This is a genomic window from Pseudoduganella sp. SL102 (assembly GCF_027856995.1).
In the GTDB taxonomy this organism is placed as follows: Bacteria; Pseudomonadota; Gammaproteobacteria; order Burkholderiales; family Burkholderiaceae_D; genus Rugamonas; species Rugamonas albidiflava.
The window spans coordinates 7,053,912-7,169,254 of record NZ_CP115554.1; the positions used below are offsets into that span (position 1 = coordinate 7,053,912).

The following is a 115,343-nucleotide window of genomic DNA, read 5'->3' on the forward strand; positions in this document are numbered from 1 at the left end:
TCGACGTCTGCACCGGTACCCGGTACGAGCCGCTGCTGACCGGTCTGTCGCTGCTGCCGGGCATGGCCGCGTCGGCGGTGGCCCTGTCGATCACCCGGCGCGACCGCCTCACGCGCGGCACGCTGCTGCTGGGCGGCGTGCTGGTGGGCGCGGGTATCGGCGCCATGCACTACAGCGGCATGGCGGCCATGCAAACGGCGCTGACGCTGCGCTACGACCCGTGGATGTTCGCCCTGTCGATCGTGGTCGCGGTGGTGCTGGCAACGGTCGCGCTGGGCGTGCGCTTCGGCTTGCGCGTGCGCGCCCGGCACCTGTCGTCGCGCCAGCGGCTGGGCATCAGCGCCGTCGTGATGGGCTGCGCGATCGCCGGCATGCACTACACCGGCATGGCGGCGGCGCGCTTCATCGGCACGCCGCCCGCCGTCGCGCTGCCGGACGACACCGACGAGATGGCCCTCTCCGTCAGCGTGATCACGGTGCTGTTCACGCTGGCGGTGATGGCCGTGCAGGGCCTGCTGCGCTACCGCCAGATGTATCTCAGCCTGCTGCAGAGCGAAAGCTCGATGCACGCGCTGCTGACGACGACCGTCGATGGCGTCGTCACCATCGACCAGCAGGGCATCATCCGCGAATTCAATGCATCGGCCGAGCGCATCTTCGGCTGGCGCCGCGACGAGATCGTGGGCCAGCCCGCCAGCATGCTGATGGCGGATCGGGAAGCGTCCGAACGGGACGGCCTGCTGCACCGTATCCGCAGCGGTGACATGCGCCCCGAGCGTACCGGCGAGGAAGTGATGGCCCGCCGCAAGGATGGCTCCGAAGTGCCGATCCGCAAGGCGCTGGGCCATGCAAAACTGATCAAGCGGAACCTGTATGTGCTGTTCGTTACCGATATCAGCGAGCGGCGCGCCATCATGCAGGCGTTGCGCGACAGCGAGCGGCAGTTCCGCTCCCTGATCGGCAACATTCCCGGTATCTCGTTCCGCTGCCGGGTGGAAGCGGGCTACCCGCTGGAATTCATCAGCGACGGCGTGGAATGGGTCAGCGGCTACCCGGTGTCGGATTTCATCGGGCCGGACAAGACCCGTACCTTCGCCGAACTGATTTCGCCGGCCGACAAGGCGCGCGTGCTGGCCATCTTCAACCTGTGCGCATCGAACGGGCTGCCGTTCACGGTCGAACACCGTATCCGGCACGCGGACGGCAGCTGGCGCTGGGTATGGGCGCACGGCGCGCTGGTACGCAACGACGACGGCACGCCATGCTGGCTCGATGGCGTGGTGCTCGACACCACCGAACGGCGCCAGATGGAAGAAGACCTGCGGCAGGCCAAGGAAAAGGCCGAGCAGGCCGCGGCGGCCCGCGCCACCTTCGTGGCCAACATGAGCCACGAGATCCGCACACCGATGAATTCGATCCTGGGCTTTACCGACGTGCTGCTCGATACCGAGCTGAAGCCGGAACAGCGCGGCCACCTGGACACGGTGCGCAATGCCGGCCGCGCGCTGCTGCGCCTGTTGAACGAGATCCTCGATACCGCCAAGCTGGAAAAAGGCGCGGTGGAGCTGGAACTGGCCGACTTCAACCTGCTGGCGCTGATCGACGAACTGTCGTCGACCTATAACACGACGGCGCGTGCCAAGGGGCTGGCGCTGAACATCGCCTTCGCCCCCGACCTGTCGCCCTGGCTGCACGGCGATGAGCTGCGCATGCGCCAGGTGCTGACCAACCTGCTGGACAACGCCATCAAGTTCACCGCCGCCGGCGGCGTCACGCTGTCCGCGGCGCGGGAAGGCGACAAGCTGCGCATCGCCGTGAAGGATACCGGCATCGGCATCGCGGCGGACCGCCTGGCCGCGATCTTCGATCCCTTCACCCAGGCCGATGCCTCGATGACGCGCCGCTTCGGCGGCACCGGCCTTGGCACCACCATCAGCAAGCAGCTGGTCGAGCTGATGGGCGGACGCATCTGGGCCGAAAGCACGCCCGGCGAAGGCACCACGTTCCACGTGGTCCTGCCGCTGGTGCCGGCGCTAGCGCCGCAACAGGCTCTCGCGCCGCGCCAGCGCCAGCGCGTGGCCTACGAGCTGCCGCCGCTGCGCGTGCTGGCCGCCGACGACGTGGCCCAGAACCTCGAACTGCTGGCGCTGCTGATGGGCAAGCGCGGCCACACGCTGACGCCCGCCCACGATGGCGGCCACGCGGCCGAGCTGGCGGCGCGGCAGGATTTCGACGTGATCCTGATGGACGTGCAGATGCCGAACGTGGATGGCCTGGCCGCCACGCGGATGATCCGCGAAGAGGCGGCCCGCAACGGCCGCCCGCGCGTGCCCGTGGTGGCGATGACGGCCAGCGTGCTGGAAGCGCACCGCAAGGCCAGCACTGCGGCGGGCATGGATGGTTTCGCGTCCAAGCCGGTGGACTGGTATGCGCTGTCGCACGAGATCGCCCGCGTGCTGGGCCTGCAGCCGGTATGCGCCGTGGAACCGCTGCAGAAAGCCAGTGCCGCGCAGGTCCTGAACCGCGCCGCCGGCGCGCAGCGCTGGGGCGGCAATGCCGGGCAACACCAGCTGGCGCTGTGCCGCTTCGACCTGGACCATGCGCTGAGCGCGCGCCAGCTGGCGGCGCTGCACGAAACCGGCGACAGCGCGGGCCTGCAGGCCCAGGCGCACCGGGTGCGCGGCGTGGCCGCCAACCTGGGCCTGGAACAGCTGGCGGCCACGCTGGCCGGGATCGAGAAGGCCGCCACGGCTGGCCGCGATGAACTGGCAGCGAGCGTGCCGCCGCTGCTGGCGCGTTATGCGGAAGAACTCGACCAGGCGCTGGAAGCCGTGCGCACGCAGGCCTGCCCCGATCCCGAAGCGCCGCCCTGCGTCGCGGCACCCGCCGGCGTGGCGGCGCCGTTCGATGCCGCCGCGGTGCGCGTGGCGGCGGATGCGCTGCAACGCTCGCTGGCGCGCGGCGCGCTCGACGATGCCGCACTGGCCAGCCTGTCGCAGGCGATGCACGGCCACGTGCCGCCCGCCACGCTGGCGCCGCTGCAGATGGCGATCGACGACTTCGACTTTACCTTGGCCGAGACCAGGCTGGCGACGATGCTGGAAACGGTTCTTGGCACCGATATGGAAACCACCCCATGAAACAGAATGCCAGACTGCCACTGATCCTTGCCGTGGACGACGAGGCAAGCAACCTGCAACTGCTGCGCCAGATCCTGCAGGACCATTACCGTCTCCTGTTCGCGAAGGACGGCGCCCGCGCGCTGGAACTGGCGCGCCAGGAACATCCCGACCTGATCCTGCTCGACGTGATGATGCCCGGCATGACCGGCCACGAAGCGTGCCGCACGCTGAAGGCCGACCCGGCCACCGCGGCGATCCCGGTCATCTTCGTGACCGCGCTGTCCGACCAGGACGACGAGGTGCGCGGCTTCGACATGGGCGCGGTGGACTACATCACCAAGCCGGTCAGCGCGCCGATCGTGCGGGCACGGGTGCGCACGCACCTGTCGCTGGTGCGGATGGATGAACTGAAGGATAGCCGCCTGCAGATCGTGCAGCGCCTCGGCCTGGCGTCCGAGTACAAGGACAACGAGACCGGCATGCACGTGATCCGCATGAGCCACTATGCGCGCCTGCTGGGCATCGCTGCGGGCATGAGCGAGGCGCAGGCCGACGACCTGCTGCACGCCGCGCCGATGCACGACGTGGGCAAGATCGGCATCCCCGACCGCATCCTGCAAAAGCCCGGCCCGCTCGACCCGGACGAATGGGCCATCATGAAATCGCACGCCACGATCGGCGCCGACATCATCGGCGACCACCCGCACGGCATGCTGAAGCTGGCGCGCAATATCGCCCTGTCGCACCACGAGAAATGGGATGGCAGCGGCTATCCGGGCGGCCTGGCAGGCGAGGCGATCCCGCTCGAAGGCCGCATCTGCGCGATCGCCGACGTGTTCGATGCGCTGACGTCTGAGCGCCCGTACAAGAAGGCCTGGCTGGTGCAGGACGCCGTGGAATTCCTGCTCAAGCAGCGCGGCGCGCACTTCGACCCGCGCCTGGTGGACCTGTTCGTGGAACAGTTGCCGGCGATTTTGGCGATCAAGGAGAAGTGGGCGGAGACGCCGCTTGGGGCGGCGGCCTGATGTTCGTGGAGGACGTGGCGTGTGGCCGGAATTGGGGCTGGTATTGAAACGTTGAGCGCAGCGGAAAACCGGTGTCCAAATTAATGCCGTTAAGTAAGCATTGCCTGACACATTGAAAGCGCAAGCATTCACCCCAACAGCGAAGGGCTGGGGTCAGACCCGCCGGGGTGCAGCAGGGGTTTCGCGAAGCCTGCTTCGCGCCTGCGGAACGGTGCTGGCATGCATGCCAGCATTCCCCCCTGACCCCGGAATCTGCACTTGGGGTGGCTTGCCTAAGCAGCACTGGTGTCCGACACCGGTTTTCATCTCATGCGGTGCTGATTCAAGCGGTGGCGATTCAAGCGGTGGCGATTCGAGTGCTAGTCGCGATGCCGCGACAGAAACTGGTGAACTCCCACCATCGCCCCGTTGTTGCGCTGCACGTTCGGGAATTTGCAGACCGTGACAGTGGCAGGGAGTCCGGTATCCATATTAGCGACGCCTCAGCTTGCTGCATTGATCCAAGTCAAACGACTCGCCGCTATGTAGATTTTTTTGCAACATCACAATACAGCTCGGCATAATCGGCGGCCATTTTTTCCGACGTAAACAGCGCGGCATAGCGCTCGCCGGCACGCTGCCCCATTGCCTGCGCCAGCGCCGGATCTTCCCACAGCGTGCGCATCGCATTGCCGAACGCGGCCGGGTCGCTGGGCGGTACCACCAGGCCCGTCTCGCCATCGATATTGATGTAGCTGGTGCCCGTGCCGATCTCGCTGGAGATCATCGGCTTGCCGAACATGGCCCCTTCCAGCAGCGAAATGCCGAATGCCTCGGAACGCAGGTGCGAGGGAAATGCCAGCGCATAGCACAGCGTCAGCAGCGCCACCTTGTCCTGCTCGTCGACGGCGCCGAGGAAACGCACGTGCTTCAGGCCGAGGCGCCGCGCGTGTTCCCTCAACTCGTTCTCGATCGGCCCGGCGCCGACGATCACCACCGGGTATTCGCAGCGCGCCAGCGCGTCGAGCAGGATGTGCAGGCCCTTGTAGTAGCGCAGCACGCCGACGAACAGGAAGAAGCGTTCGCCCACTTCGGCGCTCCAGTGCGCCAGCCGTTCGGGCGTGGGCCGCGGATAGGTGCCGCGGTCCAGGCCGAACGGGATCGCCCGCACCTTGTCGCCATAGCGGCGCAGCACGTCGGACGAAGCAAAGTAGTTCGGCGAGGTGGCGACGATGCCGTCCACATTGGCCAGGAAGCGGTGCATCAGCGGCGAATACAGCTTCAGCAGGGTTTTCTGCCGCACGATGTCGGAATGGTAGGTGACCACCGACGGTTTCTTCACCCGCGCGAGGAAGTGCGCCAGGTCGCCGAACGGCCACGGGAAGTGGTAGTGCACCACGTCGGCCGTGCGCGCCAGTTCCGCCAGCCTGCGGATGGCGGCAAACGACATGGCGTTCGAGGCGATCTCGATATCCTGCGGCACGCGGTGCACCACATGGCCGTCGATCTCCATGCGCGCCGGGCCGCCGTTGCGCGTCAGCGTCAGCACGTCATTGGTGATGCCCAGGCGCGCCGTGCCCACGCACATCTGGCGGATCGCCTGTTCCACGCCGCCCCACGAATCGGGGTAATACGTCTTGTAGAAATGCAGGACGCGCATCGTCAGCCCTTCAGCACCGATTCATACACGGCGGCCGTCTTGCGCGCCGTTTCGCGCCATGTCAGCTGCACCGCGCGCGCCCTGCCGGCAGCGATGCAGCGCCGCCGCAAGGCTTCGTCGCGCGCCAGTTCCAGCATCGCCGCGCCGATTGCGCCGACCGACAGCGGATCGACATCGATCGCCGCGCCGCCCGTCACTTCCGGCACCGACGTGGCGTTCGATGCCACCACCGGCACGCCGGAGGCGAACGCCTCCACCACCGGGATGCCGAAGCCTTCATACAGCGACGGGAACACGAAGACGCCCGCCCCCGCGTACACATGGCGCAGTGCCTCGCTGCTGGTCAGGCGGCTGAGCCACACCACGTTTTCGCCGCGCTGCTGCGCGGCCTTGACCTGGTCGACCAGCTCGTTGCTGCGCGCCCCCGCCGCGCCCACGATCACCAGCTGGCGCAGCGAGCGCACGCTGGCCGGCAGGCCGAGATAGGCCTGCAGCAGCGCACCGATGTTCTTGCGCGGCTGCAGCGTGCCGACGGTGAGGAAATACCCGGGGCGCAGGCCATGCTCCGCCAGCGTGGCAGCGACCAGGGCCGGGTCGGGCGCATCGAGCCATTCCTCGTCGACACCGCACGGCACCACGCTGATGCGGCGCTCGTCGACCCCGAAGCACTGCACCAGTTCGGCGATCGTGTAGCGGGTGTGGGCGATCACGTGATCGGCCTTGCGCGCGGCCTTCGCCTGCAGCCAGTTCTTCACGCCGCGCAGGCGGGGGTTGCACCATTCGGGGTGCGAGATCGGCAGCGCGTCGTGCAGCGTGGCGACGATCGGCCGGTCGATCCGCACGATGCGGTAATCGGTCGCGTGGAATAGGTCGACGTCGAGGTGATCGCGCGCGCCGGGCAATGAGCTGGGGAAAACCAGGTCGCGCAGGGTCGCCAGCGGGAATGGGCGCGGCATCGGGCGGCCGACCGACAGCCGCGCCGCCGGGCCGAACGAGCGGGCGTCGACGGCCACGCCGGCACGCGGCAGCTCGCGCAGCAGTGCACGGCTGTAAATGCCGATTCCGTCGAGGTGGCCGCCGGTCAGGGCAGGTTCGGTGGTGGTGGCGGAAAGGCCGACTTTCAGTGTCACGCCTCGTACATCCAGCGCAAGGTGTGCTCCAGCGGCGGCGGATCGATCGCGCCGACCACGGCCTGCAGGCGCGTGTTGTCGCCGGTCAGGCGCACCACTTCATTGGCGCGCACGAAGGCCGGGTTGACGTGCACGTCGATCCGGTAGCCGGCGATGGCGCCCATCATGTCGAGCGCCTCGCCCAGCGAATAAGCCTTGCCGGAGCAGATGTTGAAGGTCTTGCCGATGGCGGCCGGCCCCGCGGCGAGCAGGTGGCGGTAGCTGGCGGCCACCACGCGCACGTCGGAAAAATCGCGCCAGACCTGCAGGTTGCCCAGCTCGATGCGCGCCTCGCGGCGGCGGAAATGCGCGACGATCTTCGGCAGCAGGAAGTTCTCGGCCTGGCCCACGCCGGTGTAGTTGAAGGGCCGCACGAAGATCAGCGGCAGCCGGTCCATCCACAGGCGCGCCATGTATTCCATGGCCAGCTTGCTGACGGCGTAGTCGTTGGCGGGAGCGGCCGGCGTCTCCTCGCCGATCACGCCGGCGTCGGCATTGCCGTAGATATTGGCGGACGATGCCAGCAGCACGGCCGACGGCTTCTTCGGCGCGGTCGCCAGCGCTTCGAGCAGGTTGCGCGTGCCCATCACGTTGACGCGGTAGATCTGCTCGACATCGCTGTGCGCGACGAAGGCGATGGCGGCCAGGTGCACCACCACGTCCGGCTGCAGCGAATGCACGGCGGCAGCCAGCGCGGCACGGTCGGCCAGGTCGACGGCCACCGTTTCCGGCCCGTGTTCGCTGCCCGGGCTGGCCAGGCCGAACACTTCGTATCCGGCGGTGCGCAGTTCCTGTGCCACGTAGCGCCCGGTGAAGCCGGCGATACCGGTCACCAGTGCGCGCTTGCCGGCGCCCTCGCGCGTGGGGGACAGCAACTGCAGTGCCGCGGCCATGTCAGAACGAGAAGCCGGCGGTGTTGCGGCGCAGGTCGGCCTCGACCATCATCTGGCACAGCTGTTCCAGCGTGGTCTTCGGTTCCCAGCCCAGTTCGGTCCTTGCCTTGCTGGCATCGCCGATCAGCAGGTCCACTTCGGCCGGGCGGTAGAATTTCGGGCTCACGCGCACCAGCACCTTGCCGGTCTGCGCGTCATGGCCCGTTTCGTTTTCCGCGCTGCCCTGCCATTCGATCGCGATGTCGACGGCCTTGAAGGCCATCGTCACGAAATCGCGCACGGTCTCGGTGCGGTTGGTGGCCAGCACATAGGTATCCGGCTGGTCGGCCTGCAGGATGCGCCACATGCCTTCCACGTATTCCTTGGCGAAGCCCCAGTCGCGCTTGGCATCCATATTGCCCAGTTCCAGCACGTCGAGCTTGCCCAGCTTGATCTTGGCGACCGAGTCGGTGATCTTGCGGGTGACGAATTCGCGCCCGCGCAGCGGCGATTCGTGGTTGAACAGGATGCCGGAGGAGCCGAAGATGCCGTACGACTCGCGGTAGTTCACGGTCATCCAGTGTGCATACAGCTTGGCCACGCCATACGGGCTGCGCGGATAGAACGGCGTGTCTTCCTTCTGCGGAATGGCCTGTACCTTGCCGAACATTTCCGAGGTGGATGCCTGGTAGAAGCGGATCTTCGGATCGACGATGCGGATCGCCTCGAGCAGGTTGACGGCGCCGATACCCGTGATCTCGGCCGTCGTCACCGGCTGCTCGAACGAGACGCCGACGAAGCTTTGCGCCGCCAGGTTGTAGATTTCATGGAAGCGGCCGTTCTGCAGCAGGCGGATCGACGACGACAGGTCGGTCAGGTCGTGCTCGACCAGCTTCAGGTTCGGGTGGTTCTGGATGCCCAGCTCTTCGATGCGCCAGAAGTTGACGGAGCTGGTGCGGCGGAACGTGCCGGTGACTTCATACCCCTTCTCGAGCAGCAGTTGCGCGAGGTATGCGCCGTCCTGACCGGAAATGCCCGTGACCAGGGCGCGTTTCATGTTTTGCATAATGATCGGGTGTCGAGAAGGTTGAAAGAAGCCCGATATTGTAACAGAGGCATGACAATGACCCGCCCGCAGGCGCAGGCGGATTACATCAATTACATCTTGTTACAGCGAAACATTTCGCCGGCGCCGGCTGGCCAGTGCGACCACCGCGAGCCCGGCTGGCAACAGCAGCATGGCCGAGGGTTCGGGCACCGGTGGCGGCGGACTGATCGTGAAGGTGGTTTCCGCGGTCCACGCGAAGCGCTCTTCCCACGAGGTGAACGGACCGTAGCGGCCACTGCCAAAGCTGACCCCGGTATTCACCCCGCCATACCACCCGCTTTCGAATTCGTCGGTGCCGGAGTAGCCGACGGCAAAATCCAGGTTCCCGTTCAGGGCGTAGGTAAAGCGGACGACCCCGCAGCCAAGATAGGGGCTGGGGTCAGCCACGCAGCCATTTCCGCCAGGAGCGATATAGGTCTGGTTATAGGTCGACAGCATCGTCAGTTCGTCAGCGGAGATGACGCCGTCGTGATTGCCGTCCGCGCCGGAGAACGAGCCGGTCAGGCGCTCTTCCGCCAGGAACTCGCCGGTCGCGGTATCGATGAACCCCTGGTACGCAAACTGCCAAGTGGTCTCCTGAGCATGGGCGCAGGCAGCACCCGCCGCCAGCACGGCGGCACACATCCAGTCTTTTCGCATTGTTTCCTCCAGGATGAAAGAAATGAAGATGACATTGCCGATGACCCGGCAGGTCATTCTTGCAAAAAAAACAGTGCTTGGGTGGGAGTGCAGATTGGAAGGACTGACCGGCCAGCGCTGGCGCGAGACGGAGGAAACATCCCGCCTGCGGATGGCTCAGTAACCGATCCCGCGCGCCATCATCGCGGCCGCAATCGGGATCAGCGCGAACACATGGATCTCGGCCAGCTTGCGCCGGCGCACGGCGCCCAAGTCATCGGCCGGCGGCGTGAATGCCGCATCGGCCTTCAGCGATTTCTGCCAGGCCAGGATGCGCACGGTCGGCTTGATCGACAGGACGCCGACCACGGCGAATGCACCCACTTTCACCCAGAAGACCGGATTGTCGACATAGAACGCCGCGCCTTTCGCGCCGTGGAAGACCCGGCCAAACCCGGCCACGAGGATCGCCAGCGCCAGTGCACCGTACACCGTATCGAAGCGCCCCAGCAATTTCACGGTATGTGGCGACATCGCCGCGGGCCGCAGCAATGCCAGCTCCGCCGCGAGCACGGCGGCGATACCGAACACGATCAGGTGGTGGACGATGGCAAGGATGAGGTCGCTCATGGTGGCGACAATGTAGCGCCAGCACCCAGCCAATGTCAAAGCCCGGCCTGTTGTAAAAATGTCTTTCCCAACATTGGGGACAGTCCCCGATTTTTAACAACAGTTTTCCCGCGAGCCAGAGTTTTGTCGGCAATCCGACTTTTCATCAGCGAGTGGCGAATGGGTACAAGGCCCGCATTCGCAGCCGATGTAGAAACAACAAGAAGGTTGCCAAAAAATGGGGACTGTCCCCGGTTCAGGGAAATGTTTCCGGGAGGGGGAGCTGCGCTGGTCCAGGCGAAAAAAAAAGCCGCCTTGCGGCGGCTTTGCGGGGAGTCGACCCGGTAATCAGTTGTTGCGCTGGGCGACCACGTCGACCACGCACAGCGCCGTCATGTTGACGATGCGGCGCACGGTGGCCGATGGCGTCAGGATGTGCACCGGCGCGGCGCAGCCCAGCAGGATCGGGCCGATCGCGATGCCGTTGCCGGCCGCCGTCTTCACCAGGTTGTAGGCGATGTTGGCGGACTCGATGTTCGGCGCCACCAGCAGGTTCGCGTCGCGCTGCAAGGTGGAATCCGGCATCAGCTTCTTGCGCAGCTTCGAGTCGAGTGCGGTGTCGCCGTGCATCTCGCCATCGACTTCCAGGTCCGGCGCGCGTTCCTTGATCAGGGCCAGCGCGGCGCGCATCTTCTGCGCGGACTCGTTGTTGGACGAGCCGAAGTTCGAGTGCGACAGCAGCGCGGCCGATGGCTGCAGGCCGAAGCGGCGCATCTCTTCGGCGGCCATGATGGTGATCTCGGCCAGCTGTTCGGCGGTCGGGTTTTCGTTGACGTGCGTATCGACCATCACCAGTTGCCGCTCCGGCAGCACCAGCACGTTCATCGCCGCGTACACATTGGCGCCCGGGCGCTTGCCCAGCACCTGGTCGATGTAGTGCAGGTGCAGCTGGGTGGTGCCGAAGGTGCCGCAGATCATGCCGTCGGCATCGCCCTTCTTGATCATCATCGCGCCGATCAGGCTGTGGCGGCGGCGCATTTCCAGCTTGGCGTATTCCTCCGTCACGCCCTTGCGCTTGGCGAGGTTGTAATACGACGTCCAGTAATCGCGGTAGCGGTCGTCGTAATCGGGGTTGATCACGTCGAAGTCCACGCCCTGCTTCAGGCGCAGGCCGAATTTCTGGATGCGCGATTCCAGCACGGCCGGGCGGCCGACCAGGATCGGGCGCGCCAGGCGCTCGTCGACCACCACCTGCACGGCACGCAGCACGCGCTCTTCCTCGCCCTCGGCGTAGACGATGCGCTTGGTGTCCGGGCTGGTGATCTTGGCCTGCGCGAACAGCGGCTTCATGAACGTGCCGCTGCGGTAGACGAATTGCTGCAGGCTGTCGGCGTAGGCTTCCAGGTCCTTGATCGGACGCGTGGCAACGCCGGACTCCTCGGCGGCCTTGGCCACCGCCGGCGCGATCTTGATCAGCAGGCGCGGGTCGAACGGCATCGGGATCAGGTACTCGGGGCCGAACGACAGGTTGGTGAAGCCATACGTGGTGGCCACCACGTCCGACTGCTCGGCGTGCGCCAGGTCGGCGATCGCGTGCACCACGGCGATCTCCATTTCACGCGTGATCGTGCTGGCGCCGCAATCGAGCGCGCCGCGGAAGATGTACGGGAAGCACAGCACGTTATTGACCTGGTTCGGGTAATCCGAACGGCCGGTGCAGATGACGGCGTCGTCGCGCACGGCTTTCACGTCTTCCGGCAGGATTTCCGGGTTCGGGTTGGCCAGCGCCAGGATGATCGGGCGTGCCGCCATGCGCTTGACCATGTCCTGCTTGAGCACGCCACCGGCGGACAGGCCCAGGAAGATGTCGGCATCGCCGATCACTTCGCCCAGCGTGCGCGCCGTGGTGTCACGGGCGAAGCGTTCCTTGTCCGGGTCCATCAGTTCGGTGCGGCCCTGGTAGACCACGCCGGCCAGGTCGGTCACGAAAATGTTCTCGATCGGGAAGCCCAGGTCGACGATCAGGTCCAGGCAGGCCAGCGCGGCCGCGCCGGCGCCGGACACCACCAGCTTGCATTCCTTGATGTTCTTGCCGACCAGGTTGATGCCGTTCAGGATCGCCGCGCCGACGATGATCGCGGTGCCGTGCTGGTCGTCGTGGAAGACGGGAATCTTCATCCGCTTGCGCAGTTCGCGCTCAATGTAGAAGCATTCCGGCGCCTTGATGTCTTCCAGGTTCACGCCGCCGAACGTGGGTTCCAGTGCGGCGATGATGTCGATCAGCTTGTCCGGATCCTGTTCGTTGATTTCGATATCGAACACGTCGATGCCGGCGAACTTCTTGAACAGCACGCCCTTGCCTTCCATGACCGGCTTGGATGCCAGCGCGCCGATATTGCCCAGGCCCAGCACGGCGGTGCCGTTCGAGATCACGGCCACCAGGTTGCCGCGCGCCGTGTACTTGTAGGCGGCCGCCGGATCGACGACGATTTCCTCGCAGGGCGCGGCCACGCCCGGCGAATACGCCAGGGCCAGGTCGCGCTGGTTCGTCAATGTCTTGGTCGGGGTCACACTGATCTTGCCCGGCCGCGGATACTCGTGATACTCGAGCGCCGCCAGACGCAGTTGTTGCCGCAATTCCTCTTTCTTGTCAGATGACGAATCCATTGCTGCTGCCTTCCTGTGCTGTCTGAAATCCTTTGATTCTAGCAGACCGCATTCCCGGCCAAAGTAGGTATTTTTACCAACGGTTCTGTCAAGACCAAATTTTATATGGTACGTATCGGTGAAATCCCCTTTTCCTATTGGCATGCCCATGCAAGGGAGCCCGGCCAGCTTCGGGTTTACCGGCAGTACGTTCAGTAAATATCCACGACATCGAGTACAGCCGCTGCCCCAAGGCGGCGGCTAGCGGCTTGAAATTAACAAAGAATTAACAAAAATCTTTACACCTGGCAAATTGCCTTCTAGACTACGCGCATCTCAATCCCTGGAAAGGCCTCGGCATGCGTGCCCTGTTCTGGCGTACGTGTTCCCGCGTGGCGGGCGTGGTGTTTCCGGTCTCCACGATAGCGCTGTTCTTCACGCCGCAAAAGTCCGAATGGGAGCTGGCCTTGTCGGCCACCGCCCTCACGGCTGGCGGCGCATGGATCTATGCGCGCGGCCGGCCGCGGCGCATCATGGCGCGGGCATTGCGCCGTCGTTAACCAGGATGCCTGTGCCGGGCGTCCGTCGCCGGCAGCCGCTTCCAGGACATTGCATGCCGTTACAATGGCGGCATGCTCTCCGAATTCGACCTGATCAAACAGTATTTCGTGCGCCCCGCGCGCGCCGCCAAGGCCCAGCTGGGCATCGGCGACGATTGCGCGCTGCTGGGCCTCGCGCCCGGCCGGTCGTTCGCGATCTCTTCCGACATGCTGGTGGAAGGCCGCCATTTCTTCGCCGGCGAGGATCCGTACCGCCTCGGCCATAAAAGCCTGGCCGTGAACCTGTCCGACCTGGCGGCGATGGGCGCGCAGCCGGCCGGCTTCACGCTGGCGCTGGCCCTGCCCGCCGCCGACCGCGACTGGCTGGCCGGCTTTTCCGCCGGGCTGTTCGCGCTGGCCGATGCGCACGACTGCGAACTGATCGGTGGCGACACCACCAAGGGCCCGCTCAATATCTGCATCACCGTGTTCGGCGAAGTGGCGCAAGGCCAGGCGCTGCGCCGCGACGCGGCCCAGCCGGGCGACGATATCTGGGTGTCCGGCACGCTGGGCGATGCGCGCCTGGCCCTGGCCGGCCTGCGCGGCGAAGTGGCGCTCGCGCCGGAGGCGCAGCAACTGGCCGGGACGCGCCTGCATCTGCCTACCCCGCGCGTGGCGCTGGGCCGCCTGCTGGCCGAGCGCGGCCTGGCACGCGCCGCGATCGACATTTCCGACGGCCTGGTGGGCGACCTCGGCCACATCCTGGAGCGCTCCGGCGTCGGCGCCACGATCGATATCGATGCGCTGCCCGCCGGCCCTGCCCTGGCCATGTCCCCAGCCGCCCAGGACGTCACGCTGCGCCGCGCCTGCACGGCCGCCGGCGGCGACGATTACGAACTGTGCTTCACTGCCGCGCCGGCGCAGCGGGCCGCCATCCTGGCCGCCGGCGCGGCGTGCGGCACGCCGGTCACGCGCGTCGGCCGCATCGACGCCTCGCCCGGCCTGCAACTGACGGATGGCCAGGGCGCGCCGCTCGAACTGCGGCTGGCGGGCTTCGATCACTTCGGCACCGGCAAGTAGCGCCGGCTGCGTTGGCAAACAGCGCCGGAAATTTGCGCCGCCCCGTCAGCGGCCCGGTAGCGCCGTGTGGTCCCCGGCCTGGCCGGCCTGCTTGCCGCTGCCGTGCATCAGCCAGTAATGGTGGAAGGCCAGGCGGATGTTGTCGCGCAGTTGCACGTCGTCCCAGGGCTTGGTGTAGAAGCGGTAGATCGCCCCCCGGTTGATCGAATCGAGCATCGCTTCCAGTCCCGTGTAGCCGGACAGGATGATGCGGATCGTGTCCGGGTACATGTCCTTTACCTTGCTGAGGAATTCGGTACCGCTCATCACCGGCATGCGCTGGTCGCACACGATCACCTGCACCGGGTGCAGCGCCAGCAGGTCGAAGCCCTCGGTGGGCGAGGAAGCCGTCAGGATCCGGTAGCCGTCGCGCCGGAACAGCCGGTGCAGCGACGACAGCACGTTGACGTCGTCATCGACGATCAGCAGCGTTTGCGGCGGCTCGGTGGCCAGGTTCGGATCCGGCGGCAGCGACTTGCCGCCCACCACCAGCTGGCCGAACGACAGCACGTTCAGGCCGCGGCTGAAGAAGAAGCCCTGCACCTCGTCGCAGCGGTTGCGGCGCAGGAACTCCAGCTGCGGCCGCGTTTCCACGCCTTCCGCCACCACCCGCAACTTCAGGCTGTGGGCCATGCTGATGATGGCCAGCGCGATCGCCGCGTCGTTCGGGTTGGTAACGATATTGCGCACGAAGGCGATGTCGATCTTCAGCTTGTCGATCGGGAAGCGCTGCAGGTAGGCCAGCGAGGAATAGCCGGTGCCGAAATCGTCGATCGCCACCTTCACGCCGAGCAGGCGCAGCTTGGTCAGCACGTCGATCGTGCGCTCGGCGTTCGACATCAGCGCCGTTTCCGTCAGTTCCAGTTCCAGCAGGTCGGGCGGCACGCCGTGGCGCTGCAGCGCTTCCTTCACCTCCTGTTCCAGGTCGCCTTCGATGAACTGGCGCGACGCCACGTTGACCGCCACGTTCACCGGCCCCACCGGCGAGGCCATCCACTCGGCGATCTGCCGGCAGGCCGCGTCGATGATCCAGTTGCCGGTCCGGACGATCAGGCCGGTATCTTCCAGCACGCCGACGAATTCGGCCGGGTACACGGTGCCGTGCCCGGGCCGGTTCCAGCGCAGCAGCGCCTCCGCGCCCGATACCCGGCCCGTCAGCAGGTTCACCTTCGGCTGGTAATGCAGTTCCAGTTCGTCCTGGTCGAGCGCGCGGCGCAGCGCCATTTCCAGGTCGAGCCGCGCCAGCACCTGCACGTTCATGCCCGCCGTGAAGAAGCGGTAGGCATCGCTGCCCGCCTCCTTCGCCTGGCTCATCGCCGTGTTGGCATACTTCACCAGCGTTTCCGGATCGGCCGCGTCGTCCGGATACACGGCGATGCCGATCGAGGCCGTCATCGTGGCCTGGTGCCCGCCCAGCTGGAACGGCGAGCGGAGCGCCTCGCGCACCTCGTTCGCCACCAGCACCGCATCCTGCTGGTCGCGCTGCATCGTCAGGATCAGGCCGAATTCGTCGCCGCCCAGCCGGCCCACGGTGTCGCGGATGCGCGCCGATTGCACCAGCCGGCCGGCGAACTCGCGCAGCAGTTCGTCGCCCATCGCCGCGCCCAGCGAATCGTTGATGTTCTTGAAGCGGTCCAGGCCGATGAACAGCACGACGATGCGCCATTCCTTGTCGCGCGCCAGGTCGATCGCATCGCCCAGCGTACGGTAGAACAGCTTGCGGTTGGGCAGGCCGGTCAGGCTGTCGTAGTGGGCCGCGTGCTGCAGGCGCTCCTCGGCCACGCGCCGCTCGGAAATGTCGCGCGCCACGCAGATCAGCGTGCGCTGAAGATCGGCGGACTGCGCGGAAGACTGCGCGGTACCCTGCGTACCGTCATGCTGCGCCAGCCCGCCCTGCTGTACCTGCCAATAGATTTCCACCGGCACCGTGGCATGGTCGTGGCGCAGCAGCTCGGTTTCCAGCAGCACCGGCGCGCGCGCGTCCGCGTCGGCACCGGGCGCCGCGTCGGCGTGCTCGCGCAGCGACTCCTGGCTGCCCAGGCCGATGCGCGCCGGATCCTGCGCCATCAGTTGCTGGCGCGTATAGCCCAGCATGCGGGCGGCGCCGTCGTTGACGTCGACGAAGCGCATCGATTGCGGTTCGATCAGGAAGATCGCGTCGGCCGTCGCATCCATGGCGGTGCGGAAGCGCTGCAGGTCGGCGGTGCGCTCGCGCACGGTGCGTTCCAGGACGATGTTGTGGAACCTGGCTTCGCGCTGCATCAGCCGCACTTCGATCAGGTTGCGGATCCGCGTCAGCACTTCGACCGGGTCGAACGGCTTGCTGACGAAGTCGCGCGCGCCGGCGTCCAGCGCGGCCTGCTTCTTGTCCGGCTCGGCGGTCACCACCAGCACCGGCAGGTAGCCGTCCGGCTCGAGCGGACGCAAGGCAGCCATCACGGCAAAGCCGTCCATGCCGGGCATCTGCAGGTCGAGGATGATGATGTCGTAGTTGTATTGCTCGTGCCACCCCGCCACCACGCGCGGATCGGTGGTGGAACTGACGTGCGTGTAGCCCGTCGACTGCAGCAGGTATTCCAGCAGCTGCACGTTGACGGGCTGGTCGTCGACGATCAGGATGCTCGCGTTCTGGATATCGGCCCGGCTGATCATGACTCCTCCTTCTTTTCCCTGAGCAGCTGGGCCTGCCGCTCGCCGGTAGCGTGGTCATTGCCACGGTCGTTGCCACGGTCGTTGCCGCCGTCGCCCGCGGTGCCGGTCCGGCCGAGCGCGGCAGGCGTACCGAGCGTGCTCAGCGTGCTATTGATCGCTTCCGTGAACTCGTCGATATTGATCGGCTTGATCAGGTAGCGGAAGAATCCTGCCGCAATTCCCCGTTCCACGTCGCGCGGCATCGCGTTGGCTGTCAGGGCGATGGCCGGAATGCCGGCGGTGCGCGGGTCGGAACGCAACAGGCGCAGCACTTCGAAGCCGTCCATGCCCGGCAGGTTGATGTCGAGCAGGATCATGTCCGGCAGGTGGGCTCGCGCCAGTTCCAGGCCCAGCTGGCCATCCGGCGCCGACAGCAGGCGCAGCTCGGGCCGGAAGCGGATGATTTCCTGTACCAGCTTCAGGTTGGCCGGGTTGTCTTCCACGTACAGCAGGGTGACGCTGTCGCGCGCCGGCGCGGCCATGCCGGGCGGCGGCGCGGCCGCGACAGGGGTCGCCGGCACCGGCACCGGCTCGGTGGTCTTCAGCTCGACCCAGAACATGCTGCCCACCCCGGGGCTGCTGGTGACGCCGATCGTGCCGCCCATCAGCTCGACGAGGCGCTTGGTGACGACCAGGCCGATGCCGCTGCCCTCTTCCACGCCGGCTTCCTGGCCCAGCCGGTTGAACGGCTGGAACAGCATGCGCACCTGCTCCGGCCGCAGGCCCATGCCGGTGTCCTGCACCGACACGCGCAGCAGCCCGGGCCCGGAGGCGGCACAGTCGATCACCACCGCGCCGCCTTCGCGGTTGTACTTGATGGCGTTCGAGAGCAGGTTCAGCAGCACCTGCTTGAGCCGCGTGCGGTCGGCCGTCACATTGGTGGTGCAGCGTTCCGGGAACAGCAGGCGGATGCCGCGCTCGGTGGCCAGCGGCGCCATCATCGCCTCGCACTCGCGCAGCATTTCAGGCAGCGCCACCGGCTCCATCGACAGCGCCACCGCGCCCGATTCGATCTTGGCCAGGTCGAGGATTTCGTTGATCAGCGTGAGCAGGTGCCGGCCGGACTTCAGGATGTGCTGGGCGAATTCCTTCTTTTGCGCCAGCGTCGAGGGCAGCTTGTCGGACGTGAGGATCTGCGCGAAGCCCAGGATCGCGTTCAGCGGCGTGCGCAGTTCATGGCTCATCGACGACAGGAACGCCGACTTGGCCTGGTTCGCGCTCTTGGCTTCCTCCATCGCCATGGCCAGCTCGCGGTTGGCCATTTCCAGCTGCAGCGTGCGTTCGTGCACGCGCTGCTCCAGTTCCTGGTTCAGCCGCATGACTTCCTGCTGCGCCTCGCGCCGGCGCTCCGATTCGCGGGCGATTTCCCGGTTCGAGGTTTCCAGCTCGCGCTTGCGGCCCTCGATATCGGCCAGCATCTGGTTGAACGAACCGGCCAGCTCGGCCACTTCATCCTCGCCCAGCCGCTCGGCGCGGCGCGACACGTCGCCGGTGGCGATCACGTCGCGCGCCACGTCGGCGATCGACAGGATCGGCCGGGTGATCACGTCGTTGAGCCGCCGGGTCACCAGCCACGCGCAGATCAGCGCCAGCAGGCCGGCGACGATGCCGATCACGATATAGTCGAGGAAGCGCGCCAGCACTTCATAGTCGGCGCGCAGGTATACGGTGCCCAGCAGTTCGCCGTTGTCGGCGATGGGCTTGAACAGGTACAGCTTGCCATCCTCGATGCGGAAGCCTTCCGGCCCCGGCGCCGCCGGCACGGTGCCCTGCTCGCCCTGCGCCGCGTAGCGCGCCACCAGCCGGCCGCCCGCGTCGTAGATGGCGCCCGCTTCGACCTGCGGGCGCAGCCGCAGCAGCGCCAGGTTTTCATGCGCCAGCCGCTCGTCGTCGAACGACAGCGCGGGCGCGCTCATGTGGCCGATCAGCTCGGCCTGGGTGGTCATGTCGTCGGTGATCGTCTGCTCATAGACGTGCAGGTCGTAGGCGACGATGGTGCCGATCGAGACCAGCACGGTCGGCAGCATCACCAGCGCGATCACGCCGAGCAGCTTGGTGCGCAGCGAGCGCAGCGCGATCATGATGCCACTCCCGGCCGCACGTGCACCTGCCTGCGCTCCTGCCCACGCTCTTCCTCACCATCCTGCACGCGATAGGCCGCCGCCAGCAGCCGCGCGCTGATGCGCAGCCGGGCCGCGGCGGCGGCCTTCAGCGACACTTCGAAGCGCACCCGTTCGCCGGCCACGAGGAAATTGATGACGCTGCCCATGCCATGTACCTGGTCGCTGTCCGATACCGTGAGGATCGGCAGGTCGCGGCAGCCGTCGAGCATGCCCTGCGCCGCAGCCCGGTCCCGCGCGCCGACAAACGCGATGTGCGGCGCGCGCTCGCCGCCCATCGCACTGTCCTTCTTTAATTTCACCACCTGCAGCGCGCGGCCGTTGATGGTGCGGCCGCTCACCGTGCGTTCCAGCGGCGCGGCCAGCTCGTCCGCGCCATGCAGGCCGATCACGAGCGGGCTGTCGGCACGCACGAACGCCTGCGCCGGCCATTCGACGAAACCGCCGAACCGGTACAGGAAGGCGGCCTTGACCTGGCGTTCCAGTTCGCCATCGGCCCGCGCCGCGGGCATGGCCGCGGCAAGCGCGGCGGCCAGCCATTGCCTCCGGGTGAGCATTCCAGGTTCCACGTTGCCGCGCCCGTGTGATTGATTGGCCCTATTCTATCGTCCAGTTCCCGGCCGCGCCGCAACTTTGGCTGGCGCCCCATGCCGCAAACACGGGCCCGACAATTTTTTCCCGCGCGCGTGGCCGGCAATCGATACCGCGCGCTAGAATGGACCCGGACATTCTTTGCCGAAGGAGCTACAAGTGAGTACGGACATCAACGAACTGGCCGCCCAGGTGGGCCGTGCCTTGCAGGACAAGGAATTGCTTCTGGTTACTGCCGAATCGTGCACCGGGGGCGGCGTGTCGCAGGCGATCACCGAGATCGCCGGCTCGACCGGCTGGTTCGATTGCGGTTTCGTCTGCTATTCGAATGCGTCGAAGACGGAGTTGCTGGAAGTGCCGGCCGCGCTGATCGCGCAGTTCGGCAGCGTCAGCGAGGAAGTCGCGGCGGCCATGGCACAGGGCGCGCTGGCCAACAGCAATGCCCACCTGGCCGTGTCCACCACGGGCATCGCCGGCCCCACCGGCGCGGTGCCGGGCAAGCCGGTCGGTACCGTCTGTTTCGGCTGGGCCAATGGCGACTCGGTGCATACCGAGCGGCTGGTGTTTTCCGGCGACCGCCGCGCCGTGCGCGAGCAGACCGTGGTGCACGCGCTGCAGGGCTTGCTGCGCTTCGTGAACTAGCCTTTATCCGGGAAGAGCCCCGATCCCGCCGCGTGGCCAACGCCGCGCAGCGGTTCAGCGCATGAACCCGTAATCCTCGACCGTGGTATCCGGCACGCCGGCCAGTTGCGCGATCAGCGTCAGCTCGCCGGCCGACACCGCCGCGTCGGCCTGCGCCGAGACAAAGCGGTACAGCGCCGTCGACGTGCCGTTGCCGATCGCGAACAGGGCGCCCTGGCCCACCGCGTAGGCGGCGTCGGCCGAACCGACCAGGGCAGCGGCGCCGGCCAGCGACAGTGGGCCCGCGGCGCCGCTGACGATGACCAGTTCCGCCTCCGTACCAAAGCGCTCGCCGGCGGCGATGGCCACCGCATGCTCGAGCGCGGCATCGTCGTCGCCGATGCCGCGTACCGACACGTCCACCAGCAGGCGATCGGTATGCACGGCGAAATCGGCGACAGTATCGATACCGCCACCCGCGCTGCCGCCGTCGCTGCGCAGCACGAAGGTATCGTGGCCGGCACCACCCGTCAGCGTATCGCTGCCCAGCCCGCCCGCCAGCGTGTCGTCGCCATCGCCGCCCAGCAGGCGATCGGCGCCGCGGCCACCGCCGATCCAGTTGTCCAGTGCATTGCCGGTGCCGGTGAAGGCGCTGCTACCCGTGTAGTCGAGCCGCTCGATGTCCGCCGCCATCGTCCAGCGCGCCAATGCCGTGCGCACCGTATCGAAGCCGGCGCCAGCCATTTCCACCACCTGGTCGCCAGCGGTGTCGACGACATACCTGTCGTCGCCCACGCCGCCCTCCAGCGTATCGCTGCCGCTGCCGCCGGCCAGCAAGTCGTCGCCCTCCCCGCCCAGCAGGGAATCGCTGCCGGCGCCGCCATCGAGGCTGTCGTCGCCGGCCGCCCCGGCCAGGGTATTCGCCGCGGCATTGCCGGTCAGTACATTGGCGGCGGCATTGCCCGTGATGCTGCCCGCCACCCGCGACGTGATCGCCGCATGTTCGACGCCATCGGCCAGCGCATGGACAAAGCCGGCGGTGGCGATGGCGATCCCGTCGGTGTCGGTGCCGGCGCCGGGCGCCTCGACGATCACGTCGCCCGCCGCGCCCACCACGTAGAGATCGTCGCCGTCCAGGCCGGCCATGGTGTCGTTGCCGGCCAGGCCATCGATCGTATCGGCGCCCGTGGTACCCGTCAGCATGTCGTCGCCGGTACTGACCAGGCCCACCTGCAGCTCGGCCAGCGTCGCCGCCACGCCGGCAAATTCAAACGATTCCGTATGGCGCACGAGGATGATCTCGCCCGTTGCCGTATCCACCAGCCGCAAGTCGTCCGCCGCCGGCCGCGACCGGGCATAGCCGGACAGCGCCTTCGCGAATACCGCCGTGTCGTCGCCGGCGCCGCCATCGAGCGTGTCGCTGCCGGTGCCGCCTTCGAGGCGGTCATCGCCGTCGCCGCCGGCCAGGCTGTCCTTGCCGGCGCCGCCGCGCAGCGTGTCGTTGCCGCCGGCGCCGGCCAGAACGTCGTTGCCGGTGTTGCCGTCGATAGCATTGTCCAGCCCGTTGCCGGTGAGGCGATATGCCAGGCCGGCCTGCGTGCCGGCCAGGTCCTCGACATGCTGCGCCAGGGTCCAGCTGGCCAGCACCGTCTGCACGGTATCGCGGCCGCCGCCGTCCGTCTCGGTGACGATGTCGCCGGCCACATCGATGACGTAGCGGTCATCGCCCGCGCCACCGGCCAGCGTGTCCAGCCCGGCGCCGCCGGCCAGCGTGTCGTCGCCGGCGCCGCCGTCGAGCCGGTCGTTGCCGGCGCCACCGTCGAGGCTGTCGTCACCCTCCAGGCCGGCCAGCGTATTGGCCGCGGCGTTGCCCGCCAGCCGGTTGCCGCTGTCGTTGCCGGTGACCGCGACCGCGCCGGTGCCCGTGACGATGGCGTGCTCGACATGCTGCGCCAGCGTGTAGAGGCCTTTCGCCAGCGCCACGCGCACGGTATCGGTGCCGCCGCCGGTGGCTTCGGCGACGACGTCGCCGGCCGCATCGACCACGTAGGTATCGTCGCCGCCCAGGCCGGTCATCGTGTCGTCGCCCAGCTTGCCGTCGAGCGTGTCGGCGCCGGCGGTACCGGGCAGCACGTCGGCGCCGTTGCTGACGATGCCCGCCACCACGTCGGCCAGCGCCATGGTGGTGCCGGCGAAGTCGACGAACTCCACGTTGCGCAGCGTGACCACGTGGCCGGACAAGCCGGCCAGGCCGGTCAGCACGACGCTGGCCGCGTTCGGGCGCGTGACGAGGTAGTCGCCGGCGGTGCCGGCCAGCCAGGCGGTGTCGCTGCCGGCACCGCCATCGAGCATGTCCCGGCCGCCTTCGCCGGACAACGCATCGTCGCCATCGCCGCCCAGCAGGCTGTCGTTGCCCAGGCCGCCGTGCAGCACATCGTCGCCGGCCAGGCCGGACAAGGTATCGTTGCCGCCGCCGCCCGTGACCAGGTTGGCCGCGCCGTTGCCGGTGCCGCCGAACCCGCCGCGGCCCGTGAAGGCCAGGTCTTCCACGTTGGCGGCCAGCACCAGCCGCGCCAGCGTGGTGTCGACGCGATCGTGCCCGCCGCCGGCCTGCTCGGCGATCACGACGCCGCTCGCGCCGATCCCGTACAGGTCGTCGCCATCGCCGCCGGCCAGGGTGTCCCGGCCGCTGGCGGACAGCAGCGTGTCGTTGCCGGCACCGCCGTCGAGGCTGTCGTTGCCGATGCCGCCATCGAGGCTGTCGTCGCCGGCCAGCCCGGCGAGCGTGTCGTTGCCGCCCAGGCCTTGCAGCGTGTCGGCCGTGGCGCCGCCGGTCAGCAGGTCGGCCAGCGCCGTGCCGGTGGCGCCGGCACTGCCCGCCGCCTCGTCGAAGCTCCAGGCGACACCGTCGAACAGGATGGTTTCGATATTGCGCAGCACGACCGAGACGCCAGTGGCGTTGTCGGTCAAACGGAGGTCGGTGGCGTCCAGGCGCACGCGCGTGGTGGCGTCGAAGCGCACCGCCAGCACGGCGGTATCGGTGCCGGTGCCGCCATCGATGGTATCGGCGCCGCCGCCGCCGGCCAGGGTGTCGTTGCCGGCGCCGCCATCGAGCAGGTCGGCGCCCAGGCCGCCCGTGATGCTGTTCGCCAGCGCATTGCCGGTGCCCGCGAAGCCGGCCGCGCCGCCGCTGTAGCGCAGCGTCTCGATGCCGCCGCCCAGCGCATAGGCGGCCAGCGTGGTCCACACGGTGTCGTTGCCGCCAGACGCGCTTTCGACCACCACGTCGCCCTGGCTGCCGACCACGTAGTCATCGTCGCCGGCGCCGCCCGACATGAAGTCGTTGCCGCTGCCGCCGTCCAGCCGGTCGTTGCCGGCGCCACCGCGCAGGCTGTCGTTGCCGGCGCCGCCGGTGATGCTGTCCCGCCCGGCGCCGCCATACACATCGTCGATCCCGGCGCCGCCCGTGATGGTGTCGCCCAGGTCGTTGCCGATGATCGTCGAGCCGCCGTCGCCGGCGCGCGCGGCGTGCACTTCCACGCCATATGCGATCGACACGTTGCGCAGGCCCGCGGCGGTCTCGCTGAATGCGCCTTCGTTCAGGTCGATCAGCGTGGCGGCCGTGCAGGTGGAAAAATCGAATGTGTTGACGCCGCCGGCATCCCAGATGCATGACGGGGCGGCCGCCCTACCGAAGGTGTAGACGTCGTCGCCGGTACGGTAGGCCGTGTTGGCGCCATACAGGTACTGGATCGCCAGCACGTCGTACAGCATGGGCGTGACCGCGAACTTGCCGTTGATGCCGGTGCTGCTGCCCTCGTAGTACGACATCAGCGTGTAGTCGGCGTTGTCCGTGGCGAGCGGCAGGTACGGGCCGGGCGCGCCGCCACCGCCCGCGTTGTAGTTGCCGGGGTGTTTCAGTCCCAGCGAATGGCCCAGTTCGTGGATCAGCACATAGGCGCCATAGCTGCCCGGCGTGAAGATCCGGTTGTACGACTGGTCGTTCAGGTACAGCGCCGAGACGCCGCCCGGATTCGGATAGTAGGCGTAGGCGCCGCTCGTATCGCCCTGGTCGTTCACACCCATCAGCAGCCGGCCGCCGGTCGCCACTTCGACGAAGGTGACATTGGCCACCGCGGACCAGGTGCCCATTGCCACGCGCGCGGCATCCTGCTGCCCCGTGGTCATCGGCACGAAGCCATGGCGGTCATCGGCGCTGGCGCTGGCCGGCGGCGTGGCCAGGAAGGAGTAGGTCAGCGTCAGCGCCATCTCCGGTCGAGCGTTCCAGCTCGTGTAGGCGAGCGCGTCGATAGCGTTTATTCCACTGTCCTGCATAAGTCTTTCCATAAGGCATCTTGCCAGCCGCCGATCATAACACTTTTGCGTTACGGAAACATCGTCGCGGCTTGCGCCGTTGTTCGGGTGCGACTAATATGTGAACACCTATTCAAATGTTATCGATGAGATTGCCCGTGATGCGCCAGACGAGATGAACCAGATTTCCATCCATGAAGAGTCGGTGGCCCAGCTGGCCGACCTGTTCCACCTCCTGGGCGATCCCACCCGCCTGCGCATCGTGCTTGCCTGCGTGGCCGCGCCGATCGCCGTCAGCGAGATCGCCGCAACGCTGGAGCTTTCCAGCTCGCTGGTCAGCCACCACCTGCGCCTGCTGCGCGCCGCCCGCATCGTCAAGGCCGAGCGCCAGGGCAAGCAGGTGTTTTATTCGACCGCCGATGCGCACATCAGCGGTGTCCTGCGCGACATGCTCGAGCATATCGCCGAACCCTCCACCGGAAACGACGTATGAGCGGCCACCACCACCACCATGACCACGGGCACGGGCACGGGCACGGGCATGGTCACCATCACCACCATGGCGCCCCGGCCGACCATGGCCGCGCATTCGCCATCGCGATCACGCTGAACGCGCTGTTCGTGGCCGTGGAATTCAGCTACGGCTTCCTGGCCAATTCCACGGCGCTGATGGCCGATGCGGGGCATAACCTGTCGGACGTGCTGGGCCTGATGCTGGCCTGGGGCGCCGCGATCCTGGCCAAGCGGGAGCCATCCTCCCGCTATACCTACGGGCTGCGCAGCAGTTCGATGCTGGCCGCGCTGTTCAACGGCATGCTGCTGATGGTGGCCTGCGGCGCCATCGCGTGGGAAGCCGTGCTGCAGCTGATCGATCCGGTGCCGGTGCATGGCAGCACGGTGTCGGTGGTGGCCGGCATCGGCATCCTCGTCAACGGCATCTCGGCGTGGCTGTTCATGAAGGGCAGCAAGGACGACCTGAATATCCGCGGCGCCTACCTGCACCTGGCGGCCGATGCCGCGATCTCGCTCGGCGTGCTGGTGTCAGGCCTGGTCGTGATGTTCACCGGCTGGATCCGGCTCGACCCGCTGGTCAGCCTGGGTATCGTGGTGATGATCGTGGCCGGCACCTGGTCGCTGCTGAAGGAATCGCTGCGGATGATGATGGCGGCGGTGCCGGACAACGTCGATTCAGGCAAGGTGGAACAGTTCCTGCGCACCCGGCCCGGCGTGACGGACGTGCACGACATGCATATCTGGTCGATGAGCACGACGGAAACGGCGCTGACCGCGCACCTGGTCATGCCGGACGGCTACCCCGGCGACGTGGCGATGGATGGCATCGCGCGCGGGCTGCGCGAGCAGTTCGCGATCCACCACAGCACCTTGCAGACGGAGCTGGGCACGACGGCGCATGCCTGCTGCCTGGCGCCGGATGCACAAGAGAATGAGCACGAGCACGAGCACGGACACGGGCATGAGCACGGGCAGGCGCACGAGGATGGCGATCATGGGCATGGGGATCACGACCGTGAGGATGACGGCCACGACCACGGCCACGACCACGATCATGACCACGCACAGGGACATGCCCACAACCATGGCCATGACCATGACCACGACCCGGGTCGCGGCCACGGCCACGCTCACCCTCACTGATCGGCCAGCCCCGCGAACAGCTGCGTGCTCAGGTACCGCTCGCCGAACGAGGGAATGATCGTCACGATCAGCTTGCCTTCATTTTCCGGCCGGCGCGCCACCTGCACGGCGGCCCACAGCGCGGCACCGGCCGAGATGCCCACCAGCAGGCCTTCCTCGCGCGCGGCACGGCGCGCGAAGTCGAAGGCGTCCTCGTTCTTCACGGCGACCACTTCGCTGTAGACATGGGTGTTCAATACCGCCGGCACGAAGCCGGCGCCGATGCCCTGCAGCGGGTGCGGCCCCTTGGTGCCTTTCGACAGGATCGGCGACGCTTCCGGTTCCACGGCAATGCACTGGAACGATGGCTTGCGTTCCCGGATCACCTCGCCCACGCCGGTGATCGTGCCGCCGGTCCCCACGCCGGCCACGAGGATGTCGGCGCGGCCATCCGTGTCGCGCCAGATTTCCTCGGCGGTGGTACGGCGGTGGATCTCGGGATTGGCGGGATTGTTGAATTGCTGCGGCATCAGGTAGCGCGGATCGGCGTGCGCCATTTCCTCGGCGCGGCGGATCGCGCCGACCATGCCTTCGGCGCCCGGCGTGAGCACCAGCTCGGCGCCATACGCGCGCAGCAGCGTGCGCCGTTCGCGGCTCATGGTTTCCGGCATCACCAGCGTGCACTTGTAGCCGCGCGCCGCGCAGACCATCGCCAGCGCGATGCCGGTATTGCCGCTGGTCGGTTCGAGGATCACCGTATCGGGCCTGATCAGGCCGGCCTGTTCGGCCGCCGCGATCATCGACAGCCCGATGCGGTCCTTCACGCTGTGGGCGGGATTGTAGAACTCCAGCTTGGCCAGGATCTGCGCCGGGGCGCCTTGTGCCAGCCGGTTTATGCGCACCAGCGGCGTATTGCCGATCAGCGCAGTGACATCATTCGCAACGTTCATGAAGGGTCTCCGCATCAACAATGGGAGAACCCAGTGTACCGCCGCGAATTACTTCACGTCGAGCAGTTCGACGTCGAAGATCAGTGCCGAGTTGGCCGGGATGCCCGGCATGGCGCGCGCGCCGTAAGCCAGGTTCGACGGGATGATCAGCGTGCGCTTGCCGCCGATCTTCATGCCGGCCACGCCCTGCTCCCAGCCCTTGATGACCTGGCCGGCGCCGAGGCGGAACTCGAGCGGTTCACCGCGGTCGCGCGAGGAATCGAACTTGCGGCCCTTGTGGCCGCGCGCCATCGGACGGTACAGCCAGCCCGTGTAGTGGACCGACACGGTGCCGCCGGTGACCGCTTCACGGCCGGTTCCAACCTTGCTGTCGTTGACGATCAGCTGTTCCGCGGCGGGGCCGATCGTGGCGGAGCCGGGCACCACCGGGCCGGCGGGCGCTTCCTGGGCGGCAGGAGGCGCTTCCTGCGCGGCGCCCGGTTGTGCGGGTTGTGCGGGTTGTGCCGGTTGCGCCGGTTGTTCCGGCGCGGCGGACGGGGTCTGGGCATGCGCGAACGAGGCGGCGCACAGCAGGAGGGACAGCACTGGAGCGGACAGACGGGTCATCATGTATTCTTTCTGTACTGGGTTTTGAGGCGGCAACATGATAGCAAATGAACCTGAAGACCGGCCAAACGCCGGCGCCACGCGCAAGCTTTTCTTTGCCCTGTGGCCGGATGAGGCGGCGCGCGCCGCATTGGCCGCGCTGCAGGCACCCGTCGCGGGAAGGCGCACGCCGCCCGCCAAGCTGCACCTGACACTGGCCTTCCTCGGCCAGGTACCGGCCGATGCCGTGCCTGCGCTGCTCGCCATCCGCGACCGGCTCGCCGTACCGCCGTTGCGGCTCGCGATCGACTGCTACGGCTACTTCGCGCGGCCGCGCATCGCCTGGGCCGGCATGACGCAGGTGCCGGCCGCACTCGTGGCGCTGCATGACGAGCTGGTGCGGGAACTGGAAGCGGCCGGCTTTTCCGCCGCCACGCATGGCGCGTTCAAGCCGCACGTGACCCTGGCGCGGGAGGCGAAACAGGCGCCGCCCGAGGTGCCGGCAGCGCCGGTGGAGTGGGCCGTGGACCGTGCCGTGCTGGTGGAATCGCTGCCGGACGGGCGCTACGTGCCGGTGGAGCGCCAGCAGGTGTCCGCTACTACTCCGGCTGGCCCACCGGCAGATCCGCCGGCGCCTCTTCTTCCGCCAGCTTCCTGAGCACATGCCCGGCGGCCACCATGCCGAACGTGGCCGTCACCACCATCGCCGAACCGAACCCCGCGCAGTTGATGCCGGTGAGGCCCGCCTTGGCGGGCGGCGCATCGTCCGGATCGACTTCGCACACGTCGCCCGTCTCGGGAAACTTCAGCGGCTCCATCGAGAACACGGCATCCACGCCCAGCTTGTTCTTGCCGTTCGGCGGATAGTGGAACTGGCTGCGCAGCCGGCGCCGCACCTTCTTCAGCAGCGGTTCCTGTTCCGTCCTGGCCAGGTCGCGCACCTCGATCTTGGTAGGGTCGGTCTGGCCGCCGGCACTGCCGATCATGATCAGGCGGATGCCGCGCGTGCGGCAGTAGTGCACCAGCGCCGTCTTCGCCTGCGTGTTGTCCATGGCGTCGATCACGTAGTCGTAATCGTGGCCGCCGATCATTTCCTCGAGGTTGTCGGGCGTGACGAAGTCCTCGATCTCGGTCACCTGGCAATACGGATTGATCTGGGCGATGCGCTGGCGCAGCGCGGTGACCTTGGCCATGCCCACGGTGCCGGTGAGCGCCTGGATCTGGCGGTTGATGTTCGATTCGGCAACGTTGTCCAGGTCGATCAGCGTGAGGCGGCCGATGGCGCTGCGCGCCAGCGCCTCGACGATCCACGAACCGACGCCGCCGACGCCGATCACGCAGACATGCGCGGCGCGGTACCGTTCCAGGGCCGCCGCCCCGTACAGCCGGGCGATGCCGCCGAAACGCCGGTCGAAGTCGACGTCGTGTTCGTCAATGATGTTCTCGTCACTGATGTGTTCGTCAATGATGTGCTCGCCGGGGCCTGGAGAAGATGGGATGATGTCGTTCATCCGCCCATTTTAACGGACGCGGCCCGAAGGATTATTCTACAATCCGTCGTTCCGAACCAAGGATGCCGCCATGACAGATCTCCTCCTCGCCCCCGCCCCCGGCTTCGACCAGCCGATCGCCATGCTGAAGCATTGCCACGACAAGATCCGCAAGCAGCTGGCGACCTTGCAAAACCTGCTGACCCACCTGCCGCAGCATGGCGCGGACGCGGCGGCGCAACAGGCGGCGCAGGCGGTGCAGAAATACTTCAACACGGCGGCCCCCCTGCACCATGCCGACGAGGAAGTCGACCTGCTGCCGATGCTGGACGCGACAGCCAGCGGCGCCGACCTGGAAACGGTGCGCCGGCTGCGTCCCGAGATCCTGGCCCAGCACCAGCAGATGGACGAGGCGTGGCATCTGCTCGATGGCCAGCTCGACAAGATCGCCAACGGCTCCGGCACCGAACTCTCGGCCGATGCCGTGAACACCTTCGTGCGCATGTACACGGGGCACATGGAAACGGAAGAAGGCCATATCGCGCCGATGGCGAAACGCCTGTTCAGCCCGGAACAGATGGCCGTGCTGGGCGAATCGATGGGACGCCGGCGCGGCATCGAGCCGACTGTCCTCGCCAAAGGCAGCACGGCGGTGGGCGGCATCGCGCTGGCCGACCTGCGCATGGATTACGGGCGCGCCAGCCTTGCCGAGGACGACACGCTGGCCGATCCCGTGGCGCAGTTCGGCAAATGGTTCGAGGAGGCCATGAAGGCGCAGGTGAACGAGCCCAACGCGATGAGCGTGGCCACGGTGGGCAGCGACGGCAAGCCATCGTCCCGCATCGTGCTGATCAAGCAGTTCGATGCGCGCGGTTTTACCTGGTACACCAATTACGAGAGCCAGAAAGGCCAGCAGCTGGCACAGAATCCCCATGCCGCCCTGCTGTTCTTCTGGCCCGAACTGGAGCGCCAGGTGCGCATCGAGGGGCGCGTGGAGCGCACCTCGGCGGTGGAAAGCGACACGTATTTCCATAGCCGCCCCCTGAAGAGCCAGCTGTCGGCGATCGCCTCGATGCAAAGCGCGCCGATCGCCAGCCGGGCCGACATGGAAGCGAATTTCGCGGCCGTGGAAGCGCGCCTGCAGGCCAGTCCTGATGGCGGCGCGCAGGCGGAAGGCAAGCCGCAACGGCCGGCGCACTGGGGCGGATATCGCCTGGTGCCCGAACGGATCGAGTTCTGGCAGGGGCGCGCCTCGCGCTTCCATGACCGGATCGTGTATACGCTGCAGGCGGATGGGCGCTGGAGCAAGGGCAGGATCCAGCCCTGACCTACTCGAAACGAACTACCGCCCGGCGGGGCCGTCGAATTGGCGTGGCCCCGAGCGATCGTGTTCCTGCAAGCGTGCTTGACTCTGCAACCGCCTATTTCAGCCGCGCGCTGTGCATCTTGCGGAACTTGGCCACCTTCGGGCCCACCACGAAGGCGCAATAGCCCTGCAGCGGATGCTGGGCAAAGTAGTTCTGGTGATAGTCCTCGGCCTTGAAGTAAGGCTGTGCCGGCGACAGTTCGGTCACGATGGGCGCGTCCCACACATGGGCCATTTCGGCGATCACCTGCCGCGCGGTCGCTTCCTGCTCCGGCGACTGGAAATACACCACCGAGCGGTATTGCGTGCCCACGTCGTTGCCCTGGCGGTTGAGCGTGGTGGGATCGTGGATCGTGAAGAAGATCTCCAGGATGTCGCGGTAGCTGATCACGTCGGGATCGAATTCCAGGCGCACCACTTCCGCGTGGCCGGTCGTGCCCGCGCACACCTGCTCATAGGTCGGGTTCGGCTGCTGGCCGCCCGTATAACCCGACTCCACCCTGGTGACCCCCTTGACCTCGAGATACACGGCTTCCGTGCACCAGAAACACCCGCCGCCCAGCACGGCGATTTCGCTCTGCGCCATACGATCCTCACTGTTCTCTTGCTGTTCTATGGAGCACTACTGTAAAGCAATTGCGAAAACGTTGCCGCCTGCGGCACTATTTCCCTTCTTGCAGCCTTGCAACCGTTTCCGGCGCCGCGCTCGGCTTGCGCAAACTTTGGCATAATGCCCGGATGAATACCAGTTCCCCACGCGCCGCCTCGCCCGCCTTCGATAGCGGGCATTTCCGGCAGGCGCTGTCGCAATTCGCCACCGGCGTCACCGTCATCACCACCCGGCTGGCGGACGGCACCTTTCGCGGCCTCACGGCCAGCTCGTTCAATTCCGTCTCGCTCGATCCGCCGCTGGTGCTGTGGAGCCTGAAGTCGCAGGCGTCCAGCATGCCGGTCTTCTCGGGCAATTCGCATTACGTGATCAATATCCTGGCCGCCGACCAGGGCCACCTGGCCAAGCTGTTTTCGACGCGCACGGAAGATCCGTTCGGCCAGGTCGAGTTCGAGCTGTCGCGCACCGGCCACCCGGTGCTGAAGGGTTGCACGGCCTGGTTCGAATGCCACAACCGCAGCCGCTATCCGGAAGGCGACCATGTGATCTTCGTCGGCGAAGTGGAGCATTGCGAATTCAACCCGCGCGAGCCGCTCGTGTTCCATGGCGGCCGGCTGGGCGGGCTGCACGTACCGGCAGCCTGAACCCTGCTGCAGGCCCGGGGGAACCGCTAGTGCGCGGCCAGCCGCGCCAGGATGCCGTACAGCGCCTTCGGATGGACCGGCTTGACCAGGTGCTCGTCGAAACCCGCTTCCAGCGCCCGCGCCCGGTCCTGCGGCGTGCCATAGCCGGTGATGGCGACGATGCAGGCCCTGGCCGTTTCCGGTAACTGCCGCAGGCGGCGCACCAGTTCATAGCCGTCCATGCCCGGCAAGCCGATATCGACGAACAGCAGCGCGGGCGGGCTGGCCACCACGGCGCCCAGCGCTTCCCTGGCATCGTTGCACACCGCCACCGAGTGCCCGGCCGCTTCCAGCAGCAGCGCCAGCATCTGCGCGGCGTCCACATTGTCGTCCACCACCATCAGGTGGCGCCGCCGGGCACCGCGCGGCTCCTCGCCGGCATCGGCGCCCGCCACGCCGGCTTCGGGCCGCTCGGCGCGCGGCAGGCATACCGTGAAGCGGCTGCCCTGCCCGGCGCCCGCGCTGTGTGCGCTCACATGGCCGCCCTGCAATTCGATCAGCGTCTTCGCCAGTGCCAGCCCCAGGCCGAGGCCACCCTGCGAGCGGTCGGGCGAACGTTCGGCCTGCGTGAACAGGTCGAATACCTGCGGCAACAGGCCGGGGCCGATGCCGATCCCGCTATCCTCGACGGTGGCGCGCACCTCTCGCGCGTCCGCGGTCACGCGCACGGCCACGCTGCCGCCATCGGGCGTGTAGCGGGCGGCGTTGTTGAGCAGGTTCGACAGCACCTGGATCAGGCGCGTGCGGTCGCCATTGACCCAGGGCCGCTGGTCCGGCAGCTCGACGGTGACGCGGTGCCGCTTGGCCTGCATCAGAGCAGCGGCCTGCTCGACAGCTTCGCCCACCACGGCGCAGAAGTCGAGCGTTTCGCGCCGCAGCGTGACCAGCCCGCGCGTGACCCTGGACACATCGAGCAGGTCGTCGACCAGCTTCGTCATGTGCTCGACCTGCCGCGTGATGACGGCGCTGGTCTTGTCGATACGCGCGGCATCCGGCGTGCCGAGCCGCAGCAGCTCGGCCGCCGCGGCGATCGGCGCCAGCGGGTTGCGCAGTTCGTGCGCCAGCATGGCCAGGAATTCATCCTTGCGTGAATTGGCTTCCCGCAGCGCGCGCATCGCCAGCACGGCGGCGGTGACGTCGCTGCCTTCGACGAAGATGCCGGAGACGGTGCCCCGATGGTCGCGGATCGGCTGGTAGATGAAGTTGACGAAACGTTCTTCGAGCTCGCTGTCCGGCCGGCGCCGCAGCAATACCGGCATCTCGTGGCCGACGTGCGGCTCGCCGGTGCGGTAGACATCGTCCAGCAGCGCGATGAAGCCCTGGTCGCGCACTTCCGGCAGCACCTCGGCGACGGCCCGCCCGACGATGTCGTCGCGCCCCACCAGCCGCAGATAGGCATCGTTGGCGATCTCGAACACGTGGTCCGGCCCGAGTACCACCGCGAGAATGCCGGGCGCCTGCTGGAACAGCCGCCGCATGCGCCCGATTTCCTCGGCGCGGTGGCGCTCCGACAGCACCTGCTCGGTGGTTTCCGTGCAGGCGCAGAACACCCCCGCCACGCTGCCATCCTCGTCGCGCATCGGCGAATACGAGAAGGTGAACCAGGTGTCCTCGTCGTAGCCCTTGCGGTGCATCGTCAGCAGCAGGTTCTCGTGGTAGGTGGCGCGGCCGGCCATCGCTTCGTCGACAATGGGCGAGATATCGTGCCAGATGTCGGCCCACACCTCGTGGAACGGCCGGCCCAGCGCCTGCGGGTGCTTGCGGCCGAGGACATCCACGTAGGCATCGTTGTACAGGAACGCCAGTTGCGGGCCCCACGCGGCGAACATCGGGAAGGCCGAATTGAGCATCAGCCCGACCACGGTGCGCAGCGCCAGCGGCCAGTGTTCCGGCGGCCCCAGTGGCGAGGTGGACCAGTCATGGCCGCGCATCAGCGCGCCGACGGCGCCGCCCTCGGCCAGGAACGCTGCGGGTGTGCGGGGCATGCTGGAGCTCTCCTTGAAACTCATGTGTGGCGAGTATAGCGAAGCGGGCCGCCGCGCGGCGCCGCCGTTCCGGCACGTAAAAAAGCCGGCACGCGGCCGGCTTCCCGGGGGCATGGTGCCCGGCTCAGAACTTGAACGTGACGCCCAGGTTGACCGCCACCGGATCGAGCTTCATCGCCTGCGTCTGGCCGGTCGAATAGGTGGCCGTGGTGCGCAGCCTGGTCTTGATCACGCCGCCGTCGAGCGACCAGCGCTCGTTGAGCCGGAAGCTGGCGCCCAGCTGGGCGCTCGCCGCCCATTTCGACTCCAGCGAGAACGTGGCGGCCGGGCCGCCCGTGTTCAGCACGGCCGTCAGCTGCGCCGAGCCCCGCTCGCGGCGGAAGTAGGCATAAGTGATGCCGAGGCCCACGTACGGGCGGAACACGGCATCCGGCCCGAACAGGCGGTATTGCGCGAACAGCGTGGGCGGCAGCACGTCCACCGTGCCCAGCTGCCCCGTGCCGGCAATCGCGTCGGCGCCGAACAGCTTGTGGCGGTACGGCGCGCCCATGTCCAGCTCGGCGGCGATGTTGTCGGTGATGAAGTAGGCCAGGTTCAGGATCGGCTTGGAATCCGTGCCCACGTCGGCCTTGGTGTTCGGCAGCGCCGGGGCGGACACGTTGCCGCTCTCCACTTTCGGCGTGATCTTGTTGAAGCCGGCCTTGACGGTCCAGTCGCCCCGGGCCTGCGCCGCGGCGTTCGGGACGGCGCCCAGCATGGCGACGAGGGTGCTGCCCAGGGCCAGCAGCTTGACGGCGGTAGTGGTCTTGTTCATGTGATTTCTCCGTGCGGCCTACAGCCAGCCCTTGGTCACCAGCGAGCGCGACACGAAGCGTGCCAGCAGCAGGTTGTTGAACGGCGTCGGGTGCACTTCATCGGCATACGAGTAATGGCTGACATCGCCGGACTCCAGGCTCGCGGCGGTGCAGCCCAGCGAGCTGCCCAGAGGGTTCTTCGGCGACTCCAGGTCGCAGGCCGGCTCGGTGACATTGGTCAGGCCGTACGGTCCCGGATTGGTGGCCTGGTCATGGCTGACGGCGTACACATCCACGATCACCACCTTGCTCTCGCTGCCCAGGGCGGACACCAGCTGGGCATTGAACGCCTGCACCATCTTGTCGATCAGCGCGCGGACATTGGCATCGCGCGCCCGGCCGGCCGGCGTGCTGGCCACGTCCGGCAGGTTGTTGACGACGACGTAGCCGGCGCCATTGCCGAGGATCTGCGACTTGACCAGCGTGGCCAGCTCGGCGCCGGCGGTGGCCAGCGCGGCGACCATGGCCGGGGCTTGCGCGGCCACGTAATCGGCGCCCGCTTGCGCGCCGGCCGTGCCGGCTGCCTTGGTGGCCGCCTCGACGATCGTGGCGAGGCTGGCCGGCGCCTTCGTATTGCCGGCCTGGACCGCCGCGGTCACGGCGGCCTGCACGATCGACGCCTGCGTGCTGCCGCTGCGCGCACTCTCGGTGGCGATGGCCAGGCCGATCGCCGGACCGGCGGTGGCCGGATTGGTGGCGCCGGCCGCCAGCTGGGTGGCCAGGCTGGTGCCGAAGGCTTGCTGGCCCGCCGCGGTACCGGCCGCCGTGGCGGCGCTGGAAAGCTGGGCCAGGTTGACGAGGACATCGTTGCCGCCGGCCATCACGAAGACCACTTCGTCGCCCTTGAACTTGCCGCCGGTTTTCGCCAGGTGGTTCTTGACCTGGGTGACCACGGGCACGGTCAGCGCGCCGAGCGGGCTGCCTGTCAGCTTGTGGCCGGCGCCGACCGGGTTGGTCACCCGCGCCCCGCCCTGCGCATAACTGAAGCACTCCGCATGGTTGGTGACGGGCACCGAGAAGCCCAGCGCGGCATCGCCGTCGAGGCCGGTCTGGGCCGGGCATGGGGCCGGCAGGCCGAACTGGGCCGCCATCAGCTCGGTCCAGTTCTTGCCGGTCAGTGCAGCGTTGGCCGCCGTGCTGTCGCCATTGATCGTGTATTTGCCGCCGCCCAGTGCCTTCACGCCACCGACGTTGTACGTGCCAAGATCGGACAGGCTGTCGCCGAAACTCACCTGCGACGCGAACTTGACCTTGTTGACCTGGGCACCGGGCTGCGGGTCGCCGCTGTTGCCGCCGCAGGCCGCAAGGATGGCGCCGGCCATCACGGCAAGCGCGAGTTTCATGTGTCGCATGGAGTCTCCCTGGATCTAATTGTTATCTGAAGCGTTATCTTTTTAATAGCACGTATGTACTATTCACAATCCAGCTAATATGCCAGCCCCGGTCCTGGTAGCACAAGGGTAATTTGGCAAAAACAACACTGCCGGGGTGGTCACTCCGCCGTCAGGAAACGGTCGATGATGCCGGCCGAGCCGAAGGCGGCGCGCCGCAGGCGGTCGTTGATGCCGAGCCACGCATCGTGCTGCGGCGGGGTTTCGACGAGGATCAGTTCGACATCGGCGCGGTCCATCGTGCGCAGCGCCGCGTACAGGCCGAAGGCATAACCGGCGGGCTCGTTCGGCAGCAACTCCTGCGCACTGGCCTGCACCAGCATCGGCGAATAGCGGATCACGGCGACATGGCGGCCACGGCCGGCCAGCGTCGTCAGCAGGCTGGGCAGCCGCGCGGTATCGGCCAGCGCCACCGGGGCCTTCGGCGCGTAATGCGATTCCAGCGTGCCCGAGGCGCGCGGCGCGGCGGCATCCGGCGCGGCCGGCATGGCGCCGATCACGGCGGCGATCTCGGCGGCGCCGATATGGCCGGGGCGCAGCAGCACCGGGCCATGCGTGGCCAGCCGCGACAGGTCGACGATCGTCGATTCGATGCCGACCTGGCTGGCACCGCCATCGAGCACCGTCATCGCACCGGCGCCGAATTCCTCATTGAACTCGTCCCGCACATGCTGCGCGGTGGTCGGGCTGACATTGCCGAACTTGTTGGCCGACGGCGCGGCGACACCGCCCTTGCCGCCCTTGAACGCGGCCAGCAGCGCCATCGCCACCGGGTGCGACGGGCAGCGGATGCCCACCGTGTCCTGCCCGCCGGAGACGGCATCGGGGATGTGCGCATGGCGCTTGACGATCATCGTCAGCGGTCCCGGCCAGAAAGCCCGGGCCAGCTTGCGGGCTTCGTCCGGCACGTCGGCCGCCCAGTAATCGAGGTCGGCGCCCGGCGCCACGTGCACGATCACCGGGTGATCCTGCGGCCGGCCCTTGGCCGCGTAGATGGCGGCCACCGCGGCCGGGTTTTCCGCATCCGCACCGAGGCCGTACACGGTCTCGGTGGGAAATGCCACCAGAGCGCCCGCTTCCAGGCGCGCGGCGGCGTCGAGGATCGCCTGTTCCGTCACGGTGCGATACCCAGGATGCGGCAGGCGGCGTCCAGTTGCCGCTGTGCTTCCGCCAGCGTGGGCGCAACGAAGGTGACATGGCCCATCTTGCGGCCCGGGCGGGGATCGTCCTTGCCGTACAGGTGCAGGCAGGCGCCGGGCAGCGCGACGACCTTGTCCCACGCCGGTTCGCTTTCGCTTTCGCCGTCGAACCACACGTCGCCCAGGATGTTCAGCATCACGGCCGGCGAATGCTGGCGCACGTCGCCCAGCGGCAATTTCGCCATCGCCCGCACCTGCTGGGCGAACTGGCTCGTCACGCAGGCGTCGATCGTGTAGTGCCCGCTGTTGTGCGGCCGTGGCGCCATCTCGTTGACCACCAGCGTGCCATCGGTGAGCACGAAGAACTCGATGCACAGCACGCCCACGTAGCCCAGTTCGGCCACGATGGCGCGCGCCGCGTCCTGCGCCTTGCGAGCGCTATCGGCGGATACATTCGGCCCCGGCACCGTCGTCGTGAACAGGATGCCGTCGCGGTGCACGTTCTCGGCGATCGGGTAGACCACCGATTCGCCATCGGCACCGCGCGCCGTCAGCACGGAGACTTCATACGCCAGCGGCAGCATCTTCTCGAGCAGGCAGGTGACTTCGCCCATGCCTTCGAACGCGGCACGCACTTCGTCACGGCTCTTCACGCGCACCTGGCCCTTGCCGTCGTAGCCCATGCGCACGGTCTTCAGGATGCCGGGCAGCAGGTTGTCGTCGATCGCGTCGATATCCTCGAACGACGCGATGACCTTGTGCGGCGCCGGCATCACGCCCGATTTCGGCGCGCACGCCACGAAGAACGATTTCTCGGCAATACGGTCCTGCGCGACGGACACGCCATGGGCGTTGGGTGCCACGAACACGGCTTGCGCCAGGCGCGACAGGCTGTCCGCCGGCACGTTCTCGAACTCGGTGGTGACGGCCACGCATTGCGCGGCCAGCGCATCGAGGCCGGCGGCATCCTCATAGGCAGCATTGACCAGCCGCTGGGCAACTTGCCCGGCCGGACAGTCGTCGGACGGTTCCAGCACGGCCACCTGGTAGCCCATGCTCTGGGCAGCTTGCGCAAACATGCGGCCGAGCTGGCCGCCGCCCATCACGCCCAGCCAGGCGGCCGGGGATGCGGTGGGCAAGAAAGACTTCATATTACTCATTGACTGGCAGGATCATGGCTTTCGCGGCAGCCGTCTGCTGGGTGCGGAACGCTTCCAGCTGGGCGGCCAGGGCATCGTCGGTGGTGGCGATGATGGCGATGGCGGTCAGGGCGGCATTGGCGGCACCCGCCTCGCCGATGGCAAACGTCGACACGGGCACGCCTTTCGGCATCTGCACGATCGACAGCAGCGAATCCTCGCCGCGCAGGTATTTCGACGGCACGGGCACGCCCAGCACCGGCACCACGGTCTTGGCCGCCACCATGCCCGGCAGGTGCGCGGCGCCGCCGGCACCGGCGATGATCGCGCGCAGGCCGCGCGAACGGGCCGTTTCGGCATAGGTGAACATTTCGTCCGGCATGCGGTGCGCGGAAATCACCTGCGCCTCGAACGGAATGTTGAACTGTTTCAGCATCGACACGGCATGCTGCATCACGTCCCAGTCCGAGGACGAGCCCATGATGACGCCGACCAGCGGCTTGGCGTTCGGCTGTTGATTCTGGTCGGCAGCCATCACGCGACCTTCAGCTTCTCGCCCGTCAGGCGTTCGATGGCTTCGAAGTACTTGGCTTGCGTCTTCTCGATGACCTCGGCCGGCAGCGCCGGCGCCGGCGGCGTTTTCTTCCACTCGGTCAGCGTTTCCAGGTAATCGCGCACGAACTGCTTGTCGTACGACGGCGGCGACATGCCCGGCGCATACGAATCGGCCGGCCAGAAGCGCGACGAATCGGCCGTCAGCACTTCATCCATCAGGTGCAGCACGCCGTTGTCGTCCAGGCCGAATTCGAACTTGGTGTCGGCGATGATGATGCCGCGCGTTGCCGCGTAATCGGCAGCCGTTTTGTACAGTTCGATGGAGATGTCGCGCATTTTCGCGGCCAGTTCGGCGCCGATGCGCTGTTCCATCTCGGCAAAGCTGATGTTCTCGTCATGCTCGCCCAGGTCGGCCTTGGCGGCCGGCGTGAAGAGCGGCTCGGCCAGCTTGTCGGCCTGGCGCAGGCCGGCCGGCAGTTCGATACCGCACACGCTGCCGGTGGCCTGATAATCCTTCCAGCCCGAACCGATGATGTAGCCGCGCACCACGGCTTCCACCAGGATCGGCTTGAGGCGCTTGGCCACCACGGCACGGCCCTTCACCTGTTCCACTTCTTCCGGCGCCACGACCGATTCCGGCGCCACGCCGGTCAGGTGGTTCGGCACGATGTGGCCGAGTTTCTCGAACCAGAAATCGCTCATCTGGTTCAATACCATGCCCTTGCCCGGGATCGGCTCGTTCATCACGACGTCGAAGGCGGACAGGCGGTCGGTGGTGACGATCAGGATCTTGTCGTCGCCAACGGCATAGTTATCGCGGACCTTGCCGTGGCCGAGCAATGGCAGGGAAGAAATGGAGGTCTGGTAAAGGCTTTTCATAGGGGCGATCTTGAATAATTGCCAAGCGATCGGCAATCAATAAGCTATAAAGCGAAACCGGCGGGGAGGAGAAATCTCCCGCCCGCCGATCGAGAGTCTTCGAGTCGAATGACTCGAAGGACAGGATTTTACTTCACAATTTGCGCCAGTTCACCGGCCTTGTAGCGTTCCGCCATCTTTTCCAGGGGAATTGGCTTGATTTGCGACGCGCGGCCTTCGCAGCCGAACGACAGGAAACGGGCCTTCACGACTTCTTCCGCGGCCAGGCGCGCCGGCTTCAGGTAGTCGCGTGGATCGAACTTGGACGGGTTCTGGAACATGAACTTGCGGATCGCCGCCGTCATCGCCAGGCGGATGTCCGTGTCGATGTTGATCTTGCGAACACCGTGGCGGATGCCTTCCTGGATTTCCTCGACGGGCACGCCGTAGGTTTCCTTCATGTCGCCGCCGAATTCGCGGATGATCGCCAGCAGTTCCTGCGGCACCGACGAGGAACCGTGCATCACCAGGTGCGTATTCGGAATACGCGCGTGGATTTCCTTGATGCGGTCGATCGCGAGGATGTCGCCGGTAGGCTTGCGGGTGAACTTGTAGGCGCCGTGCGAGGTGCCGATGGCGATGGCCAGCGCGTCGCACTGGGTGCGCTCGACGAAGTCGGCGGCCTGGGCTACGTCGGTCAGCAGCTGTTCGCGGGTCATCGTGCCATCCGCGCCGTGGCCGTCTTCCTTGTCGCCCTTCATCGTTTCGAGCGAGCCCAGCACGCCCAGCTCCGCTTCGACGGTTACGCCGATCGAGTGCGCGAACTTGACGACTTCACGCGACACTTCCACGTTGTAGTCGTACGACGCCACCGACTTGCCGTCGGCTTCCAGCGAACCGTCCATCATCACGGACGAGAAGCCGGAACGGATCGCGGCCATGCACACCGCCGGCGACTGGCCGTGGTCCTGGTGCATCACCACCGGGATGTGCGGATAGGCTTCGATCGCCGCGTCGATCAGGTGGCGCAGGAAGGCTTCGCCGGCATATTTGCGGGCGCCGGCCGACGCCTGCATGATCACCGGGCTGTTGACGGCATCGGCGGCGGCCATGATGGCCTGCACCTGCTCCAGGTTGTTGACGTTGAATGCCGGCAAGCCATAGCCATTTTCAGCGGCATGGTCCAGCAGTTGACGCATGGATACGAGGGACATGGTAGTACTCCAATCAAATAAAAACCTTTGCGGCCGCGCGCGGGCTCCCCTGGCCCCGGCGCGCCGGCCTGAATCCTATGAAAACTCGCCCACCTTGACGATCTTGAGGGCGTTGGTGCCACCCACCTGGCCCATCGGCTCGCCCCAGGTGACGACGATCATGTCGCCCTTCTTGGCGATACCGTATTCGACCAGCAGGTCTTCGGCCTGTTTCAGCACTTCGCGGCTGGTGCCCTGCTGCAGCAGGTAGTGCGCGCGCACGTTGCGGTAGATCGATACCTTGCGCTGCGTGAGCACGCTCGGCGTCAGGGCGAAGATCGGCGTATCGATGTTGTGGCGGCTCATCCACAGCGGCGTGGAGCCCGACTCGGTCAGCGCCACGATCGCCTTCACGTGCAGGTGGTGCGCGGTAAACAGCGCGCCGTAGGCGATCGACTGGTCGATGCGGGTGAAGCGCGCGTTGAGGAAATCGGCATCGAGCTTGTTGTACTCGGACTGCTCGGCATCCACGCACACGGCCGCCATCATTTCCACGGTTTCGATCGGGTAGCGGCCGGACGCCGTTTCAGCGGACGTCATCACGGCATCGGTGCCATCCAGCACGGCATTGGCCACGTCGGACACTTCGGCGCGGGTCGGCACGGCGTTGAAGATCATCGATTCCATCATCTGCGTGGCGGTGATGGCGAACTTGTTCGATTCGCGCGCCATGCGGATCATGCGCTTCTGCAGCGCGGGCACGGCGGCATTGCCCACTTCCACGGCCAGGTCGCCACGGGCGACCATGATGCCGTCGGAGGCGTTGAGGATTTCCTGCAGCGCCGGAATCGCTTCCGCGCGCTCGATCTTGGCGATCATCTGCGGCTTGTGGCCGTACGGCTCGCCGGCGATATTGGCCAGCTGGCGCGCCATGGCCATGTCGGTGGCGCTTTTCGGGAACGAGATGGCCAGGTAGTCGGCCTGGAAGCTCATCGCGGTCTTGATGTCTTCCATGTCCTTCGCGGTCAGGGCCGGCGCGGTCAGGCCGCCGCCCTGGCGGTTGATGCCCTTGTTGTTCGACAGTTCGCCGCCGATCTTCACCGTGGTGAAGATTTCATGGCCGACGATCTTGTCGACCACCAGCACGATCAGGCCGTCGTTCAGCAGCAGTACATCCTTGCCGCGCAGGTCGTTCGGCAGCGCCTTGTAGTCGAGGCCCACGCGTTCCTGGTTGCCCAGTTCGCCGTTCTCGCCCCATTTCGCATCGAGGATGAACTTGTCGCCATTGACCAGGTCGATCTTGCCGCCTTCGAATTTGCCGACGCGGATCTTCGGGCCCTGCATGTCGGCCATGATCGCCACTTCCCGTCCGCACTCCGCCGCCGCCTGCCGCACGAGGTTGGCGCGATCGATGTGGTCCTGCGCCTTGCCGTGCGAGAAATTCAGCCGCACCACGTCCACGCCCGCCCGGATCATGCGGATCAGGACGTTCAGGTCGGTGGAAGCGGGGCCGATGGTTGCGACGATTTTGGTGCCACGGGACATTGAGGGTTCCTCGAAGAAAAGATCGTTCAAAGAGAAAAGCGCAGCGACGGTGCGCTGCGCTTCTTCATTTACTGGCCGGACCGCTCGGCTGAGCGGGAGGCCAGGATTTCCACTGCCGGGAGAGTCTTGCCTTCGAGGAATTCCAGGAAGGCACCACCGCCCGTGGAGATATAACCAATTTTATCGGTAATGGCGTATTTTGCAATCGCCGCCAGTGTATCGCCACCGCCGGCGATCGAGAAGGCCTTCGAGTCGGCAATGGCCAGCGCCAGCGTTTTCGTGCCTTCGCCGAACTGGTCGAACTCGAACACGCCGACCGGGCCGTTCCACACGATGGTGCCGGCCGCGGCGATCTGGCCGGCCAGCTGCTGCGCGGTTTTCGGGCCGATATCGAGGATCATGTCGTCATCGGCGACGTCCGCGACATCCTTGACGGTGGCCGTGGCGGTGGCCGAGAACTCCTTGGCGCAGACCACGTCGACCGGGATCGGCACCTGCGCGCCGCGCTTGGCCATCATGTCGATGATCGACTTGGCTTCCTCGACCAGGTCCGGCTCGGCCAGCGACTTGCCGATCTTCAGGCCGGCGGCCAGCATGAACGTGTTGGCGATGCCGCCGCCCACGACGAGGTTGTCGACCTTGTCGGCCAGCGATTTCAGGATCGACAGCTTGGACGAGACCTTCGAGCCGGCGACGATGGCCAGCAGCGGGCGGGCCGGCGCACCCAGCGCCTTGCCCAGCGCATCGAGTTCGGCGGCCAGCAGCGGGCCGGCCGCGGCGACCGGCGCGAACTTGGCGATGCCGTGCGTGGACGCTTCGGCGCGGTGGGCGGTGCCGAACGCGTCGTTCACATAGACGTCGCACAGTTTCGCCATCTTCTGCGCCAGTTCATCGGCGTTTTTCTTTTCGCCCTTGTTGACACGGACGTTTTCCAGCAGCACGACCTGGCCATCCTGCAGGCTCTCCAGGCCGGCGCCGTCGACCCACTGCTGTTTCAGTTCGACCGGCTGGCCGAGCAGTTCGGCGAGGCGCGCGGCGACCGGCGCCAGGCTGTCTTCCTGCTTGAACTCGCCTTCGGTCGGGCGGCCCAGGTGGGACGTGACCATGACCTTCGCGCCAGCCTTGACGGCGGCCTGGATCGCCGGAACGGAAGCGCGGATGCGCGTATCTTCGGTGATATTGCCGGCATCATCCTGCGGCACGTTGAGGTCGGCGCGGATGAACACCCGCTTGCCTTGCAGCGCGTTTTGCGCGATCAGATCCTGGAGACGAATGAAGGACATGGGTTCGGAAGGGACAAGTGGTAGAAAGAACACTATTTTACCGCATGCCCGCCGCCCGCCGGCCTTATGAATAAGAATGCAACAAGCCCGGCAACAAGCGCAAGGCCGTGAAGAACAGCATGCCGACGATGATCGTCTCGAGCATGCGGCGGCGCCAGGCGAACCACGCCACCGAGGCGATGCCGGCGATCAGCCGCGCATTGCCCAGGTCGAACTGCACGGTACCACCGCCATCGAGCAGCAGGTCCGGCGCGATGATGGCCGCCAGCGCGCACGATGGCGCATAGCGCAGCATCTCCTGCACGCGCGGGGGGATCGTGACCTTGTGGCCCACCAGCCAGAAGCCGCTGCGCGTGAGCGCGGTGGCGATCGCCAGCGACACGATGACGATCCAGATTTCCAGGTCAGACATGGTTGGCCTCGCCGTTTTCTTTCCGTTTTGCCCGGCGCCGGTCGCCGGTTTCCTCGACCACCATCGCCGTCACCATCCCCACCACCACCGCGGCCAGCAGCCCCAGCTTGTAGGGCAGGTCGGCTGCCAGCACGGACACGGCGGCCGCCACCAGCACGCCGCACAGCGCCGGCATGCTGGCCACCATCGGCACCAGGATGCAGACGATGGCCAGCGTGCCGGCGAAGCCCAGCCCCCATTCGGTGGGCACCGCATTGCCGAGGAAGATGCCGATGATCGAGCCGATCTGCCATGCCGCGCAATTCGGGTACAGCAAGCCTTTCAGGAAGGACACCTTGCCCGGCGCCGGTTCCGGATCGGGGTAACGCTGAAGATACAGGGCCACCGAGATATCGCCCGACACGAAGCCGAGGCCGAGGCGCTTGTGCCACGGCAGCGAGGCGAAGTGCGGCGCCAGCAGGACCGAGAAAATGACAAAGCGCAGGTTGATCACGAGCGCAGTCACGAAGATCACCCAGATGGGCGCATTGGCGGCGATCAGCGGCAGTGCGGCAAGCTGGGCCGAACCCGCAAAGACCAGCAGCGTCATGCCCAGCGCCTGCGGGATCGACAGGCCGGATTTGATCATGGCCACGCCCACCACGACGCCCCATGCGCCGATGCCGAACAGCGTCGGCAGGCCGGTGCGGAAACCGTCGCGCCAGGCGGCGGGGTCATGGGTGGCAAAGTCTTGGTCGCTCATGCTCGGGCTATTGCTCAGTCTGTTTTGCTCGGTTTGCCAAGTGTTGCATGATTGCCACACATCGCAAACTTGCCGGCGGCCCGGGCTGCAATTGAAATGAAAGTTACTCGGAATGCGCGCGACATTGTACTGGCGATTCTTGCAGCATGCCCGAATCCGTTAAAATCGTGCTTTTTGAACCCCGGAGCACCACAAGATGACCCAAGCCACCACGCCAGTCGAACTCGAAGGTAAGGACCTGCCGGCATACTGCCCGAACCCGGCGATGCCGCTGTGGTCCTCGCACCCGCGCGTGTTCCTGGATTTCGCCAAGAACCAGGAAGCGAAGTGCCCCTACTGCGGCACCACGTACCGCCTGAAGCCGGGCACGGTGGTCGGCCACCATTGAATATGACGAGAATCGTCCCGATACTGCGTTACAAATGAGCACAAGGCGTTGAGCCTTGCGCCTATTTGCGCCTTGTCTCGAAACGATTTCGCCACATTCAGCCTATCCAACGGGCGGAGGCACCATGAAGAAGAAGCAGCATAACGGCAGCCCCGCCGAAGTCGAAGCGGCCTTCTACGATGCACTGAACCGCGGCGACGTGGATGCCGTGATGGCGCTGTGGGCCGATGACGAGGAAATCGTCTGCGTCCACCCGCATGGCGCCCGGCTGATCGGCCACCGCGCGATCCGCGCCTCGTGGGAAATGCTGCTGGAACCGGGCAGCCTGCAAATCCATCCTTCGCAGCTGCATGAAATGCACAACCTGATGAGCGCGGTGCACACCGTGGTCGAAGGCGCCACCGCCGCTGCCGGCGAACCGCAGCACCTGGTGGCCACCAACGTCTATGTGAAAACGCCGAAGGGCTGGCGCATGGCCGCCCACCACGTTTCCGCCGCCCCCGGCCCCGTGCCCGCCGATCCGCCCAGCCCGGTATTGCACTAAAAATGGGGACGGACCCCATTTTTCGGGAAATGTTGCCCGAAAAATGGAGCCTGTCACTGAAATTGTTTAGATAAGGCCACCCCAAGTGCAAATTCCGGGGTCAGACCCGGCGGGTCTGACCCCAGCCCTTCGCTGTTGGGGTGAATGCATGTGCTTTCAATGTAGCTTATTTGGCATGAGAGCCTGTCACCGTTTTTTCCCACGCCATGGACTACCCCGCTCCCCTCTGGCTCCCCAACGGCCACTTCCAGACGATCTACCCGGCCAAGTGCATCCCGAAACCGGTGGTGCCGTTTCGCCGCGAGCGCTGGGATACGCCGGATGGCGATTTCATCGACGTCGATTTCATCGATGGCGCGCCGGGCCAGCCGTTCGTCGTGCTGTTTCATGGCCTGGAGGGCTCGTCCGACAGCCATTATTGCCGCGCGCTGGGCAAGGAATTGCTTGACCGCGGCTGGTCCGGCGCGATCCCCCACTTCCGCGGCTGTTCGGGTGAAGCGAACCTGGCGCCCCGCTTCTACCATTCCGGCGACGCCGCCGAAGTGGACTGGGTGCTGCGCCGCCTCCACCGCCGCGCGACCGGCAAGTTCTACGCCTGCGGTGTCTCGCTGGGCGGCAACGCCTTGCTGCGCTGGCTGGGGGAATCGCAGCATGCGGCGGAATTCGTCGAAGCGGCGGTGGCCGTGTCCGCGCCGCTCGACCTGGCGCGTGGCGGCGAGGCGCTGGGGCGCGGCTTCAACCGCCTTTATCAACGCATGTTCCTGCAGACGCTGAAACCGAAGTGCGCCGCCAAGCTGGCCTATTTCCCCGGCCTGTTCGACCGCGATGCGATGCTGGCCGCGCGCGACCTCTACACCTTCGACAACGTGGTCACGGCGCCATTGCATGGCTATCGCGACACCGACGATTACTGGAACCGCGCCAGCGCCAAGCACGTGCTGGGCGACATCACCGTGCCCACCCTCGTGCTGAACGCGCTGAACGATCCCTTCCTGCCCGGCGTCCACTTGCCGCGCCGGGCCTCGCCCCACGTGGTGCTCGATTATCCGGAAGAAGGCGGCCACGTGGGCTTTGCCACCGGCCGCATGCCGGGCACGCTGCAGTGGCTGCCGCGCCGGATGATCCACTTCCTGGAGGGCGGCCACAGCATCGGCGCGCCGCAAAGCGCGCCGTTGTGCGAGGCTTGAGCCATGGATGACATCGTTAAACAGGCCATGGCCAGATGGCCCAACGTGCCGCATTGCTACGGCTGGCTGGCGCTCGATGCGCGCGGCAACTGGCGCATGCGCGACGAGCAGGCACAGCGCCTCGGACTGCCCGGCGACAAATTGACGAATGCGGCGCTGGTCGGCTTCATCGTCCGGAATTACCAGCGCGATGACCGCGGTTGCTGGTATTTCCAGAATGGCCCGCAGCGCGTCTACGTGAACCTGGAAGCCACGCCGTTCATCGCCCGCACCGACCCCGCCAACGGCTTCGTGCTGCATACCGGCGCGCCGCTGGAACACGTCGAAGCGGCGTTCATCACGGAGGCGGGTGAATTGATCCTGCAGGCGCGAGACATCGTCGCCCAGCTGGACGACCGGGACGTGGCCCAGGCGCTGGGCGCCGTCGGCATGGCGGGCAAGCCGCTCGGCGACGACGCCCTGCTGGCCTGGCTGGAAGGCGGCACGCTGGCCGCCCCGGCCACGCTGAAGGTCAGCGGCAGTGACGTGCCGCTGCGGAAAATGGATCGCGACGCGCTAGCGGATCGGTTCGGCTTCCGGAAAGTTCCCACCCCGGCCGGCTGACGGCGCATTCCTCGTCCGCCTTGTTCAGGTCCTTGCGGCCGAACGGATCGTCCTTGGCCGTGCCCGTCCCTGTCCCTATTCCTGTCCCGGACCCCGCCACCGGGCCGGCGCTGACACGGAACGATGCGCCGCCGAAGTCCTTGTCCTTGCTTTTTTCGCCCATCGCCTCGCGCCGCCGGGCCTGCCACTCGCGCTCGCGCGCATCGATCACGGCCTGTTCGTAGAACGACGCATCGGACGATTTGCGCGCCAGCTGCAGCTGGTCGAGCGCGGCCATCGTGCCGCCCAGCAGCGCATACGATTCGGCCAGCGCGATGTGCTGCAGCGCGATCTTGCCCATCTTCGAATACGCCTGCGCCAGCAGGTCCTGCAATTCCGGCTCGCTGCGGTATTGCTGGATCTGGTCACGCAGGAAGCGCTCGGCCTGTTCCGGCTTGCCGCCCTTGATCAGCGCATCGGCATATTGCCAGGCGATGCCGCGGGACAGCGGATACCTGGCATGCGCTTCCTGGCCTTCGGCGATGGCCTGGGCCAGCACCTCGGGATTCTTTTCCTGGTCGACCTTGATCTCCAGCGACGTGTACGCCAGGATGCTTTCCGACAGCCCCTTCGGCAGCGGCGAGCTGAACGCACCGGCCGCAGGCGGCCGCTCGATTGTCGCGCGGGCCTTGTCGAGCCAGGCTTGCGCGCCCTTGTGGTCGTCACGCTGCAAGGCCAGGAAAGCCATGCCGTACTGGCCGGCGGCGATCTCGTGGCGGCTTTGCTGCGCCATCTGGTTGCGGAAGAATTCCTCCGACTGGGCATAGCCCTTGGTCGATTTGTCCTGCAACACGCGGGCGCGCGAGCGGACCAGGAAGAAGTCCAGCGCATCCACGCGCTGCCGGTAAGGAGTCTCGCGGATGCGCGCCTGGATGTCGGCGATCCGCTCGGTCGTCAGCGGGTGGCTCATCAGCCAGGGCATCGACGTGTCGTACATCTTGGTCGCATTCTGCATGCGCTGGAAGAAGGCCACCATGCCGGAGGTTTCATAGCCGGCCGCGCCCATGATCTGGAAGCCTACCCGGTCCGCCTCGCGCTCGGCCTCGCGGCCGAAGTTCAGCTGGCGCTGGATCGCCACGCCCTGCCCGCCCATCATCACGCCCATCGCCGCATCCGGGCTGTCCTTGGCGACCAGCGCCGCCAAAACCATCGCCGCGAGCGGGATCAGCGCATCGGTTTTCTGCTCGCCCAGCTGGCGGGCGATGTGCCGCTGCGCCACGTGCCCGATCTCGTGCGACAGCACGGAAGCCAGTTCCGATTCCGACTGCGCGGCCAGCAGCAGCGCCGAATGCACGCCAATGAAACCGCCCGGCAGCGCGAACGCGTTCAGCATCGGATCGCGCACGGCAAAGAAGAAGTAATCGTAGTTCGCTTCGCCGCGCGAGCCCGGCCGGGCCGTGACCAGCGTATTGCCCAGGTTGTTCAGGTAATCGATGATGGGTGGATCGTCGAGATAATCGCGGTTGAAGCGGATATCGCGCATGATTTCCTCGCCCAGCTTGCGCTCGATGACAGGCGACAGCGCCTCGCGCGACGTATCGCCCAGGCTGGGCAGGCTCGGCACGTTGGTCGGCGCCTGCGCTCGGGCCGGGGCCGTGACCGCCAGGAACGCGACGGACGCGGCCAGCGATACAGCGAGGGACAGCAGGCAGCGGCGGGGAAATCGCATGGCGTTCACGGTGCTATGATACCTTTTCATTCAGTAACCTCAGTATTCTCCGCATGTCCGAACCTACTCCAGAACTGACCCATTTCGACAGCGCCGGCCAGGCCCACATGGTCGATGTCGGCGCCAAGGCCGAAACCCACCGCATTGCCATCGCCACCGGCACGATCCGGATGAAGCCGGAAACGCTGGCCATCATTCTATCGGGAACTGCCAAGAAAGGTGATGTGCTGGGCATTGCCCGCATCGCCGCCATCATGGGAGCCAAGCGCACCAGCGACCTGGTGCCCCTGTGCCACCCGCTGGCGCTGACCCGCGTGACCGTGGATTTCGAGACCGACGAAGCCGCTTCCTCGGTGCATTGCCGCGCGCAGGTGGAAACGTACGGGAAAACGGGCGTCGAGATGGAAGCGCTGACCGCCGTGCAGGTCGGGCTGCTGACGATCTACGACATGTGCAAGGCGGCGGACCGGGGCATGGTGATGGGCGAGATCCGCGTGCGGGAGAAGCATGGCGGGAAGTCGGGGGACTGGTCGGCGACCAGTTGACCTTGGCGATGACGACTTGACATTCCAAAATGTAAGTTTTGTCCTACATCAACAACCATATCCGTTAGCCAAAGTTCTATAATCATCGGTCACTTTCCATCTGGAACAACCGATGACTGGCACCGCAGCGCCTGAAGCAACGCCTCAGCAATTCACTTTCGAGCAGATGAACCTGCAGGTCGGCATGCGGCTGCAGGTCATTACCCATCGGGCGCTGCGCCCGGCGCAGAATTTCTCCAACGTGATCGGATGGGTCAAGGATGAGTACCTGATCATCAAGATTCCGTTCGAACAGGGCGCGCCGATCGCGCTGGGCGAAGGCGACAAGCTGACGCTGCGCGTGTTTTCCGGCGTGAACGTGTGCTCGTTCAACGCCATCGTCGAGCGCATCTTTGGCCGGCCGCTGCTGTATGCGCACGTGACGTTTCCCAAGCAGATCCAGGGGACCAGCCTGCGCATGGCGATGCGGGTGAAGGTCGATATTCCGGCACAGGTCAAGACGGCCGCGGGATTCGAACAGGTCGGCTTCCTCGTGAACCTCAGCGTTTCCGGGGCACTGATGCATACGAAAAAGCCGATTCCCGAGGAAGTGGAACCCGTGGCCGTGCAATTCACCCTGCTGACGGAGCCGGACAAGCGGCAGGTGATCATCACCGCCAAAGCCTCGATCCGCAACGTGAACGCCGCGGAGCCGTGGCCCGACGGCAGGCCCCGCTATGCCTACGGGATGCAGTTCATCGACCTCGATCCGGCGCACTACATGATGCTGCAGAATTTGACCTACCAGGCGTTGATTACGGATCGGCAGAAGATCGTGTGAATCCGATTGGTAAAGCAAAAAGCCCGGCGATGCCGGGCTTTTTGCTTGTGCTAGCTGAACCAAGGATCAGTTCTTCACGTAGCCCTTGGTCAGGCAGGCGCCCGAGTAGGCCCAGGTCAAGCGCGCAGTACCGGAAGAGGCATCGGCACCGCCCGCAACGCTTGGGGACAACACACACGTGTCCGTCGAAGCGATGCCTTTTACTGCGTTCGGGGTGGCCGTGATTTGACCGTCTGCTACAGCCAGGCTGTTGAACACGCTGCCAGTAGCAGTCGTAGTCGGCGTAGTCGGCAGGTTGCTTGCTGCGCCACCGTTGGTAGCTGCATCCATGTCAGCCAGTGCCACGCCATTCTGGAATGCTTCTTCAACGGCCAGTTTGTACGGGCTCATCTGGCTAACCACGTCGGTGTACGCAGCGCGCTTCACGTAGTTCTGGTAAGCCGGAATTGCCACGGCTGCCAGGATGCCGATGATCGCCACGACGATCATCAATTCGATCAGGGTGAAACCGGCTTGGGCTTTCTGGTTCATGGATTTCATGGTGTTGCTCCTTCAGGTAGAAACGAAACGGGTTGAGATGATTGATGTAGAGCAATCCCCGTGCCAGCCCGGTTTGTGCTGTTTCCAGGCCGAAAAAAGCCATTTATGGCAGTTCCAAGCGGAAATAGTGACAAATTTCGTCACTTCAAGGTTCGTAGATTGTCAGGTGCAAGGATCGTCATCTGACGAATTTTGTCAGCCCAGCCGGAAAGCCATCCGTGTGCCGGAGAGATCCAGCACGTCGCCGTCGGCAAGTGCGTGGGGCAGCTTGCCGAGCGGTGCGCCGTTCAGCAGCGGCACGCGATCGCCATCGGCATGGAGAGCGGCATAGCCGGCTTCGGTCCGGTTGATCGTCACCACTTGGATGCCGGCGCGGCCGAGACTGGTCTGTGGCTTGTCCAGCGCGAGCAGGCGGCCGGCGTTGCTGCCGTTCAGGACCTCGATGCGGGCGGGCGGGATGGCTGCCGGCATGGCGGGGATGCCGCTGATGGGCCGGATGCCGTCCGCCACGAAGTCGATGCTGTACTTGGCCAGCTTGATCGTATCGCCATGTTGCAGGAAGTGCTTGCCGACGCGGTGGCCGTTGACGAACGTGCCATTTGTCGAATACAGGTCTTCCAGGAAGGAATCGTCGAGGATCGTGATGATGGCCGCATGTTCGCCGCTCACGGTCTGGTGCTCGAGCACGATGTCGTTATGGCGGTGGCGGCCGAGCGTCATGCGCTCCTTGGTGAGCTGCACGGTTTGCTCCAGCACGCCTTCGCGCGAGATCAGGATCTTCGCCAACGCATCGCCTCCATGTGGACTGTTGTAGAAATTCCGGGGACTGTTGTAAAAACGCTGGGGACTGTCCCTGCGGAGGGGACTGTCCCCGGTGTTGCTTTACGACCAGCTCAGCCGTACCGGTACCAAGCGGCGCACAAAAAATAACGGGGGCCGCAGCCCCCGTCATTATCGTGCAATGGCTGCTATTACAGCATTGCCTTCAGCAGCTTGGCCATCTCGGACGGGTTCTTCGTCACGGTGATGCCGCACTCTTCCATGATTGCCAGCTTGGCTTCGGCGGTGTCGGCACCGCCGGAGATCAGCGCGCCGGCGTGGCCCATGCGCTTGCCCGGAGGAGCGGTGACACCGGCGATGAAGCCGACGACCGGCTTCTTCATGTTGTCCTTGATCCAGCGTGCAGCGTTGGCTTCGTCAGGACCGCCGATTTCGCCGATCATGATGACCGCGTCGGTATCCGGATCTTCGTTGAACATGCGCATCACGTCGATGTGCTTCAGGCCGTTGATCGGGTCACCGCCGATGCCCACGGCCGACGACTGGCCCAGGCCCAGTGCGGTCAGCTGGCCCACGGCTTCGTACGTCAGCGTGCCCGAACGGGACACGACGCCGATACGGCCTTTCTTGTGGATGTGGCCCGGCATGATGCCGATCTTGATTTCGTCCGGGGTGATCAGGCCAGGGCAGTTCGGGCCCAGCAGCAGGGTCTTCGAACCGGCCTTGGCCATGCGATCCTTGATTTCCATCATGTCGCGGACAGGAATGCCTTCGGTGATGCAAATCGCCAGTTCCAGCTCGGCTTCAACGGCTTCCCAGATCGCGGCGGCGGCGCCTGCCGGCGGCACGTAGATCACGGAAACGGTGGCACCGGTTTCCGATGCCGCTTCCTTGACGGTTGCGTAGATAGGAATGCCTTCGAAGTCTTCGCCGGCTTTCTTCGGGTTCACGCCTGCCACGAAGGCTTCACGGCCGTTCGCGTAGTCGCGGCAACCGCGGGTATGGAACTGGCCGGTCTTGCCGGTGATGCCCTGGGTGATGACTTTGGTGTCTTTGTTGATCAGAATAGACATGTTGGTTCCTTAATTAAGCTTGACCGGCAGCAGCGGCAACAACGCTCTTCGCTGCGTCTTCCATGGTGTCGGCGGCGATGATCGGCAGGCCGGAGTCGGCCAGCATCTTCTTGCCCAGGTCTTCGTTGGTGCCCTTCATGCGGACGACCAGCGGTACCTGCAGCTGCACGGCCTTCGATGCGGTGATCACGCCTTCGGCGATCACGTCGCAACGCATGATGCCGCCGAAGATGTTCACCAGGATCGCCTTCAGGCCCGGGTTCTTCAGCATGATCTTGAAGGCTTCGGTCACTTTCTCGGCCGTTGCGCCACCGCCCACGTCCAGGAAGTTGGCTGGCTCGCCGCCGAACAGCTTGATGGTGTCCATGGTGGCCATGGCCAGGCCGGCGCCGTTCACCAGGCAGCCGATATTGCCGTCCAGGGAGATGTAGGCCAGGTCGAACTTCGATGCTTCGACTTCAGCCGGATCTTCTTCGTCCAGGTCGCGATAGGCGACGATTTCCGGGTGACGGAACAGGGCGTTGGAGTCGAAGTTGAACTTCGCGTCCAGGGCGATGACCTTGCCTTCGCCGGTCAGGATCAGCGGGTTGATTTCAGCCAGCGATGCATCGGTGTCCCAGTAGGCTTTGTACAGGCCTTGCAGGTTGGCGCGGGCATCGGCGATCGAGCCTTCCGGCACGCCGATCTTGCGGGCGACGTCGTCGGCATCCGCATCGGTCAGGCCCACGGCCGGGTCGATGATCACGTTGTGGATCTTTTCCGGATGCGATTCGGCCACTTCTTCAATGTCCATGCCGCCTTCGGAGGAAGCCATCAGCACCACGCGCTGCGAAACGCGGTCGGTCACCAGCGAAACGTACAGTTCCTTCTTGATGTCGGCGCCTTCTTCGATCATCAGACGGCGAACTTTCTGGCCTTCCGGGCCAGTCTGGTGGGTCACCAGTTGCATGCCCATGATCTGTTCGGAGTATTCCTTGACCTGCTCCAGCGACTTGGCGACTTTCACGCCACCGCCTTTGCCACGGCCACCGGCGTGGATCTGCGCCTTGACCACCCAGACCGGGCCGCCCAGCGTTTCGGCAGCTTTCACTGCTTCTTCCACGGACATGCACGGAATGCCGCGCGGAACCGTCACTCCGAACTTCCGGAGGATTTCTTTGCCTTGATACTCATGGATTTTCATGCTGGCTTCCCTTCTGATGCTGAATTTGAAATGGGTTTGAAAAGTTGCTGCTACTTCAGTCGTGCGGCACCTGAGCTGTGATGGCGGCATGAACCGCCCAGCGTGGGGTCGATACCGGGCAATTGCGCGTCCTTGCGGGGATGGCAATTGTCAAGCGGGTACGTTTGCTATGCGGGTGCGTGGCGCTGGCGGCAACCGGGATCCTGGAAGCCAGCAGAGTGTCGTTGACTGAGATGTCGGTGGAACGGGTGACGAAATCCCATGGTGCACCCATGTGCGCGAACGCCTGGATGTCCATGGCGCGCTGTGGGGAAGGCGCACTCTTGAGAGGATTTGACAGAGACATAACACCGATGCCGCTCGCGCGGCCAAATTAGTAAGCAGCCATGTACTGATTTCGTACGTTGCCGCAGCTTCTACGGACAACCACCGCACCCGCGGTGCTGCATAAAACTACAAAAGTGTAGCACACCGCTGGGGCACTGGATAGCAATGTGATCGTACAACTTCCAGCGTAAAGAGGGGCGCCGCGCGGGATCGCGGTGGCAGGACGTGGCGCCGGAAGCGTTGCAGTGAATAAAGTTATTTCCTGAAAATGGGGCGCAACTGGGGTTTCAAGCAGCACAGCTTGCCAGCGTAGCGGTACAGCCACGCATGGCTGTACTTCTCCCGCTCCCATCTTCCGGGAAATGTTGCAAAAGAATTGGAGCCTGTCACCGTTTTTCGGGCAACAAAAAACTACCCGGCAGCTGCTCTATTATTGGGTGAAATATCGAAAAACGGTGACAGGCACCATTTTCCGGGAAATGTTGCAAAAAAATTGGAGCCTGTCACCGTTTTTGGGGCAACAAAAAAGCAGCCCGGGAGCTGCTCTGCATTGTATGAATCGTTGTGTGAATATCAGATATTTCCAAACTCGTCGTCGGGGTCGTAGCCCTTCATGGCGGCGCGGACGGCTTTCTGGGAAAAGCCGCGCTGGATGAGGAAGCGCATCTGCTTGCTGCGCTCTTCGGCGTCCTCGGCGAGCTTGCCGTGGAACTTGCGCCGCCACACCTCGCAGCAGCGCGCCACTTCATCTTCGGCCAGGCCGGCCTTCAGGTCCTGCAACGCTTCACCCTTGACGCCATGGCTTTGCAGTTCGGCCAGGATGCGGCTGTTGCCGTAGCGGGCCGAACGGCGGTGGATCAGCGATTCGGAAAAGCGCTCTTCGGACAGCCACTTGTTTTTTTCCAGCCAGTCGAGCAAGGCATCGATGTCGTCGCCCTCTTCCGCATGGCGCGCCAGCTTGCGGGCCAGTTCCAGGCGGCTGTGCTCGCGGGTGGACAGCAGGCGCAGGGCGCGGGCTTTCAGGCTGGGGGGTGGTGCGCGCATCGGGACGGGATTGGCGGGTGGGCAGGAGAAAAGCGGACAGTATAAAAAACATCGCCACCGCCGCAAAGCGGTCGGTGGCGATGAAGAGCTTTGGTCGGTGGCGATGAAGAGCTTTGGTCGGTGGCGATGAAGAGCTTTTACAAGCCCAGGATCAGTCGATCGACTGAAGCGCCGGGCGGCCAGGCCGGGGCCGAAGCCCGCGGCCAGCCGGGATTACTCGACGGCCTTCAGTTTCGGCGCTACTACTTCGCCTTCGGTCGGCGGCAGTTCGCGCACGCCCAGCGAAGCACGCACCTTGTTCTCGATCTCGCGGGCCAGTGCCGGGCGTTCGCGCAGGAACGTACGGGCATTGTCCTTGCCTTGACCGATGCGCTCGCCGCCGTAGCTGTACCACGAGCCGGACTTCTCGACGATCTTCGCTTCCACGCCCAGGTCGATGATCTCGCCTTCGCGGGAGGTGCCTTCGCCATACAGGATGTCGAAGTGCGCTTCCTTGAACGGCGGCGCGATCTTGTTCTTGACGACCTTCACCTTCGTTTCGTTACCGATCACCTCGTCGCCGGACTTGATCGAGCCGGTGCGGCGGATGTCCAGGCGCACGGAGGCGTAGAACTTCAGCGCATTACCACCGGTGGTGGTTTCCGGCGAACCGAACATCACGCCGATCTTCATGCGGATCTGGTTGATGAAGATGACCAGCGTGTTGGTGCGGTTGATCGTGCCGGTCAGCTTGCGCAGCGCCTGGGACATCAGGCGGGCCTGCAGGCCCGGCAGCGAATCGCCCATGTCGCCTTCGATCTCGGCGCGCGGCGTCAGTGCCGCCACGGAGTCGATGACGATCATGTCGACGGAACCGGAGCGCACCAGCGCATCGCAGATTTCCAGGGCCTGTTCGCCCGTGTCCGGCTGCGAAATCAGCAGCTCGTGCAGGTTCACGCCCAGCTTTTGCGCATAGGTGACGTCCAGCGCGTGTTCGGCATCGATGAACGCGCAGGTGCCGCCGAGCTTTTGCATTTCGGCGATGGTCTGCAGCGTCAGCGTGGTTTTACCGGACGATTCCGGGCCGTAGATCTCGACCACGCGGCCACGCGGCAAGCCACCCACGCCGAGCGCGATATCCAGGCCCAGCGAGCCGGTGGACACGGTCTGGACTTCTTCCAGCGGGGCGGACGAATCCATCCGCATGACGGAACCCTTGCCGAACTGTTTTTCAATCTGAGCCAGCGCCGCGGCAAGCGCTTTGGCTTTTTCGGAGGCAGGTACTGCCGCTTTCTTGTCGTCCATGATTTCCTTGACCTTTAACTGTTCAATGATTCCGAATATTCCTGTGTGTACCGATCCGGTACAAGCAGTACTGTATATGTATCCAGTGGTTTGTGCAAGCGGAATCCAGCGTTTTTACAGTGCTTTTCCAATGGCCGTCGCACATTGAGTACAATGAAATTGCCTCAATGCCCGATTGCCAACATGCGTATTTTACTAGCCGAAGATGACAGCGTCCTGGCGGACGGACTCACGCGCTCGCTGCGCCAGTCCGGCTATGCCATCGACTGCGTGAAGAACGGGCAGGAAGCCGACACCGCCCTGTCCACGCAGGAATTCGACCTGCTGATCCTGGACCTCGGCCTGCCGAAGCTGCCCGGCCTCGAAGTGCTGCGCCGGCTGCGTTCGCGCGGCTCGCTGCTGCCGGTGCTGATCCTCACGGCGGCCGATTCGGTCGAACAGCGTGTCACCGGCCTGGACCTGGGCGCCGACGACTACATGGCCAAGCCGTTCGCGCTGTCCGAGCTGGAGGCGCGCGTGCGGGCCCTCACCCGGCGCGGCCAGGGCGGCGGTTCCACCGTCGTCAAGCACGGCCCGCTCACCTACGACCAGGTGGGCCGCAGCGCCTACATCAACGACCAGATGCTGGACCTGTCGGCGCGCGAACTGGGCTTGCTGGAAGTCCTGCTGGCCCGCACCGGCCGCCTCGTGTCGAAGGAACAGCTGGTCGATCACCTGTGCGAATGGGGCGAGGAAGTCAGCAACAACGCCATCGAAGTCTACGTGCACCGCCTGCGCAAGAAGATCGAGGTGGGCGGCGTGCGCATCGCCACCGTGCGCGGCCTCGGCTACTGTCTCGAAAAATTCTCCAGCGCCGCCGCGGCCGAACCGAAGTGAATTCGCCGGCGGACCGCTCCGATGCGGCGTGGAGCCCTGCCCTCGAGGAAGAAGAGGAGATCCAGCACTCGCTGTTCGGCGAGATCCTGGACTGGATGCTGGCCCCGCTGCTGCTGCTGTGGCCGATGAGCATCGCCATCACCTACCTGGTGGCGAAATCGATCGCCAACCAGCCGTTCGACAATGCGCTGGAAGACGCCGTCACCGTGCTGTCGCAGCAGGTGCGCGAAGTCAACGGAATGACTCGCCTGACCGCGGGTTTGCCTGGTCCTGCGCGCGACATCCTGCGCGCCGACGACGTCGACAGCGTCTACTTCCAGATCCTCGGTCCGCAGGGCCGCCATCTCGACGGCGACCGCGACCTGCCCCGCCCCGCCCCGCAAGCGGAAGAGGACATGGCATCCCCCGGCGCCGTGCACTTCCGCAATGCCAACCTGCACGGCACGCCCATCCGCGTCGCCTACGCCTATGTGAACCTGGAAGAAGACGGCGAACGCCCGCCCCGGCTGGCGCTGGTGCAGCTGGCCGAGACGCTGGAAAAGCGCGCCAGGCTCGCCAACGAGATCATCAAGGGCGTGATCCTGCCCCAGTTCATCATCCTGCCGGTGGTGCTGGCGCTGGTCTGGTTCGCCCTGTCGCGCGGGCTGCTGCCGCTGGCCGAGCTGCAGGAGCGCATCCGCGCCCGGCCGATCGACGACCTGTCGCCGATCGCGCCCAACCAGGTGCCGGAAGAGATCACGCCGCTGGTGCGCTCGCTCAACGAGATGCTGGCGCGGCTGTCGCAATCGATCGAAATGCAGAAGCGCTTCATCGCCGATGCGGCGCACCAGATGAAGACGCCGCTGGCCGGCATGCGCATGCAGTCGGAGCTGGCGCTGCGCCAGACCGACCAGCATGAAATCCACCGCTCGCTGGAACAGCTGGCGAAAAGCTCGGAGGCCGCCACGCGCCTGGTCAACCAGCTGCTGGCGCTGGCGCGCGCGGAAAACCAGCCACAGTCGGGCAGCGCGTTCGCCGCGCTCGACCTGGCCGACGTGGCGCGCAACGCCGTGCGCGACTGGGTGCCGGCATCGTTCAACTACCGCATCGACCTGGGCTACGAAGGGCCGGATGCCCCCGTGCTCATCGACGGCAACGCCGTGATGCTGCGCGAGCTGCTGTCGAACCTGATCGACAATGCACTGCGCTACACGCCGCAGGGCGGCAGCGTGACGGTGCGCCTGCGTGCCGAGGAGGCGCCCGTGCTCGAAGTCGAGGACACCGGCCCCGGCATCCCGCCGGCCGAGCGGCAGCACGTGTTCGAGCGCTTCTACCGGATCCTGGGCAGCAGCGCCGAAGGCAGCGGCCTGGGGCTGGCCATCGTGCGCGAGATCGCCCAGCAGCATGGCGCCGAGGTCGACGTCTTCAGCAACCCGCGCGCCAGCCACCCGAAATATCCCGGCAGCCTGTTCCGGCTGACGTTCCCGGCGCGCCCCGCCGACAAAGCCCCGGAAGAGGAGCCGCCGTTCTATGGCTGACATGCCTGGACATCCTGGCCCGGCCGACATGGCCGACCGCGACGGCGCCTACTGGCGCGGCACGCGCCGCCTGACCGCGATCCTGCTGGCGGCCTGGATCGCCACCAGTTTCCTGGCCGTGTTCTACGCCCGCGAACTGGCCGACCTGACCCTCTTCGGCTGGCCGCTGTCGTTCTACCTGGCGGCCCAGGGCGCCTCGCTGGTCTACCTCGCCATCATCGGCGTCTACGCCTGGCGCATGCGCCGGCTCGACCGCCGCCACGGGGAACAGCCGTGAAGCGCACCTTCCGGCAGCGCCTGACCCGCTACTACCTGGTCTTCACCGCCTGCTTCGCCGCGTTCCTGCTGTCGCTGGCGATGCTGGAAAGCGAAGGCATGCCGCGCGTGTGGATCGGCTACATGTTCATGTTCGCCACCATCGTGCTGTATGCCTCCATCGGGCTGGTCTCGCGCACCTCCAGCGTTGCCGAATACTACGTGGCCGGTCGGCGCGTGCCGGCGCTGTTCAACGGCATGGCCACGGCGGCCGACTGGATCTCGGCCGCCAGCTTCATCAGCCTGGCCGGCACGCTGTACCTGAACGGCTTCGACGGCCTGGCCTTCGTGATGGGCTGGACCGGCGGCTACTGCCTGGTGGCGCTGCTGATCGCGCCCTACCTGCGCAGGTTCGGCCAGTACACGATTCCCGATTTCCTCGCCGAGCGCTATGGCGGGCCGTCCAACGGCCGCGCGGTCCGGCTGTGCGCGGTGGCCGCCACCATCCTCATCTCGTTTACCTACGTGGTGGCGCAGATCTATGCCGTGGGGCTGATCGCCTCGCGCTTCACGGGCGTCGATTTCTCGGTCGGCATCTTCCTCGGCCTGGCCAGCGTGCTGGTCTGCTCTTTCCTGGGCGGCATGCGCGCCATCACGTGGACGCAGGTGGCGCAGTACATCATCATCGTCGCCGCCTTCCTGATCCCGGCCATGTGGCTGTCCGCGAAGCACAGCGGCAATCCGATCCCGCAGGTGGCCTATGGCAAGCTGCTGCCGCAACTGTCGGCGCGCGAAGCCGCACTGGCCGCCGACCCCAGGGAAACGGCCGTGCGCGATGTATTCCGCGAACGCGCCGCGCAATACCAGCAGCGCCTGGACGGCCTGCCCACCTCGTGGGAAACCGGGCGCGCCGAACTGCAGCATGCCCTCGACAACGTCCGCCTGCGCAACGCCTCGCTGCTGGAAATCCGCGCCGCCGAGCGTGCGCTGATCGCCTACCCGAAGAGTGCCGACGATGCCGTGGCCATCTGGAACGCGGCGCGCAATGACAACCTGCGGCGCGCGCGGCCGCTGACGCCGCACGCGGTACCGTTCCCGGGCGCCACGCAGGAACAGTCGGACATCAAGCGCCGCAACTTCATCGCGCTGGCGTTCTGCCTGATGCTGGGCACCGCCGCGCTGCCGCACATCCTGATGCGCTCGTACACCACGCCGTCGGTCGACGAAACCCGCGTCTCCGTGTTCTGGACGCTGTTCTTCATCCTGCTGATCTACCTGACCATCCCCGCGCTGGCGGTACTCGTCAAATACGACATCTACAGCGCGCTGGTCGGCAGCCATTTTTCCGAGCTGCCCACCTGGGTGTCGTACTGGGCCAGCGTGGACCGGGCCAACCCGCTGATCAGCATCACCGACATCAATGGCGACGGCCTCGTGCAGCTGGCCGAGATCGCCATCGACGGCGACGTGCTGGTGCTGGCCACGCCGGAAATCGCCGGGCTGCCCTACGTGATTTCCGGCCTGGTGGCGGCCGGCGGCCTGGCCGCGGCCCTGTCCACGGCCGATGGCCTGCTGCTGGCCATCTCCAACGCCCTGTCGCACGATGTGTACTACAAGATCGTCGACCCGAAGGCATCCACGCAAAAACGCGTGACGATCTCGAAGCTGATCCTGCTCGGCGTGGCCTTCGTGGCCGCCTATTCCGCTTCGTCGAAACCGGGCGATATCCTGTCGCTGGTGGGCGCCGCGTTCTCGCTGGCCGCCTCCACGCTGTTCCCGGCGCTCGTGATGGGAGTCTTCTGGCGCCGCGCCAACCGCTGGGGCGCGCTGGCCGGCATGGCTACCGGCTTCCTGGTCTGCCAGTTCTACATGGTGCGCACCAATCCCACGCTGGGCGGCAGCGCGGCCGCCCAATGGTTCGACATCGCACCGATCTCGGCCGCCGTGTTCGGCGTGCCGGCCGGGCTCGCGGCGCTGGCCCTGGTCAGCCTGCTGACACCGCCGCCGGCACCGCGGCAGGCGGCGCTGGTGCGCCACATCCGCACGCCGGAAATTAATGAAATTAAATAAAAATTGATCATGTGACATTTGGTGAGAAAGCTGGAACGGGACGCATGATAAGTTCGCTGACTTACTGTTATTACCGACTTTCATGCCGACTTCCGCTCTCCTGGCCGGGGCCCTGCTGGCTGCCGCCCTGCTGCTGCCCGGCCGCGCCGCCGCCGCGCCACCGCCCGTGCAAGACTTCTTCGACAACGCCGAATTCGGCGGCGCGCAACTGTCGCCCAACGGACGCCACCTGGCCGCCAAGGTCACTGCGGCGGAGGGCGGCCGCGACAGGCTGGCCGTCGTCGACCTGGCCACGCTGGACGCCAAGGTGGTGGCCTCGTTCGCGGACGGCGACATCGGCCACTTCCAGTGGGTCAGCGACAACCGGCTGCTGTTCGACAGCACCGACAAGGACCTGGCACCGGGCGAAGTCAATGCCGCGCCCGGGCTCTACGCGGTCGATCGCGACGGCAAGAACTTCCGCCCGCTGGCGGAGCGGCGCGGCCGCTTCGTCCGCACCGGCGACGGCGACAAGCTGCTGCCCTGGCATACCTACATGCTGCCGCAGCCGGGCGCGCAGGATTCGGACAGCGCCTATGTGCGCAGCGTCCATTTCGAAACCAGCGGCGCCGTGCTGGCGATCGAGCTGCTGCGCCTCGACACGCGTACCGGCCGCACCACCGAAGTGACGGAACCGGGCCATGTGCTGAACTGGATGCTCGATGCGCGGGGCGAACCGCGCATGGCGGTCACGCTGGAAGAGGGAAAGCACACCATCTGGCTGCTGGAAAAAGACAAGTGGCGCGTGGTCACCACGTTCGATGGCTATGTCGATTCCAGCGGCGGCTTCGAGCCGCTGGAATTCGCTGCCGATGGCCGGCTGTACGTGGCGGCCCGCCGCAACGGCGACCGGCGCGCCGTCCACGTGTTCGATCCGGCCACCGGCAAGGTGGGCGACCAGGCGCTGTTCGCCCTCGACAGGCACGATTTCTCCGGCCACCTGATCCAGGTGGCCGGCAAGCTGGCCGGCATCCGCTACAAGGGCGATTCGGAAGATACCTTGTGGCTCGATCCCGAACTGAAGGCGCTGCAGGCCACCATCGACGCGAAGCTGCCCGGCAATGTCAACCTGGTCGAGGTGCCGCGCCGGCCGGAAACGCCGTTCGTGCTGGTCACGACCTACTCGGACCGGCAGCCGAAGGTCTTCCTGCTGTACAACCGCGAAACGGGCAAGTTCAGCCCCGTCGGCAAGGCGCATCCCCGCATCCAGGCGCGGCAGATGGGCACGCAGGAAAACGTGCTGTACACGGCGCGCGACGGCTTGCCGATCCCGGGGCTGCTGACGCTGCCGGCAGGCGCGAGCCGCCAGGGCAAATTGCCGATGGTGGTCCTGGTGCACGGCGGCCCGTGGGTGCGCGGCACGGAATGGGGCTCGTCGGCCCACGCCCAGTTCCTCGCCTCGCGCGGCTATGCGGTGCTGGAACCGGAATTTCGCGGCAGCACCGGCTATGGCGCACGCCACTTCTCCGCCGGGCTGAAACAGTGGGGCCTGGCGATGCAGGACGACGTGGCCGATGGCGCGCGCTGGGCCATCGCACAAGGCATCGCCGATCCGCAGCGCATCTGCATCGCCGGCGCCAGTTACGGCGGCTATGCCACGCTGATGGGCCTGATCCGCGACCCGGACCTGTACCGCTGCGGCGTGGCATGGGCCGGTGTGGCCGACCTGCGGCTGATGTACGGCAGCTGGCTGCACGGTTCCGATGTCCCGAAGCAGTACATGCGCTACGGCATGCCGCAACTGATCGGCGACCTGGAAAAGGATGCCGCGCAACTGAGCGCCACGTCACCGGTGGAACAGGCGGCCCGCCTGCGCCAGCCGCTGCTGCTGGCCCATGGCAGCGCGGACCGGCGCGTGCCGCGCGCCCACGGCGTACGCTTCCGCGACGCCGTGAGCGCCACCAACAAGGCGGTCGAATGGGTCGAGTACGAAGACGAGGGCCACGGCTGGACGCTGCCGAAGAACCGCTTCGATTTCTGGACCCGCGTCGAGAAATTCCTCGACCGGCACATCGGCACCGGGGCGCCGAAATAACCTTGCCGGTATAACGGGTGTGACATTCCGAGAGAAAACAGCGGTGGCCGGCATGCTATGTTGCCGGCTTTGCCAAACTCGTCATTCATCTCCCACCGGACATGCCTTTGAAATCGCCGCACCGTTCCCTGCTGTCGCATCTCTCCCTCCTCTTGCTGGCCGCCAGCCTGCTGACCGGCGCCCACGCGGCGCCCGCCGCCCCGCCGCCGGTGGCCGACTTCTTCGGCCCGTCCTCGTTCGGCGGCGCGCAACTGTCGCCCAATGGCCAGCACGTCGCCGCCAAGGTACCCGGCCCGAGCGGGCGCGACCGGCTGGTCGTCGTCGAACTGGCCACCTCGAAGGCGCAGGTGGTGGCCGAGTTTTCCGATGGCGACGTCGGTGACTTCCAGTGGGTCAATGACGGCCGGCTGCTGTTCGACAGTACCGACAAGGACGTCGGCGCGGGCGACGTGAACGCCGCGCCGGGCCTGTTCGCGGTGGACCGGGACGGCAAGAACTTCCGCCAGCTGGCGCAGCGCCGTTCCAGCTTCATCACCACGCCGGCCGCGGCGAAGCTGCTGCCCTGGCATACCTACATGCTGCCGCAGCGGGGCGCGCAGGATTCGGACGCCGTCTACGTGCGCAGCGTGAGCTTCGAGCCGGGTGGCGCGGTGCGCTCGGAGCAGCTGCTGCGGCTGGACACGCGCACCGGCCGCAGCACCGGCGTGCCGATGCCCGGCAGCGTGCAGCAGTGGGTGCTCGACGCGCGCGGCGAACCGCGCATGGCCATCACGCTGGCGGACGGCAAGAGCACGATCTGGCTGCGCGAAGAAGACAAGGCAGGCGACGCCAGGGGCGACACGGCGAGCGGCAAGTGGCGCGCCATCACCACCTTCGATGCCTGGGTATCCAGCGCGGGCGGCTTCACGCCGCTCGACTTCGATGCCGACGGCCGCCTGTACGTGGCGGCGCGCCACCGCAGCGACAAGATCGCCATCCACACGTTCGACCTGGCGGCCGGCAAGGTCGATCCGGTGCCGCGCTTTGCGGTCCAGCGCTACGATTTCTCGGGCCACCTGATCCGCAGCGGCGACAAGCTGGTCGGCGTGCGCTACCTGGGCGACACGTACGCCACCGAATGGCTCGATGCCGACATGAAGGCGCTGCAGGAAAAGGTCGATGCGCTGCTGCCCGGCCTGGTCAACCTGATCTCGCTGCCGCGCCGGCCCGAAGCGCCGTTCGTGCTGGTCACCACGTATTCGGACATGCAGCCGCGCACCTACTTCGTCTACAACCGCGATACGGGCAAGCTGGACCTGCTCGGCCAGTCGCAGCCGAAGCTCGATGCCACGAAGATGGGCCGCCAGCACCTGGTCAGCTACCCGGCGCGCGATGGCTTGCCGATCCCGGCCCTGCTGACGCTGCCGCATGGCGCGAAAAGTACCGACAAGCTGCCGATGGTGGTGCTGGTGCACGGCGGCCCGTGGGTACGGGGAGCGGTGTGGGAATGGTCCGCCGATACGCAATTCCTGGCTTCGCGCGGCTATGCGGTGCTGGAGCCGGATTTCCGCGGCAGCACCGGCCATGGCGCGAAACACCTCACGGCCGGCTTCAGGCAATGGGGCCGCGCCATGCAGGACGACGTGGCCGACGGCACCCGCTGGGCCATCGCGCAGGGCGTGGCCGATCCGGCGCGCATCTGCATCGCCGGCGCCAGCTACGGGGGCTATGCCACGCTGATGGGCCTGATCAAGGACCCCGACCTGTACCGCTGCGGCATCAACTGGGTGGGCGTCACCGACATCAAGCTGATGTACGGCGGCAGCTGGTTCCACAGCTCCGACCTGCCGGCCCAGTACATCCGCTACGGCATGCCGCGCCTGATCGGCGACCTGGACAAGGAAGCGGACCAGCTGATGGCCGTCTCGCCCGTCGAGCAGGCCAGCCGGCTGCGCCAGCCGCTGCTGATGGCCTATGGCGGCGCCGACCGCCGCGTGCCGCGCGCCCACGGCACCCGCTTCCGCGACGCCGTTGCCGCCACCAACCAGGACGTCGAATGGATCGAGTATCCGGAAGAAGGCCACGGCTGGCGGCTGCCCAAGAACCGCATCGACTTCTGGAGCCGTGTCGAGAAATTCCTCGACCGGCACATCGGGCCCGGCGTACAAAAACAGGACAATTGACGACAGAATCGCGATGACGCCCGGCCGATAATGGGCTTTTCCATGCCGGGGGGCGCCATGGCCACGAAACTGATCCTGAACGGGCGCCGCATGTCGGTCGACGCGGCGCCCGACATGCCGCTGCTGTGGGCGCTGCGCGACGTGCTGGGCATGACAGGCACCAGGTTCGGCTGCGGCGCCGGCCAGTGCGGCGCCTGCACGGTGATCGTCGACCGCGCCGCCGTGCGCGCGTGCAGTGTCGCGCTGGGCGACCTGGCCGGCAAGCAGGTACGCACCATCGAAGGCCTGGCCGATCCGAAGACGCGCCGGCTGCACCGGGTGCAGCAAGCCTGGGTGGACTGCAACGTGGCCCAGTGCGGCTACTGCCAGGCCGGCCAGATCATGAGCGCCGTGGCGCTGCTCGAGACCCATCCCCAGCCCTCCGATGCCCAGGTCACGCAAGCCATGAACGGCAACCTGTGCCGCTGCGGTACCTACCCGCGCGTGCGCGCCGCGATCGCCCAGGCTGCGGGAGGCAAGGCATGATGAAGCGCAGCGCGGGCATGACACGGCGTAATGCCGTGAAGCTGATGGCGCTGGCCGGCGGCGGGCTCCTGCTGGAAGGCTTCCTGCCCGCCGCGCGCGGCAAGACAACCGGCGCCAGCGCCGGCGCGCATGTCGGGTATTTCCTGCGCATCCCGCCGGAAGGTCCGATGGAATTCGCGCTGACGCAGCATGAAATGGGGCAAGGCGTGGGTACCAGCCTGGCGATGATCTTCGCGCAGGAGCTGGGGGTGCCGATGGCCGCGCTGCGCGTGGTGCCGGTGGCCGAGACGGGCGGGCGCTACGTGCTGTCCGGCACTGGCGGCAGCAACTCCGTCAAGGACAGCTGGCTGCCGTTGCGGCGCGGTGCGGCCCTGGCGCGGCAGGCGCTGGTGGCCGCCGCCGCACGGCGCTGGCAGTGCGACAGCGCCGCGTGCACCGTGCAGGCGGGGCATGTCATGGGCCCGTTGCCGGCACAGCGCCTGTCGTTCGGCGCGCTGGCCGCGGAAGCCGCCGCCGATGCGCCGCCGGACCGGGAAGCCTTCCGCAAGCTGGCACCGCCACTGCGCGAGGCACCCGCGCCAGGTGGCAGCCATCCGAATGTGTTCGCCGAAGCGATCGTGCGCGGCGAGCAGCCATACGGCATCGATACCGCCATCCCCGGCATGCTGCATGCCAGCGTGGAGCGCTCGCCCCGGCTGGGCGGCAAGGTCAGGTCGTTCGACGCGTCGCGCGCGCTGCGCGTGCCGGGCGTGCGCGCCGTGGTGCTGATCGAAGGCCACGTGGCGCCGGCCCGGAACGTGGTGCCGCCCGCGCCCTATTACTCCAGCAAGGATGGCGTGGCTGTCATCGCCACGTCCACCTGGGCGGCGCTGCAGGGGCGGCGCGCGCTGACGGTCGAGTGGCAGGCGCCGGCCGGCCCCGCATACGACAGCGCGGCCTGGGAAGCCCACGCCGCCGGCTTGCTGGACGATGCCGTTGTGCTCGGCGAACAGGGTAGCGCGGCCGAAGGCGGCAGGGAAATGGCGGCGGAATATGTGTACCCGTTCCAGGCCCACGCCTGCATGGAACCGATGAATTGCATGGCGCACCACACCAGCAGCCGGATCGACGTATGGGTGGGCGCGCAATCGCCGAACGGCTGGCGCGATGGCCTGGCCGAGCTGTTCAAGCTGCCGCAAAAGGACGTGGTGGTGCACCCGTGCTTTTCCGGCGGCGGCTTCGGGCGGCGCTTCTACATGGATACGGCGATCGAGGCCGTGCGCATCTCGGCCGCGGCCGGCCACGTTCCCGTGAAGGTGACGTGGACGCGCGAGGACGACCTGCGCCACGATCATTTCCACCCGTATGCGCACAGCCGGTTGCGCGCCCGCCTGGACGCCGATGGCACGCTGGCCGCCTGGCACCACGACGAGGCGCGCGCCTACTTCGCCAGCGCGCGCGGCGAGATCCCATGGTTCGGCTACGATGCCGGCCACGTGCGCTATGCCTTCGCCAACGCCCAGAGCGGCAGCCCGCTGCAGGGCGGCGCGTGGCGCTCGGTGGTGGCGAACCACTGGGCCTTCGCGCAGGAATGCTTCATCGACGAGCTGGCCCATGCGGCGGCGCGCGACCCGGTGCAATTTCGGCTGGCGCTGCTGGCCGGCGGCGCGGACAAGCCGGCGGGCGATCGCTACAAGGTCAGCCAGGCGCGCCTGCGCAGGGTGGTGGAGCGGGCCGCGCAACTGGCAGGATGGGGCGATGCCCTTTCCGCGGCGGCGGGCACGGGAACGCGCACGGGAACGCGTGCGACAGCGGACATGGCAACCGGCCGCGGTTTCGCCGTGTATCCCTACCTGCACGGCGACAGCTACTGCGCGATGGTGATCGACGTGGCGGTGCGCGGCACGCAATTCCAGATCACCCGCGTGGTGGCGGTGGTCGATTGCGGCCTCGTGGTCAACGCCGATGGCGCGCGCCAGCAGGTCGAAGGGGGGATCGCCTGGGGCCTGTCGGCCGCGCTGCACGGCGGCATCCGGCTGGCCGACGGCGCCGTGGCGAACGCGAATTTCCATGACACGCCCGTCTTGCGGCACGCCGACATGCCGCGCCGGATCGAAGTGCACTTCGTGCAGGAACCGGGCGCCGCGCCCTGCGGCCTGGGCGAGATCGCCCCGCCGCTGGTGGCGCCGGCGCTATGCAACGCGCTGTTCGCCGCCACCGGCCAGCGTATCCGGCGGCTGCCGGTGGCGCTGGCCTGAGCATCCGCCGGCGCTCAGTTGCTGCTGCTCGGTTGCTGCTGCTCAGTTGCTGACGATCACCCGCTTCTTCAGCGCCGGGTCGGCGGCGATCTCGGCGGCCGTGAACGGCAGCGTGATCCACTCGCCCCGCGAGAAGCGCTGCGTCTGGTCGGCGTGGTGCGGCGACGCCGGATCGGCCGATTGCGAATAGGCCAGCAGCGCCTGGGCACGCGGGCCATCGGCGCCGAAGCCCACCACCTGCACATAGGTGGTGCCGCCGCGCACTTCGAAGCGGCCATCGTGCGGCTCGGCCACCACGTCGATCGTGTTGAAGATGCCCAGCGCGCCTTCGCCGCCGTGGATCGGCACGGCCGGTCCACCGCGCCGGCTCACCTGGAAATCCCGCAGCCTGGCATCGGCGGGAATCCCCGCGCTCTCGAATAGCCCGACCACGCCGGCCAGGCTGTCGGCCAGCTGCTGCGCGATGGCCGGATCGCGGTAGTTCAGGCCGCGCGGCGTATGGACCGGATCGTCCGGGTCGAACGGCACGCTCCATGCTCCGGGCGTGGCGAGCGTGTCGAGCATCGTTGCCGTGAAATACGGCAGGCCGACCCCGGCATCCAGGCCGGCGTCCCCCGTCCACGCCGCCAGGCCGGCACAGCCGGTTGCCAGCTCGGCCGTGGCACCCGCCGTGCCGCACCACGCCAGCAGATCGGGCAGCAGGAGCGGCGCCAGGTACACCTTGTTGTCCAGTGCCATCTCCTGCAGGTCGGCGGGCGTCAGCTTGCCCTTGCCCAGCCGCGCCGCCAGTTCGCTCAGCGCCAGCCGCGTGCGGGCGCCCTGCTCTTCGCTGTCGCGCGATACCAGCGCGGGGAAGCCCGCCAGGGGCGCGGCCGGGTTGCTGAGCCACGCGCTGTCGTTCGCGTTATGCACATAGTCGCGGCGCTCCAGCACGGGCAGCCGGCTGGCCGGCACGGTCCCGGGCTGCGGCGCACCCGGCTCGTTGCGCCAGGCGCAGGCGGCGCGGCTGCCATCGAGGACATACAAGCCCGCTTTCGCCAGCTCGGCCAGTTCGGGCACCACGCAGCCGGCCAGCGCATCGTCCGGCAGGTTGGCGATGGGAGAGACGTTCATCATCAGCGTATTGCCGGCGCGGTCGGCGGCGATCGTGTTATTCCATGGATTGCCCGCCAGGCGCAGGTTGGCGTCCTTCAGCTCCGCCAGCGATTTCGACAGGTTCATCCGGTACCACTGCGCCACCACGCGGTGGTTGACGGCATTGGCGTCGCGCAGCACGTAGGCGGTGGTGCTGGTCCACGCCAGGCCCTCCGGATGCGAGAACAACGGCCCGTCTTCGGTGCTGTACAGCGTGCGGCTGCGCGTTCCCATGCTGCCGTCGGGATTCTTCACCGGCACGGTGATCGTGCGCCGCAGCATCGGCCGCGACTGGCCATCGACGATGTAGCGGGTGGGATCCTGCCTGTCCAGCTGCAAGGCGTAGACGGTGGCGTGGGCCGAGGTATCCGTGGTGTGCGTCCAGGCGAAGTCGCGCGTGAAGCCGATGCCGACGGCGGGCAGGCCGGGCAGTGTCGCGCCCATCACGTCCATCTTCCCCGGGATCGTCAGGTGCAGCTGGTAGAAGCGCTGCGCGTCACCCCAGGGCAGGTGCGGCTGGCCCAGCAGCATGCCGCCGCCATCGGCGCTGGCCTCGCGGCCGATGGCGACGGCATTGCTGGCGGTCAGGCGTGGCGGCGGCAACCGGGCCGGCTGCCGCGTTCGCGCCGCTGCCGGCGCCGGCGTGCTCCCCTGCCCGGGCGGCTGGGTGGCGCCGATATGGCCGATCCAGCCCATGGCCGTCATGCCGGTGCGGCGCATCAGGCGGATCAGGTCCAGCTCCGTCATTGGCCGTACCCAGCTGCCGTTGCGGCACGCCTGCGGCAATCCGGCCACGCCGCGCTCCGCCAGGTAGTGGTTGAAGCCCGCCGCATAGCCGCGCATCAGCGCCTGCACCTCGGCGGGCTGCGCCTGCCAGGCTTCCTGCACGATCGCATCGTCGTTCCATTGCCGGAAGAAGAAGTCGGAATCGAGGTTGTTCACCGCGAAATCCGGGTTCTCGGAGGACGCCAGGTCGGGCCCGAAATGGCGCGAACGGTCGCCGTTCACGGTGGCGATCTCGCTGGCCAGCAGGCACGCGTTGTCCTCGGCGTAGGCATAGCCGATGCCGAAGCCCAGCCCGGCCTCGTCCTTTGCTTCGATATGGGGAATGCCGTACGAGGTGCGCTGGATGGTGGCCTGGTAGCGCGGCTGCGCGGCCGGGGGATGGTTGCCGTTGTTGTGGTTGTTGTTGTGGTTGTTGTTGTCGTTGCTGCCGCAGGCGGCCAGCAGGGACAGGGCGGCCAGTGCCGCCACGTTCGGTTTGCAAGTCATGGATGGCTCCGCTGAAGTGTGGTGCGGATACTGTGCCCGCGGCCCATGAAGGCGACCTGACGGTTCGGTGAAGATTCGATGAAGAGGCCACCACGCGGAGCGGCAAGCGGAGTAAGCTGGCGCCTGACCCGACGATCAACGACAGGAGGTTCTCGCATGGGCTCCGGCAAAATTCTGGTGGCACAGGGAGGCGGCCCCACCGCCGTCATCAACCAGTCGCTGGTGGGCGTGGCGCTGGAAGCGCGGCGCTTCCGCGACGTGACGCGGGTGTACGGCGCGCTGCACGGCGTGCGCGGCATCGTCGACGAACAGTTCGTCGACCTCACGCAGGAAACCAGCCATAACCTGGAACTGGTGGCGGCCACGCCATCGTCCGCGCTCGGCTCGACGCGCGACAAGCCGGACGTGAAGTATTGCGCCGAAATCTTCAACGTGCTGCGCGCGCACGAGATCGAGCATTTCTTCTACATCGGCGGCAACGATTCCTCCGACACCGTGCGGATCGTCAGCGAACAGGCCCGCGCCGCCGGCTACCCGCTGCGGGCGATCCACATCCCGAAGACCATCGACAACGACCTGGTGGGCAGCGACCACACGCCCGGGTTCCCGTCCGCCGCGCGCTTCGTGGCGCAGGCCTTCGCGGGCGCCAACCTCGACAACGCTTCGCTGCCCGGCGTGTATGTCGGCGTGGTGATGGGCCGGCATGCCGGCTTCCTCACGGCCGCCTCGGCGCTGGGCAAGAAATTCCCCGATGACGGGCCGCACCTGATCTACCTGCCCGAGCGCACCTTCTCGATCGAAGCGTTCCTGGCGGACGTGAAGGCCACGTACGAGCGGCACGGCCGCTGCGTGATCGCGGTCTCGGAAGGCATCCATGACGCCAGCGGCGAGCCGATCGCCACGCTGCTGGCCAAGGATGTGGAACGGGATGCGCACGGCAACGTGCAACTGTCCGGCACCGGCGCGCTGGCCGACCTGCTGTGCGACGAGATCAAGGCGAAGCTCCGGATCAAGCGCGTGCGCGGCGATACCTTCGGCTACCTGCAGCGCTCGTTCATCGGCTGCGTGTCCGACGTCGACCAGCGCGAAGCGCGCGAGGTGGGCGAAAAGGCCGTGCAATACGCGTTCTGGGGCGACCGCGACGGCTCCGTGGCGATCCGCCGCACCGGCTTCTATTCGGCCGACTACGCGCTGCTGCCGCTGTCCGACGTGGCGGGCAAGACGCGCACGATGGAAGACGAATTCATCGCCCCCTCCGGCACCGACGTCACCGACGCGTTCCGGCTGTACTTGCGGCCATTGCTGGGGTCGGGCATGCCGGATGCGTTCCGGCTGCGCTGCGCGCGGGTGGCAAAGATCCTGAAACCATAAGAAGGTCCGGTCAGCCAGCGGAAGACTGGCTCAGCATCTGGCTGGAGAAGGCGAGGAAATCGTCGAGATGATCCCGGATGATCGCCACCGTGATCGGCAGCTGCAGCGTCTGATAGTCGTGTACCGCGATATTGCGGAAGCCGACCATCTTCTGCATCTGGCCCGACAATGCCGGATCGATCCAGCCGCCGTCGGCCAGCAAGCGGAACACGTCGCGCGAGCTCTGCGGAATGCCGAGCCGCTCGCGCCGGATCACGTGCTGGCCACAATCCAGTGCGGCTTCACATGCGCGCTGGATGTTCAGGATCGCCGCGTCCTGGCGGGTGAAGTCCGTTGCGAAGGTGGTCGGGTCCTTTGCATATTCGTCACGCGCACGCGCCACGCAACGCTCGATCGTCGCAGCCTTGTTCAGGATGACGTCATCAGGTCCCGGGGTTGCCATACACTTTTCCTTCGCGGCGGATGTCCGCCAGCAGGCCGGCGCGCGCCGTATCGAGTTCCGTCTTGTCGCTGAGGATTGCGCTCTCGTACAGGATGCCTTGCGCATCCCGCTGCCACAGCAGGCGACCTTCCGTGATCACCTGGTACTGCATGACCGTGGAGGCGGCGCGCAGGTCGAGAAGATCGACGTCGCGGTCGGCGACCGTTGCCAGCTTCTGCCCGATATCCCACAAGCCCAAGGGGTCGGCCTTGCCGGCCACGAGCACCGCAAGGTCGACATCGCTCTGCGCGTCGGCATGGCCACTGGCCTGGCTGCCGAACAGCCACACGCCCAGCAGGTCGGGCAACTCCGCCTGCAAAAAGGCGACGATGCGCTCTTCCGGCAGGCGGGCATTCATCGCGTTACACCACGATCGTCTGGTGCTCGCCCTCGGCACGGGCGCGGATGGTGCCGATGCGCGACACGGTCTCGCCGGCGGCGGTCAGCTGGGCGATCGCGGCATCCGCATTGTCGGCGGAGACGATCACGGTCATGCCGATGCCGCAGTTGAACACGCGGTGCATTTCGGCGTCGGCCACGCCGCCGTGCTGCTGCAGCCACTGGAACAGCGGCGGCATCGTCCAGGACTTGCCATCCAGTTCGGCCGTCAGGTGATCCTGCAGCACGCGCGGGATGTTTTCCACCAGGCCGCCACCGGTGATGTGCACCAGGCCCTTCACTTCCATCGATTCCATCAGCGCCAGCAGCGGTTTCACGTAGATGCGGGTCGGCGCCATCAGCACGTCGGCCAGCTTGCGGCCGTGGAAGTCGGCGTCCAGGTCCGGCTTGGCCACTTCGATGATCTTGCGCACCAGCGAGTAACCGTTCGAGTGCGCGCCGGACGATGCCAGGCCCAGCACCACGTCGCCCGGGGCGATCTTGGTGCCGTCGATCAGCTTCGACTTTTCCACGGCGCCCACGGCGAAGCCGGCCAGGTCGTATTCGCCGGCCGGGTACATGCTCGGCATCTCGGCCGTTTCACCGCCGATCAGCGCGCAGCCGGCCTGTTCGCAGCCTTGCGCGATGCCCTTGATGACGTCGGTCGCGGTGGGCACGTCCAGCTTGCCGCAGGCGAAATAGTCGAGGAAGAACAGCGGCTCGGCGCCCTGCACCAGGATATCGTTGACGCTCATCGCCACCAGGTCGATGCCGACCGTGTCGTGGCGGTTCAGCTCGAACGCCAGCTTCAGCTTGGTGCCCACGCCATCCGTGCCGGACACCAGCACCGGTTCCTTGTACTTCTTGCTGATCTCGAACAGCGCGCCGAAACCGCCGATGCCACCCATCACGCCTTCGCGCAGGGTGCGCTTGGCGAAGGGCTTGATCGCTTCGACTAAGGCATCGCCTGCGTCGATGTCGACGCCTGCGTCACGGTAGGACAGGGATACGTTGGAAGGTTGGCTCATGGTGTATTTCGCGGCGGAGGCGGTAGAATAGATAGGATACGTAGAAGGCAATTGCGGCATTTTCGCCATCAAGTCCGCGAAAAGTCGTCAAATTCGTGCCATCAAGTCCGCTATTTTAGCAAAACGTTCCCACCAAATCCCCAACTTTCGCCTCCATGCCCCTTCCGCCGACCGCACAACGAGAACAAACGGTATCCCGGGCGGCGCAATGGCAGGACACGTTCGCCTTGCCGGGCATCACCTTGCACTTTTATATAATGCAGGGTGTGATGAGCGAAAAAATGATCGAAATGACAAGGAACCCGGGGCGGCAGCCATGAAACAGCTGGTGCTGGACCTCGGGGCCGAGCCGGTCCACACGCTCGAATCGTTCGAGGTGGGCCGCAATGCCGAGGTGGCGGCGCTGATGCGCCAGTTCGCCGGCCGCAGCTCGCGCGAACATTTCGCTTACCTGTGGGGTGAAGTGGGGGCCGGCAAGACCCACCTGCTTCGCGCCCTGGCCGCCACGGAGCGGGCACGCTACATCTCGCCGTTTTCGATCGAATCCGAATTCGTGTATTCCCCCGAGGTCGACCTGTACCTGCTGGACGATTGCGAAAAGCTGTCGCCGGTGGCGCAGATCGACGCGTTCGCGCTGTTCAACGAGATCCGCGCCAACGGTGCCTGGATGGTGTGCAGCGGCGCCGTGCCGCCGGCCGTGCTGCCGGTGCGCGAGGACTTGCGCACGCGGATGGGCTGGGGCCTGATCTACCAGCTGCACGGCCTGTCGGACGACGAGAAGGTGGCGGCGCTGTCCCAGGCCGCGGCCAGCCGCGGCTTGACGCTGTCGCCGGGCGTGTTACCCTATTTGCTGTCCCATTTCAGGCGCGACATGCGCTCGCTGTCCTCGATGCTGGACTCGCTCGACCAATATTCCCTGGAAACCCAGCGTCCGATCACCCTGCCGCTGCTGCGCGAGTGGCTGCAGGCGGAAAAAGATTGAAGCGCCATTGAAAGCCCCCATGAACCTGGCCCTTTTCGACCTCGACCACACCCTGCTGCCCATCGATTCCGACTACGAGTGGGGGCAGTTCCTGTGCCGCCAGGGCGCCGTCGATGCCGCCGCCTTTGCGCATCGCAACGACCAGTTCTTCGCCCAGTACCAGGCCGGCACCCTGGATCCGGTGGAATACCTGGAGTTCGCGCTGGGCACGCTGGCCACGTTCGAACCGGAGCGGCTGGCCGCGCTGCAGCAGCAGTTCATGGCCGAGGTGATCGAACCGAACATCACGCCCGCGGCACGCGCGCTGCTCCAGCGGCACCTCGACGCCGGCGACATGGTGGCCATCGTCACGGCCACCAATCACTTCGTCACCGCGCCGATCGCGAAAGCGTTCGGCGTCGATCACCTGATCGCGGCAATGCCGGAAATCGTCGATGGCCGCATCACCGGCCGCCTCGCCGGCAAGCCCACGCAGGGCGAGGGCAAGATCCTGCATACCAGGGCATGGCTGGACCAGATGGGGAAAACGCTCGAGCATTTCGACAGCGTGTATTTCTACAGCGACTCGCACAACGACCTGCCGCTGCTGTCGATCGTCTCGCATCCGGTCGCCACCAACCCGAATGCCGTCCTGACCCGCCACGCCAACGAGCGCGGCTGGGCTTTACTCCAACTATTCAATGATTAAGAAATTCATCCGCAAGATCCTGGGCGTCAAGGATGCCCACAACAGCAGCGAACCTGAAATCCTGGGCCCGGAGCAGCACGGCATCGACCCGAAAATGGTGTCGTCGAACGCGGTCCGCGTCACGTCCACGCTGCAGGAAGCGGGCTTCGAGGCCTTCGTGGTGGGCGGCGCCGTGCGCGACCTGCTGCTGGGCGTGAAGCCCAAGGACTTCGACATCGCCACCAACGCCACGCCCGAGCAGGTCAAGAAGCTGTTCCGCCGCGCCTTCATCATCGGCCGCCGCTTCCAGATCGTGCACGTGATGTTCGGGCAGGACCTGCTGGAAGTGACCACCTTCCGCGGCAGCGCCATCGACAACGCGCCGAAGGATGAACACGGCCGCGTGCTGCGCGACAATACCTTCGGCAGCCAGGCCGAGGATGCGGAGCGCCGCGACTTCACCATCAACGCCATGTACTACAACCCGGCCACCCAGCAGGTGCTCGATTACCACGGCGGTATCCGCGATATCCGCGCCAAGCTGCTGCGCATCATCGGCCAGCCGGAAACGCGCTACCGGGAAGACCCGGTGCGCATGCTGCGCGTGGTGCGCTTCGCCGCCAAGCTGAGATTCGAGATCGAGCCGACCACCAATGCGCCGATCGCCGTGATGGCGCCGCTGATCAACAACGTGCCGGCCGCCCGCGTGTTCGACGAGATGCTCAAGCTCCTGATGAGCGGCAGCGCCCTGGCGTGCCTGCTGCAGCTGCGCAAGGCCGGCCTGCACCATGGCCTGCTGCCGCTGCTGGACGTGGTGCTCGAGCAGCCGCTGGGCTTCAAGTTCGTGACGCTGGCGCTGGAAGCGACGGACAAGCGCATCGCTTCCGGCAAGACCGTGTCGCCGGGCTTCCTGTTCGCCTCGCTGCTGTGGCACCAGGTGCTGGAAAAGTGGAATGCCTACCAGGCCTCCGGCGAATTCCCGATCCCCGCGCTGCACATTGCCGCGGACGAAGTGCTGGAATCGCAGACCGAGAAGCTGGCGCTGCAGCGCAAGATCGGTTCCGACATGCGCGACATCTGGGCCATGCAGCCGCGCTTCGAGCGCCGCAACGGCAAGAATCCGTACAAGCTGCTGGAACACGTGCGCTTCCGCGCCGGCTACGATTTCCTGCTGCTGCGCTGCGCTTCCGGCGAGATCGAGCAGGAGCTGGGCGACTGGTGGAGCGCGTTCTACGAAGCCGACGAAACGGTCCGCGCCGAGATGGTGACGGCCATTTCCAGCGGCGGTGCGGCGAGCAAGCGCAAGCGCGCACCACGCCGCGGCACGCGCCATGAGGAAGGCGCCGAAGCCGTGGAAGCCGCCGACGACGACGGCTTCGAAGGCGACGAGTTGCATGCCGAAGGCGAACACGAAGGCGACACGGCGGCGGCCCCGAAGCGCCGCCGCCGCGGCCCGCGCCGCAAGCGCGGCGAAGGCGGCGCGCCGGACACGGCCCCGACCACGCCCACCATCGACTGATGGCAGCGGAAGCGTTGGAAGCGTTCATCGGCATCGGCGCCAATCTGGGCGACGCGCGCGCCAACGCGATCGATGCCATCGCACGGCTGCGGCGCGTGCCCGGGATCGTCGTCACCGCCGTTTCCGGCCTGTACCGCACGGCGCCGGTCGATTCCTCCGGCGACGACTACATCAACGCCGTGGCCCGCATCGACACCACGCTGGCGCCGCACGCGCTGCTGGAGGCGCTGTTCGCGATCGAGCGGGAGCACGGCCGCGAACGCCCCTACCGCAACGCGCCGCGCACGCTGGACCTCGACCTGCTGCTGTATGGCGCCGACATCATCGACACCCCCACGCTGGCCGTGCCGCATCCGCGCATGACGCAGCGCGCGTTCGTGCTGGCGCCGCTGCTGGAAATCGCGCCGGACGTTGCCGTCCCCGGCCTCGGCGCCGCCGCATCGTTCGCGCCGGACGTTGCCGGCCAGCGCATCGAACGCCTCGACTGAGCCGCCATGCAGATTCCCGTCATCGTGCAGACCGCCGGCCTGCTGACCCTGTCGAACATCTTCATGACGGTCGCCTGGTACGGCCACCTGAAGAATTTCTCCACCAAGGCCTGGTACGTGGCGGCCTTCGCCAGCTGGGGCATCGCGCTGTTCGAATACCTGCTGCAGGTGCCGGCCAACCGGATCGGCTACACGCAATACAGCCTGGCGCAGCTGAAGATCATGCAGGAAGTGATCACGCTCTCCGTGTTCGTACCCTTCGCCATGATCTACATGAACGAGCCGTTCAAGACCGACTACATCTGGGCGGGCCTGTGCCTGGTCGGCGCCGTGTATTTCATCTTCCGGTCCTGAAGCCGCCTGGTAAAGCTGCTCCCCGGGGCCCACTTCTGCACGGTCGTTCGCTTGGGGTTTAGAATACGCGCCGTAACGATTTTATTAGAGGACTTCCATGTCTGGTTATCTGCAGGGTAGTGATTTGTCCGGCGCCGCACAGGGTGCTGCAAAAGCGACAAGCGGCACGCCGGCACCGGCAAAAGCGGTGGCGAACAAGGCCGTCACGATTCCCTCGCTGGGCGCACTGCGCGCCGCCGGCGAAAAAATCTCCATGCTGACGTGCTACGACGCCAGCTTTGCCGCGCTGATGGACAAGAGCGGCGTTGAAATCCTGCTGATCGGCGATTCGCTGGGCATGGTCTGCAATGGCCACTCGTCCACGCTGCCCGTCACCGTGCAAGAAGTGGCCTACCACACGGCCGCCGTGGCGCGCGGTGCGAAGTCCGCGATGATCATGGCCGACCTGCCGTTCGGCAGCTACGGCACGCCGGAACAGGCCCTGGCCAGCTGCGTGCAGCTGATGCAGGCCGGCGCCCACATCGTCAAGATCGAAGGCGCCGGCTGGCTGGCCGACACGGTGCGCTTCCTCGTCGAGCGCGGCGTGCCGGTATGCGCCCATATCGGCCTGACGCCCCAGTTCGTGCACCAGCTGGGCGGCTACAAGGTGCAGGGCAAGACCGTGGAAAGCGCCGATGCGCTGAAGGCCGATGCCTTGAAACTGCAGGCCGCCGGCGCCTCGATCGTACTGCTCGAAGCCGTGCCATCCACCGTCGGCAAGGCCGTCACCGAAGCGCTGACGATCCCCACCATCGGCATCGGCGCCGGCCCCGACTGCTCCGGCCAGGTGCTGGTGATGCACGACCTGCTGGGCGTATTCCCCGGCCGCAAGGCCCGCTTCGTGCGCAACTTCATGGATGGCCAGCCGACCATCGAAGCGGCCTTCACCGCCTACGTTGCCGCCGTCAAGGATGGCAGCTTCCCCGCGCTCGAGCACTGCTTCTAAGCGAAGTTGCCCGGTAAATGGGCGGTCCGCCGAGGCCTGTCACCGTTGTTGAAAACCGGTGACAGGGTCCAACGCCGCTTGGATAGCCCACCCCAAGTGCAGAGTCCGGGGTCAGAGAGGAGTACTGGCTGGCAGGCCAGTACCGCTACGCCGGCAAGGAGCGATGCTCCTTGAAACCCCGGCTACGCCCCGCCGGGGTGAAGCAGGGGTTTCGCGAAGCGTGCTTCGCGCCTGCGGAACGATGCTGGCATGCATGCCAGCATTCCTTCCTGACCCCAGCCCTTCGCTGTTGGGGTGAACGCATGCGCTTTCAATGTGCCGGGTAACGCGCTCAACTTAACGGCTGTGACAGGCTCCTAATATCTGGAACCTCCATCGTCTTCCTGCAGCGTTCTTCACGGCACGAAGACCAGCCGCGTGCCGTGGCTCGCCTCGCACCACGCCTGCTCCACGCCACTGAGCGGCGCGACCCTGGCGTCGATGCGGAAGGTGCCGCGGACGATCTCCGTTGCCAGCGCGGGCAGCTCGCTGAGGATCGCGCGGTGCGATACCGAACCGTGCCCGCTCCCCACGATCTCGACATTGGCGCCACGCAGCAGCGCACCCGGCAGCGGCGCGATATCGCCGGCCATGGAGCCGATGTGCAGCCACGTGATCGGTGCGCCGCGGTCCTTTCGCCGCCGCAGTACCGTTTCCATGATGAGAACGGCCGGCTCGCCCCACACGAAATCGAGCACCACGTCCACCTCGGCGGCAAGCTCGCCCAGCCGCGCATCGCCGAGGGTCACGCAAGCGGTGGCGCCGAGTTCGCGCAGCCTGGCCAGCCTGCCTTCGTCGCGGCCGGCCGCGATCACCTGCTCCGCGCCCAGGTGCCGGGCGACCTGCACCGCCATGTTCCCCGAACTGCCGGTGGCCCCGAGGATCAGCACGCTCTGGACCGCCTGGAACGGCACGCGGCAGCGCAGCGCGAGCCAGGACGCCATCGCCGGATTCATCGCGGCGGCGATGGTGACGGGGTCGCAATCGCCAGGCAACTCGATACTGTCGGCCAGCGCGATCACGGTCTTGTCGGCCATCGTGCCCATCCGGTCCGGCGCCTGGACGAAGTAGCGCAGCTTGCCTTCCGTGCCGCGCCCCACCCCGTCGACACCGGCCACCAGCGGCGGCCGGCCGGTGCTCGAGTAATGCGCCCCCGCGGCCCGCCCGCGGGTGATGTGGTGCAGGCCGGCGGCCAGGACCTCGACCAGCATTTCGCCGGGCATTTCCGGCACGGGTTCGCCGATCTCGGTGTAGCGCGGCGGATGGTCGAACGATGTGATGACGGCAGCTTTCAAGGGATTCTCCCGGTGGATGATGCGTACGATAAAAGTTCGGAAAGTTCGTATTACGATCTAATATTGAGTCGCATTGCGAACTATGTCAAGATACGATCACGATGACAAAGCAGAAATCCACGAATCCGGGAACCCAGCCCGGGAAAGACCTGGCGGACGCGCTGGTGCCGGCCGCCTTCGCGACCATGGCCGTGCTGAACAGAATCGGTGCCGAACATGACCTGTCGCTCACACTGATGCGGGTACTCGGCATCCTGTCCGACCGGCGTCCCCGCATGGTGGAGCTGGCCGACTACCTGGGGCTGGAGAAGCAGACGATGTCGGGACTTATCGCCCGGGCGGAAAAGCGCGGCCTGGTGGGCCGCGCACCGAACGTGCAAGATGGCAGGGCTACCGACGTGTTCCTGACCGAAGAGGGAGCCAGCCTGTTCGGCCAGCTGCACGGCCAGATGCTGGAGGCGCTGGCGCCGCTCACCGGGGGGCTCGGCGCGGCGGACCAGCAACGGCTGACGGAACTGCTCGAGCGCATGCTGGCGGCCCGGCAGCGATGATGCCTGGCGTCGCGCCAGCCGTCACCGCGTGGCCCGCATGGACTGGATGGACTGGATGCGCCGGCCGGACGACCGGGCCTACACCTGGATCCAGGTAGTCTTCAACTCCGTGTACTTGTCGAACGCATGCAGCGATTTGTCGCGGCCGTTGCCGGATTGCTTGTAGCCGCCGAACGGCACGGTGATGTCGTCGTTGTCGTACTGGTTGACGTGCACGGTGCCGGCGCGCAGCGCGCGCGAGGTCCGGATGGCCTTCGACAGGTCCGCCGTCCACACGGCCGCGTGCAAGCCGTACGGGGTAGCATTGGCCTGCTTCACCGCGTCGTCGAGCGAGGTAAAGCTCAGCACGGACAGCACCGGGCCGAAGATCTCTTCGCGGGCGATGCTCATGCCGGCATCGACGCCATCGAAGATCGTCGGCGCCACGTAATAGCCGCCGCTGTCGAGCCGCACGCGTTCGCCGCCGGCCAGCAGCCGCGCGCCGGCCTGCTTGCCTTCGCCGATGTATTTCATGATCGTGGCCAGCTGGATCTCGTCGACGATGGCACCCATCACCGTGTTCGCATCGAGCGGGTCGCCCGGCGTGAAGTCCGGCACCATGGCCAGCGCCTTGTCGAGGAAACGCTCGCGGATCGGCTCTTCCACGAACAGGCGCGACGGCGCATTGCAGCTCTCGCCCTGGTTGAAGAAGATCGAGCCGATCGAGGCCGCCACGGCCGCATCCAGGTCCGGGCAGTCGGCGCAGACGATGTTGGCGGACTTGCCGCCCAGTTCCGTCCACGCGCGCTTCAGGTTGGTCTGCCCCGCCATCTGCACGATCTGCTTGCCCACGCGGGTCGAGCCCGTGAACGCGATGCAGTCGACATCCATGTGCAGCGCCAGCGCACTGCCCGCTTCGTTGCCATAGCCGGGCAGCACGTTGAACACGCCGGGCGGAATGCCCGCCTCCAGCGCCAGTTCGGCCAGCCGCAATGCCGTCAGCGGTGATTTTTCCGAAGGCTTGAGCACCACGCTGTTGCCCGCCGCCAGCGCCGGCGCGATCTTCCACGACGCCATCAGCATCGGATAATTCCACGGCACGATCGCGCCGACAACGCCGACCGGCTCGCGCGTGACCAGCGCCAGGCTGTCGGCCGGCGTGGGCGCGATCTCGCCATACAGCTTGTCGATCGCTTCGCCATACCAGCGGATGCAGTTCGCCGCCCCTGCCAGGTCGACAGCCAGGCTGTACTTGACCGGCTTGCCCATGTCGAGCGTTTCCAGCAGCGCCAGTTCGTCGCGGTGCTGCAGCATCAGGTCGGCGAACTTCACCAGGATGCGCTTGCGCGCCGCGGGGGCCATGCCGGCCCAGCGGCCATCCTCGAACGCCGCGCGCGCCGCGGCGACGGCCACTTCCACATCTTCCGGACCGCAGCGGGCGACCGGGCCGAGATCGCGGCCATCGACCGGCGAGCGGTTGCCGAATTGCTGGCCGGTGCTCGACCAGGTGCGCTGGCCGCCGATGAAGGCGCGGCCGTCGATGTGCAGCGCGCGGGCGCGCTCGTGCCAGCTGGCGGAATCGTTCATGGCTGTCTCCTTGAAGTGTCCGCCGATTCTACCGCCCCGTATCGTCCCCGATCGCCCCTTAGCGTCCCTTCTCGTCCACGCGATCGACAAGGAATTAACTATCAGATCGATAGTGACAATGAATTTCCATAATGACAGGCCGATCGATAGTATAAGCCTTCCTTAAACATTAGATTTGATAGGTAGAGTATATGGAGTTCATGGCTTCCAGGCCAGGCCGCGCACTGCTGTGCGCCATGGCCATCGTTTCCGCGCTGACGTCGCTGTCGACCGGCGCCCATGCCCAAACGCTGACGAAAGACAATGGCGCCCCCGTCGGCGACAACCAGAACAGCCAGACGGCCGGCCGCGGCGGCCCGACGCTGCTGCAGGACGTGCACCTGGTGCAAAAGCTGCAGCGCTTCGACCGCGAGCGGATTCCCGAGCGCGTGGTGCACGCGACCGGCACCGGTGCCCACGGCACCTTTACCACCACCGACGACCTGTCCGACCTGACCAGGGCAAAGCTGTTCGCCCAGGGCACGGTCACGCCCGTGTTCGTGCGCTTCTCCACCGTGATCCCGGGCCGTTCGGGCGCCGAGACCACGCGCGACCCGCGCGGTTTCGCCACCAAGTTCTATACGCAGGAAGGTAACTGGGACCTGGTCGGCAACAACCTGCCGATCTTCTTCATCCGTGACGCGATCAAGTTTCCCGACATGATCCACGCACTGAAGCCGGATCCCGTGACCAACGTGCAGGAACCGGAACGCGTGTTCGACTTCTTCTCGCACGTGCCGGAAGCCACGGCGATGCTGACCCGCGTGTACTCGAACTGGGGCACGCCGGCCAACTACCGCCAGATGAACGGCAGCAGCGTGCATGCGCTGAAGCTGGTCAACGCCAAGGGCGACTACGTGTACGCCAAGTTCGCCTGGAAATCGCGCCAGGGCGAGCGCAACCTGCGCCCGCAGGAAATTCCCGCCATCCAGGGCAAGAGCACCAGCCATGCCACGGTGGACCTGTATGAGTCGATCAATGCGGGCAAGTTCCCGACCTGGGACCTGACGGTGCAGGTGCTGAAACCGCAAGACCTCGACAAGTTCGCCTTCGATCCGCTGGACGCCACCAAGACCTGGCCGGACATCCCCGAGCGCAAGGTGGGCACGATGGTGCTGAACAAGGTGCCGGACAACTTCTTCGAGGCCACCGAGCAGGTCGCGATGGCGCCGGGTAACCTGGTGCCGGGCATCGAGGCTTCGGAAGACCGCATGCTGCAGGGTCGCCTGTTCTCGTACGTGGACACGCAATTCCACCGCCTGGGCGCGAACTTCCAGTCGCTGCCGATCAACAAGCCGCTGGTCCCGGTGCGCAACCACCAGCAGGATGGCGCGATGAACATCGACGGCCGCAAGGGCACGGTGAACTACCAGCCGAGCCGCATCGCCAACCTGGCCGAAGACCCGAATGCCCGCGGCAGCAATCTGCCGCTGGCCGGCACCACGCAGCAGCAGCGCATCGCGAAAACGCTGAACTTCCAGCAGGCCGGCGATTACTACCGCGCACTCTCGGCACAGGACAAGAATGACCTGATCGCCAACCTGTCCGGCGACCTGAAGCGCGTGAAGAACCAGGCCAGCCTGTACACCATGCTGTCGCACTTCCACAAGGCCGATGCCGACTACGGCAAGCGCCTGGCGAAGGCGGTAGGTGCCGATGGCGCCAGGGTGGCCGAACTGGCCGCGGCGCTGAAGGAATAAGCGTACAGGAATGGCGCCGGGTGGCTTCGATGACCTGGCGCCGCCTGGCAACGGCACAGCCTTACCGCGCCAGCCGTTTTTTCCCGAGCACGGCCGCGGCCGCGAGCCCGGCAACCGCCAGCAATGGCAGGCTGCCGGGCTCGGGCACTTCCAGGCCGAACCGCTGCGAGAATACCAGCAGCGACACCGTGTGGGCCCGGTCGGTCGCCCATACCAGCGCATCCTTGTGGATCCATAGCTCGGCCTGCGACGGGAAGCCCGCAGCTTGCACCGCCGGAACCGCCCCGAGTGGGAAATACCAGTCCGCGGAGTTGCCGTTCCATGGCGCGCCGGGCAACGCCACCGGGCCGGCGATGTCCGGGCTGACGGCGGCATCGCCGACATGGACGCCACGGTTTTCCAGCCGCATGTCGATCGCGTTGCCCTGCGTGGCCAGCACCGCGCCAGCCCGTGCGGGATCCAGCGCGGCCGCGCGAAAGCGCATCCGCAGGCCGGCGAAGGCCGGTGCGCCGCCGCCCTCGCCCCGTACCGTCAACGCGCCGCCCCCCACCTCGAACCTCAGCCAGGTCCCGGCAGCGGGCCCGCCGGCAAGCGCGGTCACGTCGATCGCCGCGGGATCGAAAATGCGCAGCGGATCCGACGCGCGGAAGCTGGCGCTGAAGTTCGTGAACGCCAGGCCGCCTGCGCCCAGCGTGCCGCCGGAAAGCAGCGTGGACAGCGGTATCGCCTGCGCACTCTCCGCCACGCTGGCGGACAGCACCGTTGCCCCGATCAACTGCCAGACCTGTTTCATGATGGGCTCCTTGGGAAAGTGGGACCGCCGGCCGGCTGGCCGTGCGGCTCGCCAGACTGCATGCTTTGGATACTTTGATCTCGCATAAGCCATGCCACGTCCACCACGCCCCGCACCGCCTCGGCGCCCGGCAGGACGCGTCAAGTTTCCCGACGACCGGCGCCGGGCCGGCTGTTCCCCCTTACAACATCCGGCGGCCAATCGCCCGTAAAGTTGCTGCCGCGGCCGCATCCTGCCTTTATAATCCGGGATTTTCCGCCCGCATTTTTCCGCCCCCGAAAGTTCCAAACGCATGAACACCACCCTGATCATTTTCGTCGCGCTCTATCTCCTGGGAACGCTGGGCCTCGGCATGTGGGCGGGCACGCGGATCAAGAACACGAGCGACTTCGCCGTCGCCGGCCGCAGCCTGCCGCTGATCATGGTCATCACGACAACTTTCGCCACCTGGTTCGGCGCCGAGACCGTGATGGGCGTGCCGGCGAAATTCGTGCAGGGCGGCCTGAACGCGGTGATCGAAGACCCGTTCGGCGCCGGCACCTGCCTGATCCTGGTCGGCCTGTTCTTCGCCACCAAACTGTATAAACTGAATTTGCTGACGATCGGCGACTACTACCGCCAGCGCTACGGCAAGGGCATCGAGGTATTCTGCTCGGTGGCGATCATCCTCAGCTACCTGGGCTGGGTGGCGGCGCAGATCACCGCGCTGGGCCTCGTGTTCACGGTGCTGACGAACGGCGCGCTGGCGCCGGCCGCAGGCATGGTGATCGGCACGCTGGCCGTGCTGATCTACGTGGTGGTCGGCGGCTTCCTGGCGGTGGCGGTGACCGACTTCATCCAGATGATCGTGCTGGTGGTGGGCATGACGATCATCGCGTTCTTCGCGGCCGACCTGGCCGGCGGCGCCGGCAACGTGCTGGACATGGCGCAGCGTGCCGACCTGTGGCGCCTGCTGCCGGAGCCCACCTTCACCGATATCGTGTTCTTCTTCGCCGCCGCGATCACCATGATGTTCGGCAGCATTCCGCAGCAGGACGTGTTCCAGCGCGTGATGTCCGCCAAGGATGCGCCCACCGCCCGCACCGGCGCGGTGATCGGCGGCGCCAGCTACATCATTTTCGGTTTCGTGCCGATGTTCATCGTGGCGGCGGCGGTCGTGGTGATGGGCGACAGCGCGATGGAACTGGCCAAGAACGACTACCAGCGCCTGCTGCCCACCTTCGTGATGACGAAGATGCCGCTGGTGATGCAGATCCTGTTCTTCGGCGCGCTGCTGTCGGCCATCAAGAGCACCTCGTCGGCCACCCTGCTGGCGCCATCGACGAGCTTCGTGGAAAACATCCTGAAGAACCTGCGCCCCGGCATGAGCGACAAGCAGCAGCTGCTGGCAATGCGCGTCACGATCGTGATCTTCGCCGCGCTGGTGCTGGCGTACGCGATCGCCATGCAGGGCACGTCGATCTATGAACTGGTGTCGTCCGCCTACCAGGTGACGCTGGTGGGCGCCTTCATTCCGCTGGTGATGGGGCTGTACTGGCGCCGCGCCACCACGCAGGGTGCGATCCTGTCGATCGGTGCCGGCATCCTGGTGTGGGTGCTGTTCTTCCCGCAGATATCAAGCTGGGGCGAAGCGTTCCCGGGCCAGCTGGCCGGCCTGCTGGCCGCGCTGGCCGGCATGATCATCGGTTCGCTGGCGCCGCAGGTGCTCAAGAACCGGCAGGAGGCAGCCGTCCACGTGCCGCGTGCCGCCTCCTGAAATGTCAGCTAGATTGCCGCCGCCGGCTACGTCCAGCGAACAAAAGTAACGATGCCCCGGTCATCCACATCAGGTAGGCCTCTGGCTCCGGGACGGACGAAACGACACGGAACGAAGTGACGTTTCCAGACGCTATAAGATAGCCCTGAGTGCTATTATAAACATAAGTAATATTACTGTCTGGCAGAAAACCAGTCCATTGGTCGGGCGCAGGCAGGTACCCGTTCAGGGGTCGGTAAGGGTCATCGACGAAGATGAAATATGCTGTCGATCCCGCAGAACTACTATCCGGTGCACCGTAGGCGTATCCCCCAATGCGCAACTCGCTTCCTTCCCATGTTTCGAGACGGAGGTCCTGATCCAATGTCACGAGCTCGGGATTGTTTTCGAATTGGAACGCCAAACTGAAATTTTCCCAGAGAAGAAATCCATTCGGGCCGTCGGTATACATGAGCTGTGTGGTGTCATAAGTGAAGTACCCGGTGACAGTCTCGCCAACCGATATATCGAACCCGTGGTCGTCAGAGCTCTCTACTTGAAAAGAATTTTCTTTAATATTGCTGACTTGCATCTTGTATTCAATGGTGACGGGAGCTGCAATGGCTTGCCCTCCCAAACATCCAAAAGCTAATGCAACGAGAGCGAAGATTTTTTTCATAAAAGCCTTAATTCAGGTGAGTGAATAACCACACGATAAACTGCGATAAATTTTACTTATTTATCAACGCTTAATTCTCGTGAATTGTCACAGCTCCCGGATTATGCTTCACTGCGGATTTGAGCGCCGGCAGCTAGTCGCTCGGCTCAGCTCAGCCAGCCCCGCTCCATCACGTCGGCCAGCGTCAGGTCCAGGCAGAAGCGGATCTTCTGGATCATCTCGTCGACCTGGTCGCGTGTCATCACCAGCGGCGGCGCGATGATCATCCGGTCGCCGACGGCGCGCATGATCACGCCGTTCTCGAACATGTGCGCGCGGCACAGCATGCCCGCGCCCAGCGCCGGATCGAACTTCACCTGCTGATGCACGTTGGCGGCCTTGCGCCGGACCAGCGTGAGCCCGGCCACGAAGCCCAGGCTGTCGGCCATGCCGACCAGCGGATGCGCGGCCAGGCTGGCGAAGCGCTGCTGCAGGTAAGGGCCGGTATCGTTCGCCACGCGGTCCACCAGCCCTTCTTCCTCGAGGATGCGGATGTTTTCCAGCGCGGCCACGCAGGCCACCGGGTGCCCGGAATAAGTGAAGCCGTGATTGAAGTCGCCGCCCTTGATCAGGACATCCGCCACGCGGTCGCCCACCAGCACGCCGCCCAGCGGCACGTAGCCGGACGTGACGCCCTTCGCGAACGTGATCAGGTCCGGCCGCATGCCGTACAGGTCGGAGGCGAACCAGGTGCCCAGCCGGCCGAAGCCGGTGATCACCTCGTCGGCGATCAGCAGCACGTCGTACTTGTCGCAGATGCGGCGGATCTCGGGCCAGTACGTGGCCGGCGGGATGATGACGCCACCGGCACCCTGGACCGGTTCGCCGATGAAGGCGGCCACCTTGTCCGGCCCCAGCTCCCTGATGCGCTCTTCCAGCCAGCCCGCCGCATGGATGCCGAATTCCTCCGGCGTCATGCCGGCGCCGTAGTCGGCGTAATGGGGCTGCTCGATGTGGACGATGCCGGGAATCGGCAGCCCGCCCTGCACGTGCATGCCGCTCATGCCGCCCAGCGATGCCCCCGCCATGGTGCTGCCGTGGTAGGCATTGTGGCGGCTGATGATCACCGTGCGTTCCGGCTGCCCGGCCAGGTCCCAGTAGCGGCGCACCATGCGCACGTTGGTGTCGTTCGCTTCCGAGCCGGAACCCGTGAAGAACACGTGGTTGAAGCCGGCGGGCGCGATCTTCGCCAGCTTCGCGGCCAGCTGCACGGCCGGGATCGTGGTGGTGTTGAAGAAGCTGTTATAGAACGGCAGCGTATCCATCTGCCGCGCCACGGCCTCGGTGATGCTGCGGCGGCCATAGCCCACGTTCACGCACCACAGGCCCGACATCGCGTCGAGCGCCTTGCGCCCGTCCGAATCCCACAGGTAGATGCCGTCGCCGCGCACCATCACGCGCGCGCCCTTTTGCGCCAGCGCCGCGTGGTCCGTGAATGGATGCAGGTAGTGGGCGGTGTCGAGCCGCTGCAAGCCCTTGGTGTCCGGCAGTTCCGGCACGATCGGGGTGGTGGTCATGGTTGCCTCCTGGTGAAGGCGCGGTCACGCGGGCCACGCGACAGCCGGCCATGCGGCCGGCGAAAGTTTGCGCTGGCGGGAAAACGCCAGCGATTCAGTATAAACCGTTTACATGACCGGGAGCCAGACCCGCTGCCCCCGGTTCTGCCAGCGCATACCTTGCTGCGAAACGTGGGTCCTCAAACGTGCAGCAGCAAATGCTCCCGTTCCCAGGGACTGATGACGGTCATGAATTCCTGGTGCTCGAGGTCCTTGATGGCAGCATACACGTCGATGAAGCGCTCGCCCAGTACCCCGCGCAGCTTTTCTTCCCTGCGCAGCAGGCCCAGTGCTTCCGGCAGCCCTTGCGGCAGCTCGTACTTCATTTCATACGCGCTGCCATGGGTGATTTCGGTGGGTTCGAGATGTTCGGTCATGCCGAGGTAGCCGGCGGCCAGCGTGACGGCCAGCGCCAAGTAGGGATTGGCGTCAGAGCCGATGATGCGGTTTTCCACGCGGCGGTCCTGGATGCCCGACTCTGGCACGCGGAAGCCCACGGTGCGGTTGTCCACGCCCCACTGGATATTGATCGGCGCCGCCGTGTGGCGCACCAGCCGGCGGTACGAGTTCACATACGGCGCCACGATCGCCAGCGCGGATGGCATGTAGCGCTGCAGGCCGCCGATGTACTGCTTGAACAGCGCCGACGGCGAACCGTCCTCGTTCGAGAAGATGTTCCAGCCGGTTTTCGCGTCGACCACGCTCTGGTGGATATGCATCGCCGAACCGGGTTCGCCAGCCATCGGCTTGGCCATGAAGGTGGCGTACATATTGTGCTTCAGCGCCGCCTCGCGCAGCGTGCGCTTGAAGAAGAATACCTTGTCGGCCAGGCCGAGCGGCTCGCCGTGCAGGAAGTTGATTTCCATCTGGCCGGCGCCGATCTCGTGGATCAGCGTGTCGACGTCGAGCCCCATCAGGTCGCAGTAATCGTAGATGTCCTCGAACAGCGGATCGAATTCATTGACGGCGTCGATGCTGTACACCTGGCGCGACGTTTCGGCGCGGCCGCTGCGGCCCACCGGCGCCTTCAGCGGCAGGTCGGGATCGGAGATCTTGGCGGTCAGGTAGAACTCCAGCTCGGGTGCCACCACCGGCTTCCAGCCCTTGTCCTCGTACAGCTTGAGCACGCGGCGCAGCACCGAGCGCGGCGCGAAATCGACCAGGCGCCCATCGGCGAAATAGCAGTCGTGGATCACCTGCGCGGTGGGATCGGTGGCCCATGGCACCATCGTGATCGTGCCGGGATCCGCCTTCAGGATCATGTCGCGATCGATGTTCGAGATCGCGCGGTCGTAGGCCGGATCGTCGGTGGGGGAATTGCCGGTCACGGTCATGCCGAGGATCGCCTCGGGGATGCGCATGCCGCGCTCCTGTGTAAACTTCACGCGCGGCAGGATCTTGCCACGGGCGACGCCGGTCAGGTCCGGTACCAGGCATTCGATTTCGGTGACCCGTTTTTCGTTGAGCCACTCGTCCATGTCGGTGTAACTGAAATTCTCGCGGATAGCCACGGCTTTACTCCTTCCTTGCTCAGTAAGTCATGACACGGCCGGGTGCGGGCCGCGTCCCTCAACTTCACATGGAAGCGCAGCTATGGGATTCCGCCCGCCCAGGCCTCGTAGGTAGTCATCAGCCCCGCTCCTGGCGACGCGCCTGGAATTCGCGGCAAGCGTTGCCGAATGCCAGGAACATCTTCATGGAGTCGGGGTTTTCCGTGATGCGCCACTCGGGGTGCCATTGCACCGCCAGCGTGAAGCCATGCGCCGCATCCACGGTATAAGCTTCCACCAGCCCGTCGTGCGCCACCGCTTCCACGGTCACGCCGGGGGCCAGCTGGTCGATTCCCTGGCCATGCAGGGAATTGACGGTAATTTCCTCCGGGTTGCCCAGCATTTCGGCAAACTTGCCCCCTTTCGTCAGGTAGATCGGGTGCGCGGGACCGTACTGCACTTCCAGCGAATCGTCTTCCCTGTCGCGGTGATCCATCATGCCCGGCAATTCCTGCACGGCCTGGTGCAGCGTGCCGCCCAGCGCCACGTTGATCTCCTGGAAGCCCCGGCAGATGCCCAGCAGCGGAATCCCGCGCTTGATGGCGGCGCGGATCAGCGGCAGCGTGGTGGCATCGCGCGCCGCGTCCAGCGGCAGGGCCGGATTCCGGATCGGCTGGCCGTACAGGTCGGAATGCACGTTCGACGCCGAACCGGTCAGCATGATGCCGTCCGCCACGTGCAGCACCGCTTCCATGTCCGTCAGCTCGGCCAGCGCGGGCAGGATCAATGGCATGCAACGCGCGCCGAGGACGACGGCGTTCACATACTTGTTCTGTGCGGCATGATTCGGAAAATGCCCGATTTGCCGGGTACACGCTGGAACGAGGACGATGGGACGGCGCATATGCAACTCCGCAAACGATGACGACCGATGTTTTTAATGTAACACAAAGTGAACTATTCGATTGTTCGGTCGCGTACACAATCGAGGGAAACTCAGCAATAAGTGGCGGCAATAAGCGTTGGCAATAAGCGTTGGCAGGAAGCCCGGCAACAAGCTCGGCAATACAGGGGGCTCCCTGCTCAGCCGTGCAATTCCCCCAGCAATTCCGGATGCCGGTCCAGCAGCTTCAGCAGCCTTACCGTCGACGGATGCGGATGCGCCCTGCCGGCCTCGTAGCGCGCCATGTCGCCGCTGCCCGTGCCGAGCACGTCGTCGGCCTCGCGTGGGTCGAGCTTGAGTTTCCTGCGCACGGCGGCGATGTAGGCTGGATCGACCAGTTCGTCATCCACGCGGCGGTGGAAGGCGGCCACGAGGTCGTCGTAGCGTTCCACGGCCGCACGGTCGAGCGTCACGCCGCCGCACTGGGCGCAGTGGTAGCCGGCTACCGAAGGGATCGTGGTATGGCGGTCCTTGTAGGTGTAGGACACGCTGTGCGTATCGTGCGCCGGGTCCGGCGCACCGCAGTCGGGGCATTTCTCCATGATGGCGATTTCCTGGAAAGCTTGTCAGTCCAGGCAATTCTAGCCGCGCGGATAAGAAAATGGCGACACGGGACAAACGCCATATGGGCATGACGTTTGGCACAGCGGTTGTTTCCTATCGGAGCAAGCGCCCACCTAGGCTGGCCGTAGGTATAACAACTGGCCAGAAGCGGCTTACGATTCTGATGGGATCACGTAACGTTCTAATATTTTTATGGCTGGACGGAAAAAACTAAGTCATTTTCGAACAGCAATAAAGGCCGTGATTTCGCTCCGCTGGCCTGAAAGAAGTGCGCCTGGAAGCATGCAGGTGGCCGGCGTCGGGCCAGGGATAGCCGTTGATTTCCTTTAATGTCCCATCGTGACATGGCCGCAGCCAAGCTTCATCTACAAGCGAATGTCTGGGCGCGAGGAGCGAGATGGTCGAGATGTATAAAAGAGGAGACAACGCAGCCACCGACCAGATCGATAGTTGCCACTTACCGTCGCGATCACTGTACTCCAGTCGAGTGCGCTGTAACATCGTCGAGCGGGCCGCAATACAATCAAGCGATTGGCTCGACCAATGCTGGAGATTCAAGGGATTCTTAGTAGCGTAGTTCCTGGCAGAAAAATGACGCGCTCGCCCAATAGAGAATGGGCGAACCATCGTCTGGTTATTTTACTTTATTGAGTCTGATACCCATTGGTCCGGATATCGTATTTTCATCGATGATTGTCATAACCATTGATACTCCAGGGGCAGCCGGAGAGGATAATTTGATTTCCTTTCCATCACGCTCATAGTCAAGCTCTTGCTCCATAGACAATAGCTTGGAAATTACTTTTCCGTTCGACTTAAATGTATAGCTCGCTACAGCAAAACCATTTTGATCGCTGGCGTAGGTTCCTTCAAGTCCAGAACCACAGCCTGCCACAATAACGGCACAGAGGATAGATAGTACAAAGCTAAAGGCCTTCAAAACAATTCCTTCTTACAGATGTATATGATGCGTATCAAAAACGCAAGCAAAATGGGTATTTAACTCAATGCACCACACAACCTAGGCGCCTTGAGCTTATCACCCATAACTGCCTGTCCAATTCAGGGAAAAATCGACTTCTTACTGCATTTCGCTTGATAACGACGCGAATAAGCCAATTTTTTAGTAGCGACCGTCGTACGGCTCGAAGAATCGCGTACGAACGCGTTGAAGCATTATGGCATCGATATCTTTCAACCCCTCTTCGCCATACAGTTTTTTCAGAGTAGAGAGGTCACTTGTTGCAGGTGGAGTAAACGGAATGGAGTCTTCACGCACAATCCTAGGCGTTCCATTCACCTTGATGCCCACACTGGCTAGCAATTCCTTAAGAAAGCGCTCTTCCTCTACCAACATGTGGCTGTTCACATTGCAATCCTGTCTTCGAATGCCAGTCACTGTCCGATTAACCCAAAATTTCTTCCAGGACTCTGCAGGATTTTCGGAACAGTAGATATCTGCTGCCGCCTTCCAAAGTGCCTCGCTTTTAGCACTTCGATTCGGTCGACTATCTAGCGCGCTTGGCAAGATATAAAAGGTCGTATTGAAATTTTTGCTATGCAATGCAAGATTTTTTTCCATGGCGCCGCAGTAGCCGCAATCCAACGCAGACGCAAGAAACATTTTTCGTCCGCCACCATTCCCATATTGCACTTTGACCAACCTGTCATAGCGGATATTCTGAACGAGCGCTAGACGCAGGAATGCCAGATCATCCTGCGATATGGACTTCCCATGGACATCTTCCCATCCATTCACGTCACCGGTAATTTCCCCATTTTCGGTAAAATAGCCAAGAAATGCGCCTGAACGTTTGACTACGACGCGATAAATACCATGAACAAGGGTTTCCCTCGCTTCAAGCTCGGCCAGAGAGTGATTTGTCGTATATCCTGCAGCTACAATACGCTTCTGGTAGCTTTCCAACATTGACTTAGGCGTTGCCGACACGCCATGCGAAAAGAACAGGGCAAGCATGCTGACTACTATTGCCCTACCAAGATATCCATTCAAAGCAGATTCAATCATATATTTATAGAGACACAGCTTCCGTTAAACGGCTGCTTAATTTAGATTCCGAGCTGTTACAGTTTGAAAAAATCGACACTACAATCAAATCATATCAGGGAGGGCGCTTCCATCCTGAAGCTTCAACTGCACCTTGACGGCCTGAAATTTCACGACGCCTGAGTTCATGTCAGCATCTTGTGCATACAGGAAGATCTTGGCTTTGCCATTTGCATTATATTTCTCTACCAGCCCCTCAATCATGCGGGCTTGATCGTCTGAGGCAGCCTTGTACTTTGAAAAAGCTTCTCCGTTCGTCACTCCCAATTTGTAAGACGAACTATCGGCGAAGTAGAGGTAGCTCTTTCCGGCTGGAACGCCATTTATAGGAAAAGATTTCGACGCCATATCGATATGACTCATGCGGAAATCTGTATCAATAACAACATACCGATTATCTTTGTAGAATCCAATTTGCTGATCGATTTTCGGCTTCAAGCTCTGAAGTATCTCTTCTTTTTTAAAGGCATTCGTAGTGTTGCGATAATCACCAGAAATAATTCCAGCCAATTTTTCGTAATCAACTGGCATCCCTGAAATAGCATAATAAAGATACGCTAACTGGGTTCCAGAGTCGATTTCAGTGTACTTGTCATCAGCCATGGCTTTATCAGCCTGAGGAAGTTTTATTTCCGGAGATGCGGCTTTAGCTAGAGCATTTGTCGTGACCTCTGCCTTGCCGCTCGCTTTTTCAGCATCATTCGCGGAACCAGGATGCTCAGACTTGCCGCAAGCACTCAGGGCTAGTGCGAAAGTCGCAAAAATCGTGAATTTCGTAGCATTTTTCATTTTTAATCCCATTTAAAATTTGTTATAAAGTCGGCAGTTTATTATTTACTGGTTCAAGTATGATTACGCAGCATACAAGCCCATGGATTTTTGGACCTGCTCCCGATTCGCCATGGCGATACTCGGTGCTTCATACCGAGATTGATTGGGAGCTTGCGTTTGACCAGCGACATCTTTCTCGCACCGGTAGCAATCCGAACCCAGCATTGGCTCCAAGGACCTGCGCGCGCCTCTACGATTGAACAACCAGGAATGCGCTAGCCGACCGGCTTTCCGAGTATAAATTAGAATTGTCGCTGTAGCAACGATTATTTAATTTATGCAATTTTTGTTAGCACCCTTCGGTGACACTGTCTGAAAAGGCCGGCACAGGCTAGTCAATCACGACAAGCCGGCGTTAAAGGCATTTATCGATCGATACCGCCACACATGAGGGGTCGAGCCGATCTGTAAGGTGGATGCGGAAAACGCCGTCTGGCTACAGGCAACACCTGCGCAGCAATGTAACGCTGCCTTTGCTGCGCATGAGTTGAACGTAGTGACTGGCTGGGCATCCAGATCGAGCGTGCATGGCACGCAAATCTGCACGGGTACAAGGCGACAAGACATGGCGCCAATTGCGCCGTGAGGGAACCACTGTGGCTCGGTGCCTGGGGTAGCGCCCATCACGTAAGGCCGGCCTGCGAGACGTCATGCGCAACAAGGGCCGTCGACGGCCTAGCCCGGCGTATCGTCGGCTGGCGCGCAAGCAGCTCGACCCGAACCGATTCGTGCTCAATGTGCTAGAGCAGTCGCTGGAATGGATGTCACGGTTTCATCACCACGCCTGCTCGGACCACTCGGCCATATAACGCCAGCGGGAGCTGAGCGAACTATTCCAAGACCTGAGCGGTCAAGCCATCGTGGCCTGACTCACCAACCGGCTTTTACGAAAGCCGGGCGATTCACACGACACAGGGTACAAGTCCAGGCTTGTAGCCCCTCTTTGAAACGCATCGCGCAAGATCCGCAGCACAAACTGCTAAGTAGAATTGATGCTGAGTCACCACAGGAATAACGCAGTTGGCATCTTCCCTAGCGGCTCGCCATCGTTAGCGATGTTGGGGCCGTGATAGTTGAACAGAATGACAAAGCTGTCTTGCAGTGCGTTACCAGAATCGCTTCTTCCCTCGTGGCGCCGAACTTCGACGGAAGCCTGATTCGGGACGCCTATGTCCTAAACGAAATGGCAAGTTTTTTTCATAATTCAGTAGTGGCTTCTGCATGCCACTCGCCCGCAGACGATCCTGCAGCGCCTCAGGCAGGCACCCGCACCTCGACCAGCAACTGCCGTATCTCCGGCACGCACGAGCCGCAGTTGCCGCCCGCCTTCACGCAGGCGGTCACCTCCCCCGTGGTCTTCAGGTCATGCTCGCGGATGGCGTTGCAGATCGTGTTGCGCCCCACGCCGAAGCACGAGCACACGGTCGGCCCGGTATCGGCGCCCTGGGCCAGCGGGCGCCCCGCCAGCACGCCGGCGCGCTCGGCATCGGCCAGCGTTTCGGTCGAGAACAGCCCGGCCAGCCAGGCACGTTCGGGCAAGTCCGGGCGCGGCGACACGAAGATGCACTGGGCGATGCGGTCGTCGACGATATGCACGGCGCGATACACGCCGGCGCTGCGGTCGGCATACTCGAGCCAGTCCGCATCGTCGTCGTCGACGCCCAGCAAGCCGCGCGCCCACGTGCCGAAATCGGTGATGCGGTTGCGGCCGGCCATTTCATAGCGGGTGAAACCGGCGCCCTGCGCCCGCGTCCAGTACGCCACCTGGTCCAGGCCCAGCGGCGTGCGCGACAGCACGAAGCCATGCCATTGCACGGGGAAGCGGTCGACCATCACCGGAGTGTGCTTGAATTCCGGCTCGCCGGACACGGGATCGACCACCGGGTTCACGACGGCGCCGACGCGGGCGTCCGACGCCGTTTGCCCGTTCCAGTGGATCGGCACGAACACGCTGCCGCGGGCGATGCCGCCGCCGTGCCGCACCCGCGCCACCATGCTGCCCCATTGCGACGAGATGCGCGCCAGTTCACCGTCGCGCACGCCGCACAGCAGCGCATCCTGCGGGTGCAGGTCGACGAACGATTCCGGCGTGTGCTCGGCCAGCTTGGGCGCTCGGCCGGTGCGCGTCATCGTGTGCCACTGGTCGCGCACGCGGCCCGTGTTCAGCACCAGCGGATATTCGCCGCCAGCCGTGTTGACGGGCAGGCGCGGCACCGTCGGCACGAAGCGGGCGCGCCCGTCCGGGAACGAGAAACGCCGGTCGTCGAACACGCGGCGCCCGATCGGCCACTGCACGGGCTGCAGGGCGTCGTAAGCGGCGCGGTCGAGCGAGGCCAGCGCGCCGATGTCGAACACGCGCGGCAGGGCATCCGGTGCGTTGCGCCAGGCCGACAGGCGCGCATGCTCGGCGAAGATGTCCGACTGGTGCTGGAAATCGAAGCCGCTGTAGCCCAGCCGTTGCGCGAAGTCACACAGGATCTTCCAGTCGCCCCGCGCCTCGCCCGGCGCCGGCAGGAAGCCCCGCTGGCGCGAGATGCGGCGCTCGGAATTGGTCACCGTGCCATCCTTCTCGGCCCAGGCCAGCGCCGGCAGCAGCACGTGGGCGAAGGCGTTGGTGTCGGTGTCCAGCACCACGTCGGAAGCGATCACCAGTTCGGCTTTCGACAGCGCGCGGCGCACCTGGTCCGCATCCGGCAGGCTGACCATCGGGTTGGTGGCGATGATCCACACGGCCTTGACCTTGCCGGACTCGATCGCCTGGAACAGGTCCACGGCCTTCAGCCCGGGCTTGTCGGCGATGCGCGGCGAATCCCAGAATTCGCGCACGGCGGCGCGGTGTTCCGGCTTGTCCAGGTCCAGGTGGGCCGCCAGCATGTTGGCCAGGCCGCCCACTTCGCGCCCGCCCATCGCGTTCGGCTGGCCGGTGATCGAGAACGGGCCCATGCCCGGCTTGCCGATGCGGCCCGTGACCAGGTGGCAGTTGATGATCGCGTTCACCTTGTCGGTCCCGGCGGACGACTGGTTCACGCCCATCGAGAAGCCGGTAATCACCTTCGACGTGGCGGCAAACGATTCGTAGAACGCCAGCACGTCTTCGAGCGGCAGCCGGCAGGCTTTCGCCACCGCCTCGGGGGTGATGTCGGCAGCTTCCAGTGCCTCGTTCAGGCCGCGCGTGTGGTTGGCGATGAAGGCAGCGTCCACCGCCTCGCCGCGCGACAGGAAGGCCAGCAGGCCGTTGAACAGCCACACATCGGTGCCCGGCTTCACGGGCAGGTGCAGGTCGGCCAGCTCGCAGGTAGCGGTACGGCGCGGGTCGATGACGACCAGCTTCATGTCCGGCCGGGCTTCCTTCGCGCGCGTGATGCGCTGGAACAGGATCGGGTGGCACCACGCCAGGTTCGATCCGACCAGCACGATCATGTCGGCGCTTTCCAGGTCGTCGTAGTTGACCGGCACCAGGTCTTCGCCGAATGCCCGCTTGTGGCCCGCCACGGCGGACGACATGCATAGCCGCGAATTGGTATCGATGTTGGCGCTGCCGACGTAGCCCTTCATCAGTTTGTTCGCGACGTAATAGTCTTCCGTCAGCAACTGGCCGGACACATACAGGGCCACCGAATCCGGCCCGTGCTCGTCGACGATCGCGCGCCATTGGCCGGCGGCGCGGTCCAGCGCCTCGTCCCAGGAAACCTGCCGCAGCGTGCCGCCTGGCTGTCCACCTTCGCGAACCTGCGGATGCAGCAGCCTGCCCTCCAGGCCCAGCGTCTCGCCGAGCGCCGAGCCCTTCACGCACAGCCGGCCGAAGTTCGATGGGTGATCCACGTCGCCGGACACGGTGGCGGATTGCGGCCCCTGGGGCACGGCCTTGACGCCGCAGCCGACGCCGCAATAAGGACAGGTGGTGGCGATGGACAAGTGTTGCTGGGACAGGTTCACGATGGTTCCAATTCTCGAATTTATGCTGCCAGCGCGGGGCCGAACAGCAGCTGGTGGCGCATCGCGCTGATGTCGGCGCCGCGCTGGATCAGGTCGAAGTACCACGGCCCGTCCTGCACGTCGCCGTACAGCACGGCGCCGACCAGGCATGGCCCGTCCAGCACCAGCCGCTTGTAGACGCCGCGGCGCGCATCGCGCAGCACCAGGTCTTCGCTGCCTTCGGCGCCGATGAAGTCGCCGACCGAATACAGCTCGATGCCGGTCACCTTGAGGCGCGTGGGCGATGCCTGCTGCACATAGCGGCGGTGGCCCGCGCCGGCCAGGTGGGCGGCGCAGACCTTGGCCTGCTCCCAGATCGGCGCGACCAGGCCGAACGTGGCGCGGCGGTGCTGCACGCATTCGCCGACGGCGTACACGCGCGGATCGTACGACTGCAGCGTGTCGTCGACCACGATGGCCCGCTCGCAATGCAGGCCGGCCGATTTCGCCAGTTCGATGTTGGGGCGCACGCCGGCCGTCATGACCACCAGGTCCGCCGGGATCTCGGTGCCATCCTTGAAGCGCACGGCCGTTACGCGGTCCGGGCCGACGATCTCGGCGGTCTGCGCTTCCAGCATGAACTTCAGGCCGCGTGCCTCCAGCGCGCGCTGCAGCAGTTGCGCGGCAGGCTTGTCGAGCTGCTGGTTCATCAGCGCATCGGTCACGTGCACCACCGTGACCGCCATGCCCTGCTTGAGCAGGCCGTTGGCCGCCTCCAGCCCCAGCAGGCCGCCGCCGATCACGACGGCATGCGTGTGGTCGCGGGAAGCGGAGAGCATGCTTTCGACATCGGCGATGTCGCGGAACGCCAGCACGCCGGGCAGCTCGTGGCCCGGCACGGGAATGATGAACGGCTTCGACCCGGTGGCGATCAGCAGGCGGTCGTAGCGCACCTCGTGGCCGGACTGCGCCCGCACGATGCGGCGGCGGCGGTCGATGTGCACCACCGGGTCGCCGGCGTGCAGCGTGATGCCGTTCGCTTCGTACCACTCGCGCGTGTTGAGCATGATGTCGTCGACCGACTTCTCGCCGGCCAGCACGGGTGACAGCAGGATGCGGTTGTAGTTGCCGTGCGGTTCGGCGCCGAACACGGTGATGTCGTACAGGTCCGGCGCCAGGGCGAGCAACTCCTCGACCGTGCGCATGCCGGCCATGCCGTTGCCGACGACGACCAGGGCGGGCTTCATGGTGTCGTCCTCAAGCCCCGACCCATACCTTGCCGCCCTCGATGCGCGCCGGCCAGGTCGGCACCGAGTTTTCCGGCGCTTCCAGGCATTCGCCCGTCTGCAGGTCGAAATGGTGCTTGTAGATCGGCGAGGCGACGACGATGCGCTCGCCCAGGCTGCCCACCAGGCCGCGCGACAGCACGGACGCTTCCGAATTCGGATCGTAGTTGCCGATCGCGAACACGCGGATGTCGTTCCCCTGGTTCAGGCGGAACACGGCGACCTGCTCGTTGTTCAGCAGGGCGCACACGCCGGTGTTCGGCACGATGTCTTCCACGCCGCAAATCGCGGTCCAGTTGGCGGCTTCGTTGTCACGTTTCATGTTGGCTCCTAGTCAGCTGTTCAAGAGATTGTTCACGCGGCTTTGATGGGGATGACGCGTTTCTTTTCCTGCACGGTAGCGGGCCGGATCTGGCCGCGCTCTTCGATGAACACCACGTTCTCGTCCTTCTTTTCGCTGTTGACGAAATGGCGGAAGCGGGCGCGCGTTTCCGGGTTGTTCACGGCTTCCTTCCACTCGCAAATATAGGTATCGACCACGCGCTGCATGTCGGCTTCCAGTTCGGCGGCCAGTTCGAGCTTGTCGTTGATGACCACGTCCTGCAGGTATTCCAGGCCGCCTTCCAGGTTGTCGCGCCACGTGCTGGTGCGCTGCAGGCGGTCGGCCGTGCGGCTGTAGAACATCAGGAAGCGGTCGACGTACTTGATCAGCGTTTCCTTGTCGAGGTCGGAGGCGAACAGTTCGGCGTGGCGCGGCTTCATGCCGCCGTTGCCGCACACGTACAGGTTCCAGCCCTTTTCGGTGGCGATGATGCCGACGTCCTTGCCCTGCGCCTCGGCGCACTCGCGGGTGCAGCCGGATACGCCGAACTTGATCTTGTGCGGCGTGCGCAGGCCCTTGTAGCGGTTCTCCAGCTCGATGGCCAGGCCGACGCTGTCGTCCACGCCGTAGCGGCACCAGGTGGAACCCACGCACGACTTCACGGTGCGCAGCGACTTGCCGTAGGCGTGGCCGGTCTCGAAGCCGGCGGCGATCAGTTCTTCCCAGATCGACGGCAGTTCGTCGACGCGGGCACCGAACAGGTCGACGCGCTGGCCGCCGGTGATCTTGGTGTACAGGCCGTATTTCTTGGCCACCTGGCCGACGGCGATCAGGCCATCGGGCGTCACTTCGCCGCCCGGCATGCGCGGCACCACCGAGTACGTGCCGTCCTTCTGGATGTTGCCCAGGTAGTAGTCGTTGGTGTCCTGCAGGCTGGCGTGTTCCTTCTTCAGCACGAAATCGTTCCAGCACGTGGCCAGGATCGAGCCGGCCAGCGGCTTGCAAACGTCGCAACCGAGGCCCTTGCCGTGCTGGGCCAGCAGTTCGTCGAAGGTCTTGATATTGCCGGCGCGGATGATGTGGAACAGTTCCTGGCGCGAGTGCGGGAAGTGTTCGCAGACATGGTTGTTGACGTCCATGCCCTGCTTCTTCATCTCGGCCTTCATCACCTGCGTGACCAGCGGCACGCAGCCGCCGCACGAGGTACCGGCGTTGGTGCAGCTCTTCAGCGCGCCGATCGACATGGCGCCATCGGCCACCGCGGCGCAGATCGCGCCCTTGGTCACGTTGTTGCACGAGCAGATCTGCGCGGCGTCCGGCAGCGAATCCACGCCCAGGCCCGGCTTGGCCTTGCCGTCGGACTGCGGCAGGATCAGGAATTCCGGCGATTCCGGCAGTTCGATCCGGTTCAGCATCATCTGCAGCAGCGTGCCGTATTCGCCGGCATCGCCGACCATCACGCCGCCCAGCAGGTACTTGCCGCAATCGGACACGACGATCTTCTTGTAGACCTGCTTGCGCTCGTCGGTGAACTGGTAGCTGCGCGCGCCTTCCACCTTGCCGTGCGGGTCGCCGATGGAGGCCACGTCCACGCCCATCAGTTTCAGCTTGGTGCTCATGTCGGCGCCATTGAATTCGGCCGACTGGCCGGCCAGCTGTTTCGCCACCACGCGGGCCATGTCGTAGCCAGGAGCCACCAGGCCGTAGATCATGCCGTTCCACAGCGCGCATTCGCCGATCGCGAACACGTGCGGATCGGAGGTGCGGCACTGGTTGTCGATCGTGATGCCGCCGCGCGGGCCGATGGCCAGGCCGGCTTCCTTGGCCAGCTGGTCGCGCGGGCGGATCCCGGCACTAAAGACGATCATGTCCACGTCGAGGTGCGTGCCGTCGGCGAACTGCATGCGGTGCGCACCTTCCTCGCCGTCGACGATGGCGGTGGTGTTCTTGCCGGTATGCACCGTGACGCCCAGTTCGGCGATCTTGTTGCGCAGGATGCGGCCACCGCCGTCATCGACCTGCACGGCCATCAGGCGCGGCGCGAATTCGACCACGTGCGTGATCAGGCCCATGTCGCGCAGCGCCTTCGCGCATTCCAGGCCCAGCAGGCCGCCGCCGATGACGACGCCGGTCTTCAGGCGGGCACCCGCTTCGGCCATGCCTTCCAGGTCCTCGATGGTGCGGTAGACGAAGCAGTCCTTGCGGTCGCGGCCATCGATCGGCGGCACGAATGGGTAAGAACCCGTGGCCATCACCAGCTTGTCGTAGGGCAGTACGTCACCGGTGCTGGCGGTGACCGTCTTCGCCGCCAGGTCGATCGACTCGGCGCGTGCGTTCAGGCGCAGCACCATGTCGGAGCGGTCGAAGAAGCCCGGCCTGACCAGGGAAAGATCGTCCGCGCTCTTGCCGCTGAAGAATTCCGACAGGTGCACGCGGTCATAGGCCGGGCGCGGTTCTTCGCACAGCACCGTGACCTGCATGTCGGCGACGGGATTTTCCGCCAGGCTTTCGAGGAATTTGTGGCCAACCATGCCATGACCGATGACGACGATTTTCATGTTTTGCTCCGTGACTCAGTAATCAGTATTCAGTAATCAGCAATTGCGCTTGCTGTTGGGATCAGGCGGCGGCGCGGGCCAGCGCGTGTTCTTCATTGGTGGCGGCCGAGAAGCGCAGCGCGATCGCGCAGACTGCGGAAATCAGCACCAGGAAGCCCAGGATCGACAGCGTCTGCTGCGTGCTGCCCACGCCCTTCATCAGGAAACCGGCGGCGACCGCACCGACATTGCCGCCGGCGCCGATGATGCCGGTGACGCCGCCCAGCGCGCGCTTGTCGATGAACGGCACCAGCGCGTAGGTCGCGCCGCAGGCCATGTGCACGCACATGCCGAAGGACAGCATGGCGAAGATGGCCACCGTGGCGGTATCGGCCTTGGCGAACCAGATCAGGCCGGCGCCTTCGCCCAGCATCAGGATGAACAGCAGCGTGACGCGGGCATTGAGGCTGCCGCGCAGTGCCATCTTGTCGGACACGAAACCGCCCAGGGCACGGGCGAACAGTGCCAGCAGGCCGAAGCTGCCGGCGGCCAGGCCCGCCTGTTTCAGCGACATGTCGAACTGGTCGACGTAGTAGGTGGCCGCCACGTTGTGGATGAACAGTTCCACGCCGAAGCATGCGCCGTAGGTGATGAACAGCAGCCATACGCGGTAGTTCGCGGCGGCCAGCTTGAAGCTGTCCCAGCCGCCTTTTTTACCGCCTTCGATTTCGATGCCGGCCTTGCGCAGCTCGGCGTAGTTGCCTTGCGGGCAGTCCTGCGTGAATTTCCAGTACAGCGCGCCCACGATGATCATCAGCACACCCGGCACGATCAGCGCCAGGCGCCAGCCCATGGTTTCCGACACGCCCAGCATCAGGATCGCGGCCATGATCAGCGGCATGGTCGCTTGCGTGACGCCGCCGCCGGCGTTGCCCCAGCCGGCCGTGGCGGCGTTGGCGGTGCCGACCACGCGCGGGCCGAACATCACCGACGTGTGGTACTGCGTGATGACGAAGCTGGCGCCGATCGCGCCGATCAGCATGCGGAAGAACAGGAAGCTTTCGTAGCTTTGCGAAGCGGCCACGCCGAACACGGGGATCGAGCCGAACACCAGCAGCGCGGTGTGGGCCTTGCGCGGGCCGTAGCGGTCGCACATCGGACCGATGATCATGCGCACCAGGATCGTGATCGCCACCGCGGCGATATTGATGTTGGCGATCTGGCCAGCCGTCAGGCCGAATTCGCCCTTGATGACGGGCATCAGCGGGGCACAGGCGAACCAGGCGAAGAAGCAGGCGAAGAACGCCATCCACGCCAGGTGGAACGCACGCATCTGTGGCGTGGCGAACGAGAAGAGCTTGATGCTGTCAGCTTTGCGGGTCACGTTGCTGGTCATTTTTTCATCCCTGTTATCGGAAGCTACAAGCAAAAAAAAGCGCCCGAGCAGTTCTCGCGGAAACGTGTTTCGTGAAACATGTTTCGTGAGTCTGCCCGGACGCCGTTGTCCTGATGCCGCCCCGCCATTGGGACGACTATGCAATGTTCAGGAGATCGCCTTTGACCTCTTGCCCTGTACTTTGCAAGAGGCGTGCCAGCTTTTCTTCAGAGGCTTTTCAGAGGGGCGCAGGGGCTGCGCGAACCTTGCGGGGCGGGGAGAATGGAAAAAGGCGGGGCGGCATGCAAGCTGGCGGTGCAGTGCCGCCCGCTTATGGTGCAGCGCAATGTCAATTTCGCATGTGGACCGGGAAGGAAGCCGCATAGGCTTCGGGGTCGGTGCCGTCCCAGACGTGGCCGTCGACCAGCGTCGAGCTGCGCAGGACCTCCGACGGTACGGCCACGCCGGCCATTTCAGCCGCTTCGCGATACAGGCGCAGCTGGGTGACCGACTGCGCCACCGCCAGGTAATCCGGATCGGCTTTCAGCAGGCCCCAGCGGCGGAACTGCGTCATGAACCACATGCCGTCCGACAGCCAAGGATAGTTTGCCTGGCCATCCTGGTGGAAGCACATCGGGTGTTCATCCCGCCACGCGTGGCCGGCGCCGTCGTCGTAGCGGCCCAGCATGCGGGGCAGGATCGCCGCCTTGCCGGTATTTATATAAGGTACGGCGGCAATGATCTCGGCGGTGGCACGGCGGTTTTCATCGCTGGCATCGATCCACCTGCCCGCCTCCAGGACGGCCGCGACCAGCGCGCGGCACGTGTTCGGGTGGGCGCGCACGAATTCCAGCGACGCGCCGAGCACCTTTTCCGGATGATCCGGCCAGATCTGCTGGCTGGTCGTGGCGGTGACGCCGACGCCGTCCAGCACCGCCTGGTGACCCCACGGATCGCCGGCGCAGAAGCCGTCCATGTGGCCCTCGACGAGGTTGTAGACCATCTGCGACGGCGGCACGGTGATCGCCCGCACGTCCTTCATCGGGTGGATGCCGTGTGCGGCCAGCCAGTAATACAGCCACATCGCATGGGTACCGGTCGGGAAGGTCTGGGCGAACACGTACTGGCGGCTGTTTTCGTCCACGTTACGCGCCATCAGGGCGGCCAGCGAGGCGCCATCCGTGGCGCCCTGCTCCGCCAGGCGGCGCGACAGCGTGATGGCCTGGCCATTGCGGTTCAGGTTCATCAGCACGGCCATGTCACGCGGCTGGGCGCCGATGCCCAGCTGGGTGCCGTAGACCAGGCCATACAGCGCGTGGGCCGCATCGAGTTCGCCGGTCATCAGCTTGTCGCGCACGCCGGCCCACGAGGTTTCTCGCGACAGCGCGATGCGGATGCCGTGCTTTTCGTCGAAGCCCAGCATGGCCGCCATGACGACCGGCGCGCAGTCGGTCAGCGGGTTGAATCCTATGTTGACGGTTGTCTTTTCGATTTGCATGACTGCTCCAGCGGGGCGGCACTGCGTGCTCAACCCAGCAAGTCCTCCACGTCCAGTATCCGCTGGGCGATCTCGGCCAGCTTCAGTTTCTTGTTCATCGCCATCGTCCGCAGGCGCTGGTAGGCCTGGTCCTCCGTCATGCCGTGGCGGCTCATCAGCAGCCCCTTGGCGCGGTCCACCACCTTGCGCTCGGCCAGTTTGAGCTTGGTGTCCTGCAGTTCGTCCAGCAGCCTCTGCTCCTTGCGGAAGCGCGCCAGCGCCACCGAGAGCACCGGCTTGATGCGTTCCGGCTTCAGGCCGGCCACGATGTAGGCCGATACGCCCGCCTCCATCGCGGCATCCATCGACGACTGCTTGTCGTCCTCGGTAAACATGACGATCGGGCGGCGTTCGTCGCGGGTGGCCACGACGATGTGCTCCAGCACGTCGCGCGCATCCGATTCAGCATCGACGATGATCATGTCCGGCTGCAGCCGGGCGATTTCTTCCGGCAGGTGGAAGTCGGCCGGCAGCGATGCCACCAGGTCGTAGCCCGCTTCCATCAGGCCGGCATGCAGCGCGGCGGCGCGCAACGAAGCGTCGCTTTCGTGGGGAGGGTGAACTAAAACGATGCGGAGATGGCGGCTCATGCCCTATTGCAGAGCAAGAATTGTGCCTGAACGTTGAATAAACTCGTTACGGTCCAGCCCGTGTCAGGGGGGTGTAGCAGGGAATTCGCGAAGCATGCTTCGCGCCTGCGGAACGGTGCGGCCATGCAGGGCCGCACTCCTCTACACGGGAATTCGCGAAGCATGCTTCGCGCCTGCGGAACGGTGCGGCCATGCAGGGCCGCACTCCTTCCAGGCACCCTGACACGGGCTCAGCTATTGGAGCGCATGCCCCAGCGTTGTACCGTCGTGCGCTCCAGGGCGGCGAACAGCAGGTGTTCGACGGCGAGGCCGATCAGGATCACGGCGGCGAGGCCGGCAAATACCTTGTCGGTGTACAGCTCGTTGCGGTTCTGGAAGATGTACCAGCCCAGGCCGCCCTTGCCGGACGAGGCGCCGAACACCAGCTCGGCGGCGATCAGCGTGCGCCATGCGAAAGCCCAGCCGATCTTCAGCCCGGAGACGATTGCCGGCAGCGCGGCGGGTACCAGGATCTGGATGACGAACGGCAGCCCGGCCAGCCCGTAATTGCGGCCCGCCATCCGCAGCGTGGGCGGCACCGACTGGAAGCCGGCATAGGTGCCCAGCGCCAGCGGCCACAGCACCGCATGCACGATGACGAAGACCAGGCTGGCGTTGCCAAGGCCCAGCCACAGCATGGCCAGCGGCAGCAGCGCGATGGCCGGCAGCGGGTTGAACATGGCGACCAGCGTTTCCAGCAGGTCGCGGCCCAGCCGCGTGGACACCGCCAGCGCGGTGAGCACGAAGGCCAGCGCGATGCCGGCGACATAGCCCTGCACCAGCACGGCCAGCGACACTTCCACCTTCTCGATCAATTCGCCGCTGGCGATACCGTCGACGAAGGCGCGCGCCGTCTGCAGGAAGGTGGGCAGCAGCAGGTCGTTGTCCTGCCAGCGCGCGGCCAGTTCCCAGAGCAGCGCCAGCACGGCCAGCACCACGGCCTTGCGCAGCCAGCCCTGCTGCCACAGGCGCTGCGCGGCCGGCAGGGGGCGCTGCAGCGACGCCGGCGCGGCCGGAGCCAGGTCATACTGGAATTCCTGGCGGATGGGCGGTTCGAGCGTGCTCACAGGGCGATCCTTTCCGCTTCCTCCGCCGGCTCGGCCTGGGGTGCCGCGCCGAACAGCAGGTGATGGATGCGCTGCGCGGCGTGCTGGAAGTCGGCGCTGCCGCCACTGTGCAGCCCGAACTGGTGGCTGTTCAATTCGGCGCGCACGCGGCCCGGATGCGGCGACAGCAGCAGGATGCGGTTGCCGACCACGAGGGCCTCCTCGATCGAGTGCGTCACGAAGAGCAGCGTGAACGGCGATTCCTCCCACAGCTTCGTCAGCTCTTCCTGCATGGCGCGCCGCGTGAGGGCGTCGAGCGCGGCGAACGGTTCATCCATCAGCAGCACGGCAGGCTGCATGGCCAGCGCGCGGGCAATCGCCACGCGCTGCTTCATGCCGCCGGACAGCGTGTGCGGATAGGCGTTTTCGAAACGCTCCAGGCCCACCCGGGCAATCCAGTGCCGCGCCCGTTCCCTGGCTTCGGCGCGGCCGCAGCTTTTCGATGCCAGCAGCGGGAACGTGACGTTTTCCAGCACCGTCTTCCACGGCGGCAGCTGGTCGAATTCCTGGAACACGCAGATGCGGTCCGGCCCCGGCTTCGTGATCGGCTTGCCGCCCAGCGTGATCGAGCCGGCCGCCAGCGTGATGAATCCGCCGACCGCCTTCAGCAGCGAGGACTTGCCGCAGCCCGATGGCCCCAGCAGCACGAAGCGGTCGCCGCCGAACACGTCGAAGTCGACATCCTGCGTGGCGCGCACCGCATGGCCACCGCTGCGGTATTCGAGGGTAACGCCGCGGGCGCGCAACAGCGCCTCGGCGGGCGAAGGTGGCCGAACGACCTGCAGCGGTGCCATGTCAGCTCCCCTTCGCCACCAGCGGCTCTTCGAAGAAATAATCGCGCCAGGTCGCCGGCTTGTTCTTCACGGCTCCCACGCGGTGCATGAACTGGGCGATCTTCAGCGTGTTCTGCGGCGCGATGTTGAATTGCACCTCGGGATTCTTGAAGATCTTCACGAGCAGGGCACGGTCGATATTGCTCTTGTTGGCTTTCAGGTAGATGTCGGCCGCGCCTTCCGGGTTCTTCGCCGCGTAGTCGGCCGCCTCGGCAAGCGCCTGCACGAAGGAACGCAGCGTCTTCGGGTTCTCCTTGCGGTATTTCTCGGTGGCGTACAGCAGCGTGGCCGATGCCGGGCCGCCCAGTACGTCATACGATTTCAGGATCACGCGCGCATTCGGGTTCTGCGCCAGCTCCTGTTCCTGGAACGGCGGCGTGGCGAAGTGGCCGCTGATCTCGGTGCCGTTCGAGATGATGGCCGTGGCGGCATCCGGATGCGGCAGTGTCTGCGTGAACTTGTCGAGCCGGGCGAATTCCTTGTCGCCCCATTTCTGCGCCGCGGCCAGCTGCAGGATGCGCGACTGCACGGAGACCGTGACGGCGGGCAGCGCGATGCGGTCGTTCCCGGTGAAGTCCGCGATCGATTTCACTTTCGGGTTGTTGGTGATCAGGTAGTACGGGAAGCTGCCCAGCGATGCCACGCCCTTTACGTTCTGCCGGCCCCGGGTGCGGTCCCAGACGGTGATCAGCGGGCCGACGCCAGCCCCGGCAATATCGATACTGCCTGCCAGCAGCGCATCGTTGATGGCGGCGCCACCCGACAACTGCTTCCATTCGACCTTCACGTCCACGCCATTCTGCTTGCCGTATTTCTCGATGAGCTTTTGCTCCTGGGCGATGTTCAGGATCAGGAACGGCACGCCGAATTGCTGGGCGATGCGGATGGTGCCTTCGGCCTGGGCTCCGGTGGCGAGAACCAGCGCGAGCGCGCCGGCGGCGATATTCAATGCTTTCATCAATTTTCCAGAATGGTTGGTCGGCCACCGCGGCGGCCTGTCACGTGGGTGTGCAGGAACATTTCAAAAAAACCGGTGACAGGCTCCAATTTCGCGGAAACATTTCAAAAGAAATGGTGACTGTCACCGTTTTTGCGGAAACATTTCAAAAGAAATGGTGACTGTCACCGGTTTTAAGAAAAAAGAATCGGAGCCTGTCACCGGTTTTTCAGTAAGGCACGTCGCCTTCGATGGTGGTGCGGTACAGCTTGCGGCGCTGGTCGGCCGGACAGCCGGCGGCCAGGTGCATCAGCGAGCGGTTGTCCCAGAACACCATGTCATGGGGCCGCCATTCGTGGCGGCACACGTGCGCGGGCTTCACGCTATGGGCGAACAGCTCTTTCAGCAGCGCGTCGCTGGCATCCTCGGGAATGCCGACGATGCGCGTGGTGAAATGCTCGCTGACGAACAGCGCCTGCCGCCCCGTTTCGGGGTGCGTGCGCACCACCGGGTGCACCACCGGTTTCACTTCATCGATCTGCGCCTGCGTGAGGTTCGGGCGCCATGGGCTGCGCCGCTGCAGTTCGGCATACTGCTTCAGGTAGCTGTGCTCGGCCCTGGCGTAGCGGATCTCGCGCTTCACTGCCTCCGGCAGCGTGTCGTAGGCCAGGTGCATGTTGGCGAACAGCGTGTCGCCGCCTTTGGCCGGCAGCTCCTGTGCATGCAGCATCGAGCCCAGGCTGGGCCTTTCCTTGTAGGACAGGTCGGAATGCCAGAAATGGCCGGCGTCGCCCAGGCCGACCGGCTTGCCGTCTTCGACGATATTCGAAACGACGAGGACTTCCGGGTGCCCCGCCAGCTGGAAATTTCTCAGCACATGGATTTGCAAGGGCCCGAACAGGCGGGAAAAATTCACCTGCTGTTGCGGCGTGATGCGTTGGTCCCGGAACACCAGCACGTGGTGCTCCAGGTGGGCGGCATGCAGCTGCAACAAGGCCTTGCGGGAGAGCGGCTGTGCCAGGTCGAGGCCAATCACTTCAGCGCCAAGGGGACCTTCGAACGGGCGAATGTGCAGCGATGCTTCACGTGAAGTTTCTGCATTTACCGCGGCATTCTTGACAGCACTTGGTACTGCGGCACTCAGGACTGCGGACATGTGATGCGCTCCAGCTGACGGGGTCGGAAGCTCGTCCGGCACCGCGCTTTCCACGGCCACGGCACCAGTCGAGTGAAGCCAGTCTATGCCGCGCGCATCATGATGAAAACGAATGCTTTTTGATATCGATATGCGGTTTGCATCAGCCGGGCGTCGCGCCGCCGGCCAGTTGCTGCGCCGTTTTCAGCGCCTCCACGATCGCCGCGAATGCCGCCTGGCGCGACTCGCGGTCGGGCACCCGCAACGCATACGCGGGGTGGTAGGTGACGACGACCCAGCGCCCTTCGTGCTCGAACGGCGCGCCCATGTAATCCTTCATCGTCACGCTGCCGGTCTGCAGGACCGATTTCAACGCGGTGCTGCCGAGCGCCACCAGCACGTCCGGCGCGACCGTTTCAAGTTCCGTCTCGAGCCAGTAGCGGCAGGCCATCACTTCCTTTTGCGCGGGCGTCTTGTGCAGACGGCGCTTGCCGCGCGGCTCCCACTTGAAGTGCTTGACGGCGTTGGTGACATACACGGTGCGCCGGTCCAGGCCCGCTGCATCCATCGCCTTGTCCAGCAGGTCGCCGGCCGGGCCGACGAAAGGCTTGCCGGCCAGGTCTTCCTGGTCGCCGGGCTGCTCGCCCACCAGCATGATCTTCGCGCGCCGCGCGCCCTGCCCGGCCACGGCCTGCGTGGCGTTCTGCCACAGGTCGCAGCGGCGGCACTCGTCCAGCGAACTGGGTTGCTGGCGCTCGGGCGCCGCCTTTTCCGGGGCGATGGGAATCGTGGTGCCGCCGCGCTTGCCGACGGTATCGAGCTGCCCCACCTTGCGGGCACCGGCGGCGGCCTGCGTGACCATGTGCGGCACCACGGCCGCTTCGGGCAGGTTCTTCCAGAACCGCTGGCGGATGTGGTTGTGCATGATGTCCGCATTCAGGCGGGCCGGATTGAAGATGCTGCGGTAGTAGGTGAGCCACAGGGATTCGCCGGCATCGTCGAAGTCCGCCGCGCTGCGCGCCAAAGCCTCGCCTGTGTGAAGGGTGGCGCCATCCCACAGCACGGTGGCGTCGGGCGTGGCGATCATCCAGCTGGTCTTGCCCATGCGTTTCGCGAAGTGCTGCGCGACCTGGGGCAACACGTCGTGCGCGGGCTCGAACCAGGCAACGAAACGCGGCGCCCCCGCTTCTTCGGGACGCTCGCGAAAGCGCAGGTAGGCATGCATGTCGTGTTCTTCGTGCCGCACCGCGCGGACCATGCCGGCAAGGCGTGCACCGTCTTCATCCGCCATCGAAATGACCTCGTGTTCGCCAGCGTGCCAGCGCCACAGCACGCGGTAAAGGAAGGCCCAGCGGTCGTGGGCGCGATAGCAGGCGGCGCCTTGCAGCATCTCCATCAGTCTGCGGGAGATACGCGGCTGCGCACCGGCTGGAAGATTCAGGGGCGGCGGGTCCGATCGCTCATCGGGGTTATGAGTTTCCTCACTGGCCAACTTACTTGCTGATTCAATTGCCGACTCGGTTACTGCCTTGCTGCGTACTTCAGTTGCTACTACGCTTGCTACTTCAGTTGCCACTTCACTTGCTACTTCAGTTGCTACTTCAGTTGCCACTTCACTTGCTACTTCAGTTGCTACTTCACTTGCCACTTCACTTGCTACTTCAGTTGCCACTTCACTTGCTACTTCAGTTGCTACCTTGCTGCGTACTTCAACTTCATCGACTACTTTGCTACCCGAGTCATTCAGCATACCTACAGCCATTGGAGGCATTGCACTCAGCAGGTCTCCGCCGCCTTCCTGCAAAACCCATTGTACGTATTCGGGCGGAATGCGGCGCACGATCAGGGCCCGCGCGGCGGCGCGCCATTCGCCGAACGAAGTGACCACCACCGGCTGGCCGGACAGCACGCGTGCCACCACATCCACCTGGCCGCCTGTCATGCGGCCTGCAGTTCCGGGAACAATGCCATCTGCTGCGGCACGTCGGCCATGGCCCGGCGCAGCGTATCGGACGACGTGGTATCGCGCGCCGGCCGGTAGTCGGCGGTGACGATGAATGGCGCCACTTTCTTCATGCTGCAGCGCAGGCGCGCAAGGTCGGCCCAGCGCACTTGCCGCATGCGGCGCAGCTCGACGATGCGCTGCGCATTGCGGATACCGATGCCGGGGATGCGCGCGATCATCTGCGGCTCGGCGCGGTTCAGGTCCATCGGGAAGTGTTCGCGGTGCGCCAGTGCCCAGGCCAGCTTCGGGTCGATGTCGAGCGACAGGTTGCCCGACGCGGGCAGCAGTTCCTTCGCCTGGAAGCCGTAGCTGCGCAACAGGAAGTCCGCCTGGTACAGCCGGTGCTCGCGCAGCAGCGGCGGCGGCGCCAGCGGCACGCTCTTCGGGCTTTCCGGGATCGGGCTGAAGGCGCTGTAGTAGACGCGCTTGAGCTTGTAGCTGCCGTACAGCGTTTCCGCCGTGGTGAGGATGCGCGCGTCGTCGCTCGCATCGGCGCCCACGATCATCTGCGTGCTCTGCCCCGCCGGCGCGAATGCCGGCGCGCGTGGCTCCGCTTCCTTCTCGTCCAGCTTCAGGCGGATATTGCCCATCGCCAGCTTGATGGTGTGGACGTTTTTCTCGGGCGCCAGTTTCTGTACGCTGTCCTGCGTGGGCAGTTCGATGTTGACGGACAGCCGGTCGGCATAGCGGCCGGCCGCCTCGATCAGCGCCGGGTCGGCATCGGGAATCGTCTTCAGGTGGATGTAGCCGCGAAACTGGTGCACTTCACGCAGCTCGCGCGCGACGGCGACCAGCTGTTCCATCGTGTAGTCGGCGGACTGGATGATGCCGGAGCTGAGGAACAGGCCGTCGATGTAGTTGCGCAGGTAGAAGTCGACGGTGAGCTTGACCACTTCCTGCACGGTGAAGCGGGCGCGCGGCACGTTCGATGTGCGGCGGTTGACGCAGTACTGGCAATCGTAAACGCAGAAATTGGTCAGCAGGATCTTCAGCAGCGACACGCAGCGGCCATCCGGCGTATAGCTGTGGCAGATGCCCATGCCGTTGGTGGCACCCAGGCCATCCTTGCCCTCCGACGAACGCTTCGGCGCACCACTGCTGGCGCACGATGCATCGTATTTCGCCGCATCGGCCAGGATTTCAAGTTTGTCGTTCAGCTCCATGATCGGCACCCAACTGTACAGATATACAGTATACCGAAGTCCTGTTCAGGACACCGTACGGGCGTGCCAAAAAGCGGGTCAGGCGCGGTTCAAGGTTCAGGAACCAAAAAATAGGGACGGTCCGGTGCTCCGGTCCGTCCCTGATTTGCCTTGGTGCTTTGCGGCGCGTTACGCGGCGCTGTAGTTGTTGGACAGCCGGTCTTTCAGCTTTTCCTGCAGTTCGGAGAATTGCGTGATCGTCATGCCCAGATCGTGCAGGTGCCCGTCGTTGATGCCGTAGACCCAGCCATGCACGGTCACCTGCTGGCCGCGGTCCCACGCGTCGCGCAGGATGGTGGTGGAACTGACGTTGACGACCTGCTCGACCACGTTCAGCTCGACCAGCTTTTCGCTGCGCACGCGTTCGTCGAGCACGGTGCCGAGGTAGCGTTCATGTTTCTGGCTCACATCCGCCACATGGCGCAGCCAGTTGTCGACCAGGCCCACGCGGGCGCCGGTCAGCGCGGCGTGCACGCCCTTGCAGCCATAGTGGCCCACGATGATCACGTGCTTCACCTTCAGCACTTCGATCGCGAACTGCAGCACGGAGAGGCAGTTCAGGTCGGAGTGGACGACGACGTTGGCGATGTTACGGTGCACGAACACATCGCCCGGCAGCAGGCCAAGCAGTTCGTTGGCGGGCACGCGGCTGTCGGAACAGCCGATCCACAGGTATTCGGGAGAAGCCTGGTTGGCCAGGCGCTGGAAGAATTCCGGGTCGCGCGCGACCATCGAATCGGCCCAGCGGCGGTTGTTGTTCAGCAGTTCCCGCAGGTCGGAGGGCTTGGTATCGTTCATGATGCTCCTTTCAGACGTGACAAGGCCGCCGGTTGCAGGCCTCACAACGCGGCGGCCGTAGATACAAATGCCAGTTTACCCGATTAATGCCCGGTCGGCCGAACGTACTTTTTTGGTAGCGGTCCCGAGATTTGTTCTACTTACGTGCGTCTCGGGGCCTCGAGAAACCGTAATGAGCGACGTCAGACCTGGTTGAGGAACGGAGCTGTACTCAGGTAC

97 protein-coding genes and 1 pseudogene (1 of these 98 only partly in view) are annotated in these 115,343 nt (G+C 65.4%); 35 read left to right on the forward strand and 63 right to left on the reverse strand.

What is annotated here, in order from left to right:
• Both OU994_RS29955 and OU994_RS29960 read left to right on the forward strand, forming a co-directional pair.
• A protein-coding gene (locus tag OU994_RS29955; protein ID WP_281608869.1) for an MHYT domain-containing protein crosses the window boundary here: on the forward strand, window positions 1–3,140 show its 3' portion. Its footprint begins 253 nt before the window's first position; the window shows 3,140 of its 3,393 coding nt (coding positions 254–3,393); the start codon falls outside the window, past its left edge; its stop codon occupies window positions 3,138–3,140.
• Window positions 3,137–4,147, forward strand: coding sequence for an HD domain-containing phosphohydrolase (locus tag OU994_RS29960; RefSeq protein WP_131143775.1), 1,011 nt, complete (start codon window positions 3,137–3,139; stop codon window positions 4,145–4,147). The genes OU994_RS29955 and OU994_RS29960 overlap by 4 nt, the downstream gene beginning before the upstream one ends.
• Before the next feature lie 520 nt (window positions 4,148–4,667).
• Here OU994_RS29960 and OU994_RS29965 read toward each other — a convergent pair.
• The 5 genes from OU994_RS29965 to OU994_RS29985 all read right to left on the reverse strand — a co-directional run bounded on the left by OU994_RS29965 (window position 4,668) and on the right by OU994_RS29985 (window position 9,574).
• The gene (locus OU994_RS29965) at window positions 4,668–5,786 is read right to left on the reverse strand and encodes a glycosyltransferase family 4 protein (protein ID WP_281608870.1); all 1,119 of its coding nucleotides are present in this window, start codon (window positions 5,784–5,786) and stop codon (window positions 4,668–4,670) included.
• Window positions 5,787–5,788: 2 nt separating this feature from the next.
• Window positions 5,789–6,916, reverse strand: a complete 1,128-nt coding sequence (locus OU994_RS29970; RefSeq protein ID WP_281608871.1) for a glycosyltransferase family 1 protein — start codon at window positions 6,914–6,916, stop codon at window positions 5,789–5,791.
• Window positions 6,913–7,848, reverse strand: a complete 936-nt coding sequence (locus OU994_RS29975; protein ID WP_281608872.1) for an NAD-dependent epimerase/dehydratase family protein — start codon at window positions 7,846–7,848, stop codon at window positions 6,913–6,915. Before OU994_RS29975 ends, OU994_RS29970 begins: the two co-directional genes overlap by 4 nt.
• Before the next feature lies 1 nt (window position 7,849).
• Window positions 7,850–8,893, reverse strand: coding sequence for a GDP-mannose 4,6-dehydratase (gene gmd / locus OU994_RS29980; protein ID WP_281608873.1), 1,044 nt, complete (start codon window positions 8,891–8,893; stop codon window positions 7,850–7,852).
• Window positions 8,894–8,995: 102 nt separating this feature from the next.
• Complete coding sequence (locus OU994_RS29985; protein ID WP_281608874.1) at window positions 8,996–9,574, reverse strand: PEP-CTERM sorting domain-containing protein; 579 nt, start codon at window positions 9,572–9,574, stop codon at window positions 8,996–8,998.
• 22 nt (window positions 9,575–9,596) lie between these two features.
• Here OU994_RS29985 and OU994_RS29990 point away from each other — a divergent pair, with 22 nt between their 5' ends.
• Window positions 9,597–9,737: a hypothetical protein gene (locus OU994_RS29990; RefSeq protein ID WP_281608875.1), complete on the forward strand. Its 141-nt coding sequence runs from the start codon at window positions 9,597–9,599 to the stop codon at window positions 9,735–9,737.
• Here the strand turns inward: OU994_RS29990 and OU994_RS29995 are convergent.
• Together OU994_RS29995 and OU994_RS30000 are read right to left on the reverse strand one after the other, a co-directional pair.
• Window positions 9,731–10,183, reverse strand: a complete 453-nt coding sequence (locus OU994_RS29995; RefSeq protein ID WP_281608876.1) for a DUF2214 family protein — start codon at window positions 10,181–10,183, stop codon at window positions 9,731–9,733. The two genes, OU994_RS29990 and OU994_RS29995, sit on opposite strands and share 7 nt — an antisense overlap.
• Window positions 10,184–10,510: 327 nt before the next feature.
• Window positions 10,511–12,829 carry an NADP-dependent malic enzyme gene (locus tag OU994_RS30000; protein ID WP_281608877.1) on the reverse strand — a complete coding sequence of 773 codons (2,319 nt, stop codon included), beginning with the start codon at window positions 12,827–12,829 and terminating at the stop codon, window positions 10,511–10,513.
• Window positions 12,830–13,167: 338 nt separating this feature from the next.
• Here OU994_RS30000 and OU994_RS30005 point away from each other — a divergent pair, with 338 nt between their 5' ends.
• Window positions 13,168–13,368 carry a hypothetical protein gene (locus OU994_RS30005; protein WP_281608878.1) on the forward strand — a complete coding sequence of 67 codons (201 nt, stop codon included), beginning with the start codon at window positions 13,168–13,170 and terminating at the stop codon, window positions 13,366–13,368.
• A 72-nt stretch (window positions 13,369–13,440) separates the two neighbouring features.
• Window positions 13,441–14,427 carry a thiamine-phosphate kinase gene (gene thiL, locus OU994_RS30010; protein ID WP_131143766.1) on the forward strand — a complete coding sequence of 329 codons (987 nt, stop codon included), beginning with the start codon at window positions 13,441–13,443 and terminating at the stop codon, window positions 14,425–14,427.
• 45 nt (window positions 14,428–14,472) lie between these two features.
• On the opposite strand, the gene OU994_RS30015 is transcribed toward thiL, so the two are convergent.
• From OU994_RS30015 to OU994_RS30025, 3 genes are read right to left on the reverse strand one after another with little or no spacing between them, the layout of a single operon-like run.
• A complete protein-coding gene (locus OU994_RS30015; RefSeq protein ID WP_281608879.1) occupies window positions 14,473–17,118 on the reverse strand; it encodes an EAL domain-containing protein in 2,646 nt (881 codons plus the stop codon).
• Window positions 17,115–19,238, reverse strand: a complete 2,124-nt coding sequence (locus OU994_RS30020; protein WP_281608880.1) for an ATP-binding protein — start codon at window positions 19,236–19,238, stop codon at window positions 17,115–17,117. The genes OU994_RS30015 and OU994_RS30020 overlap by 4 nt, the downstream gene beginning before the upstream one ends.
• Window positions 19,235–19,834 carry a YfiR family protein gene (locus tag OU994_RS30025; protein ID WP_281608881.1) on the reverse strand — a complete coding sequence of 200 codons (600 nt, stop codon included), beginning with the start codon at window positions 19,832–19,834 and terminating at the stop codon, window positions 19,235–19,237. The genes OU994_RS30020 and OU994_RS30025 overlap by 4 nt, the downstream gene beginning before the upstream one ends.
• Window positions 19,835–20,027: 193 nt before the next feature.
• Between OU994_RS30025 and OU994_RS30030 the strand changes: the two genes are divergently transcribed.
• Window positions 20,028–20,510: a CinA family protein gene (locus OU994_RS30030; protein WP_281608882.1), complete on the forward strand. Its 483-nt coding sequence runs from the start codon at window positions 20,028–20,030 to the stop codon at window positions 20,508–20,510.
• Between the two features lie 54 nt (window positions 20,511–20,564).
• Here the strand turns inward: OU994_RS30030 and OU994_RS30035 are convergent, their stop codons facing one another.
• Window positions 20,565–24,836 (reverse strand): M10 family metallopeptidase C-terminal domain-containing protein, encoded by a 4,272-nt coding sequence (locus tag OU994_RS30035; RefSeq protein WP_281608883.1) that lies wholly within the window; start codon window positions 24,834–24,836, stop codon window positions 20,565–20,567.
• A 142-nt stretch (window positions 24,837–24,978) separates the two neighbouring features.
• Between OU994_RS30035 and OU994_RS30040 the strand changes: the two genes are divergently transcribed.
• On the forward strand, window positions 24,979–25,296 hold the full coding sequence (locus OU994_RS30040; RefSeq protein ID WP_281608884.1) for a helix-turn-helix transcriptional regulator: 318 nt from the start codon (window positions 24,979–24,981) through the stop codon (window positions 25,294–25,296).
• Window positions 25,293–26,240, forward strand: a pseudogene (locus OU994_RS30045) (cation diffusion facilitator family transporter); the annotation flags it as partial. The gene OU994_RS30040 and the pseudogene OU994_RS30045, both read left to right, overlap by 4 nt.
• Window positions 26,241–26,452: 212 nt before the next feature.
• Here the strand turns inward: OU994_RS30045 and cysK are convergent.
• Both cysK and OU994_RS30055 read right to left on the reverse strand, forming a co-directional pair.
• Window positions 26,453–27,388, reverse strand: a complete 936-nt coding sequence (gene cysK / locus OU994_RS30050; RefSeq protein ID WP_281608885.1) for a cysteine synthase A — start codon at window positions 27,386–27,388, stop codon at window positions 26,453–26,455.
• A 48-nt stretch (window positions 27,389–27,436) separates the two neighbouring features.
• Entirely contained in the window at window positions 27,437–27,997 is a 561-nt protein-coding gene (locus OU994_RS30055; protein ID WP_373922507.1) for an FKBP-type peptidyl-prolyl cis-trans isomerase, read from the reverse strand.
• Window positions 27,998–28,031: 34 nt separating this feature from the next.
• Between OU994_RS30055 and thpR the strand changes: the two genes are divergently transcribed.
• Window positions 28,032–28,631 (forward strand): RNA 2',3'-cyclic phosphodiesterase, encoded by a 600-nt coding sequence (gene thpR, locus OU994_RS30060; RefSeq protein ID WP_281608886.1) that lies wholly within the window; start codon window positions 28,032–28,034, stop codon window positions 28,629–28,631.
• Here thpR and tcdA read toward each other — a convergent pair.
• The gene (tcdA, locus tag OU994_RS30065) at window positions 28,573–29,484 is read right to left on the reverse strand and encodes a tRNA cyclic N6-threonylcarbamoyladenosine(37) synthase TcdA (RefSeq protein ID WP_281608887.1); all 912 of its coding nucleotides are present in this window, start codon (window positions 29,482–29,484) and stop codon (window positions 28,573–28,575) included. The two genes, thpR and tcdA, sit on opposite strands and share 59 nt — an antisense overlap.
• A gap of 70 nt (window positions 29,485–29,554) precedes the next feature.
• On the opposite strand from tcdA, the gene pdxH reads away from it, so the two are divergent.
• Window positions 29,555–30,790 carry a pyridoxamine 5'-phosphate oxidase gene (gene pdxH, locus OU994_RS30070; protein ID WP_281608888.1) on the forward strand — a complete coding sequence of 412 codons (1,236 nt, stop codon included), beginning with the start codon at window positions 29,555–29,557 and terminating at the stop codon, window positions 30,788–30,790.
• Window positions 30,791–30,884: 94 nt separating this feature from the next.
• Here pdxH and msrA read toward each other — a convergent pair whose 3' ends face one another.
• Complete coding sequence (gene msrA, locus OU994_RS30075; protein WP_131143754.1) at window positions 30,885–31,415, reverse strand: peptide-methionine (S)-S-oxide reductase MsrA; 531 nt, start codon at window positions 31,413–31,415, stop codon at window positions 30,885–30,887.
• A 152-nt stretch (window positions 31,416–31,567) separates the two neighbouring features.
• On the opposite strand from msrA, the gene OU994_RS30080 reads away from it, so the two are divergent.
• Entirely contained in the window at window positions 31,568–32,083 is a 516-nt protein-coding gene (locus OU994_RS30080) for a flavin reductase family protein (RefSeq protein ID WP_131143753.1), read from the forward strand.
• 26 nt (window positions 32,084–32,109) lie between these two features.
• Here the strand turns inward: OU994_RS30080 and OU994_RS30085 are convergent, their stop codons facing one another.
• The 12 genes from OU994_RS30085 to OU994_RS30140 all read right to left on the reverse strand — a co-directional run bounded on the left by OU994_RS30085 (window position 32,110) and on the right by OU994_RS30140 (window position 45,218).
• Window positions 32,110–34,107: an ATP-binding protein gene (locus OU994_RS30085; protein ID WP_281608889.1), complete on the reverse strand. Its 1,998-nt coding sequence runs from the start codon at window positions 34,105–34,107 to the stop codon at window positions 32,110–32,112.
• 124 nt (window positions 34,108–34,231) lie between these two features.
• Window positions 34,232–34,921: an OmpW family protein gene (locus tag OU994_RS30090; protein WP_281608890.1), complete on the reverse strand. Its 690-nt coding sequence runs from the start codon at window positions 34,919–34,921 to the stop codon at window positions 34,232–34,234.
• Between the two features lie 18 nt (window positions 34,922–34,939).
• Window positions 34,940–36,313: an SGNH/GDSL hydrolase family protein gene (locus tag OU994_RS30095; protein WP_281608891.1), complete on the reverse strand. Its 1,374-nt coding sequence runs from the start codon at window positions 36,311–36,313 to the stop codon at window positions 34,940–34,942.
• Window positions 36,314–36,453: 140 nt separating this feature from the next.
• A complete protein-coding gene (locus OU994_RS30100) occupies window positions 36,454–37,470 on the reverse strand; it encodes an L-threonylcarbamoyladenylate synthase (RefSeq protein WP_281608892.1) in 1,017 nt (338 codons plus the stop codon).
• Complete coding sequence (locus OU994_RS30105; protein WP_281608893.1) at window positions 37,467–38,642, reverse strand: 5-(carboxyamino)imidazole ribonucleotide synthase; 1,176 nt, start codon at window positions 38,640–38,642, stop codon at window positions 37,467–37,469. The genes OU994_RS30100 and OU994_RS30105 overlap by 4 nt, the downstream gene beginning before the upstream one ends.
• 1 nt (window position 38,643) lies before the next feature.
• Complete coding sequence (purE, locus tag OU994_RS30110) at window positions 38,644–39,165, reverse strand: 5-(carboxyamino)imidazole ribonucleotide mutase (RefSeq protein WP_281611757.1); 522 nt, start codon at window positions 39,163–39,165, stop codon at window positions 38,644–38,646.
• On the reverse strand, window positions 39,165–40,064 hold the full coding sequence (locus OU994_RS30115; protein ID WP_131143746.1) for a phosphoribosylaminoimidazolesuccinocarboxamide synthase: 900 nt from the start codon (window positions 40,062–40,064) through the stop codon (window positions 39,165–39,167). Before OU994_RS30115 ends, purE begins: the two co-directional genes overlap by 1 nt.
• A 128-nt stretch (window positions 40,065–40,192) precedes the next feature.
• Window positions 40,193–41,257, reverse strand: a complete 1,065-nt coding sequence (fba, locus tag OU994_RS30120; protein ID WP_281608894.1) for a class II fructose-bisphosphate aldolase — start codon at window positions 41,255–41,257, stop codon at window positions 40,193–40,195.
• A gap of 75 nt (window positions 41,258–41,332) precedes the next feature.
• Entirely contained in the window at window positions 41,333–42,781 is a 1,449-nt protein-coding gene (gene pyk / locus OU994_RS30125; protein ID WP_281608895.1) for a pyruvate kinase, read from the reverse strand.
• 68 nt (window positions 42,782–42,849) lie between these two features.
• Complete coding sequence (locus OU994_RS30130) at window positions 42,850–44,064, reverse strand: phosphoglycerate kinase (RefSeq protein WP_131143743.1); 1,215 nt, start codon at window positions 44,062–44,064, stop codon at window positions 42,850–42,852.
• 64 nt (window positions 44,065–44,128) lie between these two features.
• A complete protein-coding gene (locus OU994_RS30135; RefSeq protein WP_131143742.1) occupies window positions 44,129–44,476 on the reverse strand; it encodes an AzlD domain-containing protein in 348 nt (115 codons plus the stop codon).
• Window positions 44,469–45,218 carry an AzlC family ABC transporter permease gene (locus tag OU994_RS30140; protein WP_131143741.1) on the reverse strand — a complete coding sequence of 250 codons (750 nt, stop codon included), beginning with the start codon at window positions 45,216–45,218 and terminating at the stop codon, window positions 44,469–44,471. The genes OU994_RS30135 and OU994_RS30140 overlap by 8 nt, the downstream gene beginning before the upstream one ends.
• 196 nt (window positions 45,219–45,414) lie before the next feature.
• On the opposite strand from OU994_RS30140, the gene OU994_RS30145 reads away from it, so the two are divergent.
• The 4 genes from OU994_RS30145 to OU994_RS30160 all read left to right on the forward strand — a co-directional run bounded on the left by OU994_RS30145 (window position 45,415) and on the right by OU994_RS30160 (window position 47,940).
• Window positions 45,415–45,606, forward strand: coding sequence for a zinc-finger domain-containing protein (locus tag OU994_RS30145; protein WP_130187406.1), 192 nt, complete (start codon window positions 45,415–45,417; stop codon window positions 45,604–45,606).
• Between the two features lie 124 nt (window positions 45,607–45,730).
• Window positions 45,731–46,150: a nuclear transport factor 2 family protein gene (locus tag OU994_RS30150; RefSeq protein WP_281608896.1), complete on the forward strand. Its 420-nt coding sequence runs from the start codon at window positions 45,731–45,733 to the stop codon at window positions 46,148–46,150.
• A 206-nt stretch (window positions 46,151–46,356) separates the two neighbouring features.
• On the forward strand, window positions 46,357–47,337 hold the full coding sequence (locus OU994_RS30155; protein WP_281608897.1) for a YheT family hydrolase: 981 nt from the start codon (window positions 46,357–46,359) through the stop codon (window positions 47,335–47,337).
• 3 nt (window positions 47,338–47,340) lie between these two features.
• The gene (locus tag OU994_RS30160; protein ID WP_281608898.1) at window positions 47,341–47,940 is read left to right on the forward strand and encodes a DUF2946 family protein; all 600 of its coding nucleotides are present in this window, start codon (window positions 47,341–47,343) and stop codon (window positions 47,938–47,940) included.
• Here OU994_RS30160 and OU994_RS30165 read toward each other — a convergent pair.
• Window positions 47,849–49,648, reverse strand: a complete 1,800-nt coding sequence (locus tag OU994_RS30165) for a M48 family metalloprotease (RefSeq protein ID WP_281608899.1) — start codon at window positions 49,646–49,648, stop codon at window positions 47,849–47,851. The genes OU994_RS30160 and OU994_RS30165 overlap by 92 nt on opposite strands.
• A 53-nt stretch (window positions 49,649–49,701) precedes the next feature.
• On the opposite strand from OU994_RS30165, the gene moaC reads away from it, so the two are divergent.
• Window positions 49,702–50,193 carry a cyclic pyranopterin monophosphate synthase MoaC gene (moaC, locus tag OU994_RS30170; RefSeq protein ID WP_131143736.1) on the forward strand — a complete coding sequence of 164 codons (492 nt, stop codon included), beginning with the start codon at window positions 49,702–49,704 and terminating at the stop codon, window positions 50,191–50,193.
• 112 nt (window positions 50,194–50,305) lie between these two features.
• Window positions 50,306–51,013, forward strand: a complete 708-nt coding sequence (locus OU994_RS30175) for a flagellar brake protein (protein WP_281608900.1) — start codon at window positions 50,306–50,308, stop codon at window positions 51,011–51,013.
• 66 nt (window positions 51,014–51,079) lie between these two features.
• Here OU994_RS30175 and OU994_RS30180 read toward each other — a convergent pair whose 3' ends face one another.
• The 6 genes from OU994_RS30180 to recA all read right to left on the reverse strand — a co-directional run bounded on the left by OU994_RS30180 (window position 51,080) and on the right by recA (window position 57,244).
• Window positions 51,080–51,553 (reverse strand): prepilin-type N-terminal cleavage/methylation domain-containing protein, encoded by a 474-nt coding sequence (locus tag OU994_RS30180; protein ID WP_281608901.1) that lies wholly within the window; start codon window positions 51,551–51,553, stop codon window positions 51,080–51,082.
• A gap of 195 nt (window positions 51,554–51,748) precedes the next feature.
• Window positions 51,749–52,339, reverse strand: a complete 591-nt coding sequence (locus OU994_RS30185) for an FHA domain-containing protein (protein ID WP_281608902.1) — start codon at window positions 52,337–52,339, stop codon at window positions 51,749–51,751.
• A gap of 185 nt (window positions 52,340–52,524) precedes the next feature.
• On the reverse strand, window positions 52,525–53,406 hold the full coding sequence (sucD, locus tag OU994_RS30190) for a succinate--CoA ligase subunit alpha (RefSeq protein WP_281608903.1): 882 nt from the start codon (window positions 53,404–53,406) through the stop codon (window positions 52,525–52,527).
• A gap of 13 nt (window positions 53,407–53,419) precedes the next feature.
• On the reverse strand, window positions 53,420–54,589 hold the full coding sequence (sucC, locus tag OU994_RS30195; RefSeq protein ID WP_130187385.1) for an ADP-forming succinate--CoA ligase subunit beta: 1,170 nt from the start codon (window positions 54,587–54,589) through the stop codon (window positions 53,420–53,422).
• 900 nt (window positions 54,590–55,489) lie between these two features.
• Window positions 55,490–55,960: a recombination regulator RecX gene (gene recX, locus OU994_RS30200; RefSeq protein WP_281608904.1), complete on the reverse strand. Its 471-nt coding sequence runs from the start codon at window positions 55,958–55,960 to the stop codon at window positions 55,490–55,492.
• A 213-nt stretch (window positions 55,961–56,173) separates the two neighbouring features.
• Entirely contained in the window at window positions 56,174–57,244 is a 1,071-nt protein-coding gene (recA, locus tag OU994_RS30205) for a recombinase RecA (protein WP_131143730.1), read from the reverse strand.
• Between the two features lie 183 nt (window positions 57,245–57,427).
• Here recA and OU994_RS30210 point away from each other — a divergent pair, with 183 nt between their 5' ends.
• The 8 genes from OU994_RS30210 (at window position 57,428) to OU994_RS30245 (ending at window position 68,960) form a co-directional block, all read left to right on the forward strand.
• Window positions 57,428–58,120, forward strand: coding sequence for a response regulator transcription factor (locus OU994_RS30210; RefSeq protein WP_131143729.1), 693 nt, complete (start codon window positions 57,428–57,430; stop codon window positions 58,118–58,120).
• A complete protein-coding gene (locus tag OU994_RS30215) occupies window positions 58,117–59,637 on the forward strand; it encodes a sensor histidine kinase (RefSeq protein WP_281608905.1) in 1,521 nt (506 codons plus the stop codon). The genes OU994_RS30210 and OU994_RS30215 overlap by 4 nt, the downstream gene beginning before the upstream one ends.
• A complete protein-coding gene (locus OU994_RS30220; RefSeq protein ID WP_281608906.1) occupies window positions 59,630–59,914 on the forward strand; it encodes a DUF4212 domain-containing protein in 285 nt (94 codons plus the stop codon). Before OU994_RS30215 ends, OU994_RS30220 begins: the two co-directional genes overlap by 8 nt.
• Window positions 59,911–61,962: a sodium:solute symporter family protein gene (locus tag OU994_RS30225; RefSeq protein ID WP_281608907.1), complete on the forward strand. Its 2,052-nt coding sequence runs from the start codon at window positions 59,911–59,913 to the stop codon at window positions 61,960–61,962. The genes OU994_RS30220 and OU994_RS30225 overlap by 4 nt, the downstream gene beginning before the upstream one ends.
• 82 nt (window positions 61,963–62,044) lie before the next feature.
• Window positions 62,045–64,036, forward strand: coding sequence for a prolyl oligopeptidase family serine peptidase (locus tag OU994_RS30230; RefSeq protein WP_281608908.1), 1,992 nt, complete (start codon window positions 62,045–62,047; stop codon window positions 64,034–64,036).
• 107 nt (window positions 64,037–64,143) lie between these two features.
• Window positions 64,144–66,198, forward strand: a complete 2,055-nt coding sequence (locus tag OU994_RS30235) for a prolyl oligopeptidase family serine peptidase (RefSeq protein WP_281608909.1) — start codon at window positions 64,144–64,146, stop codon at window positions 66,196–66,198.
• 57 nt (window positions 66,199–66,255) lie between these two features.
• Entirely contained in the window at window positions 66,256–66,723 is a 468-nt protein-coding gene (locus OU994_RS30240) for a (2Fe-2S)-binding protein (protein ID WP_281608910.1), read from the forward strand.
• On the forward strand, window positions 66,720–68,960 hold the full coding sequence (locus OU994_RS30245) for a molybdopterin cofactor-binding domain-containing protein (RefSeq protein WP_281608911.1): 2,241 nt from the start codon (window positions 66,720–66,722) through the stop codon (window positions 68,958–68,960). Before OU994_RS30240 ends, OU994_RS30245 begins: the two co-directional genes overlap by 4 nt.
• A gap of 42 nt (window positions 68,961–69,002) precedes the next feature.
• Here the strand turns inward: OU994_RS30245 and OU994_RS30250 are convergent, their stop codons facing one another.
• Window positions 69,003–71,366: a penicillin acylase family protein gene (locus tag OU994_RS30250; protein ID WP_281608912.1), complete on the reverse strand. Its 2,364-nt coding sequence runs from the start codon at window positions 71,364–71,366 to the stop codon at window positions 69,003–69,005.
• Window positions 71,367–71,522: 156 nt separating this feature from the next.
• Between OU994_RS30250 and OU994_RS30255 the strand changes: the two genes are divergently transcribed.
• Window positions 71,523–72,737, forward strand: coding sequence for a 6-phosphofructokinase (locus OU994_RS30255; protein ID WP_281608913.1), 1,215 nt, complete (start codon window positions 71,523–71,525; stop codon window positions 72,735–72,737).
• A 10-nt stretch (window positions 72,738–72,747) separates the two neighbouring features.
• Here the strand turns inward: OU994_RS30255 and OU994_RS30260 are convergent, their stop codons facing one another.
• The 3 genes from OU994_RS30260 to purM are packed head-to-tail and all read right to left on the reverse strand — an operon-like array spanning window position 72,748 to window position 74,624.
• Window positions 72,748–73,179: a DUF86 domain-containing protein gene (locus tag OU994_RS30260; protein WP_281608914.1), complete on the reverse strand. Its 432-nt coding sequence runs from the start codon at window positions 73,177–73,179 to the stop codon at window positions 72,748–72,750.
• On the reverse strand, window positions 73,160–73,576 hold the full coding sequence (locus OU994_RS30265) for a nucleotidyltransferase domain-containing protein (protein ID WP_281608915.1): 417 nt from the start codon (window positions 73,574–73,576) through the stop codon (window positions 73,160–73,162). The genes OU994_RS30260 and OU994_RS30265 overlap by 20 nt, the downstream gene beginning before the upstream one ends.
• A 4-nt stretch (window positions 73,577–73,580) precedes the next feature.
• A complete protein-coding gene (gene purM / locus OU994_RS30270) occupies window positions 73,581–74,624 on the reverse strand; it encodes a phosphoribosylformylglycinamidine cyclo-ligase (protein ID WP_131143720.1) in 1,044 nt (347 codons plus the stop codon).
• Window positions 74,625–74,940: 316 nt separating this feature from the next.
• On the opposite strand from purM, the gene hda reads away from it, so the two are divergent.
• From hda to panB, 6 genes are all read left to right on the forward strand, one after another.
• Entirely contained in the window at window positions 74,941–75,606 is a 666-nt protein-coding gene (gene hda / locus OU994_RS30275; RefSeq protein WP_131143719.1) for a DnaA regulatory inactivator Hda, read from the forward strand.
• 19 nt (window positions 75,607–75,625) lie between these two features.
• Complete coding sequence (locus tag OU994_RS30280; RefSeq protein WP_281608916.1) at window positions 75,626–76,294, forward strand: HAD family phosphatase; 669 nt, start codon at window positions 75,626–75,628, stop codon at window positions 76,292–76,294.
• Window positions 76,287–77,792, forward strand: coding sequence for a polynucleotide adenylyltransferase PcnB (gene pcnB, locus OU994_RS30285; protein ID WP_281608917.1), 1,506 nt, complete (start codon window positions 76,287–76,289; stop codon window positions 77,790–77,792). The genes OU994_RS30280 and pcnB overlap by 8 nt, the downstream gene beginning before the upstream one ends.
• Window positions 77,792–78,280, forward strand: a complete 489-nt coding sequence (gene folK / locus OU994_RS30290) for a 2-amino-4-hydroxy-6-hydroxymethyldihydropteridine diphosphokinase (protein ID WP_281608918.1) — start codon at window positions 77,792–77,794, stop codon at window positions 78,278–78,280. The genes pcnB and folK overlap by 1 nt, the downstream gene beginning before the upstream one ends.
• A 6-nt stretch (window positions 78,281–78,286) precedes the next feature.
• On the forward strand, window positions 78,287–78,634 hold the full coding sequence (locus OU994_RS30295; RefSeq protein WP_281608919.1) for a DMT family protein: 348 nt from the start codon (window positions 78,287–78,289) through the stop codon (window positions 78,632–78,634).
• A gap of 97 nt (window positions 78,635–78,731) precedes the next feature.
• A complete protein-coding gene (panB, locus tag OU994_RS30300) occupies window positions 78,732–79,619 on the forward strand; it encodes a 3-methyl-2-oxobutanoate hydroxymethyltransferase (protein WP_281608920.1) in 888 nt (295 codons plus the stop codon).
• A gap of 395 nt (window positions 79,620–80,014) precedes the next feature.
• On the opposite strand, the gene OU994_RS30305 is transcribed toward panB, so the two are convergent.
• The gene (locus tag OU994_RS30305; protein WP_281608921.1) at window positions 80,015–80,953 is read right to left on the reverse strand and encodes a zinc-binding dehydrogenase; all 939 of its coding nucleotides are present in this window, start codon (window positions 80,951–80,953) and stop codon (window positions 80,015–80,017) included.
• A 101-nt stretch (window positions 80,954–81,054) separates the two neighbouring features.
• On the opposite strand from OU994_RS30305, the gene OU994_RS30310 reads away from it, so the two are divergent.
• A complete protein-coding gene (locus OU994_RS30310) occupies window positions 81,055–81,504 on the forward strand; it encodes a MarR family winged helix-turn-helix transcriptional regulator (RefSeq protein ID WP_281608922.1) in 450 nt (149 codons plus the stop codon).
• A gap of 78 nt (window positions 81,505–81,582) precedes the next feature.
• Here OU994_RS30310 and OU994_RS30315 read toward each other — a convergent pair whose 3' ends face one another.
• Window positions 81,583–83,070 carry an aldehyde dehydrogenase gene (locus OU994_RS30315; RefSeq protein ID WP_281608923.1) on the reverse strand — a complete coding sequence of 496 codons (1,488 nt, stop codon included), beginning with the start codon at window positions 83,068–83,070 and terminating at the stop codon, window positions 81,583–81,585.
• Between the two features lie 200 nt (window positions 83,071–83,270).
• On the opposite strand from OU994_RS30315, the gene OU994_RS30320 reads away from it, so the two are divergent.
• Window positions 83,271–84,809, forward strand: coding sequence for a catalase (locus tag OU994_RS30320; protein ID WP_373922511.1), 1,539 nt, complete (start codon window positions 83,271–83,273; stop codon window positions 84,807–84,809).
• 61 nt (window positions 84,810–84,870) lie between these two features.
• Here the strand turns inward: OU994_RS30320 and OU994_RS30325 are convergent, their stop codons facing one another.
• Complete coding sequence (locus OU994_RS30325) at window positions 84,871–85,602, reverse strand: PEP-CTERM sorting domain-containing protein (RefSeq protein WP_281608924.1); 732 nt, start codon at window positions 85,600–85,602, stop codon at window positions 84,871–84,873.
• A 292-nt stretch (window positions 85,603–85,894) separates the two neighbouring features.
• Here OU994_RS30325 and OU994_RS30330 point away from each other — a divergent pair, with 292 nt between their 5' ends.
• A complete protein-coding gene (locus OU994_RS30330; RefSeq protein WP_281608925.1) occupies window positions 85,895–87,358 on the forward strand; it encodes a sodium:solute symporter family protein in 1,464 nt (487 codons plus the stop codon).
• Between the two features lie 4 nt (window positions 87,359–87,362).
• Here the strand turns inward: OU994_RS30330 and OU994_RS30335 are convergent, their stop codons facing one another.
• The 22 genes from OU994_RS30335 to can form a co-directional block, all read right to left on the reverse strand.
• Entirely contained in the window at window positions 87,363–88,016 is a 654-nt protein-coding gene (locus OU994_RS30335) for a hypothetical protein (protein ID WP_281608926.1), read from the reverse strand.
• A gap of 146 nt (window positions 88,017–88,162) precedes the next feature.
• Complete coding sequence (locus tag OU994_RS30340; protein WP_281608927.1) at window positions 88,163–89,572, reverse strand: aspartate aminotransferase family protein; 1,410 nt, start codon at window positions 89,570–89,572, stop codon at window positions 88,163–88,165.
• Window positions 89,573–89,751: 179 nt separating this feature from the next.
• Window positions 89,752–91,122 (reverse strand): glutamine synthetase family protein, encoded by a 1,371-nt coding sequence (locus OU994_RS30345; RefSeq protein WP_131143707.1) that lies wholly within the window; start codon window positions 91,120–91,122, stop codon window positions 89,752–89,754.
• Window positions 91,123–91,240: 118 nt separating this feature from the next.
• On the reverse strand, window positions 91,241–92,005 hold the full coding sequence (locus tag OU994_RS30350) for a gamma-glutamyl-gamma-aminobutyrate hydrolase family protein (protein WP_281608928.1): 765 nt from the start codon (window positions 92,003–92,005) through the stop codon (window positions 91,241–91,243).
• 179 nt (window positions 92,006–92,184) lie between these two features.
• Window positions 92,185–92,586, reverse strand: coding sequence for a type II TA system antitoxin MqsA family protein (locus OU994_RS30355; RefSeq protein ID WP_281608929.1), 402 nt, complete (start codon window positions 92,584–92,586; stop codon window positions 92,185–92,187).
• A 656-nt stretch (window positions 92,587–93,242) separates the two neighbouring features.
• Window positions 93,243–93,548, reverse strand: a complete 306-nt coding sequence (locus OU994_RS30360) for a hypothetical protein (protein WP_281608930.1) — start codon at window positions 93,546–93,548, stop codon at window positions 93,243–93,245.
• A gap of 183 nt (window positions 93,549–93,731) precedes the next feature.
• Window positions 93,732–94,586, reverse strand: coding sequence for a hypothetical protein (locus OU994_RS30365; RefSeq protein WP_281608931.1), 855 nt, complete (start codon window positions 94,584–94,586; stop codon window positions 93,732–93,734).
• A gap of 135 nt (window positions 94,587–94,721) precedes the next feature.
• Window positions 94,722–95,465, reverse strand: coding sequence for a hypothetical protein (locus tag OU994_RS30370; protein ID WP_281608932.1), 744 nt, complete (start codon window positions 95,463–95,465; stop codon window positions 94,722–94,724).
• Window positions 95,466–96,761: 1,296 nt separating this feature from the next.
• Entirely contained in the window at window positions 96,762–99,443 is a 2,682-nt protein-coding gene (locus tag OU994_RS30380; RefSeq protein WP_281608933.1) for a nitrate reductase, read from the reverse strand.
• A 20-nt stretch (window positions 99,444–99,463) separates the two neighbouring features.
• The gene (locus OU994_RS30385) at window positions 99,464–100,669 is read right to left on the reverse strand and encodes an NAD(P)/FAD-dependent oxidoreductase (protein ID WP_131143701.1); all 1,206 of its coding nucleotides are present in this window, start codon (window positions 100,667–100,669) and stop codon (window positions 99,464–99,466) included.
• Between the two features lie 10 nt (window positions 100,670–100,679).
• Window positions 100,680–101,030, reverse strand: a complete 351-nt coding sequence (nirD, locus tag OU994_RS30390; RefSeq protein ID WP_131143700.1) for a nitrite reductase small subunit NirD — start codon at window positions 101,028–101,030, stop codon at window positions 100,680–100,682.
• 32 nt (window positions 101,031–101,062) lie between these two features.
• Window positions 101,063–103,588, reverse strand: a complete 2,526-nt coding sequence (gene nirB, locus OU994_RS30395) for a nitrite reductase large subunit NirB (protein WP_281608934.1) — start codon at window positions 103,586–103,588, stop codon at window positions 101,063–101,065.
• 61 nt (window positions 103,589–103,649) lie between these two features.
• On the reverse strand, window positions 103,650–104,963 hold the full coding sequence (locus OU994_RS30400; RefSeq protein WP_131143698.1) for an MFS transporter: 1,314 nt from the start codon (window positions 104,961–104,963) through the stop codon (window positions 103,650–103,652).
• Window positions 104,964–105,291: 328 nt separating this feature from the next.
• Window positions 105,292–106,440 carry a CmpA/NrtA family ABC transporter substrate-binding protein gene (locus tag OU994_RS30405; RefSeq protein WP_281608935.1) on the reverse strand — a complete coding sequence of 383 codons (1,149 nt, stop codon included), beginning with the start codon at window positions 106,438–106,440 and terminating at the stop codon, window positions 105,292–105,294.
• A gap of 29 nt (window positions 106,441–106,469) precedes the next feature.
• Window positions 106,470–107,069 (reverse strand): ANTAR domain-containing response regulator, encoded by a 600-nt coding sequence (locus tag OU994_RS30410; protein WP_281608936.1) that lies wholly within the window; start codon window positions 107,067–107,069, stop codon window positions 106,470–106,472.
• Between the two features lie 230 nt (window positions 107,070–107,299).
• Window positions 107,300–108,175, reverse strand: coding sequence for an ABC transporter permease (locus tag OU994_RS30415; RefSeq protein ID WP_281608937.1), 876 nt, complete (start codon window positions 108,173–108,175; stop codon window positions 107,300–107,302).
• The gene (locus OU994_RS30420) at window positions 108,172–109,008 is read right to left on the reverse strand and encodes an ABC transporter ATP-binding protein (protein ID WP_281608938.1); all 837 of its coding nucleotides are present in this window, start codon (window positions 109,006–109,008) and stop codon (window positions 108,172–108,174) included. The genes OU994_RS30415 and OU994_RS30420 overlap by 4 nt, the downstream gene beginning before the upstream one ends.
• A gap of 1 nt (window position 109,009) precedes the next feature.
• On the reverse strand, window positions 109,010–110,005 hold the full coding sequence (locus OU994_RS30425) for an ABC transporter substrate-binding protein (RefSeq protein ID WP_281608939.1): 996 nt from the start codon (window positions 110,003–110,005) through the stop codon (window positions 109,010–109,012).
• 208 nt (window positions 110,006–110,213) lie between these two features.
• Window positions 110,214–111,140 (reverse strand): TauD/TfdA family dioxygenase, encoded by a 927-nt coding sequence (locus OU994_RS30430; RefSeq protein ID WP_281608940.1) that lies wholly within the window; start codon window positions 111,138–111,140, stop codon window positions 110,214–110,216.
• A gap of 142 nt (window positions 111,141–111,282) precedes the next feature.
• Complete coding sequence (locus OU994_RS30435; protein WP_373922639.1) at window positions 111,283–112,731, reverse strand: UdgX family uracil-DNA binding protein; 1,449 nt, start codon at window positions 112,729–112,731, stop codon at window positions 111,283–111,285.
• A 326-nt stretch (window positions 112,732–113,057) separates the two neighbouring features.
• A complete protein-coding gene (locus tag OU994_RS30440) occupies window positions 113,058–114,287 on the reverse strand; it encodes a putative DNA modification/repair radical SAM protein (RefSeq protein WP_281608941.1) in 1,230 nt (409 codons plus the stop codon).
• Window positions 114,288–114,455: 168 nt separating this feature from the next.
• Window positions 114,456–115,124, reverse strand: a complete 669-nt coding sequence (can, locus tag OU994_RS30445; protein ID WP_131143690.1) for a carbonate dehydratase — start codon at window positions 115,122–115,124, stop codon at window positions 114,456–114,458.
• Window positions 115,125–115,343: the final 219 nt, after the last annotated feature.

What these genes read in the sequence shown, in the direction of transcription:
- OU994_RS29990 (WP_281608875.1), top strand. Translation starts at nt 9,597, where the DNA reads ATGAAGATGACATTGCCGATGACCCGGCAGGTCATTCTTGCAAAAAAA.
- OU994_RS30020 (WP_281608880.1), bottom strand. Translation starts at nt 19,238, where the DNA reads ATGATCGCGCTGCGCTCGCTGCGCACCAAGCTGCTCGGCGTGATCGCG.
- OU994_RS30365 (WP_281608931.1), bottom strand. Translation starts at nt 94,586, where the DNA reads ATGCTTGCCCTGTTCTTTTCGCATGGCGTGTCGGCAACGCCTAAGTCA.
- OU994_RS30385 (WP_131143701.1), bottom strand. Translation starts at nt 100,669, where the DNA reads ATGAAGCCCGCCCTGGTCGTCGTCGGCAACGGCATGGCCGGCATGCGC.
- hda (WP_131143719.1), top strand. Translation starts at nt 74,941, where the DNA reads ATGAAACAGCTGGTGCTGGACCTCGGGGCCGAGCCGGTCCACACGCTC.
- OU994_RS30105 (WP_281608893.1), bottom strand. Translation starts at nt 38,642, where the DNA reads ATGAAGTCTTTCTTGCCCACCGCATCCCCGGCCGCCTGGCTGGGCGTG.
- OU994_RS30055 (WP_373922507.1), bottom strand. Translation starts at nt 27,997, where the DNA reads ATGATGACCCGTCTGTCCGCTCCAGTGCTGTCCCTCCTGCTGTGCGCC.
- OU994_RS30025 (WP_281608881.1), bottom strand. Translation starts at nt 19,834, where the DNA reads ATGCTCACCCGGAGGCAATGGCTGGCCGCCGCGCTTGCCGCGGCCATG.
- OU994_RS30255 (WP_281608913.1), top strand. Translation starts at nt 71,523, where the DNA reads ATGGGCTCCGGCAAAATTCTGGTGGCACAGGGAGGCGGCCCCACCGCC.
- nirB (WP_281608934.1), bottom strand. Translation starts at nt 103,588, where the DNA reads ATGAAAATCGTCGTCATCGGTCATGGCATGGTTGGCCACAAATTCCTC.
- tcdA (WP_281608887.1), bottom strand. Translation starts at nt 29,484, where the DNA reads ATGAACGACATCATCCCATCTTCTCCAGGCCCCGGCGAGCACATCATT.
- OU994_RS30085 (WP_281608889.1), bottom strand. Translation starts at nt 34,107, where the DNA reads ATGCCCCGCACACCCGCAGCGTTCCTGGCCGAGGGCGGCGCCGTCGGC.
- gmd (WP_281608873.1), bottom strand. Translation starts at nt 8,893, where the DNA reads ATGCAAAACATGAAACGCGCCCTGGTCACGGGCATTTCCGGTCAGGAC.
- OU994_RS30405 (WP_281608935.1), bottom strand. Translation starts at nt 106,440, where the DNA reads ATGCAAATCGAAAAGACAACCGTCAACATAGGATTCAACCCGCTGACC.
- OU994_RS30095 (WP_281608891.1), bottom strand. Translation starts at nt 36,313, where the DNA reads ATGCGACACATGAAACTCGCGCTTGCCGTGATGGCCGGCGCCATCCTT.
- OU994_RS30350 (WP_281608928.1), bottom strand. Translation starts at nt 92,005, where the DNA reads ATGCGCCGTCCCATCGTCCTCGTTCCAGCGTGTACCCGGCAAATCGGG.
- OU994_RS30040 (WP_281608884.1), top strand. Translation starts at nt 24,979, where the DNA reads ATGAACCAGATTTCCATCCATGAAGAGTCGGTGGCCCAGCTGGCCGAC.
- pyk (WP_281608895.1), bottom strand. Translation starts at nt 42,781, where the DNA reads ATGTCCCGTGGCACCAAAATCGTCGCAACCATCGGCCCCGCTTCCACC.
- thiL (WP_131143766.1), top strand. Translation starts at nt 13,441, where the DNA reads ATGCTCTCCGAATTCGACCTGATCAAACAGTATTTCGTGCGCCCCGCG.
- OU994_RS30410 (WP_281608936.1), bottom strand. Translation starts at nt 107,069, where the DNA reads ATGAGCCGCCATCTCCGCATCGTTTTAGTTCACCCTCCCCACGAAAGC.
- OU994_RS29975 (WP_281608872.1), bottom strand. Translation starts at nt 7,848, where the DNA reads ATGGCCGCGGCACTGCAGTTGCTGTCCCCCACGCGCGAGGGCGCCGGC.
- OU994_RS30090 (WP_281608890.1), bottom strand. Translation starts at nt 34,921, where the DNA reads ATGAACAAGACCACTACCGCCGTCAAGCTGCTGGCCCTGGGCAGCACC.
- sucD (WP_281608903.1), bottom strand. Translation starts at nt 53,406, where the DNA reads ATGTCTATTCTGATCAACAAAGACACCAAAGTCATCACCCAGGGCATC.
- OU994_RS30425 (WP_281608939.1), bottom strand. Translation starts at nt 110,005, where the DNA reads ATGAAAGCATTGAATATCGCCGCCGGCGCGCTCGCGCTGGTTCTCGCC.
- panB (WP_281608920.1), top strand. Translation starts at nt 78,732, where the DNA reads ATGTCTGGTTATCTGCAGGGTAGTGATTTGTCCGGCGCCGCACAGGGT.
- moaC (WP_131143736.1), top strand. Translation starts at nt 49,702, where the DNA reads ATGTCCGAACCTACTCCAGAACTGACCCATTTCGACAGCGCCGGCCAG.
- nirD (WP_131143700.1), bottom strand. Translation starts at nt 101,030, where the DNA reads ATGAAACGTGACAACGAAGCCGCCAACTGGACCGCGATTTGCGGCGTG.
- OU994_RS29985 (WP_281608874.1), bottom strand. Translation starts at nt 9,574, where the DNA reads ATGCGAAAAGACTGGATGTGTGCCGCCGTGCTGGCGGCGGGTGCTGCC.
- OU994_RS30180 (WP_281608901.1), bottom strand. Translation starts at nt 51,553, where the DNA reads ATGAAATCCATGAACCAGAAAGCCCAAGCCGGTTTCACCCTGATCGAA.
- OU994_RS30325 (WP_281608924.1), bottom strand. Translation starts at nt 85,602, where the DNA reads ATGAAACAGGTCTGGCAGTTGATCGGGGCAACGGTGCTGTCCGCCAGC.
- OU994_RS30420 (WP_281608938.1), bottom strand. Translation starts at nt 109,008, where the DNA reads ATGGCACCGCTGCAGGTCGTTCGGCCACCTTCGCCCGCCGAGGCGCTG.
- OU994_RS30330 (WP_281608925.1), top strand. Translation starts at nt 85,895, where the DNA reads ATGAACACCACCCTGATCATTTTCGTCGCGCTCTATCTCCTGGGAACG.
- OU994_RS30005 (WP_281608878.1), top strand. Translation starts at nt 13,168, where the DNA reads ATGCGTGCCCTGTTCTGGCGTACGTGTTCCCGCGTGGCGGGCGTGGTG.
- OU994_RS29960 (WP_131143775.1), top strand. Translation starts at nt 3,137, where the DNA reads ATGAAACAGAATGCCAGACTGCCACTGATCCTTGCCGTGGACGACGAG.
- recX (WP_281608904.1), bottom strand. Translation starts at nt 55,960, where the DNA reads ATGCGCGCACCACCCCCCAGCCTGAAAGCCCGCGCCCTGCGCCTGCTG.
- OU994_RS30355 (WP_281608929.1), bottom strand. Translation starts at nt 92,586, where the DNA reads ATGGAGAAATGCCCCGACTGCGGTGCGCCGGACCCGGCGCACGATACG.
- OU994_RS30175 (WP_281608900.1), top strand. Translation starts at nt 50,306, where the DNA reads ATGACTGGCACCGCAGCGCCTGAAGCAACGCCTCAGCAATTCACTTTC.
- thpR (WP_281608886.1), top strand. Translation starts at nt 28,032, where the DNA reads ATGATAGCAAATGAACCTGAAGACCGGCCAAACGCCGGCGCCACGCGC.
- OU994_RS30260 (WP_281608914.1), bottom strand. Translation starts at nt 73,179, where the DNA reads ATGGCAACCCCGGGACCTGATGACGTCATCCTGAACAAGGCTGCGACG.
- OU994_RS30130 (WP_131143743.1), bottom strand. Translation starts at nt 44,064, where the DNA reads ATGTCCTTCATTCGTCTCCAGGATCTGATCGCGCAAAACGCGCTGCAA.
- OU994_RS30370 (WP_281608932.1), bottom strand. Translation starts at nt 95,465, where the DNA reads ATGAAAAATGCTACGAAATTCACGATTTTTGCGACTTTCGCACTAGCC.
- recA (WP_131143730.1), bottom strand. Translation starts at nt 57,244, where the DNA reads ATGGACGACAAGAAAGCGGCAGTACCTGCCTCCGAAAAAGCCAAAGCG.
- folK (WP_281608918.1), top strand. Translation starts at nt 77,792, where the DNA reads ATGGCAGCGGAAGCGTTGGAAGCGTTCATCGGCATCGGCGCCAATCTG.
- fba (WP_281608894.1), bottom strand. Translation starts at nt 41,257, where the DNA reads ATGTCCCTCGTATCCATGCGTCAACTGCTGGACCATGCCGCTGAAAAT.
- sucC (WP_130187385.1), bottom strand. Translation starts at nt 54,589, where the DNA reads ATGAAAATCCATGAGTATCAAGGCAAAGAAATCCTCCGGAAGTTCGGA.
- pdxH (WP_281608888.1), top strand. Translation starts at nt 29,555, where the DNA reads ATGACAGATCTCCTCCTCGCCCCCGCCCCCGGCTTCGACCAGCCGATC.
- OU994_RS30265 (WP_281608915.1), bottom strand. Translation starts at nt 73,576, where the DNA reads ATGAATGCCCGCCTGCCGGAAGAGCGCATCGTCGCCTTTTTGCAGGCG.
- OU994_RS30250 (WP_281608912.1), bottom strand. Translation starts at nt 71,366, where the DNA reads ATGACTTGCAAACCGAACGTGGCGGCACTGGCCGCCCTGTCCCTGCTG.
- OU994_RS30440 (WP_281608941.1), bottom strand. Translation starts at nt 114,287, where the DNA reads ATGGAGCTGAACGACAAACTTGAAATCCTGGCCGATGCGGCGAAATAC.
- OU994_RS30145 (WP_130187406.1), top strand. Translation starts at nt 45,415, where the DNA reads ATGACCCAAGCCACCACGCCAGTCGAACTCGAAGGTAAGGACCTGCCG.
- OU994_RS30220 (WP_281608906.1), top strand. Translation starts at nt 59,630, where the DNA reads ATGGCTGACATGCCTGGACATCCTGGCCCGGCCGACATGGCCGACCGC.
- OU994_RS30140 (WP_131143741.1), bottom strand. Translation starts at nt 45,218, where the DNA reads ATGAGCGACCAAGACTTTGCCACCCATGACCCCGCCGCCTGGCGCGAC.
- can (WP_131143690.1), bottom strand. Translation starts at nt 115,124, where the DNA reads ATGAACGATACCAAGCCCTCCGACCTGCGGGAACTGCTGAACAACAAC.
- OU994_RS30295 (WP_281608919.1), top strand. Translation starts at nt 78,287, where the DNA reads ATGCAGATTCCCGTCATCGTGCAGACCGCCGGCCTGCTGACCCTGTCG.
- OU994_RS29995 (WP_281608876.1), bottom strand. Translation starts at nt 10,183, where the DNA reads ATGAGCGACCTCATCCTTGCCATCGTCCACCACCTGATCGTGTTCGGT.
- OU994_RS30340 (WP_281608927.1), bottom strand. Translation starts at nt 89,572, where the DNA reads ATGACCACCACCCCGATCGTGCCGGAACTGCCGGACACCAAGGGCTTG.
- msrA (WP_131143754.1), bottom strand. Translation starts at nt 31,415, where the DNA reads ATGGCGCAGAGCGAAATCGCCGTGCTGGGCGGCGGGTGTTTCTGGTGC.
- OU994_RS30230 (WP_281608908.1), top strand. Translation starts at nt 62,045, where the DNA reads ATGCCGACTTCCGCTCTCCTGGCCGGGGCCCTGCTGGCTGCCGCCCTG.
- OU994_RS30115 (WP_131143746.1), bottom strand. Translation starts at nt 40,064, where the DNA reads ATGAAAAGCCTTTACCAGACCTCCATTTCTTCCCTGCCATTGCTCGGC.
- OU994_RS30400 (WP_131143698.1), bottom strand. Translation starts at nt 104,963, where the DNA reads ATGACCAGCAACGTGACCCGCAAAGCTGACAGCATCAAGCTCTTCTCG.
- OU994_RS30165 (WP_281608899.1), bottom strand. Translation starts at nt 49,648, where the DNA reads ATGCGATTTCCCCGCCGCTGCCTGCTGTCCCTCGCTGTATCGCTGGCC.
- OU994_RS30280 (WP_281608916.1), top strand. Translation starts at nt 75,626, where the DNA reads ATGAACCTGGCCCTTTTCGACCTCGACCACACCCTGCTGCCCATCGAT.
- OU994_RS30245 (WP_281608911.1), top strand. Translation starts at nt 66,720, where the DNA reads ATGATGAAGCGCAGCGCGGGCATGACACGGCGTAATGCCGTGAAGCTG.
- OU994_RS30000 (WP_281608877.1), bottom strand. Translation starts at nt 12,829, where the DNA reads ATGGATTCGTCATCTGACAAGAAAGAGGAATTGCGGCAACAACTGCGT.
- OU994_RS30310 (WP_281608922.1), top strand. Translation starts at nt 81,055, where the DNA reads ATGACAAAGCAGAAATCCACGAATCCGGGAACCCAGCCCGGGAAAGAC.
- OU994_RS29965 (WP_281608870.1), bottom strand. Translation starts at nt 5,786, where the DNA reads ATGCGCGTCCTGCATTTCTACAAGACGTATTACCCCGATTCGTGGGGC.
- OU994_RS30335 (WP_281608926.1), bottom strand. Translation starts at nt 88,016, where the DNA reads ATGAAAAAAATCTTCGCTCTCGTTGCATTAGCTTTTGGATGTTTGGGA.
- purM (WP_131143720.1), bottom strand. Translation starts at nt 74,624, where the DNA reads ATGAGCCAACCTTCCAACGTATCCCTGTCCTACCGTGACGCAGGCGTC.
- OU994_RS30210 (WP_131143729.1), top strand. Translation starts at nt 57,428, where the DNA reads ATGCGTATTTTACTAGCCGAAGATGACAGCGTCCTGGCGGACGGACTC.
- purE (WP_281611757.1), bottom strand. Translation starts at nt 39,165, where the DNA reads ATGGCTGCCGACCAGAATCAACAGCCGAACGCCAAGCCGCTGGTCGGC.
- OU994_RS30430 (WP_281608940.1), bottom strand. Translation starts at nt 111,140, where the DNA reads ATGTCCGCAGTCCTGAGTGCCGCAGTACCAAGTGCTGTCAAGAATGCC.
- OU994_RS30315 (WP_281608923.1), bottom strand. Translation starts at nt 83,070, where the DNA reads ATGAACGATTCCGCCAGCTGGCACGAGCGCGCCCGCGCGCTGCACATC.
- OU994_RS30240 (WP_281608910.1), top strand. Translation starts at nt 66,256, where the DNA reads ATGGCCACGAAACTGATCCTGAACGGGCGCCGCATGTCGGTCGACGCG.
- OU994_RS30150 (WP_281608896.1), top strand. Translation starts at nt 45,731, where the DNA reads ATGAAGAAGAAGCAGCATAACGGCAGCCCCGCCGAAGTCGAAGCGGCC.
- pcnB (WP_281608917.1), top strand. Translation starts at nt 76,287, where the DNA reads ATGATTAAGAAATTCATCCGCAAGATCCTGGGCGTCAAGGATGCCCAC.
- OU994_RS30160 (WP_281608898.1), top strand. Translation starts at nt 47,341, where the DNA reads ATGGATGACATCGTTAAACAGGCCATGGCCAGATGGCCCAACGTGCCG.
- OU994_RS30320 (WP_373922511.1), top strand. Translation starts at nt 83,271, where the DNA reads ATGGCTTCCAGGCCAGGCCGCGCACTGCTGTGCGCCATGGCCATCGTT.
- OU994_RS30135 (WP_131143742.1), bottom strand. Translation starts at nt 44,476, where the DNA reads ATGTCTGACCTGGAAATCTGGATCGTCATCGTGTCGCTGGCGATCGCC.
- OU994_RS30035 (WP_281608883.1), bottom strand. Translation starts at nt 24,836, where the DNA reads ATGGAAAGACTTATGCAGGACAGTGGAATAAACGCTATCGACGCGCTC.
- OU994_RS30155 (WP_281608897.1), top strand. Translation starts at nt 46,357, where the DNA reads ATGGACTACCCCGCTCCCCTCTGGCTCCCCAACGGCCACTTCCAGACG.
- OU994_RS30015 (WP_281608879.1), bottom strand. Translation starts at nt 17,118, where the DNA reads ATGATCAGCCGGGCCGATATCCAGAACGCGAGCATCCTGATCGTCGAC.
- OU994_RS30080 (WP_131143753.1), top strand. Translation starts at nt 31,568, where the DNA reads ATGAATACCAGTTCCCCACGCGCCGCCTCGCCCGCCTTCGATAGCGGG.
- cysK (WP_281608885.1), bottom strand. Translation starts at nt 27,388, where the DNA reads ATGAACGTTGCGAATGATGTCACTGCGCTGATCGGCAATACGCCGCTG.